Origin of the sequence: Acidipila rosea (assembly GCF_004339725.1) — a bacterium.
GTDB lineage: Bacteria > Acidobacteriota > Terriglobia > Terriglobales > Acidobacteriaceae > Acidipila > Acidipila rosea.
Map to the genome: position 1 here is coordinate 246,722 of NZ_SMGK01000003.1, position 115,343 is coordinate 362,064.

The window sequence follows — 115,343 nt, forward strand, 5'->3', positions numbered from 1 at the left end:
GAAGTCCGGGCCGAAGAGGAAGAGATTCTCCGACATCGGCGGATTGCCGGTGACGTATCTGTTCGGAGGCAGCGGAATGTTGCCGTAATATCCGCGTGCGCTGGCCTCGATGGCAAACAGCGGCGAGAACCACAGGTTGGCATCGCCATTCCATCCGAAGAGGTTAGTTGCCGCCAGGGTGCTGCCCTCGCCTGCGCCGGGGTTGAAGTGAGCGTAGGAAAAGCCGCCATAGACATCCCAGCGCTCGTTGTACTGCGGTACGGTGGCAATCGGAGCAGTAGCCGTAACCTGCGCAAAGATCGGGGCGCTGGACGCAGCCAGGAGGACGGAGCAGGCAATTGCGGCCCGCAGGGTACGGAATGCGGAAATCACTCGGACTTGCTACCTCTCAAGAAAAGCTTCGCTCGGAAAGAGCGGTAAATTACCACGATACACGGTTGCAGATCAGTTCATCCAGCGGCGGTCGTTGGGGTCTTTGTCGGGATCGATGTACTTGCCTTCGCTGTCGAAGCGTACGTCGCGGCCCTGCTTGCGCATGTAGACCTCGAACTTTTTGGCGGCGCGGCGGCGCTTCCACCGGTAGTAGTTGTTGCGGAGCCCGAAGTAGCGCTCACTGGTGGAGGACAGAAAGCCGCGGCGCGGGGCCAGGCGGATGTAGAGAAAACCGGCGAGAGCGCCGCCCAGCTCGGCAAAGGCGTAGAGCCGCTGTGCGCCGAAGAGCATGGCGATCGAGATGAGCATGTAGACGGCGACGAGGTACTTGGCCTTCATCGTCATGGGCAGCGGAAAGAGCATGAACTCCATATCGCCATAGAGCACGCCGAAGGCGACGAGCAGGCCGAAGATGCCTCCGAAGGCACCGGTCAGCACCACGTCATAGTGAGCGGCGAAGCTGAGGGCGATCGCGGCCAGGCCTGCGCCCGCTACGGAGACAAAGTAGATCTCGGCCAGCCAGCGTGAACCGTGGTTCGCCTCAAGGAAGCTGCCGAGAAACCAGAGAGACAGCATCTCGAAGGCGGTATTGAGGATGCCCTGGTGAAGGAAGCTGTAGGTGAGCAGCTGCCAGATGTAGCCATGCAGGACAGCAGAGGGGATGAGCGCCAGCAAGACGGTGAGCGAGTTGGCGAACGGCCTCGCGGCAACGCCCAGCAGCAGGAGCGCGAAGAAAATGCCGACGTTCCAGAGGATGAGCCGGCGGGTGAAGCCGCGGAAATCAGGGAAATTCATTACACCGAGTGAACGTGGCATGGCGACAGCGCTATTGTCTCAGGTTCGCAGGCGGGGTGACAGCCGGCGAACTGAACTTTTGCGCTGCCGCCCCAGGAGGCGAGGCCGGGTCAGCGCTGCGGCATCGGCACCACGGCCTGGCTGAAGTGACCCTTGGCATCGACCGAGCGCACGCCGAAGATCACGTTGTCCTTTGAAACAGGCAGGGTGATCGAATCGCCGGAGGCTGAGGTGGCAACGCCTTTCTGGGTGAAGAATTGCCACTCAGGGGCGGTGAGGACACGCCACACCACCTGATATTCCGTACCGGCGGGTGCGCCGGGGCCGGGCTGCCATTCGAGCTGGGTGTTGTTGTCCAGCTCTTTGGTGATGACCTTCACATTGACGGGCGGCGGCGGAGCAGAGGCCAGGGTGGCGAGGGTGGCGGCGTTGAGCTGGGCTACTTTGGCGACGTAGTTGAAGTCAACATACTTGAGGAGGTCGCCGTATTGCACCCCGTTTTCGACGCGGACGTTCTGGTGCTGATGGTTGAAGTCCTCGCGCCACTCGGTAAAGCGGACGGCGGCGAAGCCCTGCTGATTGAAGGACGTATGGTCGCCGCCGCGCAGAAAGCGGTCGCGGCGGAACTCGAGGGTGGGTATAAACCCTTTGCCGCCTTTGGTGATGGCTGCCGCCGAGTGGGTCTTAGGGGCGACACCGAGGACACTGTGCGCTCCCTGAGCGAAGTAGGTCCGGTCGGTCTCGGCGATCTCCCGGGCCAGTTCGCGGGAGGGAGAGTCGCTCTCGTAGCCGAGCATCTCGATGAGCCTGGTCTGCTGCGGAGTGGCGCTGGCGGGGATGCCCTCGGAGAAGACGCGGACGGTGGACTTGTCCTGCAGCTTGTCGCCGGGGGTGGTGTTGCCGCCGACGATGTCGTTGTTGAGCACGCCCTCGAGCTGCCAGCCTTCGGCTTTGGCGAGCTTGGCGAGGTGGCTGCTGCCGTTCAGGCCCTGCTCCTCACCGGCGACGGCGACAAAGACCAGGGTCGCGGGAAATTTGAGTTTGGAAAGGACGCGGGCGCACTCCAGGCTGACGGCTACGCCGCTGGCGTCGTCATTGGCGCCGGGTGCTTCGTCCCTGGTGTTGAGGGTGTCGGAGTTGCGTGAATCATAGTGGCCGGTGACGAGATACATTCTCGGGGCCTGGGCGGGATCAGTGCCGCGGAGAACTGCGTATACATTGCTGATGGTGGTGGGCTGGGGGATGCGGCTTTGGGGCGACTCAGTAAAAGTATCGCGCTTGACCTCAAGGCATCCACCGCAGTCAGCGGAATATTTTTTGAATTCCGACTCGATCCAGTCGGCTGCGGCGCTTACCCCCTGCCCCTTGGGGAGGTCTTTATCCATACTGGAGAGCGTATTGCGGTTATGAAAGCTGACCAGGGTCTGGATGGTGTTTTGAATCTGTGTGGCGGAGATCTGTTTGAGTGCCGCGGCGATGGCCGGATCGGCGGGCGCAACATTAATTGGCTGCCCGGTGGCATCCAGATCGCGCACGGCGCCGTCAGAGAAGGCAAAAGCTGCCGGCGCAAGCGATGCCAGCAGAAGAAGACTGAACCAGCGATTTTTACACATCTTCATTCGTAGTGATCTCCGCAGTGAGGAGATAATAACGCATCAACAGCCTTGCACCCCCGAAGCGCTTGACGTACAGACGGCTTCTCCTAAAAACTAAGCCAAGCTGTAACGCCATGCGTCTTTTAACTTAGCCACCTAACTATATTTGCCTGGAAGGTTCAGTTATGCCGATTTGCCCCGAATGTGAGAGCCCTCTTGATTTCGAAGTCTCCGATGCCGAAGAAGGCGATGTCGTCGTCTGCGATGAATGCGGCACGGAGTACGAGATCGTCGCTGTAGATCCACTTGAACTCGCGAAGATCGATGAAGACTTCGACGAAGAAGACGAAGAAGAAGCTGAAGAGGAAGAAGAATGAGCCACTCCAGGAGAGGCATGGCTGCCGCATGCGCGGTAGTCATGCTTCTGTTGGCGGTGTTCCTGCTGCCGGGTATGGCCGGTGCGCAGGGCGGCGCCATGAAATCAGTCGAGGGCCGCGTCGTGAACAACGACGAGACGCCGGTGGCCGACGCCATCGTTTACATCCAGGATTCGAAGACCAACAACATACGCAGCTTCATCTCGACCAAGGATGGCAGTTTCCGCTTTGGGCAGCTCTCAACCGATGCGGACTATCACGTGTGGGCCGAGTACAAGGGGAAGAAGAGCGATACGAAGGTGATCAGCTCTTTCTCCTCAAAGCTGAAGAATGTGATTGAGCTGAAGATCAAGAGCTGAAGAAGAATAAGAAGCAGTAGCATGAGCGGGTGAGATATCTGAGCCCATGGACGGTGGCGGCGGGGTTGCTGGCGCTGCTGCCGCTCTTCTGCTTCGGCTTTGCCGGGGAGCGCCTGCGGAAGGCGATCGCCGGATTGCCCCTACTGCCTCGCCTTACCCTGCCACTGCTGGGCGTTGTGCCTTACCTGCTGGTGGCTGTGCCCAGTGGAACTCTGCGGGCCGGCTGGCTGACTCTCTATCTATTGCTGCCCGCGATGGTGGCCTGCCTGCTGTGGCTGGCGAGCCGGTTGGATGAGGCGCGCCGGGGCCACTGGATCGACTTTGCGGTGCTGGTGACGCTGGGGCTGGCGGTGGATCTGCGCTGGCTGGAGCCGGCGTGGCCACACGGGGTTACGGCGATCAGTAAGCTGCTGCTGCTGGACGCGGGGCTCTACGGCTTTCTGGGGGTGCGCGGGCTGGATGGCGTGGGCTTTGACCTGAGAATAAAGGGCCAGGACTGGAAGACGGGGCTGTGGAACTTTGTGCTGTATGCGCCCGGCGCCATTCTGCTGGGGCTGGCGATCGGGTTCCTGCACCTGCACCTGCACCCGCGGATGGCGGGATCGTGGATTGTGCCGCTGGCGTGGATCTTTTCTTTCCTTTTTGTCGCGCTGCCGGAGGAGATTTTCTTTCGCGGGTGGATGCAGAATCTGATGGAGCGCAGGCTGGGGGCGCGGGCGTCGCTGGTGGTTACGTCGATTCTCTTTGGACTGTCGCACTTCAATAAGCGGGCCGCTCACTTCAACTGGCGGTATGTGCTGCTGGCGGCGATTGCGGGTCTGTTCTATGGACGGGCATGGAGGCGCGACAGGAGGATTGCCGCATCGGCGATCGCCCATGCGACGGTGGATACGGTCTGGGGAGCGCTGCTGCGCTAGGGCGACGGTGGGAGCGCGAACCCGGGCAGGTGCGGCGGTGCGATGCGCTAGAATCGGCATCAAGAAAATGAGGCAGCCCGGATGATCATTGTCGACAACGAAAGCGTTGAACTCGCCACCCCTTACGGGCCGATGCGGACGCATCTCTTCCGTCCGGCGGCGCCTGGGAAGTATCCGGGGATTGTTTTCTACAGCGAAATCTTCCAGGTGACGGGGCCGATTCGCCGGGCGGCTGCGATGCTGGCCGGGCACGGGTACGTTGTTGCGGTTCCGGAGATCTACCACGAGTTTGAGACGGCCGGAGTGGTGCTGGCCTATGACCAGGCCGGGTCGGATCGCGGCAATGCGTGGAAGACCACCAAGGAGCTGGCGAGCTATGATGCGGACGCGCGGGCGGTGCTCGACCACCTGAAGTCGCGCCAGGATTGTACGGGGCAGCTGGGGGCGATGGGCATCTGCATCGGCGGCCACCTGGCGTTTCGTGCGGCGATGAATCCCGATGTGCGGGGGACGGTCTGCTTCTATGCGACGGACATCCACAAGGGCGGCCTAGGCAGGGGCATGAAGGACGATTCGCTGGAGCGGACCAAAGATATTCAGGGCGAGCTTCTGATGATCTGGGGGCGGCAGGATCCGCACATTCCGCTCGAAGGCCGGATGAAGGTGCTGGCGCGGCTGAATGAGGTGAATGCCCGGTTCACCTGGCACGAGGTGAACGGCGCGCATGCCTTCATGCGCGATGAAGGCGTACGCTACGATCCTGAGCTGGCCTACCAGCTTTACGGGCTGGTCTTTGACTTCTTCCATCGGCGGCTGGGAATGGGCGATCTGCCCGTGCAGGCGGCGGCCGCTGGAGAGACAAAGCACTAGCGCTGCACCCGGGGCTTGCACCGGCAGAGGCTGGTGCAGCCTGTTCGTCCCAAGCTGTAACCAGAGGTTAAATCGTCATGCACATTGAAGACGCGGGCGCGCCCGAGCACGACACGCCGGGATGGCAGTTTGCAGTTACGGGCGGCATTCTCGGCTGGGTGCTCGATGCCTTCGATTTCTTCGTTGTCGTCTTCCTGATCAACGAGCTGATGGCGAAGTTCCATGTCGGCAAGCCTGCGATTGTGTGGTCGCTGACGGCGACGCTGGCGATGCGGCCGCTGGGCGCGCTGCTTTTCGGTGCGCTGGGCGACAAGTTCGGACGCAAGAAGCCGCTGATCGGCTGCGTAATTTATTTTTCGACGGTCACGGTTCTGACTGCGTTTGCGCCTACGTACACGGTCTTCCTGGTGCTGCGCGCTCTGTACGGGATCGGGATGGGCGGCTACTGGGGCATCGGCGCTTCGTATGCGATGGAGAGCGCGCCGCGACGCCAGAGGGGATTTCTGTCCGGAATGATGCAGGGCGGCTACCCCTTCGGCTACCTGTGCGCGGCGATTGGCATGCAGACGATTGCGCCGCGCTATGGGTGGCAGGCGATGTTCCTGGTCGGCTCCTCCGTGGCGCTGCTGATTGTGGTGCTCACCCTGTTTGCGCCTGAATCCGATGCGTGGAAGCAGCACAGGATGCCCTCAATCGGCGGGATGTTTGCGACTCTTTACAGCCACATCGGCATCTTCAGCTACCTGCTGGTGCTGATGATGGCGATGACGTGTCTCTCCCACGGTACGCAGGACCTCTACCCGGATTTCCTGAAGACGCTGAGCTGGATGAAGGGCGCGACGATCTTCGGGATGAAGGCGACACTCGGCATTCCTGTGGTCTACAACATCGGGGCGATTGTCGGGGCGCTCTCGATCGGCCAGCTTTCCGAGTCCATCGGAAGACGCTATGCGATCCTTCTCGCGCTGGTGCTGTGTCTGCTGTCGATACCGGCGTGGGCCTTCGGCGGTTCGGTGATGGCGATCGTGCTTGGTTCGAGCCTGATGCAGCTGGGAGTGCAGGGAGCGTTCGGCGTGATTCCGGCGCACCTCAATGAGCTTTCGCCTGACGCGATCCGCAGCCTGTTTCCCGGCTTTGTCTATCAGCTTGGGGTGCTGGCTTCGAGCCCGGCGCTGCCCATTCAGAACCTGCTGCAGCGGCGCTTTGGCTATCCCTGGGCGCTGACTTCGTTTGAGTTGGTGGTGATCCTGTCGCTGATGGTGATCTTCTGGCTGGGCCCGGAGAAGCGCGGCCGCAGCTTCAGAAGTGCTGCGGCTGCGGTGGAGACGGCGAAGATCTGAGAGTGCGGACTCAGCTAGTCCTGCTTAGTAAGCCCGTTTTAGCGCCAGTTGGGAGCGAGATCGGATTCGACTTCGCCCGTGGTCATGAAGCGCTCCATCGCCTGCATGGCGCAGCCCTGACCGCAGAGGTGATACATCGCCGGATTGCGGCTCTCGGCGGCGTTCCAAGGCATGAGGGTGAAGCGCACTGCTGGCTGGCCCTCTTCAAAGCAGGGTACCTCGCCGAGCACCACCATCCACCAGTGGTTGGCCTCGCCTTTCTTCTTGCCGCAGATGTCACACGTGAAGGAAACGTCCCAAACCATATCCACCTCTTATATCTTTCATCACATTAGCGCAGAAGGGGATTGCTTTCCTATTACTTTCTGCTTATCTTGCTTGAGTCAATCGCCGCCGGGAGGAGCTGTAACAAACTTCCTGAGAATGGCACTGAGGCAAGCAAAATGATTGCTCCAGTCTGTCCGCGTTGCTATCGTTCCAACTTCCACTTATCGCGGTTGAAGTGGAAGGATGCTTCTCGTTTGCTCATTTTCTATTACCCCGTGCGCTGCCGGCAATGTCACCTTCGTACATACACTACTTTTCATCTGGCATTCAGAATGCGGCGGGAGCGGCGGCCTGCTTCCTCTGCAAACACCGCACGTTGAACCCCCCAAGGGCCCTCACACTCGTGTAGACTGTGTTGAGACCCCCGTTGGATCGTCGGGACGTGGCTCAGCCTGGTAGAGCACTCGCTTGGGGTGCGAGGGGTCGGCAGTTCAAATCTGCCCGTCCCGACCAGTTTCTCCATGGCACTCGCCCATTCCGGGCTGCGGGGTTCCGCGAGTGCCGATGGCTTCTGACTTTGCCCAGACCGTAAAGCAACAGGCCGATATCGTACGTATCATCGGCGACTATGTGCGGCTCCGCAAGGCGGGGGCGCAGAACTTCTCCGGCCTTTGCCCCTTTCATAGCGAAAAGACACCCTCTTTCTCCGTCCACGCCGGTCGGCAGTTCTACCACTGCTTTGGCTGCGGGCAGTCGGGCGATGTGTTTTCCTTCCTTCAGAAAATCGAGAACCTGAGCTTTGGCGAAGCGGTGAAGACCGTGGCGCAGAAGTGCGGGATTCCGCTGCCGAAGCGGGAGTTCAGCTCAGCAGAAGAGGCTGCGGAGTCGCGCCAGAGGCAAAAGCTGCTGGAGCTGCACGAGGCGGCAACAGTGTGGTTTGAAGAGCAGCTGCGCTCCCCGGAGGGAGCGACGGCGCGCGAGTACCTGACGGGACGCGGGCTGACGCCGCAGGGGATTGCGAAGTTCCGGATCGGCTTTGCGCCGGACAACTTCAACGCGCTGCGCGATCGGCTGAAGGGGATGGCAGACGAGGCGACGCTGCGGGCCACGGGGCTGTTCTCCTTTAAGGAACTGGAGGATGGCAAGCCGGGGCCGCTCTATGTCCGCTTTCGCAAGCGGGTGATGTTTCCGATTGCCAACGAGTCGGGGCGGATCATTGCGTTTACGGCGAGGGCGCTCGAGAGCGGCGACAAGGCGGGGCCGAAGTATCTGAACTCGCCGGAGACGCCGCTTTATTCCAAGGGGCAGGTGCTGTTCAACCTGGACAAGGCCAAGCAGGCGATCCGGGACGCAAAATTTGCGCTGCTGGTGGAGGGGCAGATGGACTGCATCTCGGCCTATCTGGCAGGGATCGCGAATGTGATTGCCACGAGCGGAACCGCCTTTACCGAGGCGCAGGTGAGGCTGCTGCGGCGGCATACGACGCAGGTGGTGGTGAACTTTGACCCGGATACGGCGGGGGCGAATGCGGCTGAGAAGTCGATTGCGCTGCTGACGGAGGAAGACTTCCAGGTCAAGGTGGTGACGCTTGACGACGGGCTGGACCCGGACCGCTACATCCGCGAGCGAGGCGTACCGGCCTACATGGGGGCGCTGCGCGGGGCGCGTCGGCATACGGACTACCTGGTGGAGCGGGCGCGGCAGCTTTTTCCCCCGGTGACGGCAGAGGCGAAGGTGAAGGCGCTGAACTATCTGCTGCCGCATATTCGCAGGGTTCCGAGCCGCATTGCGCGGGACGAGTTTGCGGCAGACGCGGCGCAGAAGCTGGGCATCGACTCAGCGCTGGTGCGGGAAGAGCTGAAGCAGGCGGCAGCGAAGCGGCGCGACCACCTGGAGCCGCTGGTGAGCCTCAGCGAATCGGAAAAAGTGGTGCTGCGAGCCTTTGCAGCGCCGCTCTCGGATGCGGCTTTCACCACCGCGGCGCAGGCGGTGGAGACGCATCCGGATCATTTTGACGGGCTTACGATTTCTCCACTGCTGAAGCGGCTGGCAGAGCGCGGAGAGGCTGATCCGATGAGCGTGATCGAGGATGCGGGCGAACGTGCGATGCTGGCGCAGGTGCTGATCGGAGAGCTGCAGGCGGTAACGGCGGAGGACGTGACGGGCGCGCTCGAAGCGCTGCATCACCGCTCCCTGGAGCAGAGGCAGCGGAGCCTGCGCGCGGCTATCTCAGAGGCGGCGCGGAAGGGCGACGGCGAGTTGATCCAGAAGCTGACGGCAGAGAAGCTGGCGGTTGACCGGGAGCTGCGGGCCCTGATCTAACCCGGGCAGGCGAGGTCTACACTGAGAGCAGTGACTGAGAAACCAGAGACACAGGAAGATGGGCAGAAGCCTTCAGGCGGAATCTCGTGGAGGGCAATGCTTTTTATTCTGCTGGGAGCGATCCTGGTAGCGGCGGCGGTCGCCTATCGGCTTATTTTTCCGTTCTTTCATCAACAGCCTTAGCGCTGCCGGGAATGAGGACGGGGATGCCGTCGATGACCGGAAAACGGACACCGCATCTCCGGCAGATGAGCCCGTGCGGGTGTTCTTCGAGCGCGCCGTGACAGTTGGGGCATCCGAGCAGGCTGAGAACCTTCCTGTCCATAGGTTTCGCATCCATAAGTTCAGTGTACCCATCCTTTAGGATAGAGAAGCATTTGGAGAAGGTTTTGATAATGACACAGACACCGACAATCGCCGTGCCCCGCGTTCTGGATGGAAATGCCATCGCCGCCCAGATCAAGACCGAAGTTGCCGCCGAAGTGGTGCGCCTGGAGGCGCGCGGAATCCGGCCCGGCCTGGCGGCGGTGCTGGTGGGGCATGTGCCAGCTTCGGAGATTTATGTTCGCAGCAAGGTGAGGACGTGCGAAGAGCTGGGCCTCTATTCGGACCTGATTACTCCGCCGGACACGGTCACGACGGAGGAGATGCTGGAACTGGTGGCGACGCTGAATGCTCGCGAGGATATTGACGGGATCCTGATCCAGCTGCCGTTGCCCGCGCAGGTGGACGCCAAGCGGCTGCTTGAGGCGGTGGCGCCGGAGAAGGATGTGGATGGTTTTCACCCGGTGAATGTGGGCCGCCTGCAGACTGGGCAGCCAGCGCTCGCGCCGTGCACGGCGGTGGGGATGATCGAGATTCTCAAGCGCAGCGGGGTGCCGATTGCGGGGCAGAATGCGGTGATCCTGGGGCGGAGCGATATTGTGGGCAAGCCGACGGCTGTGCTGTTGCTGCAGGAAAATGCGACGGTGACAATCTGCCACAGCCGCACGCGCGATCTTGCTTCGTTTACGCGCAACGCGGATATTCTGGTGGCGGCGATTGGGCGGCCGGGTTTTGTGACGCCGGAGATGATCAAGCCGGGCGCTACGATTCTCGACGTGGGCATCAATCGCATCACGGTCCGCGAGGAGTTCGACAAGTACTTTGCGGGCGACAAGCACCGCGAGGAGATGTTCCTGCTGAAGGGGTCGACGATTGTGGGCGATGTTCATCCGGATACGTTCAAGCTGGCGGGGGCTTATACGCCGGTGCCGGGCGGAGTCGGCAAGCTGACGATCGCGATGCTGATGGCGAACACGGTGCGCGCTGCCAAGCTGCGCCGCGGCATCGTGGACTAGTCGATGCTTCGTGTGGGACTCACCGGCGGGCTGGGCAGCGGGAAGACTACAGTCGCCGGAATGCTGGCTGAACTGGGCGCACATACCCTCTCCGCCGACGAGGTGGGGCGACGGCTGATGGAGCCCGGGGAGCCGGTTTACGCAGAGATTGTCCGGCATTTTGGCCCGGCGGTGGTGGGTTCGGATGGACGGCTGGACCGGAGCAAGCTCAGCGGTCTCGCCTTCAAGGAAGGGCGGCTGGCGGAGCTGAACCGGATTGTGCATCCGGCGGTGATCGCGGCGCAGGAAGCGTGGGCGAGGGAGCTGGCGGTTCAAGAGCCACAGGCGATTGCGGTGGTCGAGTCGGCGCTGATCTTCGAGGCCGACTCTGGCGGAACGGCGCCGGGGTGGCGCAGCCGCTTTGACCGGATTGTGCTGGTGACGGCGCCCGAGGCTCTGAAGATTGCGCGCTTTGTGGAGCGCATGGCCGGGCGCGGGCTCAAGCGGGAGGCGCTGGAGGCAGATGCGCGAGCGCGGCTGGCGGCGCAGCTTCCGGACAGCGAGAAGATGAAGTTGAGCGATTATGTGATCGACAACAGCGGCAGCCTGGAAGAGACCCGCGAGCAGACGGAGCGCATTTTTCGAGCGCTGCGTGAGCAAAACTGAACTGCACCCGCAGGATAGCTAGAATAGATTCTGAGGGATAAGCAGTGGTTCGCACCCGTAGAGAGAAAGTCATGAAGATCCGCAATTTCATTCTCGCCGTGCTGCTGGCGGCCGGCGTCGGCTATTTCGTTGCGTGGAAGGGACAGCCGCACAGAGAGGGAGCACACTCCCCGCTCACGTTGACGGAAGCGCATGCCGCGCCCGAGTATGACACGGAAGAACTGGATAACATTGCTGTTTACAAGAAGGTGCTGCCCTCGGTCGTGAACATTACCTCGACGACGGTGACGCTCGACTTTTTCTATGGGCCGGTGCCGCAGCGTGGCCAGGGCTCGGGCTTCGTGCTGGATAAGCAGGGGCACATCCTCACCAACTATCACGTGATCGCGGATGCGCAGAATATCCAGGTAACGACGTCAGACAAGCGCAACTACAAGGCGCGGGTGATCGGGAAGGATCAGCGGCATGACCTGGCGCTGCTGCAGATCGATGGCGCGGCGGACCTTGTGCCGGCTGTGCTGGCGCAGTCCCATAACCTCGTGGTCGGGCAGAAGGTGTATGCCATCGGCAATCCCTTTGGGCTGAGTGGCACGATGACGACGGGCATTATCAGCGCCATCCGCTCGATTCGCGGGCCGCAGGGCGCACCGATCGAGAACGCGATCCAGACGGACGCGGCCATCAACCCCGGCAACTCCGGCGGGCCGCTGCTGAACTCGCGCGGGGAGGTGATCGGCATCAATTCGCTGATTGCAACGAACCCCAACGAAAACGTGGAACAGAGTGCGGGCATCGGGTTTGCCATTCCCATCGATACGGCCAAGGCGGTGCTGGGTGATTTCCAGCGGTACGGGCATGCACGGCGGCCGAGCCTGGGTATCACGTCCCTGTCGATCGGGCCAGACCTTGCCCAGCAGATGGGTCTCGCTGCGGACTATGGCGTGCTGATTCAACGGGTCGTGCCGGGAGGCGCGGCGGAGCGCGCAGGGTTGCACGGCGGCACGCAGGCAGCCTATCTCGGCAATCTCCAGATTCTGCTGGGGGGTGACTTCATCATCGCCATCGACGGGCAGCAGATCGCCAGCACGGAGGACATCAATCAGGTCATGGACCTCCACCAGGTGGGCGATACTGTCACCGTCACCTTCCTGCGCGGACATCGTAAACTGACGGCCCGAGTCACGCTGGGGGATGCGCACGATCTATCGGCATAAGAGCAGGCAGCCCGGGAGCGCGGGTGGAAGTCGTCCCAACTGAATAGCAGAAAGGCAGCCGAGAACGATGGCAGTGAACAAGTGGACTGCGGCAGAGATTCCTTCTCAGGCGGGCAAGCTGGCGCTGATCACTGGCGCGAACAGCGGCATCGGCTTTCATGCGGCCATGGAACTGGCCCGTGCAGGCGCGGCAGTGATCCTGGCGTGCCGCGATCTGCAGAAGGGCGCCGCGGCAAGGCAGCGCATCCTGCAGGAACTGCCGCAGGCTGCCGTTGAGCTGCTGCAGCTCGACCTGGCGAATCTGGCCTCGATTCGCGGAGCCGCCAGGGAATTTCTCACCAGCGGCCGCGTGCTCGACCTGCTGGTGAACAATGCCGGGGTGATGGCGCTGCCGGAGCGGCAGTTCACCGACAACGGCTTCGAGAAGCAGATCGGGACGAACCACCTGGGGCATTTTGCGCTGACCAGCATGCTGCTGCCTGCGGTGCAGGCGGCGCCGCATCCGCGGATCGTGACAGTCAGCTCGATTGCACATCGCGGCGGGCACATTCGTTTCGACGACCTGAACTGGACGCGCGACTACAAGCCATGGCCTGCCTATCGGCAGTCGAAGCTCGCGAATCTTTACTTCGCCTTTGAGCTGGAGCGCAGGTTGCGACGTACGGACTCAAATGCCATCAGCCTTGCTGTTCATCCCGGAGTGGCCAACACCAATCTCTTTCAGGCAGGACCGGGGCAGGGTGGCGGACTGCTCGCGAAGACCATCCCGGCTTTTATTGCACTGACCTCACAGACGGATGCGCAAGGGGCTTTGCCCACACTCTATGGGGCGAGCGCGCCGATGGTGAGGGGTGGAGGATATTACGGGCCGGATGGATTTCGCGAGATGCGCGGCTATCCGGTGGAGGTGAAAGCCGAGGCGCAGGCCTATGACGAGGCTGCGGCGCAGCGGCTTTGGAAGCTGTCTGAACAGCTTACGGGCGAGATATTCGAAGGGCTGAAGCGATAAGGCCCGCGCTCGTGTTGAGAATGCGGGCCTTATCGGTGAGGCAATGACGATCAGCGGCTACTTGGTTTCGGCCAGCGCTTCGTCAATGAGCTGATAGAGGCGAGTCCGGTCTACAACCTCGACAAACGGCACGCCGCTGGTCTTGTTGGTCACGATCCAGATGGTCGGGGTGTGTTGAATACCGATGCTTTGCCCGAGATCGTAGTCTGCCTTGACTGCTGCGGCCAGCTTGCCCTGCGGGTCAACGACAAAGGGAAAGGCCAGATTGTGCGCCTGGGCGAATTTCTGGGCGAAGGCGCGAAGGTCGTCCTGGGTCTGGATCGAGGGCTGATTCGCAAAGACTTCGTCGCGGAACTCGTCGCCGATCTTTTTCGATTTGGTGTCGAACCAGCGCGCATCGACGGCAGCGTCAAAGCTCCAGGTATGAAAAGGGAGCGGGAAGTCGTGGCGGACCCAGGGGATGTGGTATTTCTCGGCCGCCTCTTTGAGCAGCGGATTGGCGCGGGCGCAGTCAGGGCACTCCATGTCGTCAAACTCAAGGATGGCGACGCGTGCTCCCGGTGGCGGCTTCAGCGCGCGGGCGTTGTGCACGGGGGTGGTCTGCGTCTGCGCGTGGGCAGACTGCGGATGGCCGAGCAGGAAAAAAGTGCCGGCAAAAAGGACGGCGAAGAGAGGAACGCTACTTGTCAGGCGCACGAAGGCTCGCATACTGATTAAATTGTATCGAACCGGGAGCCGGTTCCTGCTTTCAAGATGAAAGCAAAAGAGGAGATACTGCAACCAATGAGCAAGAAACAGATTTCCTGGTGGGGCGGGGCTGCGCTGGTCGTACTGTTTTTTGCTTATCCGGCAAAGATTACGGTGGCGCCGCCCTATGAAGTGACGCTGCTGAACCAGTTCAACAAGCCGATGGCCACTGCACCGGTGAGTGAGGTGTGGTGGCAGACCTCAGTCGAGCGAAAGGAACACACGGAGCAGCGCACGACAGATGCGGACGGGCGAGTATCGTTCCCTGAACGGACGATGCGCGCGCCGCTCTTCCAACGCATGGTCGGGTGCCTGGCGTACCTGGGGCGCGAGGGGTTGGCGGCGAGTTGCGGAAGCCAGTCCTCAGTCAGTGCCACGGGCGACGTGAAAGAGTTGATGCGCGCCGATGTGACGCTGGGAAGCTTCTCCAATCTTCACCAGCTCAAGCTGATTGTTGAGCCGTGCGATCCGGGACAGCCGTCGATCTGCTGACAACGCGGCAGACACATTCCTTCGTATCTCCATCGGAAGGGGCTTGCCCACTGCGCCCTGCGGTGTGCTACCATTTGCGCTCTTCAGGACGTGGTTATTTTTAACGCTTGAAAGCTGCGTCCGTTGCTTCCTATGAGTTGCAGAGATCGCAATTCGGCAGCAACCCCTCAGACGCCCCTCGCGACGCCTTTGCAACTCCTTTGTCTGCTGCCATCAGGAGCACACGATGAAAGCTTATTCCGGAAGTGAGATTCGCAATGTAGCAGTGGTGGGGCACGCGCACAGCGGCAAGACGACGCTTGTCTCCGCGCTGCTGCATGCTGCCCAGATGACTCCCCGGATGGGCAGAGTTGAGGACGGCACGGCTGTGACTGCCTACGACGAAGAGGAAGTCGCTCGCGGCACCACGATGCTGAACGCTGTCGCGTTTGCCGAGTGGAGCGGGGTGAAGGTGAACATTGTCGACACGCCGGGCTTTCACCTGTACGCGCACGAGGCGCGCTGCGCAATGATGCCGGTGGAGGCGGCCATGGTGGTTGTGAATGCAACCTCGGGCGCGGAGGAAGTGACGCGGCGCGTGTGGAAGTATGCCGAGGAGTTCAACCTGCCGCGGGTGGTGGTGATCAACCAGATGGATCACGCGCGGGCAGAGGTGTCCTCAACCCTCGAAGGGCTGCGCGAAAGCTTTGGCCGAACGCTGACGCCGGTGCAGTTGCCGATTACAGGAGCGAGCGGCTTTGAAGGGGTGATCGACCTGGTGACGATGGAAGCCTTCTACTACACGCCGGGCGGCGATGGCCGCGGACGGATCGGGGAGATGCCCGAGCAGCTGCGCGACATGGCCACGGCTGCGCATGAAGAGCTGGTGGAGCTGGTGGCTGAAGGCAAAGATGAACTGATGGAAGAGTTCTTTGCCGAGGGCACGATCCCGGAGCAGCACCTCATCACCGCGCTGCATGAGGCGATCCGCGAAGACCGCATCTTTCCGGTGCTCTTTGCCAGCGGACTCACGGGCGTAGGCGCGGATCACCTGCTGGACTTTTTGAAGGTATATGCGCCTGCCCCTGCGGAGCGCGGGCCTGTGGCGGCACGCGCCATGAGCCAGGAGGTGGGCGCGAGCGCCAATGGCGCCGCGGCGGATGCCTCGCAGGAGATCGTGATGCGCAAGGTGGAGGATGGTGAGCCGCTGGCGCTGTATGTGTTCAAGACAATGACGGATCCGTTCGCGGGGCGTATCTCGCTGTTCAAGGTCTTCTCAGGGACAGTTGCCAGCGATGCGACGGTGGTGAACTACTCCCGCAAGACAACGGAGCGGCTTGCGCATCTTTCCATCATGCAGGGGCGCACGCTTGTGCCGGTGGACGTGTTGCATGCAGGCGATCTTGGTGCGGTTGCGAAGCTGAAGGAGACGCTAACCGGCGATAGCCTGGGGGAGCGCGGCCATGAGATTTTCTTTGAACCGGCGCCGTTGCCGGAGCCGGCGATGACCTACGCGATTGAGCCGAAGACGCGCGCGGACGAAGACAAGCTTGCGCCCGCTGTTCACAAGATCATGGAGGAAGATCTGCTTGTCCGTTTTTATCGTGACCCGCAGACCAATGAATTTTTGATTGCGAGCGCGGGACAGCCGCATATCGAGGCGATTGTTTCGCGGCTGCGGCGGCGCTATCACACGGAGGTGACGCTGAAGGCTCCGAAGGTGCCGTATCGCGAGACGATACGTGGTCGCGCCGAGGCGCAGGGTCGCCACAAGAAGCAGTCCGGCGGTCATGGGCAGTATGGCGACTGCAAACTGCGGATCGAGCCGCTTCCGCGCGGCGCGGGCTTTGAGTTCGTCAACGACATCTTTGGCGGGGCGATCCCGCGGCAGTTTGTTCCTGCCGTGGAGAAGGGCGTGGTCGAGTCGGCTGCGCGCGGCTATCTCGCAGGCTACCCGGTGGTGGATTTTCGGGCGACGGTCTTCGATGGCAGCTATCACGAGGTGGACTCGAACGAACTTTCCTTCAAGATGGCGGGGCGGATCGCGTTCCGTAAATGTATGGAGCAGGCGCGGCCTGTGCTGCTGGAACCGGTAATGCGGGTAGAGGTTGAGGCTCCAGCGGAGTTCTCAGGCGCGCTGATGGGCGACCTGAACCAGCGCCGCGGACGAGTGCAGGGCATGGAGACGCGCGGGCCGGTGACGGTGATTCGCGCGGAGGCGCCGATGGCGGAGATGCTCAGCTATGGAGCTGCGCTGACTGCGATGACGCAGGGGCGAGGCAGCTTCCACATGGAGTCGGACCACTACGATGTGGTGCCGCAGGCTATTGCCGAGAAGCTCATTGCAAATGCGAAGCTGCCAGTGGAAGAAGAGTAGGGCCGAGGTTATCCATGATCGAAACTCCTCCAGGTTAATAGAGGAGGGTTTTCGGTCGCCAGTTGGGAGCATCTCGGTTTATAAATGCTGATTGGATAGACGAAAGCTCAGTCAGGCTTTATCAGTCCATATTTCATTCCGATAAGATGCAAGCGGGACTTAACTTCCTGTGTTGCAGTTCTCCGCCGCTTCTTAAGTCTTTGAAGTAGAGAAAGCTTCCTCCAACTGTAAAAACCACGCTTTTGCCAGTCGAGAGAGATTCCAAGATTCTCTAAGTCAGGAACAGTTTCTTTAATCCATCCTCCCTTATGGAGGGCGCCAGTATGTAGATATTTGAAAGGTTCAGCACTCTCATCTACAAATGCAATTCGATCGTTGGAATACTTAAACCTAAGTGAACCAAAGTACTCGGACAGCCACGGGTTTTCATGCTTGAGTACATATTTCCTAATACTTGATTTTTTCCAAAGAGCAGCTTGGAAAGAAAAACGGTCCTGACCTGGGCCCGCTATGAGGAAGAGGTTGTCGCGCAGCGCCTTGGTTTCTTTGATTGTTTTCATGTCTACCAGGTAGATCGCATCGAGGTTCTCCTCTATAAATGCAGAGTAGGCATCTCGTAAGTAGCGAAGATTGACCTCTTTCATGATGAAGTAGTCAATCATAATAAGAAGGATGTTCGGGGTCTTAACGTGTTCAAGGCCCGCATGGAAAGTCTTGCCAAAACTGCTTTGCTTTCCAGTCTGAGTACAAAGGATGTTCAGCCCTTCTAATGAAAACGACTTGTTCTCCGTGTTCAAGATGATGGGAAGAGTGCAATCCGGCCAGAACTTTTTTAGCAAAGTAAAGAATGGAAGCCAGCAATCTTCGTAATCATCACTCGAACTGACGAATAAAGTAACGTCAGCCATGGGCAATTGGGACTGGGTCAAATCATCGAACTGAATTTTCTGCATCTAGCCTTCCTTTTCGTGAGCCAGTGTCCTACAAACTAAATTCCAAAAAATATCTTCCGCTTAAGATCCACTTTATCAACCGACCTTTTGACTCTGTCTCCGGAAAAGTGATATCCACGGCTGGTACACGGTCGTTCTGTAAAGAAGCCTATAAACCGCAACTGTAGTTGCACCGGCTAATGCGATGAGCATAGCCAGCCTGATTACCGGAATTACCAGATCCGAGGCGATTAAATATTTCTGCGTGAAGTATAGAAAAAAACCAACGATAAATGCACAAATCAATCCCGGAATCCAACTAGAGACGAGCGACCAGTAACTGCTTTTGAGCGAGCGGGCACTAATCAAATGCAGAGTGTTGGTTCTAATAACTTCAAGGCCAGCATAGACCAAGGCGACCGCGACGATGCCTTTGTGGGCAACCAATAAGACGCCTGCACCAAATGCTAGTGCAAAGGTAATTTGCACTAGCAACTTGCGGCGAAAGAGACTCAACACTTCTAGCTGGATGTTAGGGAGATGATAACTCGCATCTAGTGCAGCGACGACGCAGAGTACCTGGAAAACGGGTACGGCGGAAGTCCACTGACGCCCAAAGATGACCGGGATCACAGTAGGTGCAGCAACACCTGCCCCTGCACAAAATGGAAGGATCAAGGCCATAAGTTGGCGCTCACTGGAGGTTAAGATCTTATGGCACTCGGCGAGACTCCGCTCTGCCGCGCGGGCGATAGTAGGGTGGAACACGCGTGTAAGACCCATTGAAAGGCTGTATCCCGGCTGCGTGCTCAGGGTGAGACTGCGATTGTAAATGCCAAGCAAAGTTGGGCTGACTAATCGTCCCATCAGAATAGTATCTAGTGAGCCGCCAAGAGCCTCTATTGAAGTAGTGAAGGATGCTTTACCGCCAAAGGTCCCTATATGTCTGTAATCTGCTCTTTTGAAGGTGGGCTTCATCGGGTGCGGCCTTGCGATATGGTACGCGATGGATCCAATTAATGGTTGCGAGACATTGCTGGCCACCAATGCCCACACGCCAAACCCTTTCATCGCCAAGGGAAGACCGAGCCCGAACGTAGAAAGCAAATATCCCAAAAAGTCACAGATCGCCAGATCGCGGATTCGAAACTCACGTCTCAATAGTCCACCCGCAACTCCGGAAGATGCCTGAAAGATAAGGCTAAGACCAAAGGCAATGATGATTGGGGTTAGTCTGGGCTCGCGAAAATATAGAGCTAAAAGTGGAGAGAGTGCACTAAGGAGTATGAACCCCCCGAATCCGGTTGCAAGGCTTAGCGAAAACGCCGCTCGAATATTTCCTTCGGTCAGCCCAGGTTTCTGAATGATTGCCCGGCCCATTCCCAATTGGGTAAAGTAGTTGGCCATACTGGCGCAAAGCATGGCCATGGCCGCCAACCCATAATCTCTGGGCTGCAGGAAGCGAGTTATAGTTGCCGAGGCTAGCAGTTGCATGCCAGCGGTCGAAATTGTAGATAGATAGCTCCATCGCAGGTGCGAGTGTCTGCTTTCGTCCATTTCACTCACAAATTATTCTCGGGAATCTGCTGCGACTTTGCGCGCTGGCGGCGGCAAGTTTCAAATGCGCGTCTGAATACCGCACGTGCTTCCAGATTTTCTAAGGCCCATGCCCGCGCAGCCAATCCGATGTCGGCTATTTCCTCTATAGGTAAACCCCTAAGATAGACAGCGACATCCAAAGCATCCTCGATCGTATCCACGAGATATAGCCCGGGAGCCCTGCCTAGAACGACGTCCAAACCCTTGCGCCCATTTGTAATGAAGGGCACTCCTGAGCCTAAGGCAATCGGTAGTCGATCAGAGAAATAGAATGTAGAGTGAGGATAGAGATCCCATATGACGGACATCCTGGATAGCTGAATGACCTCAGCCTGGCTGCCGTAGGAGATGGGACCCCTCGAGTTTGTTTTTCTGGGCCACCCCCGTCCAAACGCTGCAAAGCGATCTCCAAATAAGTGCGCAAACTTACGAGCAAGGCGAACGCGTTGCATCGAGTCTGGCTGCTTGAATAATGACCGCCACTTAGTAGCGATGGTGCCGAACATTACGGCGTCATATTTGCTACCCAGCTTCAAAATGTCGATTGGTTCAGAGCCAAATCTTTCACGGTCAAAGCTTGACGGGGAGTAGTAAAAATGCGGGTGCACCCTAAGCTCGCTAAATAAGCGGCGAGGCATTCCCAGGCCGGTTGTCCAAAAGATGTCTGACTCTACATACAGAGTTTTGGTCGTAGGGGTGATTTTTTTATAGAAGCGGTCATAGGGGTCCCCTTCGTGGTAAGCAATAAGTGGCGAACTTCCGCAAGCGCGTATTGCACGAATGAATTCGGAACTCAGGGGGTATTCAGATGGGTGTTGCCAGAATATTATGTCTGGCTGGAAGGACCGTACATGCGTCAGCAATGCTTCATGACAACGGGCTTGATTTCTGTCGCTTCTCCAGTCAGCTAAAAAGCTGTAAATTAAAAGCTCACCAATCGTCCCATCCTGAGCCATCTCGGCGAATGCTGCGCGGCCCCCGACTTGACGGCTTTCTTCGCGAAAATCACCCTCATTGGGCAGATAGAGAACCTTTGGACCCTTACCGTTCGTGAAGGCTGCTTGCATATACAGTGAAGACCTTCCTATCTTTCGATGGAATATTCAAGCACTGACAGGCACGATTCCGCATAATCACCCGCCTAGTGATGAAGACCTGATTACTTACTTGCTGAATGAGTAGTAGACCTTGAGTCTAACAGGGAGCACCTGCGTCACCCAAGTAATCGTGAGCTCTCAATATAAAAATCTGAGTGTCTTAATTTTGTGATGGATTGGACAGCCGTGCAATTTTGCGCAGCATCCCGAGTAAAAGATCGGCGTCATTTGCGTTCGGAGAGAGACGTCTTACTAATCTGCGGACCTTTGTTTTGATCATGTCTTCTGCGCCACCCTTTACATACCCACTCGAGACCAACGTTTCATAGAGAAAAGCAGTTAGTCTTTCAAGCGTCGCCTGAGGCGCTGTTTCGCTTGTGCCATAGTCATGTGCGGCTGGTGATTGTCTGACCATTTCATAAAGACAGATTGCCACGGCCTGTCCCAGGTTCATCGAGCTGTGTTCTTCGCGGGTAGGAATACGCACCAGCCAGTGGCAGTGGCTCATGTCTTCTATGGAAAGCCCTGTCTTCTCCGAGCCAAAGAGGAGTGCGGTTTTTGCTCCGGGATGCTGCCTGAGCAGGGGGGCTGCCTGCTCGAGGCGCAAGAGTGGGTGATGGAGTTCGCGGTCTTTTGCCGCGGTGGTGCCGACGACCAGCGAGCAGTCGGCAACTGCCGCTGCAACCGATGTGAACTCCTGCGCCTCGGCCAGCAGCCTGGCAGCACCTACTGCGCTGCGGGCTTCGCGAAACGCGGCTTCATAAGGCTGGACGACGCGCAGCTGCGAGATGCCGAAGTTGCTCATGGCCCGTGCAGCTGCGCCTATATTTAGCGGGTTCCGCGTGCGGACCAGGACTACAATCAGCTCCGCCATCGGAGGGTCACCGGGCCGTTGAGGGGATTTTTTACTTCGGCACCTGGAGCTGCGTCGAGGCGAGCCTGCTTGAGGGCGAAGTACCACTTGGCGGGGCGGTCGGCGTCATCGATCAGCATGAGGGCGGGATCGTAGCGCAGGCCCTCTGCCTGCTGGATCATGGTCAGCTGGTCCTGACCGACGAAGCGCCTGCCGAAGAATTTTGCGATTGCAGTGACAAAAGGAACGGCATAGAAGACGTTCCATGCGGCGTAGACATCAATCCTGCAGGTGCTCGCTGTCACGGGGGTCACGGTGGTGAGGCTCGAAAACCATTTTGCGCCGCAGCGGATCGTCTCATAACGCCGGTTGGGCAGCACGAAGTCGATGGTGGTTGTGATCGGTTCGCCGTAGACGCCGAGCAGCTTGTAAGGGGCACTGTTTCCCGACGGCGCGTGAGCCGACATTCTGAAGCCCTGAGCGATCGGCTCGAAGTGCTTCTCCTTTTCGTGAATGCTGGCGCGCTTTCGCCACCACCAGGCCTGATGTACGAAGGGCCCGTGTGCCGGATCCATGAGGCCGATGATGCCGTGATCCACGTTGCAGGGCAGGTCGGCGGTCAGGTGTGCGCTCTTGAACCTGGCGCCGAATTTCGGGGCTTCCGGGATGGGCGGCAGAGTGGCTTCGCCCACGCGTATGCGTCCGGCGCCGGGCTGGGGTACGTAAACCCAGGCGTAGCCGTCGCGCTCTTCGCAGGGAAAGGCTCCGGCATAAATTTTGTGAGGATCGAGGGTGTCCTTCGAGGTAAGGGACGGAATCTCAAGGCACTGGCCGCTGACCGGCTCAAAGGCCCAGCCGTGGTACTTGCAGGTGAGCGCCTTGCCGTCGAACCAGCCGCAGGAGAGCGGGATGCCGCGATGGGGGCAGCTGTCACGCATCGCGAAGATGCGGCCGTCGTCCCTGCGTCCGAGTACCATCGGGATGCCGAGGAGCAGGGCCTTGACGACTGTCCTGCCCTGCAGAAGATCACTGCGCAGAGCAGGGTACCAGTCGTCATAGATCAGAGTTGCCGCGGGGCCGGCGAGGGTAGTCATGAGATGATCTTGCGCCGTGGGCGGAGCACCGGGCTTCAGTGGGTCTCGGCGGGCAGCTCCCATGCGGGAACCGGACGCTTTGCCGCCGGCAGATCACGGCCTTTGACGCGGTCATACATGTAGACGTCGCTGGTCGTTCCAAGCGCCTGATTGTAAAAGCTTTCGGCACCGATCACCTCGGTCAGCTCCTCCTGAAACAGGTGGAGAGCCTTCAACCGATCCGCCGTCGCGGCGACGGTGATCTTGCTGTTGGTGAGCATTTTCTGAAAGCCGCGATCGAGGATATGGGCGATCTCACCCGCCAGCAGGACTCCGCTCTTGACGGTGAGAACAGCTCCCTGACCCTTCTCGGCCGGGGCGAGGACGGCAGCGCAGCCGTATTTGGCGACGAGCATTCCGTTTGCACCCTGAGAGGCGGGACGAACATCAAACTGAAGACTGCGAAGACGGCTGACGATTTCGTCGAAGCTGAGTGGCTTGGTTTTCTTAGGCATTGGCTTCCCGTGCATTGCTGCAGCCGGTGCGTAAAAGCTACACTGGGAGCAGGCGGTCTTCTTCACTGTCGCATATTCAGAGGACGCGTTGCAACGAATGGCTACCCTGACAGAAACATTGACCACTCGAACTTTAGGCACGACTATTGCCGAGCGCGTTGGCAACACGCCACTTATCCGGCTGGATCGGCTGACGGCGCACCTGCCCGGCGTGCTGATCGCCGGCAAGGCGGAGTGGGCGAACCCCGGCGGCTCCGTGAAGGACCGTGCGGCGTCGGCCATTGTGGACGCCGCCGAGCGCAAGGGGCTGCTGACGCCGGGTAAGCACCTGCTAGACGCAACCAGCGGGAATACTGGCATCGCCTACGCCATGCTGGGGGCTGCACGCGGGTTTGGGGTGACGCTCTGTATGCCTTCGAACGTCTCGCTGGAGCGCAAGAAGATCCTCCAGGCCTACGGCGCGGAGATTGTGTGGACGGATCCGAATGACGGCTCAGACGGGGCCATTCGCAAGGCGCGCGCGCTGGCGGCAGCGGAGCCGGAGAAGTACTACTACGCCGACCAGTATGGCAATGATGCCAACTGGCAGGCGCATTATCACTCTACGGCGAACGAGATCTGGCAGCAGACGGACGGGCGGCTGACACACTTTGTGGCGGGACTCGGCACCAGCGGCACCTTCATGGGGACGACGCGACGGCTGAAGGAGCTGAACCCGGAGATCCAGTGCATTTCGATGCAGCCGGATTCACCTTTTAACGGGCTTGAGGGTTTGAAGCATATGGCGACCGCGATCGTGCCTCCGATCTATGATCCGGCGCTGGCGGACCGCAACCTGGAGGTCGAGACGGAGGCCGCCTATGCCATGGCCAAGCGGCTGGCGCGGACGCAGGGGTTGCTAGTGGGGATTTCGGCTGCGGCTGCGGTGGTGGCGTCGCTGAAGATCGCCGAGGAAGAAGCTGCGCGCGGAAAAGAAGCGATTATCGTTACAATTCTATGTGACTCAGCTGATAAATACCTGAGTGAACGGTTCTGGGAGGAGTGAGCGGCCAATGCTGAAGTTGAGCGAGCAGGTCTATAGCGCGATGCGAACCCATGGGGAGGAAACCTACCCTCATGAGTGTTGCGGCGTGCTGCTGGGCCGCTCCGAGGGCGACGTGAACTGCGTCGAAGATGCCGTCCGCGCCGGGAATACCCGCACGGATTCGGCCCACAACCGCTACAACATCGCCCCGCAGGAACTGGTGAAGATACAGCGCCAGGGCCGTGAACGCGGGCTGGATATTGTTGGCTTCTACCACTCGCACCCGGATCACCCGGCGCAGTGGTCTAAAACGGATTTTGCCGAGGCCCACTGGCTGGGCTGTTCGTATGTCATTACGTCTGTCCAGAAGGGCCGTGCCACCGTAACAAATTCCTTCCTGCTCACGGGCTCCGGCGAAGACGATAAAGCCTTTCTGGATGAGGCACTTGAAGTCGAGCGATGTAGCGTGGCTGCTCTCTGATCAAGGGCGCTTTGCATCGCGGCGCCGTGTTTTCGCCTCTAAACAGACAGAAAAGGTTCCTGAAAGCCATGAAGATTCATATCCCTACGCCTCTGCGTGTCTACGCAGGCAAGCAGGACTCAGTCAGTGTCAACGCAACAACCGTCGGGGAAGCCCTCGGTCAGCTCACCGAAGAGCATCCGGACCTGAAGAAGCACCTCTACTCCGAAGACGGCAAGCTGCGCGCCTTCGTGAATGTCTACCTGAATGACGAAGATATCCGCTACCTTCCCGCAAAGGACTCGACGCCGGTGAGCGAGGCCGATTCGCTCTCGATTATTCCTTCAATTGCAGGCGGTGCGCCGGTGATGGAAGAAGCCACGGCGCTGCCGGAGCTGAGCACGGCTGAAATGGCCCGCTACTCGCGTCACCTGATCCTGCCGGAAGTAGGCATGGAAGGCCAGCAGAGGCTGAAGGCGGCCAAGGTGCTCTGCGTCGGCACGGGCGGACTGGGCGCGCCGCTGGCTTTCTACCTTGCGGCGGCCGGCATCGGAACGCTGGGGCTGGTGGATTTTGACGTGGTTGACGAGAGCAACCTGCAGCGGCAGATCATCCACTCGACCAAAGACGTGGGGCGCCCGAAGATCGACTCGGCGGCCGATAAGCTTTCGGCGCTGAATCCCCACATGAAGATCGTGAAGCACGAGACGATGCTTACGAGCCAGAACGCGCTGGACATCATCAAGGACTACGATATCGTCGCCGACGGCACCGATAACTTTCCAACGCGATACCTGGTGAATGACGCCTGCGTGCTCAGCGGCAAGCCGAATGCTTATGGATCGATTTTCCGGTTTGAGGGGCAGGCCAGCGTTTTTGCGACCGAGGAAGGCCCCTGCTATCGCTGCCTCTACCCTGAGCCGCCACCGCCGGGGCTGGTGCCCTCCTGCGCCGAGGGCGGAGTGCTCGGGATTCTGCCGGGACTGGTTGGGATCATCCAGGCGACGGAGGTCATCAAGCTGATTCTGGGCAAGGGCGATCCGCTGATAGGCAGGCTGCTGCTGGTCGATTCGCTGGGCATGAAGTTTCGCGAGCTGAAGCTGCGCAAGAATCCGGAGTGCCCGGTGTGCGGTACGAATCCTACGGTGACCAAGCTGATCGACTATGACCAGTTCTGCGGTATACAGCCGGCGGCGGCGCCAGCAGCGGTGCTGAACGGCATCGAGCAGATTACGCCAATGGACCTGAAGCGCCGTCTGGATGCGAAGGATGATGTCTTCGTTCTCGATGTTCGTGAGCCCTACGAGTTCCAGATCGCGAGCATGGGCGGACACCTGATTCCGCTGAATGATCTGCCGAAGCGAGTGAGCGAACTGGACGCGAGCCGTGAGATCGTCGTCCACTGCAAGATGGGAGGACGCAGCCAGAAGGCGGCGGAGTTCCTGAAGCAGAATGGCTTCACCAAAGTGCAGAATCTGGCTGGAGGCATCAACGCGTGGTCGGCGGAGATCGATCCGACTGTTCCGAAGTATTGAGGTATTAAAGTTACCGCCACCATGTAACTATGGGGTGTGTCCAGGAAGCATAAAAAGCGCAGCGAACTCCGGAGCAGAGGCTTTCGGATTGTTGGCTGCGTTTTTTATTGGGCTTGATTTTCGGACTTTTTATGGTGATCGCGTGAAAAAAAGGAATTTCGCCAAAGAAATTTCATTCAGCAGATCAAACCAATCTGTCATCAATCTGCAACGTACCTTTAAACGGAACGTAATTTGCATTGCTGGGAAATGTGGTTTTTAGAAATTGAGTGATTGAGGGGTAGCATGGCTGATCAGACGGGCAGGATCGAACAATTTTCAGGGACAGAGCTATCCAACTTGCGCAGCGACTTACTTCAATCGGGGATCGACTCGTGGCAGGCGAGCCAGATGCTTTCATTGTTCCTGGCGGGACGTGGTTATGGAGTGGACTCGGCGCTGCTGCGGGATGCGGTGCTGCGCCTTGAAGTGGCAGGCTGCTCCATCGAGTGTATGCAGGCAGAACTCGAACGGGTCGCGCTGGTGATGTAGCTTATCGCATTCCTGTGGCAGGAGCCGGGGTGAGCGCGACCGGCTTCTGCTGCATGTCCGTCGGCTGATCGGAAATCTTGACATCTGTGACACGAGCCTTCTCAAGCAGTTTGAGGTCAGCCTGTGTCTTCTTCCACTTCTTCCTGTTGAGTGCGACGTAGTTCAGCTTGTTGCTCTTGTAGTAAGCCAGGATATTGGCGCGCAAAGCGCCGGGGATGGGGACGTCCGGCTTCTCCTCGATCTTCGCCAGCAGATTGGCGTAGGTCTGGTCGGCGAGCTTGTAGTTCCCTGCCTGGGTCCTCGTGCCGGTATCGAGGTTTCGGTCTTCCAGGGTTACATGAGCCTGGTTGATCGGTTCATTGCGGATCTGGCTCAGATACTCCTTGTAGTGATCCACCGTTCTATCCATGCTCTTGAGGAAGAGCTCCTGCGATTTCGCGTCCGGCATGCGCAGCTTGAGAGCCCTGAGCGGGCCGATCTTCGGCAGGATGGCGATGAAGAAGGCCAGGATATGCGCTCCCACGCCGGGCTTGCGGTAGTCGCTGCCAAACTCGCGCTCATAGCTGGACTTGTCCATGCGATAGATGAATTTTTTCGGCACAAAGCCGGGATTACTCTCTTCGATCTGCTTGCGGTAATTGAGCAGGGCGACGCCTGTCATCTTGGGCAGAAGACCGGAAACTGTGTGCCTGTAGGTGCCGATGGCGGTGTCTTCATGCGGCATGATCTGATTGACTTCAAAGCCATAGGTATCGCGGAAGGCGCGCTCGAGCAGCGGCTTCGCTACTTTGAAGCCGATGAAGTCGTGATACTGCTCGGGTGCGTAATGGCGCTCTGTAACCTCAACCACGTCGAATCCGAATTCAGTCTGCAGGTGGGCTTCCGGGCTGTCGTCATAGGTCACGACATGGCCGTATTTGTCGCGCAGCTTCGGGTATTCCTGAGCGGTGGCGATGTTGACGGCGGGATGTCCGTAGGCGTCGGCGGAATAGTGGGCGAGAGCACCCAGTGCGAAGGCGAACTCGTTGCTGTCTGTCGATTCACGGAGGAGATTGTTGACGAAGTCTCCGGTGCGGACGTAGTGCAGCAGGTCGCTGAAGAAGTGGCTGCCGAAGGGATAGTAGCCGATGTCCTGAATGATGCAGCCGCCGTAGGCGTAGGCGTGAGCCTCGGTCAACTGATCGGGCGTGAGATGAGGATAGCGGGCGAGCAGGAGTGGCTTGATGTGGCTGTGCCAGGCGAGGTCCACCACCTCCTCATGAGAGAGCACTGCGTAAGCGCCCGCGGGGGGCGGCGTAAGGAGCAACGCAATCAGGCAGAACACAACTGCGAGTTTCAGACTGCTTTGTCGCCGCACTTCTATGCCGCCCTTTCTTAACTTGACTTGAGCGCCGCCAACGTCTTATCCAGGCTGGCCTGATCTTCAACATTCAGATAAGGCTGGCTGCGGTCGATCTGCCGCATCAGGCCGCCGAGAACTTTCCCCGGACCTACCTCAATGAAGTGAGTGGGTTGCTGCGCAGTTAAGAGGCGGATGCACTCGACCCAGCGTACGGCTCCCGATACCTGGCGGATGAGAGCATCACGGAGAGTATCCGCGGCAGTCTCGAGCGTCGCATCGACATTGATGGCCACGGGAACCTGCGAGTCTGCGAAAGGAAGCGCCAGCAGCAGTTCGGAGAGACGGTCCTGAGCTGGCAGCATTAGTGCGCAGTGGAACGGAGCGCTGACCGGCAGCATTACGGTTCGCTTCGCACCTGCTTCCTTAGCGAGCGCGGCTGCGCGCTCAACCGCGATGACTGCGCCGGAGATGACGGTCTGCTCCGGCGAGTTGATATTGGCTGCGGAGACCACGGCTGCGGTCTCTGCAGCGGCCTTGCCGCAAAGCTCGATGACCACGTCGGCGGGCAGGCCCAGAATGGCCGCCATTGCGCCCTCGCCGGCTGGAACCGCGTCCTGCATGAAGCTGCCACGGCTGCGCACGGTGGTGACGGCATCGCGAAAAGAGATGGAGCCGGCGGCGACGTTGGCCGAGTACTCGCCGAGCGAGTGGCCGGCGACATAAGCCGGTGTGACGCCATGCGCGGCGAGCACCCGCTGGGCGGCGATGGAGACGGTAAAGATGGCCGGCTGGGTGAATTCGGTGAGGCGGAGCTGCTCCTCCGGGCCGTCGAAGCACAGCTTCGAAAGGGAGAAGCCCAGGGCGTCGTCAGCTTCCTCAAATGTCTGGCGGGCCTCGGTGAACTGTTCGAACAGATTGCGGCCCATTCCAACTGCCTGCGAACCTTGTCCCGGAAAAAGAAAAACGATCTTATTTGTGTTCATGTCGTACGTTCGTTCAGTTTACTGCGTTGCTACCGCCCCCGGCAGTTCGTCGCTAATGACTTCGAATTTCGTCAGGTCCGATTGCCCGAAGGAGGTGGTAATGGCGACATCGGAAGCATCGCGGCCGACGGCCATCAACACTCTTCCGATGCGCGGAGCGTTGTGTCGCGCATCCATGGTCCACCAGCGTCCCGACAGGTAGACCTCGTACCAGGCGCTGAAGTCCATGGGTGTATAAGACGGCGGCACGCCGATATCTCCGAGATAGCCGGTGGCGTAGCGCGCCGGAATGTTGAGGGCCCGGCAGAAGGTGACGGCCAGGTGCTGGAAATCGCGGCAGACGCCGGTGCGCTCCGTGTAGACATTGAGCGCTGTTTTAGTGGCGCGGGCGTGGTGATAGCCAAATGTGACATGCTGATGCACCCAGTTGTTGATGGCCTGCACCCGCTGCCAGCCGGGAGCCAAGCCCCCGAAGAGATCGGTGGCGATGTGCAGCATGCTATCGACTTCGCAATAGCGGCTGTTCATGAGGTAGCGCAGCACCTCATTCGGGACCTGCTCGACAGGGAGTTCGATGGCCCGGGGGTTGATCGGGTCGGGCGCTCCCGAGTCTTCAATCAGGGTGGAACTGGTCAGCTTCAACTCGCCAGGCAAGGCAACGAATCGTGAACACCGGTTGCCGAAGCTGTCGAGGTAGCTGTCCGGCAGGATGGTCGTGCCGCCCGACTCGATCCGCATATGATCGGGCTCAAGCAGGTCGTCGGTCCGCGAAGGATGGACATGCAGCATGGCGACGAAAGCCGTGCGGGCAGCCATGTAAAAACGAATATCGTAACCGAGGCGAATTAACATAGTTGCGTCAAAAGATGGTCGTAGGATGCGACCTGGCGGCGAAACGTATCTCGATCCAGTGAACATTTACTATCTGAAGAGAGGCGAAGTTCATTTTGACGTATTGTGTTGGCATTTTGACCCACCAGGGGCTGGTGATGGCGTCGGACTCACGCACCAATGCCGGGTACGATCAGGTGAATCTGTGCAGGAAAATGCACACCTTCGTGGAGCCAGGGGAGCGCTCCTTTTGTATTCTCACCAGCGGCAGTCTTTCGCTGACCCAATCTGTCATTACGCTGCTGCGTGATGAGTTTGATGCCGGTGAAGGGCTGGCAAAGGCTCGTAACTTCTATGCTGCAGCGCGAGCTGTGGGTGAGTGCGTTCGTCGAGTGGCGGAACTGGATCGTTCAGCGCTGGAGCGGGATGAATTCAACTTCAATATCAACCTGCTGCTGGGGGGCCAGATCAAGGGTGAGGCGCCGCAGCTGTATCTCATCTATCCCCAAGGTAATCCGTTGAGCGTTACCCGCGACTCTCCCTATATGCAGATCGGCGAGGTGAAATACGGACGGCCTATCCTGGACCGCGGCATCGAGGCGGGAGCGACCACGCTTGAGGTGGCTGCGATGTATGCGCTGCTGTCGTTCGACGCGACGATGCGGTCGAATGTAACGGTAGGGCCGCCTATCGAGATGCTGCTTTATGAGAATGACGCGCTGGAGTTTGACCGCTATCGCCGCTTCAAGGCCGATGACCCGGAACTGAACGTGATTCACCGGCAGTGGGAGCGGTCACTGCGCCGCGCGGTGGAGGAGTTGCCGGCTATCACCTTCAAGGCCTGTCTGCCGGACACACCCTAGACCTTCGTAGTATTCTAGTAGCTGCGCGCCCGTAGCTCAGCTGGATAGAGCGGCAGCCTCCGAAGCTGTAGGTCGCAAGTTCGAATCTTGCCGGGCGCACCATCTTCTGTCCTATCCCCCTTTTGATCGGTGACTTCCCCCAAAAGGGGGAGTTCCTTTTCGCGCGGCGGGAGCTACTCTATCTTTACTGTTCACTACAAGTTAAGCGGAAGCCAAGGGTAGATTTCAGCCCGCTGCAGGAGGAACGTACTCCTTGGGCAGGGTGGAACCGTCGCCGAAGAAATACTGCTGCATCTGCTCTACGAGAAACTCCTGCGCCTGCGGAGTCCAGGGCTGAAGGCGGTATTCATTGAGCAGCATCTTCTGGTGTTCCAGCCACTCCTGCCAGGCCTTCTTCGAGACATTGTTATAGATTTTGTGGCCGAAATCGCTGTCGAAGGGCGCCTCGTCCAACCCCTCCATCTCCTGCTTGTACTTCGCGCAAAAAACCATGTGTGCCATTTGCCTTGGTATTCCTCTCAGTCTTGATTTTAGGCAAGGCGAGAGAAAGATCAAAATTTCCTGGGCGGCTGCCGGATCAATGGGGCTTGTAAGGGCTGCCATCGGTCCACGCGGGGCGGCTGGTGGCGTTGGCGACGGTGCGGGTCAGGGTATAGAAGAAGGTGTCGAACCGGGCGGCGGCATCGAAGTCGATGGGCTGGGTGACGTCGTCCTGGGGGCGATGGTACTGAGTGGTGTACCACTGGCGGTAGCGGCGCTCTGCATCGGCGCCGGGATCGTAGCCGAAGATAAAGCCGATGGACGGAACGCCGATCTGCATGAAAGGCCAGTGGTCGGCCCGGCGGAGAAGGCTGCGCTCCGGCTCGCGATCGGCTCGCACTGTGATGTGCATGGCCGCGCCGACAGCGCGTGCCGTCTGGCCAAGGGTCGAGTCATCGATGGCAAGAGCGGTGAGGATGTGAAGCGGAAAAAGAGGCCGCAGTTGGTCGAGGTTGATATCGGCGGCGAGCGCAGTTCTGGGCACGGTGGGGTGCTGCGTAAACCAGGTGGAGCCGAGCAGACCCTTTTCCTCGCCGGTGAAGGCGCAGAAGAGAATGCTGCGCTTGAGGCCGGGATCGCCCTTGCTCCTCGCCGCATGCTGATCGTCGGCGAACTGGATCAGAAGCGCGACGTAGGCGGCATCGTCGAGGGTCCCGTTGTAGATGCCGTCGCCGAGGACCGGGGTTCCGTGGCCGTAGCCATCCAGATGGGCCGCGATGACGATGTACTGCGACTTGAGCGAGGGAGCGCTGCCGGGAAGGACAGCGAGGACGTTGGGCGAAGTGTAATCGCGGGTGATGGTGTGGGTGGTGAGGCGCAGGCGTGTCGGCAGATCGACGGAGGGTAAGGGTTTCGACTGGCCGCCGAACGTGAGGATCTGCTGCGCGTTCTGCGACGTGCCCTCCAGCAGGGCCGGAAAGACGGCGGCACTCAGGCGCATGGAGACGAAGGCTGTCGGCGCTGCATGAGTGGGCGTTGCGGCGGCGAGAGTGACGGAGCGGGCATAGGCCTCGGGCCAGCGTGGCGGCTCGATGGTGAATGCGAGGTCATCCACGGTGAGGATGCCGACCGCTCCTGCGGCGCGCACCGCCTGCATGCGGTCACTAGCGCTGGGGAGGCCGGTGCGTCGAGTGCCGAAGCAGACTGCGATTTTACCGGTGAGATTGGTGGCTTCCGCTCGGGAGCAGTAGCCGCGGAAGGCCAGAGGGGCCTCAAGCGTGGCAGGCAGCGACGCGGAAGGCGCGATGGTGATCTGCTGCAGAAACTGGAGAGGATGGTCGGGCGCGTTGGGGCGCAGCAGGGTGAAGGTGGTGCCTTGCGGGGTGACCTGCACCTCATGCAGCGGGACCTGCTGCAGGTAAGAACCGTTTTCGCCCGCAGGCTGCAGGCCCGCCTGGCGAAAGCGTTCGGCTACATACTGCGCGGCTCGCGCATAGGCGGCAGAGCCGGTGTCGCGACCCTCCATTGCATCGGAGGACAGATACTCTGTCGTGTGCCACCATGCGCGGGTGTCTGCATCGTGAATCTGGCCATCGCGCGGATGGGCCGATGTCTGGGCGGATGCGGCGGCGGAAGAAGCAGCAAGCAGGGCGAGCAGGACCAGTGCGTATCGAGGCATTTGTGCTGTAGGGTACACGGGGAAAATGAAAAGGGCCACGGCTGAGTGACGGGATGGACGGATGAATTTTGTGAGGCTGAAAGCGCGCGCGCAAAGGCCGAGGGTCTGCGGTTTGTAAGAATTCTGAAAGATGCACCGCGGAGTAAACCGTAAAATAGATCAATGAAAAACAGCCGCTCGCCGTTGTATGTAACGACGCTCATAGCGGGAGCTTTTTTCATGGAGAACCTGGACGGCACCATCATCGCTACGGCGCTTCCGCAGATGGCGCGCAGCTTTCACGTAGGTGCGGTGCGGCTCAATATCGGCATGACCGCCTACCTGCTGACGCTTGCGGTGCTGATCCCGATCAGCGGCTGGGTCGCAGACCGCTTCGGCGCGCGCTCCGTATTTGCCTCGGCGATCGGCGTGTTTACTGTGTCCTCGTTGCTCTGCGGCTTGTCTCACACGCTGACGCAATTCACGCTGATGCGCATTCTGCAGGGGCTGGGCGGAGCCATGATGGTTCCCGTGGGGCGGCTTGTGGTGCTGCGCAACACGCCAAAGGACAGGCTGACGCAGGCCATCGCCTACATTACATGGCCCGGACTTACGGCGCTTGTGCTGGGGCCGCCGCTGGGCGGATTTATCACGACCTATGCGAGCTGGCACTGGATCTTCTTCATCAATCTCCCCATCGGCCTCATCGCTTTGTATCTGGCTCTGCTCTGGATCGAGAACACACGTACGGGGGAGACGCATCCCTTCGACTGGGGGACGTTTCTCCTCGCCGGTTTCGCTTCAAGCGGGACCGTGTATGCGATGGAGAAGCTGGGCGGCGAGGGCAGGCACTGGCAGTTTCCTGCCGCGATCCTCGTGCTGAGCGTGATCAGCGGATTTCTCGCCATCGTCGTTGCGCGCCGCAGGCCGGCTACCTCGCTGATCGATTTCGAATCGCTGAAGCTGAAGTCCTACTCACTCTCGGTGTATGGCGCGAGCGCCTTTCGCACTGCTGTCACGGTGCTGCCGTTTCTGCTGCCGCTGATGTTTCAGCTCAGCTTCCGATTGAATGCGTTTCAGTCCGGACTCTACCTGCTCGCGCTCTTCGCGGGCGATCTAAGCATGAAGGCATTCGTCATCCAGGTTCTTCGCCGCTTTGGATTCCGCCGCATACTTCTCGTAAATGGAGTGATCACTTCGGGTTCGATGATTCTCTGCGGGCTGCTCAGTCCGTCGACCTCGGCGGTGCTGATTGTGGGGATTCTGTTTTTTCATGGCGCATGCCGTTCGCTGCAGTTCACCTGCATGACTACGCTGGCGTATACAGAGATTCCGCCGAGCAGGATGAGCCGGGCCAATGGATTTCTCAGCGCCATCATGCAGCTAAGCATGGGGATGGGTGTGGCAGTCGGCGCAATCACGATACGCCTTATCGCTCATGCGAACGGCCACTCTGCCGTTACACCGCAGCTTCGCGATTTCCACCTGGCGATTTTCTGTATGGCGGTGCTGGCGCTTGGCCCGGTCTTTGACAGCCTGGGGCTTCGACCGGATGCAGGAGCAACCACGAGCGGACACCTCCAGCCGGAGATGGAAGTTAACCCGGCGTAACCGGCAAGCGTCTGCAGGCAGGTATAGTGGGGGCATGAAAGCTACGCTTGGAGCCGTCAGGCTTCGACTCGGCACTGTGGGAACACTCCTGCTCTGCCTCGCGCCCATGCTCCGGGGGCAGATGGCGCCAGACGCTGCGCGCGACTATACGGCGAAGCATAAGGCTGAGCTTCTGCAACAGTTCAGCGACCTGCTGTCCATCCCCAACGTTGCGGCTGACCCTGCGAATTTGAGGCGCAATGCAGATGTGCTGCGTGAGATGCTCCGGAAGCGGGGAGTCGACTCGCGACTGCTCTCTCTGCCCGGCGCTCCTTCGGTTGTCTACGGGCAGATCAGCGTGCCCGGAGCGCAACACACGATTGTGTTTTATGCGCATTATGATGGGCAGCCGGTCACGCCGTCAGAATGGGAGGGCGGTTCCCCGTTTACGCCCGTGGTTCGCGAGGTAGATGGGGCACGACGCATTTATGCCCGGTCAGCCGGGGATGATAAGGCTGCCATCTTTGCCCAGTTGACGGCGCTCGATGCACTCAGGGAAGCGCATATTCCGCTGAAGGCGAATATCCGTTTTGTATGGGAAGGCGAAGAGGAGGCTGGATCTCCGCATCTGGAGCAGATACTGGATGCCAACCGGGACTTGATCCATGGCGATGTCTGGCTGGTGTGCGATGGCCCGGTAGATCAGAGCGGAAAGCAGACGGTTGTCTTCGGCGCGCGAGGAGATACGCACCTCCAGATAACCCTCTACGGCCCGCATCACGGGCTGCATAGCGGACACTACGGCAATTGGGCTCCTAACCCTGCGATGATGCTGGCGCAATTGCTGGCGGGGATGAAAGACGAGAACGGCCGCGTGCTCGTGCCGCACTTCTACGACGGAATTGCGCCACTCTCCGCAATCGAAAAGGAAGCGCTGGCCAAGGCCCCGGTCAACGACACAATGCTGATGAAAGCGTTCTGGCTGGGACATACGGACGGTTCGGGAGCGCATCTGCTGGAGCTGATCAATCAGCCTTCTTTGAACATCAACGGACTCTCTTCCGGTCAGACGGGTGCGAAGGCCGCAAACGTAATTCCGCCCACGGCTACCGCGGACATTGATCTGCGACTGGTGGTGGGCATTGACTGGCGCGAACAACAGCAGCGGGTGATCGACTTCATACGGTCGCGCGGATACTTCATTGTGGAGAGCGAGCCCAGCCGCGAGACTCTGCTGGCGCACAGCCGGGTGGCGAGAGTGGTGCGCGACCCGGCCAGCTACAACGCTGTGCGCACGCCGATGGATCTGCCGATTGCGCAGGAAGTCATCCGCGCTGTAGAGCAGGCGAGAGGCGAAGTTGTGCTGCTGCCTACGATGGGCGGGAGTGTTCCCTTAGGCGCCATGGAGCGTGCAGCGAGAACGCACACGATCACGGTGCCGATTGCGAACTACGACGACAACCAGCACGCCGCCAATGAGAACCTGCGCCTGCAGAATCTGTGGGATGGGGTGGGAACGATGGCTGCGCTGCTGGAGATGCAGTAGTCGAGCTGCTGTGCAGAGACCGGGGACCGCATGCCTTCAGGCGCATGGCTAACAATAGAAGAGATGAGTTGATGAAAGGGAGTGGCAGAGAGGAAGGATGCTGGCGGAGAGAGGGGGATTCGAACCCCCGATAGAGCTTTTGACCCTATAACGGTTTAGCAAACCGCCGCCTTCAGCCACTCGGCCATCTCTCCGGCTGTTATCTTTGTGAATTATACCTGCATCAGGCGTCTTCGCATGATTGTAGGATAAAAGTCCGCATCACAAACGCAGTGACATTCAGAGGTTACCGAGCCATATGCCCAGCACTACCCTTCATTTCGTTCGTAAAGCGGCAGTATCATCCATGGCTGCGCTGCTTTGTGGCACGCTTCTCTCCTGCGGTTCGAGCCAGAAGTCGATGTCCTCTTCCGGGTCAAGCACAGAGAATGCGGGGAACTTCACTACCACCGTGTTTATCGGTGACTCGCTGACTGCGGGCTTTCAGAATGGTTCCCTGCTCGACACTCAGCAACCGAATGGCTGGGCCAACCTGGTCGCTACCCAGGCGAAGGCGGCCATTACGCTGCCGCTGATTGCGCCGCCGGGAGCACCCGCCGTTTTGCAGTTGGTGAGCCTGGGACCGCCGCCCGTCATCAACTCCGCCAGCGGCGTGACTACCGGGCGCGATAATCCTTCAGCGCAGCCGACCGACCTTGCCGTTCCCGGGCACAAGCTGAATGACCTGATCAATGCTGCGCCTACTGCTGCGCCTTCGACGGCTGAAGATATCATCACGAACCTGGTGCTGGGTTTCCCGCTGGGCAACAGCAATACCCAGTTGCAGGAAGCAGTTGCGCTGCAGCCAACGACGCTCTTTGTCTGGATCGGCGCCAATGATGCGCTGGTCGCCGATGACACGGGTATGCCGAGTTCGATGACGCAGGTAAGCAGCTTCACCACGCTCTACACCCAGATGATGCAGACGCTGACCACCAAGACGAAGGCGAATCTGATCGTCGCGAACATTCCCGATGTGACTCAATCGCCGGTGTTGACGCCTGCCGCTACCGTGCTCGCGGAAATCTCAGCATCGAGCGGAATTCCGCAGGCGACGCTGAGCGCGATGCTCGGCATCACGGCTGGAGATCTGGTGAACGCTACGGGACTGCAGGAGGCGCAAAAGATCGTCGCCAGCCAGCAGCAGGGGCCCATCGACGATGCCGGGTTCCTGTCTGCGGCAGAGGTTTTGCAGGTGCAGCAGACGATCGACCAGTACAACCAGGTGATCGCGCAGCAGGTTGCAGCAGCCGGGGGCACGCTCGTGGACATCCACGCGCTCTTCGCGAAGCTGGCGGCCGGCATCACCATCAACAACTACAATGCCAGCCTCAACTTCCTGGGAGGACTTGTGGGCCTGGACGGCGTGCACCCGACGAACACGGGCTATGCGCTGGTGGCGAACGAGTTCATCGACACAATGAATTCATCGCTTAAGACGACCATCCCGGATGTCGATGTTTCCGCAATCGCATCTGCCGACCCGCTCTTTGGGCCGAATATCAAGCCATCGGGAAGCCCAAATGTAATGATTCCGCTGAATGCAGCCCAGCGGGCCGGTGACATGATTCGCGGATGGAAGCCTCGCTAGGAGGCTTTGCCCAGCAGGTGCTGCTCGGCGCGCAACCAGTCATGCTCGGCGGAGCCATGGGGGCGGCCGTTCTCATTCCAGAACTGCTCGGCGAGGCGGGAAATCTCCTCGTGCGTGGGACGGGGAACTGCAACCGGCCCGGGAGTTGTGGCCTTGGCGGTCGTCTTCGCTTTGGCTGCAGGCTTCGCGGTGCCCTCGGCTACGGGCTTACGGCGCTTCGTCGCGGTCTTGGTGGCGTCGGCGGTCGGCATGGTTGAATGTCTCCTTCGGGATACTTTGTTACCTCTTATGATAAGCGAAAATGGGGCAAATGTGCCTCTTCTCGTATCTTAAGGGTTACTCTACGGCCAGCGCCGGCCGGATACTTTCCCACCATGCGTCGAAGGCTGCAAGTGCTCGTTCGCACTGCATGCGGTGACGTTCACGCTTGTCCCGCACCTTGCGCCTGAGCTCTTCTTCGAGGGGCTCCAGCAGGTCAAAGGTGATGTTTGCGGGCTGAAACCGTTTGGGATCAGCACCCGTGATGTAGTTGACGAGTGAGCCAATAGCAGTCTGCCTCGGAACAGGTGCAACTTCGCGACCCAGCGCAGCTCCGGCTGCAAAGATGCCCGCGAGCAGGCCGCCTGCGATGGATTCGGTATAGCCTTCAACTCCGGAGATCTGCCCGGCGAAATAGATGCCCGGGTGGTCGCGGAGATTGAGATGCGGGGTGAGAACGCGCGGCGCGTTGATGTAGGTGTTGCGATGGATCTGGCCGTAGCGCAGAAACTTCGCATTTTCAAGGCCGGGGATGAGCCGCAGGATGCGCGACTGCTCGCCGTAGCGGATGTGATTCTGGAAGCCGACCAGGTTATAGGAGTCGGCGCGCATGTTTTCACAGCGCAACTGGACGACCGCCCAAGGAGTCTTTCCGGTTCTGGGGTCGCGCAGGCCGACGGGCTTCATGGGTCCAAAACGCAGGGTGTCGCGTCCGCGCCGGGCCAACTCTTCTATGGGCAGGCAGCTTTCAAAGTAGGGGAGCTTTTCCCACTCCTTGCCCTCGACGGTTTCGGCGCTGACGAGCGCCTCATAGAAGGTGTCGTACTCCTCGCGGGTCATGGGGCAGTTGATGTAGTCGGCGGTCCCCTTGTCCCAGCGTGCGGCGAAGTAGACTCGCTCCATGTCGATGGAATCGGCGTCGACGATGGGGCTGATCGAGTCGTAGAAGGCCAGATGATCGGAGCCAGTGAGCCGTGCAATCTCGTCTGAGAGCGCGGAGGAGGTCAGGGGGCCGCTGGCGACGACCGTGATGCCATCCTCGGGGTTCAGGCTGGTGACCTCTTCGCGATGCACAGTGATGATCTGTGGATGAGCCGTGACGGCTTCGCCGATGAGCCGTGAGAACTCAACCCGGTCGACGGCCAGGGCATGACCCGCGGGCACTGCGCTCGCGTCGGCAAACTTGAGGAGCGAGGAGCCGGCGCGGCGCATCTCCTGCTTCAGCAGCCAGGGAGCGGTGTTTTTACTCTCGGACTTGAGGGAGTTCGAGCAGACGAGTTCGCCGAAGTCCTCCGTCTGGTGCGCAGGCGTGGAGCGCACGGGGCGCATTTCATAGAGGTCAACGGCCACGCCGAAACGCGCGGCGGTGAGAGCCGCCTCGGGCCCGGCGAGGCCTCCGCCGATGACGTTGATGCGAGGGGCGCTCAAGCCTTTGCCCCGGAGTCAGCAAGCGCCTGAATAGAGTCCCCGGTCACGCGCATCTTGCGCCACTCCGGGATCATGACGGCGCCGAGGGACTGATAGAACTCAATGGCGGGCTGATTCCAGTCGAGCACGTCCCACTGCAACCGGGCACAGCCGCGTTCGGCTGCGATGGCTGCTACGCTGGTCAGTAGCTTCTTGCCGATGCCGCGTCCGCGGAATTCCGGCTTCACGAAAATGTCTTCCAGGTGGAGGCTGCGGCCCTCCCAGGTGGAGTAGACGGGAAAGTACAGCGCGAAGCCGGCCGGCTCGCCATCTGCCTCTGCGATGATGCAGTCAAACCACGCATCCGGTCCGAAGCCATCCCTGAGGAGTTCGCGCTCGGTAAGCCGCGCGGCGTCGGGTTCGCGTTCATATTCGGCGAGCGCGCGGATCAGGGAAAGGATCAAGGGAACATCATTCTTTTCGGCAGGGCGTAAGGAGATCATTACCTCAAAGTATAAAGACCCTTGCGGGAAAACTGGCCGGCCCAGCCTGTTGGGGATGTTTTATCCCGGAGCGTGGCTTGAGTTGATGCACTCTCAGATTGTGCCGCCTTATCTCACTCTGCGGGATAAAGGTGTAGTGTTCATGGCGAATTCAAGATATAACTTCGGATACGCTGACCCGAGACTCGCTGCCACTGCTCCTTGCTTGCAGAGCAGTGGATGGACGGGTAGATGCATATCTACAGGTACGAGGGTGATATGAGTATCACCGTTACATCGCAGGATGCGCGCTATAACACTCTGAAACGAAGCCGGAACCTGCGATGGCCCGCACAGGAAACAGATGCGGTCAGCAGCATTGAGCTGTGCGAGACAGCGGAGGATGCCGCCCGTGCTCTTCAGAAGATCATCGACGCGGGCGTCCGCCCGACCATACGAAGTGGCGGCCATTGCTATGAAGACTTCGTGGTCAACAACAGCGGCGGAACTATTCTCGACCTGAGCCTGCTATCCGTTGCGCATCTTCCTGAGGATGGGAAGCGCTATCGCATAAGTCCCGGCAGACAGCTGGGCGATGTTTATCTCGACCTTTACAAGCGGTATGGCGTGACGATCCCGGCGGGGAGCTGCTATAGCGTAGGCGCGGGAGGACACATCTGCGGTGGCGGATATGGATTGCTTTCGCGACTCCACGGGCTCACTGTCGACTGGCTCTCTGCCGTGGATATCCTGACCGTTGACGCGCATGGAAAAGTGATCCTGCGTAGAGTCGATGCCAAGCATGATCCGGATCTTTTTCGCGCATGTCGAGGTGCGGGAGGCGGCAACTTCGGAGTTATCACGGGATTTCTGTTTGACGATCTACCTCCGGCGCCGCAGGAGGTCGTGGACGCCGGAATATCTTTCAGCTGGGATGAAATGACGGAAAGCCGCTTCATCTCCATCGTTACCAAATATGGGGGATACCTCGAGACGCAGGCAAAGGCGCCTGATACGTGGGGGCTCTTCACCATGTTCGGGCTTACGCACAAATCAGCGGAACACCTCAGCCTGTCGCTCCAGTTCTGTAACCCTGATGGCACGTGCCGCGATTTGAGCGTAGTGAATGAGTTCCTCGAAATCTTCCGATCCTGCGGAGGGTCCTCCACTGCAGTCATGGCTCCGGCGCGCCATGCTGCCCGCGAATCCGCAGGGCTGCTCTGCCCTGAAATGCGGCCCATGACCCGGCGCAGGTATCTGGAAGCGACCGCGAGCATTTCAGGAAGCGGCGGCATACGCGCGAAGTACAAGTCGTCGCACATGAAGCGCAATTTCACGGAAGCGGAAGCGCGGTGCATCTATAAACATCTGACGATGGATGTGCCGGGCGTTGATATGCGAGCCAACTACCTCGCGGTCGACTCCTATGGCGGCGCCGTGAACCGCGCCTCACTGGTTGAGGAGACGGCGAGTTGGCAAAGGTCCTCGATCATGAAGCTGCAGTTCGAGTCCTACTGGGCGCACGAGGAGGAAGATAAGGCTCGCCTGCAATGGGTGAGGGATTTCTACAACGACCTCTACTCCGATCCGGGTGTGAGTGCGGAGTTTGCCCATACGCCTTATCCGGGAGATCGCTATGAAGGTTGCTACATCAACTATCCCGATTGCGACATGCTGGCTCATAGCTTCTGGCCGCAGCTTTACTACGGCGATCAGGGGCTCTACCCATTTCTGCAGGCGGTGAAGCGCAAGTACGATCCAAATAATATCTTCCACCATGCAATGTCAGTTCGGGCGTGAAAGCGGCGCTGCTCGGAAAGCGGCGTTGCCTTGAAGAGGGAGCATGATGATGACGGACTCGCACTATAGCCGCCGCTTGTTCCTGCAGGGCGCGGCGTCGCTCGCGCTGGCAGAGCGGCTGCGGACGATCGCGCCGACAGCGCAGGCGTTTGCGAAGCAGAAGCGACCAATGGAAGCGCGGCTAGCCTTTGTAGCCTCATGCTCGATGCGCGGCGATAAGATCCAGGCCTTCTCCATCGCGAAGGACCGCTGGACGCATGTTGACAGCGTCGCAAGCCGAGCACCTTCATCCGTCGTCCTCCATCCTGGGAAGCATTGCTTCTATGTCGCCAACGAAGTGGATAGCTTTCGAGATCTGCCCCGCGGAACTATCGAGGCCTACGGCTTCGATCCGGCGAGCGGAAAGCTCACGCTCCTTGATCGAAAGGAGCTTTCCCTTTCAGGGATAAACCCGCGGCAGCTTGCAATTTCACCCGGAGGGGATTCTCTGGCTGTTGCCATTCACGGTGGCGGCGCCTACAACGTATTTCCGATAAGAGCAGATGGCGCACTGGGGGATGTTGGTGGCATCTTCAAGGAGATCGGCTCCGGGCCGCGGAGCGAAGCGCAGACCGCGGCACATCCCCATACTCTGTGGTTTGCAGGAGATGGAGACGCTCTGCTGGCAAGCGACAGCGGCAGCGATCGGATCAGTGTTTTTCATCTCTCACGAGCAGGCCTGGTGCGTCACAGCCGCGTGGACACTCGACCAGGACTTGGGCCGGGAAGTCTGATCGTTCACCCGGGCAGCAGATTCGTCTACGTCGTGAATGAACTGGATGATTCTCTGTCGTGCTACCGCTTTGATCCAACTGGTCAGCGGCTGGGAGAAGAGCTGTCGTGGATCCGGCTGGAGAGTGGAGTGGGTCGTGGAGTGAAGCGCTACTCGATGACGATGGATGAGGAAGGTCGCTTCCTGTATGTGTCTGCAGGAGACGCGATCAGTCAATGGCGTCTCGATTCCGCCTCGGGTACAGTATCTATTCTTCAGAGATGGCGGGGAGATGTAGGGTCCGCTGCGGCTCTCACAATGACCGGGGACGGCCAAGGTCTGCTCCTGCTCGATGATGCGCGTGATCGCGTCGTGCAGTTGGAGGTCAAGAGGTCTACTGGAGCAATCGTGAGGGCGAAGGAAATGGCGCGAGTTGTATCGCCGAAAGCCGTGGCTATCTATGCCTGCTGAGAGCATGGCTAACTTCGAAAGTATGGCAACGATCAAGCTCTCGCGGGCGAACGAAAGGCCCGGTAATTCCATAGCAGCTTTCAGATAACGCAGTGGACCAAGTGCAGCGGCGGCCTACTGCGGAAGCGCGGCTTCCTGCCTGTGAATGCGCACTACCTCACGATAAGAAGCTGCCGCTGCGCGAATGGATTCGAGTTGACCACTGGCCAGTCTGGCGTCCGAAATCAGATCAGAGCCGACCCCGAGTGCGACTGCTCCGGCCTGGAGATAAGCGCCCGCTGTCTGCACAGTTACGCCGCCGGTGGGCATAAGGCGAATTTGAGGGAAGGGCGCGCGCAAGGCAGCGAGGTAGCTGGCGCCTCCCATGGCGGAGCAGGGAAAGACCTTAACTACATCGGCGCCCAGTGTCCACGCCTGCATAACCTCAGTGGGAGTAAGCGCGCCGGGCAGGGATAGCTTGCCGAGCGCTTTCGTGCGTGCGACAACCTCAGGGAAAAGACCCGGGCTGACTACGAATTCTGCCCCGGCTTCGATGGTGCTCTCGCACTGCTCCGCTGTGGTGATGGTGCCTGACCCAATGAGAACTGCATCGCCGAAGCGGCGGCACGCGCCGGCGATGACCTGGGAGGCGTCGGGTACGGTCATCGTGATCTCTACTACAGTGATGCCACACTCCAGCAGCAGGTCGATGGCCTGATAGGCGAGATCTGCGGAGCGAGCGCGCAGGACGGGAACCAGACAGCGAGAGAGGATCTTTTCTAAAGTGGACGGCAACCGACGGCTCCTTTCATTTTGCTCATCTAGCTCATCATGCGGCGTGTCATCTGGTGATGTGCGGGACGGCATCCTGCATCAATTGCATGACCTCTGCCATAGTTGCTGCGCCATTGTCTCCGGGAGTTGTCATCGCAAGGGCGCCGTGCGCCAGGCCGCACTCAAGTGACCACTGCAGGGGCTGGCCACTCATGATGCCGTAGACAAGGCCAGAGGCAAAAGAGTCCCCACCGCCGATGCGGTCGAATACTTCTATTTCGCGCCACGGACCTCTGCAGGCTTCGTCAGAGGAAACAGCCGCGGCGTTCCAGCCGTTACGACTGGCCGAGTATGTTTTGCGGAGAGTCGAGGAGACGATCTTCAAGTTGGGATAGCTCTTCTGCATCTCGCGCATAAGCTCGCAGCTTTCATCGACACGGGATTCCAGATCCTCGCTGGCCGGCTGGTGCGAGTCGCGGTCAAGCAGCGCCAGAAAATCCTGACGGTGGCCAAAGAGCACATCCACGACCTCGACGATGGCGCGGTTGCAGCGGATCGCCTCTTTGTGGCCACCGTGTGCTCGCCATAATGAGTCGCGGTAGTTCAAGTCATACGAAACGATGGTTCCGTAGTTTCGCGCGGAGTGAATGGCGGCGAGGATGGTTGAAGGAGTAGTCGCTGAGAGTCCTGCGAAGATGCCTCCAGTATGAAACCACCGCGTGCCGTTCTTCTCACCGAAGATCAAATCCCAGTCATAACTCTCAGGGGTTAGTTGCGAAGCAGCCGTATGTCCACGGTCAGAACAGCCGACTGCGGCCCTCACGCCAAAGCCTCGCTCGACGAAGTTGAGACCATTGCGAACGGTCTGACCCACGCCGTCATAAGGCACCCACTGGATGAGAGAGGTATCCACCCCACCTTGCAGGATGAGGTCCTCGATCAGCCTGCCTACAGAGTTATCAGCAAGAGCAGTTAGGAGACCGGTGCGCAGGCCGAAGCAGCGGCGAAGGCCGCGTGACAGGTTATATTCGCCGCCACCCTCCCAGAGCTTGAATTCTCTGGCGGTGTGGATGCGCCCTTCTCCTGGATCGAGTCTGAGCATTACTTCACCCAGGCTGAGGCAGTCCCAGCGGACGCTCTCTGCCTCTCGCAGTGACAGCAACCCTCCTGTTGTAGTCGACTTTTTCAAAGTATCAAACTATTCCATTTCTGCTTAAAGTTCGCGCTGACTATATCCCATGTCGCGCTCAATGGCCCGCGCGCAAAGTTGCAGGCTGCTGACGATTGCCGGTAGTTTCTGCTTGGTGATTCGAAAAGGCGGCCCCGATACGCTGATGGCTGAGCGCGAGACTCCATCAGGAGCAAAGATCGCCACTCCCAGACAGCGCACGCCATCCTCTCTTTCTCCGTCGTCGATGCCGTAGCCGCGTCTCCTGGTTCGTTCAAGCTCCTTCATCAGATCTTCCAGGGTCACCTTGGTCTTCTCGGTAAACCGTTCGACCTTGATTCTCTTCAACTGCTTTTCGCGCAGTTCCGGAGCCAGCGTGGCGAGCATCGATCTGCCGGAGGCTGTGCAGTATGCGGGACTGGTCGAGCCTATGCGCGAGATCATGCGTATGCTGCGCGCGGGTTCTATCTTGTCCAGGTAAACGATGTGATCGTGATCGAGAATGCTGAGGTGGGCTGTCTCGCCAACCTCGTCTACGAGCTTGCGCAGATGCGGCGCCGCTATCTCACGAAGGTCGTGCTGCTCCAGTGCCCGGGAGCCGTAGTCAAAGAGCCTGAGGCCCAGGCGGAAGCGGCCCCGACTGCTTCTTTCAATGATCCGGTGACGCTCAAGAACCATGAGGAACCGATGCGCGGTGCTCTTGTGCAGCTTGAGCGATGCCGCGATCTCGGCAAGGCTCTGCGGCTCGTTGCTCCGGGCGAGAGCATCGAGCAGGGCAAAGGTGCGATCGAGCGCCTGGAGCTTGTATGCCTGACTTTCGCTATCTTGCATTGCGGTACGAACTCTCATGATATGGTGAAGCCACTTTGGAAGATAGAGTTTAACCTATCCCACGATAAAGGCGAATGAAAAATATCGGAAGAGTTGCTTATCTTCAGGAAGGGAACAGGAAATGAATTTCGGTTACAAGTCGCGAGGGTTTCTCCTTGCTGTATTGGCCGTGATTGCCGTCGGACATGCTCAGGCGCCATCTGCCGCGAAGCAAAGTCCCACAGCAGCGCGCGGCGATCAATCTGTCGGATCGTTAATCAAGGAATATCGGCATGTGGAAGTGGCTTCGATCTCCGATGCGATCGAACAGCTGACCGGCCGCAGGATGTATATGACGCACAAGATGCAGGCTATCTTTCCAACGCACTTCGTCGGCGTTGCCCTCACGGTGCTGCTGAAAAAATCAGAGCAGAAAAATCCGTCAGCGCTCGACGGGATGCTGGCCGCCATCGACGCAGGCCAGGCCGACTCGGTGTGGGTGATGAAGATAGAAGACGGCGCGGACATTGCTGGCATGGGAGGGCTGATGGGCGTGGCCATGAACGCTCGCGGATATGCCGGGGCGGTGATCGATGGAGGGGTGCGTGACGTTGCGCAGCTCAAGAAGATAGGCTTCCCGGTGTATTCGACCGGAGCTGTTCCATCTACGTCCGTTCACCATTACGTGTTTGCTGGCTCCGATATCCCGGTCAACTGCGATGGTGTGCAGGTGAATGGCGGCGATATTATCGCAGCGGACCAGGACGGGGTAGTCGTCGTGCCGCGTGCCATCGCCGCGGCGGTCCTTGCCAGGGCTCAGCAGCTCGATTTTCAGGAACACATGATGTACGGCTACATCGAGCAGTCGAAGTCAATCGAAGCCGCCGTAAAGAAGACAGGCAGATTGTAAAGCGTTGATTCAGATCATCGAGTGAGAGAGTTGTCGAATGCTGCGATTCTTCCTGATTTTTCTACTCTTTGGCCTAAGTGCTATTTCGTTTCTTGATAGAACGAATATCTCCATCGCTGCACCAGAATTGCGAGCGGGCTTCCACCTGAGCAATGTTGAGCTGGGGTGGGTGTTCAGCGCGTTTCTTGTGGGTTATGCGGGCTTCCAGCTTGTAGCAGGCAAGCTCGCGGATCGCTATGGGCCTCGCAAGATGCTGACCGCAGGAGTCCTGGGATGGTGTCTCTTTACTGCCATGACGGCAGTGGTGCAGCCACACTGGCGCTTTGCCTTACTCCTGCTGCTCGGAGTACGCTTCGCCCTAGGCGTAGGTGAATCGATCATCTATCCTGCGGGCAATCTCTTTGTATCGCGATGGATTCCGACGAGTGAGCAAGGGCTTGCCAATGGGCTCATCTTTGCAGGGGTCGGAGCCGGCGCGGGTCTGACTCCGCCGTTGCTGAATTGGGTCATCCAGTCCTACGGCTGGCGGGCCTGCTTCTGGCTGTCCGCGCTCATTGGCGTTTTCGCTGCCGGGGTGTGGTATCTCAGCTCGCGCGATCAGCCAGAGGCTCATCCCTGGATAAGCGCAAAGGAATTAGAGCATATTCGCCGGGGCCTTGAGGCTAAGTCCACAGCAGATGTCCGAAAGGCTGATCCCTCCAGCGCATCTCCTTACCGGAACGGGCAGATATGGCTGCTCTCAGCGAGTTACTTCTCATTCGGCTATACCGCGTGGATCTTCTTTAGCTGGTTTTTTCTCTACCTTGCGGAAGTGCGCCACCTGAGCCTGCGGAATAGCGCCTTCTTTACGACTCTTCCCTTTCTGGCGATGACCATCTCCTCTCCGGTGGCCGGGTATATCAGCGATCGCATAAGTCACGCTTATGGCTCCTATAGAGGTAGATCCATCTTCGCGGCGGTCTCGCTGATGCTTACGGCGCTGCTGTTGCTGGAAGGATCTCGTATCACTTCAGTGACGGCTGCCGCACTGGTGCTGGCATCTGGAGCGGGCATGCTCTACGCCTCGCAAAGCTGCTACTGGTGCGCGGCTATCGCCGCGAGCGGGACGAAAAAAGGGGCAGCGGCCGGACTGATGAACATGGGCGGCCAGATAGGAGGAGCTCTGACAGCGACACTGACGCCATGGATCGCCACGAAGTTCGGGTGGATTGCAGCCTTTGCTGTGGCTGCCATCGTCGCCTTTGCCGGGGGCGTCGCCTGGCTGTTTGTGCGCCCGACTCGATCCAGCCAGGTAAGTCTGTAAGTCTTCCTTAACTGGCTGATCCGCCCGCACCCCATTCTTTTCCAAAACAAATACCGCATGGCGATACGCAGTCTCAAATATCTGTTGACTTGCTGTCATCGACGTTTCACACTCACTCCATCGATCGGCATGTGCCGTGCAGGTTGAGCAGCATAGCCAGGAAGCTTATGACTGCCGACATGCTCTAGTCTCGTCCGCACGGCTTTGTTGGAACTACCTGAAAAGCAAGTGCCAGACACTTTGTCACGTGATCGAGAACTGGGCTCCAACTAGCACCATGATTGTTCAGCGTCGGGAGATAAAGTGATGTGGAATCGTTCTAGTGCAATATGCATATGGCTGTGCGCTGTCCTGGTAGTTGCGCTACCTGTGACGTCATTCGCACAGGTTGCCAACAACACTTCACTGGTAGGAACGGTTCTCGATCCCTCCGGTAATCCAGTAAGCGGCGCGAATGTGAAGGCAGTAAATGTCGGCACCAAGGTGAATTACTCCGGCAAGACCAACGATCAGGGTTACTATGCGATCACATTCATACCGGCGGGAACCTACAACATCACAGTAGAGAGTCAGGGCTTCAAGTCCGAGACTAGTACGGGCATTCCTGTTGCGATTAACGCAGCGGTCCGCTCGAACTTTACGCTAAGCATCGGCTCCGTGCAGGATCAAGTACTGGTGACCGCATCGACTCCGCCGCTTGCCACGGACGATGCTACCGTGCAGGAGACCGTGAATACGCGGGCGATTCAGGATCTGCCATTAAGCGGCAGGCGCACGATGGACCTTGCGGCTACCAAGTCTGATGTAATTGTGGGCCCTAAAACTTCCTTTACAGGTATACCGCCAGGTGAGGATTTTATTGGCGCTGGTCAGAGAGAAATCACGAATAGCCTCTCTCTTGATGGCATTACCATCATGAACAATCTGATCTCTACCTCAGCCGTTACGGTTAGCCCGGATGCGATCCAGGAAGTTCAGACGCAGACTGGAAACTACACAGCTCAATACGGCGCATACATGGGCGTACATATCAACATGGTTTCGAAGACGGGAACTAACTCGCTCCATGGAACTGCATACGATTATGTGCAGAACGATGCTTTCGACGCGAAGAACTTCTTCAACCGCTCTAATACCAAGCTGCCCCTGCGCTACAACCAATTCGGATTTGAACTAGATGGACCTGTCTATCTTCCGAAGATCTACGATGGTCGCGATAAGACATTCTTCACCGCGGCCTATGAAGGGCTGAGGAACAATAACCAGACAGGGGTAGGCCTGGGAAATACCTTTACACAGGCGATGCGGAACGGGGACTTCTCACAGACATCGGCGAAGCTCTTCAATCCGTATACCGGCACGGCCTTCGCTAACAACCAGATTGATCCAGGGCTGGTCTCTCCGATCGCGCAGAAGATCATCTCGTTGTATTACCCATTGCCGAACGCAACTGGCGCTAACAACTTCACTGCGCCGCTGCCTTCGGTAGTAAATATCAACAATGTACTTGCGCGCGTGGATCAAACCTTTGGGCAGAATGTGCGCCTGTTTGTACGCTATGACTGGCAGAACCTAACTGCGTTAGGCTCGAGCGTTACACCCACTGGCGCTACCTATGGGCCCACTAATAATAGAAATATAGCCTTCGGCTATACGCAGGTCATTACTCCCAACTTCATCAACGACTTTAGATTCGGCAGAAATCACCTGATCAGCAATGCGCTGAACTACTGGTACCAGAATCATCTGCTGAATGCAGGTACGAGCCTTGGCATCCCAGGCTTCGCAGCGGATACGCAGTTCAATAATCCTGGCATTCCCTACATGACCGTGACCAATTATCTTTCCATGGGCAATAACGGAACCAACTGGTTCCAGGATGATACGACGTGGCACGGCTATGACCAGGTCAGCTGGACCCACGGCAAGCACGCGATTATGGCAGGCGCCGAACTACGGAAGATGACAACGGGGCGGGCTGCTCAGAACAATCCACTTGGAATCTTCGCCTTCAATGGGCAGCTCACGTGCCAGGTCCAGGGAGGAGCGTGCGCCTCTGGAACGGGCAACGCTGCTGCGGATTTCCTCTTGGGCCTGCCGCAGAATGATGCTACGCCTATACAGGAGTTGAAAGGCGTAGTGACCGAATGGCGAGACGGATTCTTTATCCTGGATAACTGGCAGGTCAACGAAAGACTTACGCTGAACTACGGAATCCGGTACGAACTTCCTACCGTTCCCTATAGTCAGAATGGATTTGCGACTATTCTCAATGCGCAGCAGACGGCACTTATACCCGCGAACGCACCGCAGGCAGGATTCCATTTCATCGACGCGAACCACCAGGACTGGGCGCCTCGCGTAGGCTTTGCCTATCGCGCAACGAATCACGTGGTGATCAGAGGGGGCGGAGGAATCTTCTACAACCCAAACCAGACGAATAGCTTTACCCTGGCTACGGGTAATCCGCCCTTTGCGCAATCAACGACCTACTCCACAGTTCCCGGTTCACCCGCGCTTTCGTTTGCCAATCCAACACCGGGCACCAATCAATCGAAGACAATAGTTCCTGGAACGCCCGGAACATATGTCTCTGTCTTCAGTGTTAATCCTTATCTGCCGACCCCTACGATGTATCAATGGAATCTGGACGCTGGCAATGATCTATGGAAGAACGCGGCGTTTGAGCTGCAGTATCTCGGTTCACACTCACTGCACCTCGATCGCAGCTTCTATAACAACACTCCGCTGCCTGCGCCAGGGAATGTAAATGCTCGCCGGCCCAACCAGCTATGGGGCTCCATTCGCCAGATTCAGAATGATGAGTTCGCTAACTACAACGGCCTGACTGCAATCTTTCGCCAACGCATGACCAATGGCGTGCAGGCTATGGTGAGCTATACATGGGCCCATGATCTTGATGTCTCCACAGACTCAAATGGCGGCGGCGCGCCGATGAATCCCTATAACTTCCGCGCCGATTACGGGAATGCGAACTGGGATATTCGGCATCGCCTGGTAGCATCGATCATCTGGGAGCTTCCCAAGCTCAGTAATTTTTCGCCCACGGTAAGAACGGCGCTGGGGAACTGGCAGCTCAACACAATCACCACGCTGCAGTCTGGCATGCCCTTCAATGTGACCATCTCGCCTGACCAGGCGAATACGGGAGTGGGAAACCAGCGTCCTAACTATGTACACGCGCCCAGTGCTAAGTGCAATGCTGATTCTGTTGTCTCCGGCGCAAGCTGCATTGACTCAAGCGCGTATACCCTTCCAGCCTCTTACACCTATGGCAATGAACATCGCAATGTGCTTTATGGGCCCGCCTACCTGGATTCCGATGTTTCTCTCTTCAAGAACTTTCCGGTATATAAGACGATGACGTTGCAATTACGTGCGGAGGCCTTCAACGTATTCAACCGCGCGCAGCTTGCCAATCCCAGCGCGACATTCCAGACTTCCTCGTTTGGCACTATTCAGAATACGGCGGCGGTTCTGGCTCCAAATCGTGTCTTGCAGTTTGCTGGAAAGATTAACTTTTAACGGATAGCTGCAGGCATGGTGGACGTCAAATCCATCATGCCTTCAACAGGTGATCAGGAGAAGTGAGAACTATGCTATCGCGTCGACGATTCTTAAGTAGCGTCAAGCAATCTGCTGTAGGCATCAGTCTGCTTCCAGTTCTTCCTTCGGCGGTTTTTGCGCAGGCGGGTAAGAGCGAGGAGAGCGCAGACGACGATTACTATGCAAAGCTTGGCGTAGCCCACATTATCAATGCTGCTGGAACCTATACGTACCTGACGGCTGCCATCATGCCGCCGCAGGTACAACGCGCAGTGGCTGAAGCAGCGAAGCATCCTGTCCGGCTGAAAGATCTGCAAGTGGCCTCCGGGGAATATCTGGCAAAGAAGTTGAAGTGCGAGGGTGCGCTCGTATCTGCCGGAGCAGCATCGGCGCTCACGCTGGGAACTGCGGCCTGTATGGCATTGGCGAACAATGTCGAAGGAACCATCCGCGTGCCCCAGGGGGCGGATGCGATGAAGAACGAAGTGATCGTACAGAAGGGACACCGCTACGAATATGACCAGGCATTGTTGAACTGCGGCATTCAGTTTCGCGAAGTCGTTACAGAGTCGGATTATCGCAATGCCTTCAGTTCGAAAACGGTCATGACGCACTTTTTCAATGCGGCAGAGTCGGGAGAGATCGATCGCGAGACCTGGTTGAAGATCGCGCACGAGCATAATGTGCCGTGCATGAACGATGCCGCTGCGGATATGCCTCCGATAGAAAACCTGTGGAAGTATACGGGCATGGGTTTTGATCTTGTGTGTTTCTCAGGCGGCAAGGGTATTCGCGGCCCGCAGAATGCGGGACTGCTGCTGGGAAAAAAGAAGCTGATTGATTTGGCATATAGCAACAACAGCCCCATCTCTGACGCTGTAGGCCGCGGGATGAAGGTGGCGAAAGAGCAGATCGTTGGTATGGTGGCTGCGGTGGACTGGTTGCTGGAGCAGTCCAATGAGGCTATGCAGGATGAATACAAGCGCAGAGTAGATGTGATCATCCAGCAAGTAAAAGATATCCCCACCATGAAGGCGAGTACTTTCATGCCAGAGGTGGCAAATCACGTTCCGCATTTGCTGCTGGAGTACAATCCCGCTACAGTTGGCGTAACCGTTCAGCAGGCGATGGAGATGCTTCGCAAGGGAACTCCGTCAATCGAGCTGAATCCGGCAACTGGAACAAGTGAACGTACGAGTATTCCATCGAACGCAGACACGATTGTGGTGGGCGTGTGGATGCTCCAGCCTGGGGAAGACGCCATTGTTGGATCAAGGCTCAGGCAGGTTCTGACAGCCCGGAACGCCTAACTCAAAGATGAAGAGTGACAAGGAGAGAACACCGCTTATGAATCAGACGACTCGCCGCAACATGCTGAAGACGGCAGCGAAAGCTGCAGCCGTAGGAGGCGCTGCGCTGGCTGCCTCTGGAACCTCGCAGGCGAAGACCAAGGAAGCACCGCTTGAGAAAAAGGCATATGGCCTTGCCCCTTCCGATCCGAATGAGGCGCCGCTCTTTTCTCCAGCTGTGTCTTATGGAAGCCTTCTTTTTCTATCCGGAGTGGGTGCGCATTTCCCGGGGGATGTGCAGGCGCACACGAAGCATGTTCTCGACGAGCTTGAGAAGCAGCTGGTCAATGCAGGGTCATCGATGGACAAGGTGCTGAAAGTGAATGTCTATCTCAATGACATAAAAGACTGGCCTGCGATGAACGAGGTCTACAAGGGACGCTTCGGTAAAGTACCTCCTGTTCGCACTACGGTTGCCCCTGCAGGCGGCATTCCGGGTAACTCACTTGTTGAGATTGACCTGATCGCATATATATAAACGGCCGACTTTCCCATAACTGCGGGATAGCTAGGGAGAAGTGTGTCGACCACACCTTTGCTGTAAGAAGCAAGCTGCCAAGAATTCATCGCGAATTCAGATTGGATATTGCAGATGTATCTTCGCAAATTGGAACGTAAGGTATCACTTTGCCTGGCCACAGTCGGCGCACTCTTTACGGTTGCGCCGTCTCTCCACGCCCAAACCTATGACCTGCTGCTAAAGCATGGCCACGTTGTCGACGCGAAAAACCATATCAGCTCCACTATGGATGTCGCCGTAAAAGATGGCAAGATTGCCAAAGTGGCTGCGAATATATCTCCTGCGGAAGCGGTGAAAACAATCGATGCCAGCGATCTGTATGTGACGCCGGGCCTGATTGACATTCACGTGCACGTCTTTGCTGGTACGGGCGAGAGAGGCTCGTATGCTGGCGATTTGAGCGTCTATCCGGATGGTTTCACGTTCCGCAATGGGGTGACTACGGTTGTCGATGCAGGGTGCTCCGGCTGGCGGAACTTTGAAGACTTCAAGGATAAGATTATCGACCGGTCGCAAACACGGGTGCTGGCGCTGCTGAATATTGTCGGCTCGGGAATGCGAGGGCCTAAATACGAGCAGAACCTAGCCGACATGCAAGCAGAGCCAACTGCAGCGATGGCTCGCAAGTATCCGGAGATTGTTGTGGGCATCAAGAGTGCTCACTTCGAGGGGCCGGAATGGACACCGTATCTGCAGGCCGTGAAGGCAGGTACGCTGGCGAATATTCCGGTGATGATCGATTACGGAGCCAACCGCCCTGAGCGGCCGCTCTATCAGTTGCTCACGCGCGTGCTGCGGCCAGGAGATATCTATACGCACATGTACTCAGGGCTGCGCGGCGAACAGGATAAGACCACGCTTGGACCGAGCAAGGCCTTGATTGAAGGGCGGAAGAGAGGTATCTACTTTGACGTGGGCCATGGCGGCGGGAGCTTCGACTGGAGAGTCGCGGTTCCGCTTACCAAGGCGGGCTTTCTTCCTGACTCCATCTCCACGGATCTGCATGTGGGCAGTATGAACGCCGGAATGAAAGACATGTTGAATGTGTCCGACAAGATGCTGGCGCTGGGCATGCCTCTCGATCAGGTGATCGCGGCTGACACATGGCACCCTGCGCGCGAAATCAAGCGTGAGGAGCTCGGCAATCTCTCTGTCGGAGCGCCCGCCGATATTGCTGTTCTGCGTGTTGTGCACGGCCATTTTGGATTCGTCGATATGTTCGACACGAAGCTGATGGGAACAGAAAAGCTGATCTGCGAGATGACGATTCGCAATGGCAAGGTCGTCTATGATTTGAATGGAATGAGCAGTCCGCTCTGGACGGAAGCTCCTACCAATGCGGTACGGCAGGCGGAGCGGTGGACCCGGTTCAAGCAAGTGTCTCCTGCAGCTGCAACACACTAAGTCTTCGGTGCGCAAGCGTCAACGCTTGAAGCTATAGTTCAAACGGGATCTGCGATCTTTGCTGGCGCAGATCCCGTTTTATATTTCCCCTCGGCACGACACCCTCGCCCTGCCGGTCATCGGCCCGCTCCCCAGCTTCGCATTGCGCCTATGTTCTGAGCAGCAGGCTGCAATAACTTTGCTTTATGGCGTCCAACTTTCTTTAAAAAAATTGTGTTTAAAAATGTGGCTAGCTGTCTATACTAAGGCAATTCGTTTTGGCGTCCGCCGTAAACCATGAACTTTTTGTCTGCGGCGGGTTTAATAAGCGGCATCTCGAAGCCTTGGCGAGAGATATGAAAAGGGCCACAGAGCCTTGAGCATTATGCAGCCGCTCATCCAGTAAAGATGAGTCAGAAGACAAACATCCTTGGGAGGCATTAAATGATGGGAAAGACAATCAGATACGTCTATTGGGCCTGCATCGCAATGCTGTTGCTGAGCCCAGCGGCCTTTGCGCAGACTGTTACAGGATCGATCCGAGGCGCCGTTACCGATGAAGCTGGTTCGGTTATTCCCGGTGCGACTGTAACCGTTACAAACGCAGCCACCGGAGTCCACAGTACGACCATCACCAACGGTTCAGGGGAGTACTCAGTCAGATTTCTTCAGATCGGGCAGTACAAGCTGACAGTAGGAGCAGCCGGATTCGGGACACAGGAAGTAGGTCCGTTTTCGTTGGAAGTTGATCAGCTAGCCAAGATCGACGTTAAGCTCAAGGTCGGTGCTGCAACGACCACGGTCAATGTGTCGGCGGAAACATCGCCGATCCTGAATACCGAAAGCGCTACTCTGGGTGAAACCTTCACTGAAAACACAATCAATAGCGTTCCCTTGAACGGACGCGATTTTTCGCAGCTAACTGTCTATACGCCGGGAGCTGTTTCTACATCCTTCGGCTCCTATGGTGGCTCGAGCTCAGCGGAGCGTGATACTTCATCGGCGACCAGTCCGAATGTCAACGGTAATCGTCAGCAGTCAAATAACTATCTGCTGGACGGTCAGGAAATCAACGAGAACCTGAACAACCTGATTGGCTACAATCCGAGTCCAGATGCACTTGCGCAGATGCGCGTCATTACGTCGAATGCAAACGCCGAGTTTGGCAACGTCAACGGTGGCGAGATTCTGTTGGTTACCAAGAGCGGCGGAAACAAATTCCACGGAAGCGCTTTTGGTTTCCTCGAGAACTATAACCTCGATGCGAACAGCTGGACCAATGACAACAATCCTGTTCCTGTCCCAAAGAATCCCTTTACGCAGACAATCTTTGGTGGCACCATCGGCGGTCCCATCCTGCGTGACAGACTGTTCTTCTTTGCGGACTACGAAGGATATCGCTGGCACCAGGGCGGCCTGACAAACTACAGCGTTGCGCCCCTGGCATTTCGCAGCGGTGATCTCTCGGCTATTCAGGCTTTGAATATTCAGCTCTACGATACGCAGACAGTTGGACCCAATGGGCAGCCTGTTCCCTTCCAGAACAATCACATTCCGATATTGAATCCTGTAGCCCAGTATCTTTTTTCGAATCAAGCGGCTTATCCGCTCCCCAATAATCCGACCAGCGATCCGACGGGTGTCTTTAACAATTTCGTTGGACCGACGAACAGCTTTCAGCGGAACGATCAGGGGGATGTCCGGATTGACTGGAATCTTCATCAGTCTGACGTAATCTCAGGCCGCTACTCGCAGGGCTATGCACAGAACGGGCAGGTTACAGATCCACTGCCAGTAGAGTTTCCGTCTGCGTCCAACTATCCTGATCACTTCTTCAATCTCACCTGGACACACACCTTTAACCCATCCATTGTGAATATGGCGCGGGCATCCTATGGCCGCATCCGGTTTAACAGTGGCGTTTCCGTCGATCCCAGTGGAATTTTTGGACTGCTCGGTAATCAGAAAGTAGGTATTCCCAGCAAGGCGCAGCAGACTGCCGGCTTCAGTCTGCAGGCATTCAACGGAAGCGGTTCGGGGGCGGTGAGCAATTTCGGCGTTAACCCGACACCTGAGATATTCATCGACAATATCTTTGAATATGCTGACGATCTTACCGTCCAGCGAGGCCGCCATCTGATGAAGTTCGGTGGTGAGTTTATCCGCTACCAGCAGAACAGCTTCTATCCTGGAAACAACGGTGAACTAGGGCAGTTCATCTATAACGGCAGCTATACGAGCAATCCATCCATTGCACAAGGAGGTGCGCCAGGGTACTCCTTCGCTGACTTCCTTCTGAACCGATCGAACGATGTGGCGATTGGAAATGTGAATGGGCGTACCGGGCAGCGTCAATGGCGCGATGCGTTCTATGCGCAGGATGACTTCAAGGTGATGCCGAACCTGACCCTCAACCTTGGACTTCGCTACGAATATGACCAGCCAATCTATGAGGTCAATAACAAGCAGGCCAATCTGAACCTGGCTACCGGCGCGATCGAATATGCAGGAGTCGATGGGAATAGCCGTGCTCTGTACGATCCGGTCTACACCAACTTCATGCCTCGCATAGGTTTTGCATACCAGGTGAAGCCGCGGATTGTGATTCGTGGAGGGTTTGGCATAACCAATTACCTGGAAGGCACGGGAGCCAACCTTCGCCTGACTCAGAATCCACCCTTCCACACTGATTTCGAGCAGCAGGGGCAATCGCCAAGCGTCTCGAACGGGGTGTATTCACCAGGAACCTTCTACACGACGACCGCAGGATTTCCGACTACTGTCGTCCCCACAACAACCTTCTATGCGTGGAAGAAGAATCTGCGTCCCGCCTTCATCAGTGAGTACAGCTTGACGACGGAGTATGAGCTGACCTCGACCTCTTCGCTCACGGTTGGATACATCGGAGAGGGTGGGCATCACTTGACTGATCCACAGTTTGGCAACCAGTTGCTGGCGCCGGGAACTACTGCGCCGTACGCGAACGTTGTTGGACAGAATGGTGTAGTCAAGATAACCGCATCCGACTCTGCGATGAACTATAACGCGCTGCAGGCTATCTATCGTCAACGTTATAAGGCGGGACTTGAATTTACTGCGAACTATACTTACGCAAAGTCGTTGACGGATGATGTCGGCTACTACGGCGTGAGCAATATCCAGCAGCAGTTCTACCAGCAGAATGCTTACGACCTCCACTCTGAGTGGGGCCCAGCTGGCGAAGATGTTCGTCACGCATTGAGCGTAACGGGCGAGTATGATCTGCCCTTTGGCCATGGCATGAAGTATGGTGCAGGCTGGAACTACGCAGTTAACTCGGCACTTGGCGGCTGGAAGATCAGCGGATCCTCTGTGACCTACAGCGGCTTCCCGGTGACCATCACTTCTCCGGCAAATTATTCAAGCCAGGTCTTCGCTTATGGCGGCGCAGCCCGGCCTAACCAGTATCTCCCGCTTCAGATTCAGAACCGTTCGATCAACCACTGGTTCGGAACTGCGCCGGGCCTGACGGATGTGTGCGGACCTAACGGCTTCGACGGAACATGTATCTATGGCCAGCAGCCCAACAACACATTCGGCAATATGCGTCCCGGCAGTCTGCGCGCGCCGGACTTCAACAATATCGACATGGCAGTTGCCAAGTCGTTCCCGGTGTGGCGTGAAAATCGCTTCGATTTCCGGGCCGACTTCTTCAACGCCTTTAACATTGCCAGCTACGGAAACCCTGATAACGGAATCACCGATTCCAGCTTCGGACAAATTACTTCAACCCGCAGCACGGAACGACATATTCAGTTTGAGCTGAAGTACGCGTTCTGATCTGCAGCGACTACGAGGCCGCCTTGTAAGCGGCCTCGTAGTTATTCTCTAACTTGTAATAAGAGCTACGATAGTAGCCTCTGACCTGGAAGAACGAAGAGATTCACAACTCTTCCTGGTTCTCCTTGAAATGATCCGGAATTAACCTTCCCTGCAATTACGCTTGAGCGCTGTAAGGCTCTTCCGGCATGGCGGGGTTCCCGCTGAACATCCTGCTCATCACGCATTTCACTACCTCTGCTTTGGCGTCTTCAAGCGGCAGGGGCGGTATCACTGTGATGCCGGGCAGCAATTCGCTCAGCCTGATATAGGAATTCCGGTTGGCGTAGAGGAAATCGAGAGGGTATTCCGGTTTGCGGGCCCGTGCCTGCGCGGGGTCGGCGTCAAGTACGAAGCCGACTTGGGGCCTGGGCACCAGGCTCATCACCCTCCGCAGGTAGAAACGTGCCGCCGGATTTTTCAGATTCAGATTTGCGAGCTCATCGTAGATATAGCGATCGAAGATCACTACGTCGGCTTCAGATCGCAGCGCTTTGCCGCCAATCTTCCGCAAGGACATCGCGTCAACTACATAGATGGCGAGGCGCACCAGCGTCATCAAAGGTGAGCGGACATTCTTGTCGCGGCGCTCAATGGGCGCGTCGGGTGTGCCAACGCCCTTGTCACCCTTGAACAACTTGTGCCCGGCGCCTTCCCGAATCCGCTTCAGGCGTGCTACGTCATCCCAGAAGGTGATCAACTCAACCCGGAAACCGGACTGCTGCAGTTGACTGCGGAGATTTTCAATCTGGGTGCTTTTGCCTGCGCCATCGATGCCAGAAAAACTGACAAGAATGGTCTGCCGGCTCTTTGAACTGGCGCGCATGATTTCGTCTCAAACGATGAACTGCTGGTTTAGTTTGGCCTGCTGGGGCTGCCCATGGAGGCTGCGGTCACCGCACCAATTGCAATGGCTGCCCCTGCCAGGAGACCCACTCGGATGGCCCAGGAACGAACCCTTCTCTGCTTGGCGGGAGCGATGGCCGCTCCCGCTGGCCGGGATGCCGGGGCACCGTTGGGCTTTATGTAGGGAGCTACTGCAGTTCCCACGGGTGCTGGATTGGCATTCTGCTGATTGGCGGGCTCAGTCTGAGGCGAGGGAGCCTGCGGCTTCTCGTCTCCGGATTGAGCCGGAGTTGGAGTCGAACTGGTTGCTGGGGAGACCTGCTGCCCAGCAGCCATAGCGGGCTTGCCGGGATCTTGTGCATTGTTTTGCACCTGATTCTCAGTCTGCCCAGCATCTTGGGCTGCCTGCGGGGCTCGTGGCGTTGCGGCTGCGCCGAAAGGCACCATCAGCAGCATCGTCAGACTCAAAGCTACCTGCCGCTTCAGCCACGAATTCGCGACTCTCATTGCTTGCTCCCGAACCTGCTTATACTCAGCTCTTTCGATTGTACAAGTCGGTCAAGCCGCAAATTCGGAGTCCCCATTGACAGCTTCTGCACTGTTAATGGCTTCGACCTCAAAGGCCGGGGGAAGATTGTTGGCAGAACCCTGATGGAAGCTCTGTATGGCTCCGTCGGTGGTTGGGTATATCTCAAACAAGCGATTTGCTCCCATAAACCGAAGGGCTGCTTCTACATCCGAATTTACAGACGCGAGCCGGACGTCTCCATTGCGCTTCATGACCTCTTCCAGGCAGGCAAGGAGCAGGTTGATGGTCGCATTATCCAGCTCCTGCACCTTCGAGCAGTCCAACACAAAGCGGGGACGCTCACTCTCAAGATACTTCTGCAAGTCCTGCAGGAAGGCTCGCTCCTCGGCGGAGGTCACCTTCGCGGGTACATGATGTACCCTTACGGCACGCGTTCTTATCGTCATCAGCTTCATTCCTTTCACCCCCCAGAGAAATTACTTCATTGCCTACTGCAATTGATTCATGAATTTACGGATATTCTCCGCGTTTTCCAGGGCATTACCATAACTCTAGCGATTAAGCTTCCAAAGTTGCAACTCTCGGCCTTTACTCCCCGGAATTTTGCTAAGAACGCTCAAAGAGGCGCTCCAGTTCATCTTCTGCACTACGGGTTAGATGCCGAATAAGGTTTCGCGCATACCTGGTGAGAGTGAGAGGATTGGTTCTATACCAGCAACAGCGCGTCATTCTCGGCGACAATCCGCACACAAAGCGAAGACGATCCATTTTGTCCCCGAGCACAGCCGCGACTAAACGGTGGTTTCCATCGAGTATCGTCAACGGATCAGCCTGATTCTGGCCGATCAAAACTACCGCGCCCGGCATAGCATCGTTCTGAAGGAGCCGTTCCCGGATCGCGGCGATCTTTGCTACGAACGGATCGTCTGCTGCCTGCTCCTGTCTGCTTCGTATACGATCCACTACTTGTTTGATGGCAAAATTCGCCCTTGCGATTTTCAGCCATTGGGCCCGGGGAAATACGCGTATCTGCTCCAGGTCCGATGCCTGCACTTCTACCTCGAACCAATCGGTATCCAGAGGCAGCTCTTTCCACAGAGAGCGGTGACGCAGGAAGAGCAAGGCACGTCTCTTCGCATTCTCGCTATCGCTCTCAAGATTGGGTTCGCGGACGATGGTGTGAAGCACTTCGGAATATTCCCGATATGCCACATTCTCGAAATCGCTCTTCAGGAACTCTGCGATGACCTCATCCTCGGAAATGCGGCGGATGAAGCGGATTGAGCGTGAGTTTGGCTTGCCTGCTGCATTCGAATTGCGTACGGCATCGATGATTGCCGGTACGCCGACGAGAATCAGCAGGACAACCATGAGGACCAGTTGCACCATGATGACCTGTTGGAGGGAGTTATGGAACTTGCAGATGCCTGCGATCAGCACGCCGCTGAATGCCAGCTGAAGCCAGCTGGTATTGGCGATCTTGTATGACATCTCGTACGTGATGAAAACGACGCTCAGCGAATAGATAACGGTTGTGACGGCGTAGAGCGAGAGAAGATACGGAAATCCATAATGACCGGGCAGCTGAAAACCAGAACCGAAGAATGTTGCCCAGACCCATGCAGGGGTGATGCGCAGACCGATAGCCAATACGGAACCGATGCCCAGCACCAGCAGCAGTGAAGTTGAAATGAGTGAGAGATTCCTCTTTTCTCCCTCTCGCATTCCCGCTACAAGGGGGAACATACTATTCACGACTGCAGAAGAAAATCCGAAGATGACACGTCCGACCATGGCGACAGCAGCGTAGAGCCCCGCGGCTGTGGGCGAGAAAAAATGCTTCACAAGCACGATGTCGCAATTGTTGATGAGCACTTGCCCGGCGAAAAAAACCATCGCCTGGCCGACTTCAAGGAAGCCGCGTCTGAAGGTGACCGGGTTGGGGACGCGCGCAGCCAGGCGCGGCGCAATAGCTAAATAGGCTACCGCTATCGCTGCGGAGTTGGCTGCGATGACGCCTATGACTCCGAAGCCAAGCATAACCATGAGCAGCGATCCGACAAAGCGGACGGCTCCCTCAAGAACAAGATTGGTGGCTAGGCTGCGGAACCCATATGCGCCCTGGATGTATCCTCTGCGGCTGCCAAGAGGGACATAAAATGCAGCGCCAACAGCGAGAAGTACGACCAGCAGAGGGCTGGGGAGATTGAGATAATCGGTAAGGCCGCGCTGAAAGAGGAACAGGCCGAATGCGACCATCCCACCGCATGCCCATGCTGCGCGATGGAAGTCCCGATAAACTGCGCTTTTGTGTTCCTCTGAGTCCTGCTGTGCCACAACTTTCGCGGCAATGATCTGAAACGAGAGCGTCACCGCTGAAATAAGTGTCAGCAGTGTGTAAACAGCGGTAGCATGCCCAAAACCTTTAGGGCCAAGGAAGCGGGCGACCGCCACGTTATAGGCGAGGTTGATCGCAGTGGTCAGGCTTGAACCGGAGAGCAGCACAACGCTTCCCGACACAATACGAGCCTGTAATGTTTTTGTTTTATTACTGCTTAACACGTCCAAGGATCTCCAGCTCTCACCGATGCGCCCAGTTTGTTTAGCCACGCAGAGGTCAGCATGGGCAGCCGGATTCGCTCAGAGACACAGAAGATAGAAGATCTGTAGCGCGGCTCATATGAAAGGATGCAAGTCCAACTACTGTGGCTGCTTGTATTGGATAATAGTGCGGCCGTCGCGACAACCTGAACGATTCCGTTATGCTTCTAAGTGGTAACCCTATGTTAGTTCGTGCAAGCACTGCATTCCTCTCAATATTTCTGTTGTTCCACGGATGTTCCAGCCCATCGCAACCAGTCCAGTTGAAATATAAAGCGACAGGCGGATCACCGGAACTGCTGGCAGTCTACGAAGCGTGGTTCGGACAGCCCAACCACATGTCCGTTAGCTATTCGTCCCATGATCCCGAGGTCATCCGAAAGCAGATTCACAAAGCTAAAGAGATGGGAATCTCCGGTTTCGTGGTGGACTGGTTTGGAGATCGGTCGCCGTACATCGATCAGAACTACGCGCTCGTGCAGGGCCTTGCCGCGAAGAACAAGTTTCACGTGGCAATGATGTACGACGAGACCAGCCAGGAAGAAGGCGCGACAGATGAGGTGATCGCGGATTTCACGATGTTCCATGACACCTACCTCACGCCGAAGGCGCCTGGGCATGATGCATACCTTACCTACCAGGGCCGTCCCGTAATATTTATTTTTCCGAATGGCGGACATACGGATTGGAGCAAGGTTCGAAATGTGGTGAACAAGTGGAACCCCGCGCCGCTGCTGATCCAGGAAAACCTGCCGGGACAATATGCCGATGCCTTTGACGGATTCTATCCGTGGATCAATCCGGGGCCGAAAAAGTGGGCGCCTGACGGCAGCAACTGGGGAGATCAATACCTCACCGACTTTTATCAGACGATGGGGGCGAAATACCCTGACAAGATTATTGTCGGCGGAGCATGGGCACAGTTTGACGACAGCAAGGCGTCGTGGAGCCTGAACAGGCATATCTCGGCGCGCTGCGGGCAAACCTTCAAAGACACGTTCAGTCTCTGGAAGAAATTCTTTCCGGCAGATCAGATCATTCCCTTCATGCTGGTCGAGACCTGGAATGACTATGAAGAGGGATCTGCGATTGAACCGGGCATTCCTGCCTGTGGAGATCAGTCCCCGCCAAAATCCCTGAAGAAGCTGGAGAAGAGCGCGCCGACGGAGGCTTCCGCAGGCAAGTAGCAAGGAAGATTGGAATCGTTTCAGGCGCAGGCCTCGATTTTTTCGAGACCTGCGCTTTTTATTGATCCTCGGCTCTCTATACGAGGAGCTCCGCACGTGCGAGGGTGCACACGAAGGAGACAGCTCGCAGCAGGTGGAGATCATTTTGCTGCTGCCTGGAAGATACGCACGCTCCATCGCACATCGGAGGGTGTGAGTACGACGACATAGCGAGTCTCAATCCGTTTCGTCGCCAGGATCTTATCGTGATCGAGAACCTGCTCGTCATATCCGACGTTGTCGATCATCTGGATCGATAACCCTTCCGGCGAGTAGAACACGATCTGAAGATCATGCGTGCGGTCCTGGTAGCGGGTGTGAATTCCCAGCTTAGCCTGTTGATCGATGGTTGCTGCCAGCTTTTCGCGAGCAGTCCCGACGAAATCCGGACTCAGAAGTTCCGGCTGATTGAGATCGAACGCCGAGCGAAGACTCTTCCACGACTGGAGGTAGTCGCGAATGACCGCCGCCTCTGTCTGCTTCTCCAGCGGACGGGACCCCTGCAGCTCGGGTGGTTTCACCTGCACGGTCGGCTGATCTGCAAGGGCGGCCAGTGGGAGTGCAAGGGCGCAGCTCATGACCAGGATGCGCTTGATCATTTTCCTCCCCCCCATCGAATCTCATTGCCGGCCACAACGCCACTTGCGACGGATATTTTTGCTCCGGGATAAGCTGGCATATCGACACGCGCAATGCCCTGCTTGATTGGGACATCGACCGTGGATTGCTGGTCATTGTAGGTTTCGGTGAAGGTGACAATCGTGCCATCCGGGATGGGGTTGCCGCTGCAGTCGTGCACGGGCGCAGTCTGCACTGTCACCTTTCCATTATTGGGCCGCGCGGTAATCGTGAGCCCGCATGGATCCCCGGGGACCTGGTCAATGACTCGCGTGCTCGACACTCCTGCGATGCGCGCCACGAACTTGGCCGGGCCTTCTTTTGCCGCTGAATCCATCGTGGTCCATGCCACGCCATTCCGCGTGGTGATGGTATGTGACTGCATGGTGCCGGAAGCGTTGGCCAGCTCGAGAGAAACCGGCAGCGGCGTGGTGATCAGGTTGTGGTAGGTATCAAAGACGTATACCGCGCCGCTGATTCCTCCGCGGATGCCGACAGGCAGGCGAGAGGGCTTCGCCAGAAAGCCCAGCGTCTCAGGCTGAGGCGCTGGCGAGACGTAGAACCCGGCAGATTCCGTGGAGGCGCCGTTCACCAGGATGGCCAGATATTCGCCGGCGTTGTAGAGCGCTCCAGCGGGAAACATGGTCGCTTCCCCCATCTGCACATCCCGCCGGATTGCCTGCCCCTGCCCGACGATATACAAAACGGCTTTGCCACTCCCGGCGGTCGGGATGGAAAAGGCGCTTCCGGCGGTGACGCTCGGAGGCAGGCTCATGTGAACGCTCTGCGCTGGCGCCATGGAGACGGCAGCCAGCGCGAGCCCGATCAGCAACGATGGATATCTCCGCCTCACAGAGAGCTCCCCGAACTGTAGGTCGCTACCACTGTTCGCTGATTCGTGATCTTTTTCGCAAGGTCCTCAGGAATCGCAATGTGGAAGGCGACCGGCGTCTGCGGCTGGAGCGCACGATCGATGTATTGACCGCCGACCCAGACCAGCTGCCCATTTTTGTCGTAGAAGGTGGAGAGCACGTGCGCAATATTGACGACCTGCCCGCTCTGGTTGGAGAGCTGGCCGGTGAGTGAAGCGCCGGGAGCAGGATTGAATTTTTGATCCTGCACCTCGATCACGGGGTCTGCCGATGCAGAGACGAGGACCGAGAGAGGCTGCATGCGAATGCTGCCAACCTGCGACAGATCCACATCAGGGAATCGAATGACAAAGGGAGTGACCTGCTTGGGCAGGAGCGTGTGCGAGATCATGTCGAAGCTACCTTCACTCGCGAGGGGAGAGCCATTCTTCGCAAGCAGCGTAGCCCGAACCGACACGAAGGCCGGCACGACATCTTCATTCAGGAGCTCGCCCATGACGACGACGCCCTCAGCGCGGTTCACGGGATGCATGTCGATGATGCGTACATGCGGAGCCTCCACATCCTGCGATCCCCAGTCGTCGCCTGCGCCGCGATAGATCACGTCCCAGCGCAGATAGTTCACCGGGATCACTTGCGGGGGCACGTGCTGCTCCTTGACCAGGGGCCAATCCACGGCCCAGTGATCGCCGCTCTTGACCACGCGCAGGTCGCGCGTGTCTTGAAAGGTGCCGACTACCGTCGACCACCGCAGCTTCATTCTCATCTCGGCATCGGTCGCGGACTGGTGGAGCGGCTGCACTTCAAAGCTGTCCAGGGTTGCATAGGTCCGAAGGCTGAGCGCGTATCCCGTCAGATCGTGGAGGAATTCCGGCTCAGTGAATTCGGCCTTGTTGGAGAGGCTTTCGTAAGCTTTTTCCCAGGCGAGCAGACGAATCTGAGTCCCAAGATTTTCCACCGCTTCTTCAGGAGTAGACGATGGACGCAGCAGGCCTTCTTTTCCTCCACCCGCATAAAAGACTGCAGCCTTGACGGGCCACACTGTACCGACAGCCACGAGTACGACGGTGGCAGCGGCAAGAACCAGAGCGAGAAGATTTCCCTTGTTCACGAGATCATCCTCCCCGAGTTGAGATCTTCAGGCGTGGTAGATGGATCCTCATCCTGCCAGCCTCGTCTCCGCTTTTCCGGGATGAGCACAACCAGGATTGCGAGGAGGCTGCTGCCGAAGGGGAGCGTGCCCCACATGACGCCCTGCCAGTGAGGTGGCATCTGCGATGCGTTCATCGGGGTGGCCGGGGGTACGCCATCTTTGCCCCATACGGTGATGGTCTTGTCATCGAGTTCGTCTACCTTGCGCCAGCCGGCAAAGTACAGAAGCGGCTCATAGTAGGGATCGCGGACGATTACCCACTTCAACCCATAGCGGTCGGAGTGAGCCAGCATTGCGCGGAGCGAGTCGAGACCCGGCTTGGCGAAGTATTTGGCGCTGGTGAGCGCGGCTCCGCCATAGCGGGTAAGCTCCGGGAGCATGCGCGAGGAGTTGGATTCGCCATCGACGCTGCTTGCATCTGTCATGATCGCCAGGCGGGATAGCTTGTTGCCGAATCCCAGGGTGATGTAGCGGTAATTGTCGTGGCCGTCGCGATTGAGCCACTGGGCAACAGAGTCCACTTTGAAGTTGGCAGCGTCGGCCGGGCGAAAGGTGGACCACGCAACGGCGAGCGCGCAGGAGAGAGACGCCAGCAGTGTCAGCGGCACGATGGCCCGCATCCGGAAACGATCGACAAGCTCCGCGACGAGCAGGCCAAGGATTGGCAACGCGAGGAGAGTCGCCCAGTAACTGAAGCGCTCAAAGGTCAGAACTTCAAAGGCGCGGCCCAGGAGCACGCGGGCAACGGGCGTTGTGCCGCCGAGGCCGATCATGAAGGTGACCCAGAAGCCCAGCAGAAGCGGACGAAGCCGGACCACCTTGGCTCCACGCAGGATGATGAAGGGCAGAGCAAGAATCAGAGCGCCGTAGGGAACGATGAAGTAGTTCACGCCCCATTGCGGGCTGAGGATGTAATTCGCGCGGCTGGGGTGAGGAATGGGAGTCTGCGTGATTGGGTAGCGGATCAGGCCGATCCAGAACGGCAGCAGAACGACGGCAATCGCGGCGCCCACCAGCAGCACGATCATGACGGTGCGCATCACCAGCGCTGAGGCAGAGGAGTTCTCATCATCTTTGCGATCCATGAGCGCCAGCACGATGACGGGCAGGGCAAACAGCATGGAGCCGAAGATCAGCGTCGCATGGTGCGCTGCGGCAGCGGCTGTAAACAGGACAACGGCCTTGAGAAACGAGCGCCATTTGCCGTAGCGGATCCAATCGTAAAAATAGGGGAGCGCGTTGAGGTAGATCGGGGCGGCTGCGGTGGTGCTGAGCTGGCCGGCTGAATAGACGAGGAAGCACTCCGAGCTGAGGAGAACACTTGCGAGGGCGGCGAAGGAGGCAGCGCGCGGGCTCACCCACAGCATCGAGAAGCGGTAAACGCCTACGACCAGAAGCAGAATCGCGGCGAACTGCACCGCCATGTAAGCCATATTCAGACCGAGAACCCAGGAGACGATGGCGACCCATTGCTGCGGCAGCGGCGGATAGGTGGTCTGAGAGAAGCCTGCAAACCATTTCGCGTTCCACGGATTGAACCAGTGATGAACGTAATGGGAGGCAAAAAAGATATGAAAGTTTGTATCGTACGACTTTAACGGTAGCTGCATAAGAAGCAGCGGCAGATGTACCCCGACCGCCGCCAAGAGGATGAAGCTCAAAGGGATCGGTCGTGAAGCTGTAGCAACTGACTCAAATTTGCGCAAAGTGCCCTCTTGAAAAGACCTGTGATTCTAAAACTGCCGAGGCTGGTTGTCTCTAGTAACTCTACAGGCTAGTGGCCTTGGTAACTTTCCCAGATCACGCAATTGCGTAAAATGGAGGTCTTAGGCAATGAAGACTCAGACCGTAGATATCCTAGGCACGTATGCGGCCAACTCGTCTGGAGCTCTCTGCATCGGAAAGCAATACATTTCTATCGATCGCTACCTGCGTTCTTTAAATTGAAGTACCTCGGTTTTTTTAGTGGATATGTTGGTGGTTCCTTTTGAATGTTAGATTTGGCCGTTTGAAAATTGTATGTGCGATTGCGTTCATGGCGTTTACGAGCCATGGATATTCGCAGACCTACCAGGTAGGTTCTGGCCCGGATGCGAAGCCTGAGAACCAAGCTGCTCATCCGCAATCGGCGGAGCCGCAGCTGGGCTGGGGATCAAACATTCAGAACGCCCGCCTCGCTCGAGCCGCGCAACTTGCGCTGCAGCAGGGAGATCGCGCGCTCGCGCTCAATTATGCGCAACGCGCTGCACAGTCTGCTCCCAACGATCCTCAGCTCTGGTTTCTGCTCGGATACGCGGCCCGGCTTGATGGTAGATATAACCAGTCCATCGACGCCTATAAGAAAGGACTGGGGTTGAATCCGGGCTCGCTCGATGGGCTTTCCGGGCTGGCGCAGACCTACAGCTTTGTAGGCCGGAATGATGAAGCAGAGCGCCTGTTGAAGCAGGTTATCGCCTCTGATCCGAGACGAAAGGACGATCTGGCGGTTCTCGGGGACCTTTATATGCGTGCCGGTGACTATACGAACGCGCTGACGTGGCTGGGCAAGGCAGAACGGATGCAGCCGGACGCGCGTACTGAGCTGTTGATGGCGCTTTGTTATCAGCATCTTGGCCAGATGCCCCAGGCCAGCCGTTATCTCGAGCTGGCAAAGCGCCGCGCGCCGAACAATCCGGATATCGAGCGGTCGCTGGCGGCATTTTACCGGGACACGGGGGAGTATTCGAAGGCGATCGATGAGTTGAAGGCGATTCGCAACCCCAGGCCGGACGTGGTGGCCGAACTCGCGTACACCTATGGGCTCGATGGCAAGCCGGAAGATTCGGCTCGACTCTACAGCCAGGCTGCCAATGCGCAGCCCCATGACCTGGGTTTGCAGCTGTCAGCGGCGCAGGCGCAGGTGGGGGTCGGTTCCTTTGAGCATGCGGAGGAGTTTCTGAAGCGTGCGGCTCAGTTGGACCCCAATTTCTACAGGTTGCACGCCATCCGCGGAGAGATTGCGCAGATGCAGGATCGGGACAGCGACGCCGTGCGGGAGTATAGCGAAGCCGTGGCGCACCTGCCTGCCACCCCTGCGGAAGGGCCGCTCTACGGGATTCAGCTGCATATGAACCTGGAGGCCCTTTATCGGAACCTGAACGAGACAGAGCAGGCTCATGCCCAGCTGCAGATCGCTCAGAGCCAGATCGCTCCCATGGACGAGCGCGGGGCTGACCGGGCAATGTTTCTGCGCCTGAGAGCCCTGATCAGGATGAGTGCCGGGCAGCTCGACAGCGCTCTGAATGACATGAATGAGTCGCTGGCGCTGACTCCCCATGACCCCAACAGTCTCCAGATAGATGGAGATCTGTTGATGAAGATGGGGCGTACTCAGGATGCGATAGCCGCGTACAGGAAAATTCTCACCATCGATCCCCGGAGCCGCTTTGCACTCACGTCTCTTGGGTATGCCTCGCGCGCAGCGGGGAATGACCGCGATGCGGAAAAGTACTTTGAGCAGCTCGCGCACGATTATCCGTCCCTGTATGTGCCCTATCTTGCACTTGGCGACTTATACACAGCCCGCGGCGAGTATAGGAAGGCGCAGGCATCTTATTCCAAAGGGTATGCGGTTGCTCCGCAGAATGCCTTGATCGTGGCTGGAGGCATGAATGCTGCAATCGAGGCGCATAACCTGCCGCTGGCTGGCAACTGGTTGCAGCGCGTCACGGACAATATGGATGCGACTCCACAGGTGTTGAGAGAGAAGGAGCGGTATTTCAGCTTCAAGGGCGACAGCCAGCAGTCTGCCTCCATCGGCCGCGAAGCCATTAAGGTGATGCCGCGGGATCGCGATGTTGTTGTGTATCTCGGATACGACCTGCTGCACCTTGAGCAGTACAGCGAATTGCTGGCGCTGACCAAGAAGTACATGGATGTCTTCCCTAAAGATCCTGATATTCCACTGCTTGCCGGCTATGTGTACAAGCATGACGGACAGCTGCAACAAGCGGTGCAGAGTTTTACCGAGGCGTTGAATCGAGCTCCCGATACGGTTACGGCGTATGTCAATCGTGGGTTCGTGCGGAATGACCTTCACCAGCCAGAGCTGGCTGCGGAGGATTTTAACCAGTCCCTCAAGCGCGAGCCAGGGAATGGAGAAGCCCACCTGGGACTGGCATTTGCCGAGCTGAACCTGCATCATCCAGAGGCAGCGATCCGCCAGACCCAGCTTTCAGAGAAGGTGCTCGGCGATTCAGAGGTGATCCACATCATCCGGGCCACAGCCTATGGCCGCCAGGGGCTGCTGAGCAAGTCGGAGATGGAATACCGGGCTGCGCTCAAGTTTGATCCGAAGGACGGGTCACTCTACATGGCCCTGGGCAACATCTACTTTGCGCAGCGGCACTATCACGACGCGGTGGTGGAGTTGCAGACGGCTAAAAAGCTGCTGCCTGCGGATGCTTCGATTTACGCGCTGATGGCGCGTGCCTATGCGAATCTGCAGGATCGCGAGCAAGCGCTCGAAAACATTCGACTCGCGGAGGAGTATGCGGGACGGAAGTCCAGCTCTCCAACGGATACGGCCTCGCAGCGAGGCGCCATCAGCGATATTTACGTTTCCACGGGTGAGGCGCTGAGTACGCTGGGCGATCAGAAAGGGGCGATGGAGCGATTCAGCAAGGCGCTAACTGCGCCGGATAGCAACCGTATGGGGGTACGACTTGCCATTGCCGGGTTGATGGCAGAGCAAGGTCACTCCGCCGATGCGGAGCGGCAGATCGCTCTGGCGCAGATGGAAGTTGAGGCCGGAGATACTGCGGCGCCGACCGGTGACCAGTACATCGAAGCAGCGAACATTTTCCAGCAGATACACGAATACCAACTGTCGCAAACTTACCTGCAGCGCGCGAAGGCCGCGGGTGCTTCAGACATAGGCGTGCGTGTGGCTCTGGCCAATAGCTACCTTGCTCTGGGTCAGACGTCGCGAGCCTCAGAGGAACTGGCGGCTGTGAGCCAGACGGAGAATAAGGGATCGAACTACCAGTATCTGCTCGCCGAAGCGGCGGTATATCAGCAACAGCATCGCGGTACGCAGGCGCTTTCCACCTTCGCCGCAGCGGCCAGCGCCTCGGGCGAAGACCAGACGGCAGAGCAGGATATGCTGCAGGCAGGCGCCAGTGAGGGATACAGAATCAATCCCACGGTGAGCATTCTTTCGAATCTGACGTCGCAGCCGCTCTTCGAGGACAGCACGGTCTATGTTCTGGACGCAAAGACATTCGGCAGGAATCCTGCGGCTTCCGGTCCGACCATCAATACGGCTGAACTTCCACTTCCGCGCTACACCATCGAAACGGATTGGACGAATGCCTATCATCTGCATCTGGGCTCGTTGCCGACCACGGGTGGTTTCTTCCAGCTGAGGAATGCTCGCGGACTTATCTCCGTTCCTGCAACCGCTGTAAGCGGACCCGGCGGAGTGGTGACGGGGGGAATCGTGAAGCGCAACACCACCGACTACACGATGAACTATGGTGTGGACCCCACGGTTCACCTGGGCGGCAATGTGGTGACGTTCAATGCCGGAGTGCAGGGAACGATTCGTCGTGATTCGATTTCGCCGCAGCAGATGAATCAGAATCTGTTCCGCGTTTTCACCTACATGACCACCAGTTCTTTTTTCAATGCGGTTTCGATGGATGGCTTTTTCGCCCGCGAGATCGGACCCTTTACTGAACTTCCTATCAACGAGCGCGCTCTCATTGGAGGCATCGACTTCCGTGTCGGATCTCCGTGGGGAAAGACAGCGCTGGTGACGGGCTGGGGTTCCAACGACCAGGTGTTCACGTCGAAGACACTGGGAAATACGGAGAACTATTACACGTCCACCTATATCGGGCTCACACACCGCTTCGGCACGCGCCTCAACGCCGAGGTGATCGCAGAGGATCTGCGTACGTGGCGAGTCGTGCCGTATGTCACGCTCCCTGCACCAGGCCTTCCAGCGGCGCCTCCCATTATCCATTCCGGAATTTCGCAAGGCCTGCGGCCAGCCGCAACGATTGACTTCTCGCCAACGCGAAATCTGGACATCCAGGCTACCTCCGCTTACGAGAGAGCTCAGGGCTTTCATGTCTATGACATGACGCAGAATGGATTCGCAGTTTCCTACACCCGACCTTTCGGTCGCACTTTTAACGATGAGACAGGTGAGGTTCACCTGAAATATCCGATCCGTATTTCAGCGGGCGTCCAAGAGGAAACTTTTCCCAATTTTGCGTACGGGCGAAACCAGGTGTTTCGACCCTATGTCAGCATCAATATTTTTTAAGGCGGGGCAAGATGAAGATTTGTCTGGTGGCGGCGTTTCCTCCCAGTAAGAGGCAGTTGAATGAATACTCGTTCCACATTGCCCGCGAAATTCAACGGCACAAGGATGTTGAGCTGATCATCCTGGCCGATGAGCTGGAAGAGTATGAATTCGCCGTGGAGATGGAGGAGGACGATCCTTCTAAGAAGAAGCGGCTGGCGGAATTGCCGGGTTTCAATGTAGTTCGCTGCTGGAAATTCGGGAGCCTCACGACTCCAATGCGGCTGCTCAACACGATCCGCCGGTTGAATCCTGACGTGGTGTGGTTCAACCTGGTGTTCTCCAGCTTCGGAGCGCCCAGCAGCCCTTTCGCCGCCTTTGCAGGCTTATCCGTGCCAGCGCTCACGCGGGCTGCAGGGTTTTATACGCACATTACGCTGCACCATATTGTGGAGCATGTGGATCTCGCGGGTACAGGAGTGCGTCGCGAGAAGATCTATCGCATAGGCACCAATCTGGCTACGCGTGCGCTTCTCAAGGCTCACTCTGTATCGGTGCTGCTCTCGGCCTATCGACGCACGCTGATGTCAAAATACTCGGCGCAGAACATCCTGGTAGGCACCCACGGTACCTTCACCACGATTCCGAGCAGGCCTGACTTCACCAAGCGCGGCAATCCTGAGCTCCGCATCCTGGCGTTTGGAAACTGGGGTACTTATAAGCGTCTAGAAACGCTGATGGAGGCGTTCCCTGCGGTATTGAAAAACATCCCGAATGCACGGCTGATTGTTGCCGGCGGAAATCACCCGGCGGCGGCAGGCTACTGGGAGTCGGTCAGGGATGCACAGCCGGCGGGGCTGCCAATTGAGTTTCGTGGCTACATTCATCAAAAGGACGTTCCGGAGCTTTTCCGGACGAGTTCTGTTCTCGTGATGCCGTACGACTCATCGACTGGTTCGAGTGGCCCTGCACACCAGGCATGTGAATACGGAGTTCCGATCGTTTGTGCCGACATTCCGGACTTCCGATGTATGGCCACAGATGATGACATGGCCATCAATTTCTATAAGGTCGGAGATGCTAAGGAGCTTGCAGAGAAGCTCACCGATCTCCTTCGGTCCCCTGACCTCCAGCGGGAAATGTCAGAGCATAACTACGAGGCCGGAGTGCAGATGATGATGGCCACCGTAGCGCGCAACTATCTGCGCTGGTTTGAACTCCATAAGTTCAAGCGCACCATGGCCGAGGGAGAAGCGCTTGCCCAGCGCCAGCAGCGTGGAATGCGCTCCTGGTTCTCCCGGGCCGGTAAAGTATCTTCGGGCTGGACTTTGGACGCAGATTTGCTACCGCATAATCCGGATGGCAATGCCGTTGGTGAGGAAGTCGACCCTACCCAGCCGGAACCTCCGCCCGCTCGCCTGACTAGCAAGTCATCCTCTTTGCGCAAGCCCTGCGCCGAGCACGGGAAGGCAGAGAAGGACGGGTATGACGCAACGGGGTTAGAGAGCGCTGGATAGGCAAATTGTTGGATATCTGTTGGAAAAGAAAAACCAATTCACCGGACGCACGGCAATCATGTCCGACAACGACTGGAAGGAAGATCAAGATGTTTTCGTTGCTTGTTGACAGATTAAGTTCGCGTATATCCGGGGCGGTGGCGCTTTTCGCCTGCCTGCCGGTGCTTCTGGTATTTGCCGGATGCGGAGTCTCGCCTCATCCGACGCCGCCGCCCACGCCTGGTCCAACGCCGACGGTCACGATCGCAGCCAGTCCTGCCGCCATTACCGTAGGGGCATCTTCGTCGTTGACGATTTCGGCGACCAATGCCACGGGTGTTACGGTGACGGGAACCGATGGCAGCAGCTACACGCTGCAGCCGACGGGAGGAACGCAGGCCGTTACCCCTACCGCGACGGTTACCTACACTGCGACGGCGACAGGAGCTGGCGGTAAGGCAACCGCAACGACAACTGTCACGGTGAATCCGGCTCCCGCAGCGGCTCCGACCGTGAGCATTACGGCAACGCCCTCATCGGTGGTTTTGGGGACTTCCTCCGTGCTAAACGTGATCACGGGGAACGCGACCCAGGTCACGGTGACGGGCAGTGACGGCAGCAGCTATACGCTGCAGCCGACCGGCGGAACCCAGGCGGTAACTCCGACGGCGACCACGACCTATAAGGCGACCGCGACGGGAGCGGGTGGAACCGCATCAGCCACGGTGACTGTTACGGTGACCGCACCCCCGGTAGGGCCGCCCGCGCCGACCGTTACGATCAATGCAAATCCCACTTCGATTACTGCAGACACTTCGTCGCTGCTCACCGTAGTTGCGACGAATGCAACCCAGGTGACGGTGACGGGCAGCGACGGCAAAACCTATACTCTTGCGGCGAATGGCGGGACGCAGGCAGTCAGTCCACCCGCAGCGAGAACGACGACTACGACCTACACGTACACCGCCACGGCGATCGGTCCAGGTGGAACGGTTACGGCAACGGCCACCGTGAAGGTGACTCCGAACCCGCCGCCGACGGTCACGATCAGCGCCAGCCCCTCTTCGATCGTCGCGGGCAATTCGTCCACGCTGACGGTTGCTACCTCCTACGCAACACAGGTGACGATCACCGGGAATGACGGTACTAATTACGTTCTGCCTTCGAGCAGTGGAAGCTATACAGTCAAGCCGACTGCAACGACGACCTATACTGCCACGGCCACTGGGCCGGGTGGCACCACCGCCGCAAATGTGAATGTGACGGTGACCCCGAATCCGCCACCTACGGTCAGCATTACTGCGAATCCAACCTCGATAATTGCGGGGAATTCTTCCACGCTGGCAGTGACTGCGACGGATGCGACGCAGGTTACGGTCGCGGGAACCGATGGCAGCAGCAAAACACTTGCGTCCACCGGCGGCAGTCTGACGGTGAGCCCGACCTCATCGACGGGATACACAGCCACCGCCAACGGCCCGGGCGGAAATGTTACGGCAACTGTCACCGTGGATGTGCAGCCTCCGGGCAGCATTCAGTCTGTGAATCATGTGATCTTCATGCTGCAGGAAAACCATACCTTCGATAACTACTTCGGCATGCTGAATCCCTATCGCCAAAAGAATGGCTGGAATATCGGCGCGGACGGAAAGACCTATAACGTGGATGGAATCGACGACAAGCTGACCACGATCAGCAATGACAGCGATGAAGGCACAGCCTATTCACTTTTCAAATTCACCAGCAGTTGCATTGATGATGAGACCTCGTCCTGGCTGGAGAGCTACGGCGATGTCAATCGCTATGACTTCAGCACTACCCGTCAGATCAAGATGGACGGCTTTGTGCACACTGCTGAGAACTACGCGAAAAACTGTTTGGCTGGATACACCAAATGCGCGGGTACAATCAACGGCACTCCTCCCACGGGCAGGCGAGCTATGGGGTATTACGACGAGAATTTCCTCAACTACTACTACTACATGGCATCGCAGTTCGCGGTTTCTGATCGCTGGTTTTCGCCGATCTCCAGCAAGAGTATCGATAACCGGATTGCTGCCTTTACCGGAGGAACAACGCAAGGCCTGGTCTTCGATCCGGGCAATGATGACGGTCTAAAATCACAGCTCGATATCCCGACTATCTTTCAGGAGCTGGATCAGGCGAAGGTGTCGTGGAAGATTTATTACACGGTTACGCAGGGCGCATGTCTGGATGAGTCCACTTGCGGAGGCGGGCCAGCGGCTGCTTATCCCGCAACGAACTTCTCGAGCTTGAGCTACTCCTATCAGTATTTGTATATCCCACCATCGGGAACGGCATGTGCTGCGCCTACGCAGCCCTCGAGTGTCGTGGGCGATAGCACGAATTCCTTCTGCATCGATCCGGACCACATCGCACCCCTGGCTCAATACTACAAGGATCTGCAGAACGGTACGCTGCCGAGCTTTGCCTTCATTGAAGCGGGATATGGCATCAATGACGAGCACCCTGGATCCGGCCAGTCGATCCTTGCGGGGCAGGCACAAGTGGCAAAAGTGGTGAACGCGTTTATGTCCAGTTCGGCGTGGAAAGATTCGGTCTTCTTTCTTTCCTACGATGAAGGTGGCGGTCCCTATGACCATGTGCCGCCGGTGCCGAACCACTCGAACGACTATACGGACGCGACTGTTGGCAGCGTGTCAGCATCACAAATTCCGGATATCTCTACGATCGCTGTGAATCCGGACAGTTATAACCCATGCCTGCCGCCAACGCCAGGGACTCCAACTGTGCATTGCGATCTGGTCGCCCCCAATGATCCGGGATCCACTCCAACGGATGCTGCGGCTAATCCGAGTAATCTGCCTTCTGGTAGAGGATTTTCTGCACAGCTTGGGTTCAGGTTGCCCAACATGATCATCTCTCCCTTCACGCGAAAGCACTATGTTTCGCATGCTCCGATGGATCATACGGCGGTCCTCAAGTTCGTTGAGAATCGCTTCATTGGCCCTTCGGCGCACCTGACGGCCAGAGATGCTGTGCAGCCGGATCTGCTGAACATCTTCGACTTCACTAATGTTCCGTGGGCTACGCCGCCTACGCCGCCGATTCCTGTCTCAGATCCATCCTCCTGCACTCCTGCGAACTACGGGCCGTAGGAGGATGAGGGGATGGAGGGGGACTTTGTAGCTGGGTTGGTTTGAAGCGTGGTCGAGAGTGGTGTTCTGATTCTCGCTTGCGGGAAGAGTAGAGATACTTAAGAGGAGCAGTTCGCCGAAGGACGGCGTTCTGCTCCTCTTTGTTTTTGGGACTATTCCACGAAGCACAGCAAGAGGGAGTGGTTTGCCGTTGAACAAAACAGGCCGCGATTGCTGAAGCTTCCTACTCGAGAGTGATGTCGCTCGCCACGTACCGTGATCCATCGAAGCTTGTGGTCACCTTCACGTGGGATCCCTGATGAAGCTTGGAACTGACGGGAAACCTGGAAGGATCGAACGAGACCTGATAGCTCTGGCTGTCTGTGGGATCTACCAGCACCAATCGCCCGGTATGCGTATCAAGAAACGATATGTTGCCACTGAAGATGAAGGTGGCGCCCGGAACAGCCAGGATATTTACGTGGGTAGCTATGCCCTTTCCTTTGCTGCCGGACTCAAAGGTTACGTCGACCAGGGAGCCGTGCGCGAGATCAGATACTCCGCCCTGCTGCGCGGCGAAGCCATTCTGACCGATACGGACGACGGGCGTGCCTGCGGGCACGCGGAGGGTGATAGGTTCCTGCGACTGGGCCGCGCGGACTGTCAACTCAGTGGTCTGCGGGTTATAGCTGAGAACCTGTCCCTGACACTCGCCTTGAGGAAGGTGTGACAGCATGTGGATTCTCAGCGCGAAGACCTTGGTGCCATCGAGTGTGGTCTCAACGGATGCATGATTGTCCGCGTGCAAATTCCGCACGGGGATGCGCGTCCCGTTGCGATAGATCTGCGTGCGCTCATCATAGAGGACCTTGATGGACCCGCCGCCGAAGACCTGTAATGTAAATTGATCGCGCACCGGATCGACATTGCGAATCTCACCACCGATCACAGTGCTTTTGCCGGGAGGCAGTGGCGGGAGGGCTGCCGGAGCACTTGCTGAAGGGAGTGGCGCCTGCTCAGGCGTTTGTGCCTGAAGCGAAGATGGGGTTACCGCCACGATGCTGAGCATGACAACCGGAAATAGACGGACCATTCTGTCATCTTACGGTATATCATTAGTACAATCTGGCCAAATTGTGAGACAACAACCTCGCTGGCCGCGTATCAATCCTCTAAAGGCGCAGCAAGCGGGCAACACTTCGGACCGGTCAGCATCAAAGTTTATGCTCGGATAGCTTACCTCCGCAGATGTGTTGGGAAGGTGATTTTGCTTCAAACTTCTGTCAAACGTATTCGGTTCGTCTCAGTGCTCGGGCTCGTCATTTGCGCGGGCTCTTCGATAGCAACAGCGCGAGACCTCAGGATTACGATACCGCAACGCAGTCACCTCACCCCGGTGCAGCGCCTCAACCGTGATGGCGTTACGGCAGTACAGAAGCATCAATACGAAAAGGCAGAAGCCCTTTTTTACAAAGCTTACCTCTACGATCCCGCCGATCCATTTACGCTGAATAACCTCGGCTATATTTCTGAGCTGCAAGGCCAGTTGGATCGAGCGGAGAAGTTTTACAAGCTCGCATCAGAGCAGAGCTGCGGCGCCATCATTGATCGCAGCAGCACTAAGCAGCTGGTGGGCCACCCGATGATGTACGCGTTTGGCACACTGAAGAACACCCCCATGCGTCTGAACCGCATGAACGTGCTGGGAGTTGAACTGCTGTCGCAGGGACAGGGCTTCGAGGCCGAATCGCTGCTGAAGCAGGCGCTTGTCCTCGATCCGCAGAATCCCTTCACTCTGAATAATCTCGGAGTTGCAGCAGAAGCGACAGGAGATCTCGAGAGCGCACTGAAGTACTACGACCAGGCTGCTGCTTCCCATTCGACTGAGCCCATCGTTGTAACGCTGAAGCGTTCGTGGAGAGGGAAACCAATCAGCCAGATGGCGGAGACCAGCGCGCAGGATTTGCGGAAGAGGATGCGCCACATGGATATGACGCAGGAGCGCGCCTCCATGCTGGCGATGCGTGGAGTATCCGCGACGAACCGCAATGACTGGAGTGCAGCACGGCAGGATTTTCTCGAGGCGTACTCTCTTGACCCGAACAGTGCTTTCGCTCTGAACAATCTTGGATATGTCTCAGAGAAGGAAGGCGACCTGGAGAGTGCGAAGTACTACTATGCAAAAGCCCGTAAAGCGGGGGATGCGAGTGCGCGCATCGGCATGGCGACTCAATCTTCAGCGCAGGGGCAGCACCTCGACGCCATCGCAGGCGAAAGCGATCAGAAGGTGAATCAGGAACTCGTCGCGTACGGTCAGAATCGTCGGCGGGAGACGGGCCCGATCGAACTGACGCCCAGGAATGGAAGTATGGATACTCCAGAGGCATCTCCTAAGAAGCCTTCCCCAGATACTCCTTCGTCTGACTCTTCTTCCCCCCAGTAGTTCTCTGCAATCACCCCAAGGGATTCCTCTATGCAAAAGCCATCCTCTGCCCACGTCTCGAATGACTCGATGACGATTCTTTCCCACCTGTTGCTATCGCCCCAAGAGACTGAGGCGCAGCTTGCGTCGAAGACCGCGATGGTCCGGAATATCAGCGAAGCAGATTTCGATAGCCTGGTGTCGCTGGCGCATTCCAACCACGTCATAGTCCGCGGGCTGGAGATTTTTCGCGGGATCATGCTCAACGTGCAGGACGCAGCGCGTGCCGAATGGGCAGCAGCTGCAGTTGCTGCGGAGCGTGCGCGCATTGTCAAGGCAATCGAATGGCTGCACGTTATCTGCAATGCCTTCGATGAGGAAGGGCTTGATGTGACGGTGATGAAATCACTGGATCACTGGCCGGATCTGGGCAGCGATCTCGATCTGTATACGAATTCATCCCCGCAATCCGTTTGCGCCATGATGCAAAGACGCTTTGGTGCTGAAATTGCTTCTCGGAGTTGGGGAGACCGGCTGGCATGCAAGTGGAATTTCAATCTTCCAGGCTTGCTCGAACCGGTGGAGGTACATATGGGGCGACTGGGACAGACCGGAGAACAATTGGTTCTTGCTTCGCGTCTGCCCGGACGTGCACGAAAGGTTGAGATGGAGGGCCATACGTTTCGTGTGCCATCGGCATCAGATCGTTTAATGATCTCGACGCTACAACGTATGTATCGCCACTTTTATTTCCGTCTGTGCGACATCGTTGATTCGGCGACCCTGGCTGTTTCTGGCGCGCTTGATTATGAAGAGCTGCGCACTTCAGCCAAGGCGGCAGGCATCTGGGAAGGCGTTGCAACATATCTTCTCATCGTGTCGGATTATGTGCGGCAATACAGTGGTTCGGACCTCGGATTGCCAAAGTTTGTAACTGATACCGCGCGCTTCGGCGGAGACCTCGTGTACTTCGGTAAGGATTTTCTGCGGGTTCCCATCATGCCGCAGTCTGCTGCGTTATATCGTTCTCAACTCGCGGGCTTGATTCGCCGCGGGGAGTTGCAAAGCAGTGCGAGGCTTGGATTATTGCCGTGGCTCGCTACTGCTGCTGCTGTAGGTTACAAAATTACGGGCACCGATAAGGGGATTTGGTAGGCCTCAATCGTTACGGAATGCTGAATAAATGCGACACATTTGTGCTGTCTTCCTCCATTTCTGCTTTGTTGTTCATTCCTTAAGGAGGGCCGGGTGCTGCTCTTTTGCCTCCCGGCAAACGAATTATGGGTTATCCGGTATTGAGGCTCACTGAAGCCGAGTCGAAAGACGAACAGATTGCTGGCGGCTTTGAAGGCAGACTTGTTTTGCACTCAAAGCCAGCAGTATGGCGCGAGGTAGTACCACAAGAGTCGATCTGGACATCACTCTGGGGCAACCTGAGGGCCGCCTTCTTTCCTTCCAAGCTTCCGCCTCTCCAGCTAACGTCCCAGCCTGTAGCCGTGACAGATCCACTGGCGGTCAAACGCGATCCGACATCCAGCGCGATCTCTTTTGCCATGCACGGGCTCATCATCTCTCTGGTGATATGGCTGACATTGCAGGCTCGGACTCATATTGTGGCGCCGAAGAATGCAATCGTGACACCTGTAACTATCCAGCCCTATATCCCGGTAACGGTAAAGGCGCCAAAGGCGATGGGCGGCGGTGGTGGCGGAGGCGCTCACGAAATCGTAGAAGCCAGCAAGGGACATCTGCCCCCGGTGATGAAGCTGCAGACCACTGCGCCGCAAATTCTCAAGATCGATCATCCGAAGCTGGCAGCGCAGCCCTCAATCGATATGCCGCAGCAGATCACAATGCCGGATAAAAACATGCCGGACATCGGTGCGCCGCAGTCGCAGCAGGTCGCCATGGCCTCCCAAGGTGGAGGCAGTGGTTCAGGATTTGGCCAGGGACTGGGAGGCGGCATTGGCATGGGACGCGGTGCCGGTGTTGGTCCGGGAAGCGGTGGCGGCTATGGCGGAGGGGTTATGAGCGTCGGTGGTGGAGTTTCTGCCCCGCAGCTTCTTCACTCTGTGCAGCCGGAGTTCACCGATGAGGCGCGCCAAGCGAAGTACCAGGGCGTCGTCTCCATCCAGCTGATTGTCGATGCCACGGGCCATCCTGCCAATATTCAAATCGTTCACCACCTGGGAATGGGTCTGGATCATAAGGCCATCGAGGCGGTGCAGCAATACCGGTTCCGGCCAGCCATGTATCAGGGGCATCCGGTTCCTGTGCGGCTGATGGTCGACGTCGATTTTCGTCTTTACTGATCGCTGCATCATTTCTTTACGCAAAGAAGCGGAGCCAACCACGGCTCCGCTTCTCTTTTTTGATGTGTACGGAGAGGAATGAAGTGTTAGTCCCTCCGCCAAAGGCAGGCGCCTGGGGTGAAGCCTCTGCAGCAGGCATCGACAGCTTGCCTGCCGCAGGGAGTGGTTACTTTGCCTGTTGCGCCGTCTGCACTTCGTGCATTTCCTTGATCTCGCGAGAGTAGTAGCCTTTGCGCGTTCTGACGATCAGCTTGCTGTGTTTCGGGCCCACGGCCTCGACTCGTACTGTGCGGTAACCCCCGAGGCTGGGTGGTTTCGTCGAATGATAGCCGAGAGTGTACTGATTGCGGATGACCCGCGCGACCTCATTGGCAATGTCATCGACCTCCTGCAACGACTTGGGAAAGTAAGCAACCCCGCCCGTCTCGTTGGAGAGCTCCTGCAATGCATCCCTGGCGCGTTGCATGTCCTGCTTGTTGTCTGAGTCGTAGAGTAGTCCGATCGAATAGACGACGGGACCGCTCAGCTGCTCCACGCGGCGAACAGCCTGCTCCAGGGAAAGTCTCGATGCATCGTCAGCGCCATCGGTGATGATGAGCAGTACCTGCTTGGGCCATTTTGCATGTTTCGACAGTTCGTCGGCCGAGGCAGCTACCGCGTCGTAGATGGCCGTGGTGCCCCTTGCATCGTAGTGAGAGAGTCCCTTCTCGAGGTCGCTGATGTTGGAGGTAAAGCCCTGGTCAAGATAAGCCTTCTCGGAGAAGTTCACGATGAAAGCAGCGTCCTGCGGATTTGAGTGTCGTACCAGGTCGAGAGCGGCTTCGTCGACTGCCGTCCGCTTGTCACGCATCGAGCCGGAGTTGTCCACCAGGATTCCTAATGACACCGGAACATCCCGGTGCTGGAACGAGGTAACGTTCTGCAGAACATTATCTTCCCAGACGTGGAAATCCTTCCGATTGAGATCGCTCACGAGGCGTCCGCTCTCGTCGACAACCGTACAGTTCAGCAAGACTTCGTCTACGTTCTCGTGCAGCGTATAGACGTTGGCTGCCCCCTCCTTGGCTAAAGCCTTGCCCGGAGTGGCAGGCTCGTTATCCGCGGCATCTGGAGAGGGTACAGGGTCATGGTCGATATCGAGGCTGGGCTGGATCTCATGCCTTGTGTAATCGACACTCGGGGTCGAGGTTGCTGCCGGCTTTGGCGGAGTGGCCGGCTGCTGGGCCTGAGCCCGAGAGGACTGTGCGCATAAGCAAAGCGACAGGAAGACTGCCGGAGCCACACTCCGGAGGACGCACGATCTTAGAAAAGCTATTGCGGGCATAGGACGTCGGCTGGAAATCCAGAAACTCCTTCTAGTTCATGACAGTTCTGATGCAAATATCGCCGTAGCGCAAGAGGGAAACGCTGAGGTCTGAATTGGTGGACATCGAACCTCAAGCCAAGGAAACCTGCCATATTGAACCCGGCCTGCCTTGCTCCCACGCCTCGTACATGGTGGCTGGAGCGCAGACCAAGTTGAAGTGCATCTTCGCATTCGTCTGATTGCGTCAGATCACACAAAACTATTCTACCCTTCCGGCCATTTCAGCGGTTTAACGCCAGTCTTCAGCCTAAGCCGCCTGCCAACGAAGGGACAGGTGACTGCGGTGAAAAGGTCCGAGCTCCAAAGGGGTGGCTCGATAAGGTAATTCTTCCTGTTGCCGGATTCAGCATATCTATTAGCCAGGCCATCTACCCTCGCAGGCGTTGCAGGCGCAGGAAAGCACGCCCGGCTCCAATCTGACTGGACTGGCAAAGGATGCTGAAGCACACATGGATACAGGGTTTACGGCTGGGGGTGTAGGGCAGACTATTTATTGACAACAATCAATGATGGAAGAGTGTCTCCTGTCTGAGTATTTACCAGTCCACTACTCTTCAATGCAGGCAATCTGATTGCGCGGCGGTCCAGGGGATGACTGTAAGGTGAGGCTGCTGCCCCTGGTTAGGTGCAGAAAAAAACAATCCGTAATTTTCCCTTGACATTCATGAAATGCGCCGCTAAAGTTGCGCACTGGAAACGTTACCACCTTTATGGTGGAACGTTTCCACTTTCAATGTGACGCAAGTGTGATCCCGTTGGACCTTATGGCAAAAGGCAAGAGGGGTTTTCTGACAGATGGGCAAACTCTTGACCGGAACGCTGGCAGCTTGAATTGAATGCTTTTTGGAGGAGATGCAAAATATGCGATACGCATGCAGTATCGGAGACAGCCTGTGCGGGCTGGGAAACGCCATACGCCGGGTAGCGACGTCGTTCGCGCTCGTGACAGTTCCTATCCTATTCATAGCCCTGTTATCCACAGGCTTAGCCCATGCACAGACCTCCACCGGCATCACGGGAACCGTGACTGACTCTTCCGGCGCGGTCATAAGCAACGCAAAAGTTACCATTAAGAACGTAGCCACGGGCACACAAACCCAACTCAAGACCTCCAGCTCTGGCGTGTACACCACGACAGGCCTGCTGCCGGGCAAATACACCGTGACGGTGGAAGCGACCGGTTTCAAGAAGTCTGTGCAGACGGGCATCAACGTCGACGTTACTGTTATGGATACGGTCAACGTGATGCTGTCCACTGGCTCGACCAGCGAAACAGTGGAAGTGACGGCGAGCGCAATCTCGCTGAACACTACGCAGCCCCAGATGGGCACGACGATTGAACCAGAAGTGGTCAAGGCTCTGCCGGTGGTGGTGTCTGGCCGCGGCCGTCAGATTGATGCTCTGCAGTTCCTGGCGCCGGGCGTCAACGGAAGTTCGTTTTCGCACGAAGTGAATGGCGGCGTCGACTTCGAACAGGAAGTCCTCTACAACGGCATTCCCTATCCGCAATCGGAGACGGAAGGCTACACGACGAATGTGAACCCGCCGTACGAGCTGATCAACGAATTTCACGTTGAGCAGAGCACCTTTGCAGCGCAGTATGGCCTCGGCCAGGGCGCGATTACTTATCAGACCGCAGGCGGCACCAACCAGTTCCATGGAGATGTTTTCGAGATCAACCGCAACAGCTTCTTTGACTCGAAAGGCTTCTTCAACGACAAGGTTCCTACCGACCACGAAAACAACTACGGCTTCACCGTAGGCGGTCCGGTCTGGCTGCCCAAGCTCTATAACGGTCGCGATAGAACGTTCTTCCACTTCACTTATGAGTGGTTCAAGCAAAACAGCGAAGATACGGATTTTTCAACCGTACCGACTGCCCTTGAAAAAGGCGGCGACTTCAGCGACTTCAAAGACAGTGCAGGGAATCTGATCCCGATCTACGATCCGCAGACGGGCAAGCCGTTCCCTGGAAACGTCATCCCCGCGAACCGCATCAGTGCGCTGGCGCAGACACTGACTCCGTATCTGCCTGATCCGGATAAGCCGGGTCTGGACAGCAACAAGAGCTATGTGCCCTTCGTTAATCCCCATATTCAACACAACTGGGGCTACGTGATCGACCACAACCTGACGGCTACGCAGAGTCTCCACTTTACCCAGTGGCGCGACAGCTTCAGCAACTACAGCTTCGATAATTCTCCGTTTGTAATCGCACCCAATCCGCTGAACAGCATGAAGTTCGAGCCGGCGCTCGGCTCCGGTTTCCTGCTGAACTACACGAATACCGTCACGCCAAACCTGGTGGCTACCGCCGGCATGGGTTGGTTCGGGGAGATCAACGACCAGTACAACCAGACGAAATATAGTTTCCCGGGAGTACAGAACGGCGTCATTCCTCCGAACATCACTTTTGACGGTCTGCATGCTCCGACTTCATGGGGCACCAGCGGCTCATGGCTGCAGTCGATCAACCGCAAGCTGGGTATCGCGATTGTGAATAACTGGCTGTGGAGCCACGGGCGTAACACCTTCAACATCGGTGGTGAGGCCCGGCGCAGCTATCAGGACGACAACGAAGAGCAGACTGCAGGCGGCCACTTTGCCTTCAGCCAGCGGACCACCTCGGTTCCTGATCCGAACGATCCGAACTTCGGCAACTACGGCAGCGCTTTCGCCAGCTTCCTGCTTGGCCAGGTGGATGCAGCCAACCGCAGCTTTTCGCAGGAGTTGAAACTGCGGAACTTTGCTCTGTCGCCCTACATTCAGGACGACATCAAGATGAGTCCCAAGCTCACCATCAACCTTGGTCTGCGGTGGGACATCATGGTTCCGTTCACGGAAAACAACAACACGATCGTGTTCTTCGATCCGACGGTCAAGAATCCGGCGGCGGACAATCTCCCAGGAGCGGCTACGAAGTTTGGCAGCTGCGCAGGCTGCGCGGGCTATAACCGTGCGGACATCCAGTGGAGGCACTTTGGACCTCGTGTCGGCTTCGCTTATCAGATCAATGACAAGACGGTCGTCCAGGGCGGCTTCAGCATTGCCTTCCTAGACGGCGGCGCCTATGAGTACGGCACCAACAAGGTGGCCGTTAACTATGGCAATCTGCTGGTTGGTTCTTTCTCCCGCAACAGCTCGGGAACGAACACCCCGGCATTTGGAAGCTGGGACGCAAACCAGCTGATCGCACCTCCGCCAACTCCCTTTAGCCCGAGCCTGGGCGTAGGCACGCAGATCGATGCCTTCAGCAGGACGGGAATCAACACCCCCTACAGCCAGCAGTGGAATGTGAACCTGCAGCGTGAGCTGCCGTGGCAGACCTTCCTGACCGTAGCCTGGATCGGCAATCGGGAAATCCACCTCCCGAGTCAGCTGAACAGAATCAATACGCCTCCCCTGTCGTCTCTGCAGTACGGTTCGAAGCTTGGACTGAACTTCGCTGACGGCACTGCGCAGGCGGCCGGCTTTACCGTACCATATGCAAACTTCGTGAACGACTTCGGAGCGTCTGCCACAGTCGGCCAGGCCCTGGAGCCATTTCCGCAGTACTCCAACATCTTCAACAACTTCGAAACCTCGGGTACTGCTTACTACGAGAGCGGACAGGTTGCCGTGCAGAAGCGCTTTACGAGCGGACTGTCGTTCCTCGTTTCTTATGTGCTGTCGAAGACGATGTCCAACGGAGATAGCGGTTTCTCCAGCTTTGTGGGCAGCGCCGAAAACAAGTACAACCAGAAGCAGGAGTGGGCAGTGGATGGACACGACGAGCCGAACGTCATCAAGGCGAGCGGCACGTATGAACTTCCTATCGGCCCAGGAAAGAGCTACCTCAACAACAAGGGAATCACGGGAGAGTTGCTGGGTGGCTTCCAGGTTGGCTGGATTCTCGACTACGAGAGCGGTACGCCGTTTGGCCCCTCGGCCAATGGCAGCCCGTGGCCGAACACCTTCAACCGTCCGAACCGGATTTCTGCGGTTCACCTGAAGACGAATTCCTATAACCGGGAGAGAGACTTCTTTACGGGCAACGCTCCTGTCGCCCAGATGTTCAACCCCGCTGCATTCGCGCCAACGCCGACCCAGTATGTGTTCGGTGACGCATCCCGCAATTACTCCTCGATGCGCAATGCTGCATTCCGCAATGAGGACCTCAACGTAGCGAAACACTTCGCCATCGGCTCCCGCGTGAACGCAACGCTGCAGATGGACTACTTCAACGCGCTTAATCGGACCCAGTTCCAAGGGCCGGATACAAACATCAACCACGGATCTCAATTTGGCACCGCCTATACGCGCGGTTCGAATATGGCTAATCGCCAAGGACAGATCCAAATGCGCCTCGAATTCTAAGCGCATATAACTCAACAGGCTGGCTGCCATGTTCGGCAGCCAGCCTGTTTTTTTCATCCGAATCGGATTGCAATGGGTGAGCAGGGTGCGCGAAATCCGATGAAGGCAGGAATATCCAAGTGCATCGCGCAGCGGTACTATAATGTCGCACAAGGATACCGTTCCAACGATATGAAGAGGCTTCAAACTGTGTTCCGGTTTCTGCCGTGCGCGGCGGCTTGCGTACTTTTGAGCCTGGCGATGCCTGTCGTGCGCGCACAAGGTGACTCTGCATCTGAGGTCACGCCGCAGGTGCAGGAGCTGTATGCGCAGGCGAAGTCTGCGCAGGCGCAGGGCGACAATGTGACGGCCATCGCGAAGTACAAAGCGATGCTGCGGCTGGCTCCGCATCTGGCTCCGGCCTATAACAACCTGGGAATGCTGTACTTCAATCAGCACGATTGGGCGAACGCTGTCCGGGTTCTGGAGCAGGGGCTTAAGGTCAATCCGAATATGCCTTCAGCGCAGGCAATGCTTGGCTCCGCGCTTCATGAGTTGGGAGACGACAGGCAGGCAATAGCGCCGCTGGAGGCGGCACTGCGTGCGAACCCGGACGACAGCAACGCAGAGATGATGCTGGCGCGCTCACAGATGGGCGTGAAGAACTATAAGCAGGCTGTGGCGCATCTGCAAAGGATGGTCGCGCGCGAGCCAAAAAATCAGGAAGCATGGTATCTGCTGGGAAAGAGCTATCTCCAGCTCTCGGAAAGTGCGCTATCGCAGGTAAGCCTCATCAATCCTGACTCTGCGCTTTCGCATGAAATCTCCGGTGAACTGATGGAAAGCATGCAGAACATGGACGGCGCGGTCGTGGAATACAAGAAAGCCATTGACCTGGAGCCGCAGGGGGGCGACGCACACGGGCATCTTGCCAATGCGTACTGGCTGATGGGGAAATGGGAATCTGCGGAAGCTGAATTCCAGAAGCAGCTGACGCTGGACCCGAATAATTGCATAGCGCAGTGGAAGATGGCGAATGCCATGCTCGAAAACAACCAGCCGCCATCAGGTGCGTTGCCGCTGCTGGATAAGGCTGTGGCTCGCTGCTCCGACCTGATGCAGGCACGCGTGGATCGCGCCCGTGCACTGGTGCGGAGTGGGCGTCCTGCGGATGCGCTGCCTGACCTGCAGATCGCAGTGAAAGAGAATCCGGAAGAGCCCTCCATCCATTTTCTGTTGGCCCAGGTCTATCGCGCAGAGGGCAAGGCTGACGAAGCGCGGGCCGAGTTGCAGACCTACGGCCGTCTGCAGCGTGATGCCAGCGCAGCGGTAGCGCAGAGGGCTTCAGAGTCCTTGAAGATGAAGCAAGACGCGCACTAGACAATGAATCTTCTGATCAGCATCGCGGCTTGCGTGCTACTTTCAGCCACGCCGCTGCTCGCCCAACAAATTGGAGGCAGCAGTACCGGCAGTGTTCATGCGCCGGTGCACGATGCGGAGAATCGACCCATTACCGCCGGCGGATTTGTGGCCAATGCGCCGGTGGTGTTCCGCGATGTTTCTGCCCAGGCGGGCCTGACCAGCTGGCGTCAGGCCGATGGCACGGCGGATATGAAGTACATCCTCGAATCGCTGGGCAGCGGGGTGGCGCTGCTCGACTACGATAACGATGGCTGGCTCGATATCTACCTGGTCAGCGGTCTCACCTATGATGCTGTGAACGGCAAGACTGCGCCGGAACACGCTGCTCTTTTCCATAACAACCACGACGGAACTTTCACCGATGTAGCTGCCAGGGCGGGTGTAACCAATGATCGGTGGGGTGTAGGAGTCGCGGTGGGAGACTACGACAACGATGGTTGGCCCGACCTCTACGTAACAAACTTCGGCAAAAATCGTCTCTACCACAATAATCACAATGGCACCTTCACTGATGTTGCGGAACATGCGGGTGTTGCTCTCGATAGCTGGTCTACGGGGCCGACCTTTGGCGATTATGATGGCGACGGAAGACTGGACCTCTTCGTACCGGGCTATGTGCATTATGATCTGAACCATCCGCCTGTTCCCGGTTCCAAAAACGTGGTGTCAAACTTCTGCCAGTTTCGCGGCATTGATGTATTTTGCGGTCCCCGGGGATTGCAGGGCGAGCATGACCACCTCTTTCACAACAATGGCGATGGCACGTTTACGGACGTAAGCGTGAAGGCCGGCGTCAGTGATCCGAATGCTTACTATGGCCTGACGGCAGTCTTTGCCGATCTGAACGACGATGGCAAGCCTGAACTGCTTGTTGCAGATGACTCCACCCCGAACTATCTCTACCGCAACAAGGGTGACGGCACGTTTGAGGACGTTAGCTTCGAATCGGGCTATGCGGTCAATGGAGACGGGCGAGAGACGGCAACGATGGGCATCGGGGTTGGCGACTACCTGAACAATGGACGACCCGGCCTCTTCGATACGGATTTTTCAGATGACTACAAAGTGCTCTATCGCAATGAAGGAAATCTCGACTTCACAGATGTGAGTTACGACTCTGGCATCGCTAAGCAAACCATTCCCTTTCTGAGCTGGGGCACCGGCTTTCTTGATTACGATAACGACGGATGGAAGGATATTTTCATCGCCAGCGGGCATGTATATCCGCAAGTGGACAAGCAGGACTGGGGGACTAGTTACGCCGAGCGGCCTCTGCTTTTTCACAACCAGAAAGGCAACGGGTTCGATCTTGTTGCCGCAGCCAGTGGAAGCGGGCTTGCAGCGGTGCTGCCTGCGCGGGGTGCAGCGTTTGGCGATCTCTTCAACGATGGCAGAATCGATGTTGTGCTGAACAGTGTGAACCATACGCCCACTCTCCTCCGTAACATGAGCGAAGGGAAGCATTCCTGGGTCGAACTAAAGCTGATAGGCGGGCCGAAGAGTCCTCGGGATGCGGTGGGCGCAGCCGTATATTTAACGACCGAAAAGCTCAGGCAGAGAGCGGACGTCATTAGCGGCGGCAGCTTCGCCTCTTCCAATGATCCGCGACTACATTTTGGTCTGGGAGATGCGACGACGGTAGACGAGGTCGAAATTCATTGGCCAAGCGGTGCAGTAGAGAAGATCAAATTGCCGAAGGTAGATCGCATTTTCACGGTTGAGGAAGGCAAGGGAGTTGTCGGCGAGCTTTGCGCTACCTGTGCAAAGTTGTCGCCGGAGACTGCAGCAGTGAGATAGCCTCGCTGAAGAGAGTTTCCCTGTTCCATCAGTGTTGCGAGCCGGTGCACGAGCTGGTCTGCTTCAACCTGTCTAATACATCTCTGGCATCAGGGCTATAGACGAGGGTCTTCGCCAGAGTGGCCTTTGCCGCCGCTCCGTCTCCCATCATGCATTGCACCGCTGCTAGATTCTTGGCGAGTCCGAGCATATCTTCATTGCGCTGGAAGGCAGGCTGAAGCAGTTTAAGTGCGCCGGGAAGGTCTCCTGATTTAGCCAACAGCACTCCGAGGTTGGTGGCGGCGGTCAGGTTGTCGGAGTCCAGGCTTAGTACTTTGCGAAAGATGGATGCTGCCTGCTGGTAGTCGCCGCGGGTTTCAGTGAGTATGCCGAGCGATGCGAGAACCGCCACGTCATTGGGTTGCGCCTGTCGGGCCTGGCTTAACAGCTCGTAGGCCTTATCGCGTACGGCTGATCTTCCCTTCATTGCCGACTCATAGTAGGCCAGGGCCAGATCTCGCGGAGATGCCGAAGGGGAAAAGACAGGCGTCAGAACGTTGCTCTGGGTAGCGTCGTTCATGGTGACTTTCATCGCGGGCTGACGAAGAATGCGGTGATCTGTCCAGGCTACATGCGGAATATTCTGAGCGGTGCTGCGGGGCATGTGGCAACTTGTGCAATCCGGATTCTCCGGATGATGCGCCTTCACAAATGCGGGATCGCTGTGACAGGTCAGGCACTTTCCTCTATAGAAGGAGACGCGCTCTGCAGCGGGCGGCGAATAATGCGGGTCGTGACAAGTGGTGCAGGACATTCTGCTGCCGCTTGCGCGCTTGCAGGTGCTGGCGCTTAGCTGTTCTACCTCGCTTACGCCACGTGCGGTTGGATCGTTGCTCGCATAAACAAAGTAGGAAAGATAGTCTGCGATGGAGTCTCCCGGCTTGAAGTCGACCGCCGAGCGCCCTTCATGCTCGACGGAAACATCGCCCTCGAGGTGGCAGCTTATGCACAGGGAGTCGCGCCGGGCGGTGTCGAGAGTGGCAGGATTGATGGCAGGAGTTTTGCCTCCACTCATGACGTGCGCCCTGGTGTCTCCGTGGCAGCTTTCGCAAGTGATCCCACCACTAAGAAATGGCTCTTGCGCATAGTGATTCACGGTTCCAGGTTCACTGTGCTGAACGCCACTCATGTGACAACGCAGACAGCCCGGCTCCATAGGCAGGGCTGGCGGAATATCGCGCAGGGCGGCCAGCCCCGGCTTCATGTCATAGCGTCCAGTTGTCGAGTAGTAGGCGACGGGCGACTCCAGTAGATATTGGTTAACGGTATAGAGGTAAGTCACGCCTAAGTGGCCGGAGCCCAGAAAGTAGTCCAGCTTTCGTCTGCCATCGGACAGGGGGGCCTGTGGATCGTGATAGCTCAGCCATGCTGTGCCATCCTCTTCGAAAACACGATATGTCAGGCCTGAGGCAGGATTCTCGAGTGTTCCCGGGATGAAGTGATCGGTCGCCAGTCCGCTGGCATTTGCCATGGGTGTTTTGACGTACCGATTGAAGATATCCCTGTGACAATTTGCACAAACAGCGTCAGTCTCTCTGACGGGCGTTGCTGTGACTGCAAACGCAAACGTATCCGCAAGCAGAAAGACAAGCAGCAGAAGGCGCATGATCCGCAATGGGCCTTCCATGCGATGAAGTCGTAAGTATTGATCGCGAAAAAGACGCACAGTTCGCATGACCCTTAATAGTAACCGCTGCTGAAATAGCATCAAGATACATGATTCGCTAAATCTCACGTTATCGAGTTGACAGAATATTTACTTTTCGAAAGCGTTAGTGATGAGGCACTCTCCCGGCGCTCGGCTAGATCAGGAGAGCGGCTCAAGTTTCTATAGGGCAGCAAGTGCCAAAGGCCGCTACCGGAGGCTAATTGAGAAAGCTCCCTCCTTGCGGCAGTTTGCTCGCCGAAGCTCGCAATGTTGCTGCTCACTTCGTAATTACAGGATTCGCCCGGTCATGCGTAAACCTAAGGGAAATTCGGTTCGGATCGTTCGCTTGTCTACATCGAACGACGAAGCGATTCGACTGCTGCAGGAGTATTACGAGGCAGTCTGTGTCGTTCAACGGGATACTCCGGAAGCGATCCAGGGGATCATCGATGACCCTTTTTCCGCTGTGTGGCTCGCGTATCTGGAAGAGAAGGCTGTCGGGTGTGTCGTGCTGCGCAAGCTTGCCTCCATTCCTTTCGCGGGAGAGTGCAAGCGACTCTATGTTCAGCCAGCAGCGAGGGGGAATGGCATTGCAAATAACCTGCTGGAGGTACAGGAGGATTTCGCACGCACGAAAGGTTTGCGCTGGATCTATCTGGATAGCTATGACGACCTGAAGGCTGCCATTGCTCTGTATCTGCAACGGGGGTACGTTTCGTGCGCACGCTACAACGACAATCCCCAGGCGACTGTCTTCCTTCGCAAATACATCGGATCGCGGTCGTAAAACATTCGGAGCTGTCTGCCGGCCGGGGATATAGCTGACGCCGGTCACTTTTCTGCTAATGCTGAAGCCGAGGTGGATTGCCACGGGCAGGACTAGCAGCCTGCACCACGCTTCCTTTCATTCCCTGCGTTGTTTCTTCTCTTCTTTGATGCGGCGGACCTCGTCCATTCGCTGCGCCAGCAGTTTCTCGCGGCCCTCTCCGGTGGGCTTGTAATACCTTCGCCCGCTGAGGGATTCCGGCAGACACTCCATGTCTGCGACGCGTCCTGCCTCGTCGTGGGCATACTTATAGCCCTCGCCGTAGCCCAGAGACTTCATCAGCCCGGTCGGGGCATTGCGCAGATGGAGAGGAACCGCTTCCGCGCGCGTCTTCTCAATATCACTCTGCACGGCGCCATAGGCGGTGTAGACGGCGTTCGATTTCGGCGCAAGCGCCAGGTAGACGACCGCCTGCGCCAGCGCAAGATCACCCTCAGGAGAGCCCAGGAAGTCCATTGCATCGCGGGCTGACAGAGTGAGATTCAATGCCTCGGGGGCGGCCAGGCCGATGTCTTCGACTGCCATACGGACTACCCGGCGGGCAACATACATCGGATCTTCGCCTGCTTTCAGCATCCTCCCGAGCCAATAGAGCGCGGCGTCTGCATCGCTGTTGCGGATGGATTTGTGCAGCGCGGAGATGAGGTTATAGTGCTCCTCCCCAGCTTTGTCATACAGCAAGATGCGCTGTTGCAGGGCCTCTCCGGCAATCTCTCTTGTGATCTGCCTCTCGCCTGTATCAGCCAGCCGAGCTGCCATCTCGAGTGCGTTGAGCGCGGCCCGCGCATCGCCGCTGGTGTAGGAGGCGAGCATTGCCAGCGCCGCATTATCGGCGGAGAGACCGAGCGTGCCTAGACCGCGCTGCTGGTCGGACAGTGCCCTTCTGAGTAAGGCAACGATCTGCTCCTCTGTGAGCGCCTGCAGCGTGTAGACCCGGCAGCGGGAGAGCAGCGCGGCGATCAGCTCAAAGGAAGGATTCTCTGTGGTTGCGCCAATCAGGCGGATTGTGCCGCGCTCAACATAGGGCAGGAAGGCATCCTGCTGTGCTTTGTTGAAGCGATGAATTTCATCAACAAAGAGGATGGTGCGCGTCCCGAACTCGGCGGCCTTCTCCGCATCGGCCATCACCTGCTTGATCTCCTTAATGCCGGAGAGCACTGCCGAGAACTCCAGGAAGCTGGCCTGCGTCGTCTCCGCGATAATCTTTGCCAGGGTCGTTTTGCCGACGCCAGGAGGCCCCCAGAAGATCATCGAAGCAGCATCGTCGCGCTCGATCTGCATCCGCAGAGGTTTGCCCGGGGCGAGCAGGTGCTGCTGCCCGACATATTCGTCAAGCGTGCGCGGGCGCATGCGCTCTGCCAGGGGGGCAGTTTTGTGGGGGGTGGTTTTGATCTCGGGGGTTCCGCCAAAAAGTCCCATTACGCTTTCCTTGCCGCGGCTGCCCGCTGCCGCGCTGCTTCATAGAGAAGGATGCTTCCGGCGACTGCGGCGTTCAGTGATTCCACCGGTCCCGGGCTGGGGATGCGAATGGCTCCATCGCATTCAGCCAGCAGTTCCCGGGATACTCCGGCACCCTCATTGCCTATCACCATTGCTGCCGGTGCATTCAAATCTGCAGCGGTCGCTGGGATGGCCCCGTCAGCGGACGCGGCGAGAATGCGTATGCCCCTTTCGCGGAGCCGCGCAAATGCCTCAGACGGTTGCACGGAGATCACCGGAAGGCGAAAGACCGATCCGGAAGAGGCGCGGATACACTTTGCATTCCAAGGGCTTACGGTTCCCGGCAGCATCAGTACTCCTCCAGCCCCAAACGCTTCCGAGGAACGTATCAAGGTGCCGAGGTTGCCGGGATCCTGCACGCCGGCGGTGATGAGCAGCAGCGGGACGCGCTCGCGCAGGCAGTCATCGAGCGACCACACGGGGGCGCGGACGAGAGCCGCTATCCCCTGTGGCGACTCCGTGGTAACGGCGCTCTCAAAGATCTCTCGCGGCAGGAGGATGGCCTCTTCCATCGCAGGCAGAGAGATCATCGAACTGCCCTCGCGAATGAAAACTGCGGTAATTTCAGCCCCGCTCCGCATCGCTTCTTCGATAAGATGCGGTCCTTCGATGCCTATTTCTCCTGCCTCGTTGATGCCGCGCCTGAGTGCTGCCCGCAGCGCTTTTACACGCTGATTGTGGCGGCTTTGTACAATGGAAGAACGGGTAGGCATGGCTGCGATTCTACCCCGTTGCGCTGGTGGATGCCGAGGCGGAGAATGTGTTAGTTTCCGATTCAGCACTACACGCAAACATCATCATTGGGAGTTGCCTTGTCAGCGGAAATCCTGCGTATCCATCCCGATGAACCGGAACAGGACCGCGTGAACTACGTCGTCTCCTGCCTGCGAAGCGGCAAAGTTGTCGGTATGCCGACGGACACCTTCTATGGCCTCGCCGTAGATCCGGTAAATCTGCGTGCCGTCGAGAGCATCTATCACATCAAATCCCGTCTCAAGCATAAGCCGCTTTCGCTGCTGATTGCCAGCGTTGGCCAGGCCTATGAGCTGGCGCGGGAGATTAGTCCTCACTTCGACAAACTTGCGGAGCGATTCTGGCCCGGGCCGCTGACGATCATCGTCAAGGCCAGTTCTCGCCTGCCGCTGCGCAGCACTGCCAATACGGGGAACGTTGCTCTCCGCGTACCGGACTCGGCCATTCCCAGGGCAGTGGTTGAGGCGTTCGGGCTGCCCATCACGGCGACCTCGGCGAACCTGCAGGGGGCGCCAGAGTGTACCTATGCCGCCTGCGTTCGTGACCAGATTGGCGACCGGATACCGGTAATTGTCGATGGAGGGCCGACCGCGCGCAGTGTGCCGACAACGATCGTCGACCTGTCGGGCGGTACGTCCTGGCAGATCCTCCGCGAGGGCGCCATTGCTACTCACGAAATCGCCTTAGCGCTTCAATCCTAGCGTGCCGTCATGATCGTGCCTGAGGATAATCTGCGAAATGCACCGGGCGCAGCTGGCAGCGGTCGCCGGACGCTTGTGGTTGTAGCGGTAGCAGTGCTGGCTGCGGCTTTTGTCTGGGTTGCCTGGGTTCATGGACAGATCCAATGGTATGCGACGCACGATCAGGCTCAGCGGGCTGACGCCATTGCCGTCTTCGGAGCTGCGGAATACGATGGACGCCCGTCCCCTGTGTTGCGCGCCCGGCTCGATCACGGCCTGGAACTCTACCAGCGCGGGCTTGCGCCGCTGATTATCACCCTTGGCGGCGGCGACCCTGCGGAGCAGCATTCCGAAGGGGGAGTCGGACACGACTACCTGCTGGCGCACGGAGTGCCTGAGAGCGCCATCATTGCCGAAACCCAGAGTGGCAATACCGGCCAGTCCGCCCGGAGGCTGGCACAGATTGCCCGCACCAATCATCTCCGCCGCATCCTGGCGGTGAGCGATGGCACGCACCTGTTCCGCATCCATGCGCTGTGTACCCATGATGGGCTGGATGTCTTCACCTCGCCGCGGCCCGTCGGGCGTGCGATTCCGCTTTCTGAGTCGTTCAGCCGGACAGCGCATGAGATTGCCAGTTACACTGCGTGGCGGCTTCACCTGCACTGAGTCACCCGCAGTTCCTCTGCTTTGCATTTCCCGGGGTGATTATTCCTCGTCCGGCTCGTTGGCGACTCTCCAGGGACAATGCCTGCAGCCCGACCCGCAGCAGTAGCCTCGCTTGAGGTGATACGCCTCGGTAAAGACGAGATACGGGCCATCCATGTAGTAGTCCTCGCCTTCGCGTGCAGGCTGTTCAGGCTGTAGGTTGTTGGCCATACATCGATTGTTGCAGAGCAGGCCCAAAGCCCGGAGAGGTAGCAGCTGCGCTGCTTTGATCCGGCTTCAATTCCCCGCCCAGGGCGACTGTTTTTCCGGGCACGGACGCAACGCGCTCGCCTGCGATCAGAATGCCGATCAGGTTCAGCGGATCGGCTGCGGCTACCGTCACAGCAGGCTGCGGACTGCGCGTGCGGGAGGCCCGCAGCGATTCGACGGCGTCAGGGAGCGCAAACTGCTCTCCACTGAAACCGGAGATAAACCTGCCTCCGCGGACCTCGCCACGCGCCTCCAGTCGCCGCAATACAGGCAACAGCTCACGCCAGCGAGGTACAGAGGTTTCGCGTTCCATCAGGTCGCGGAGGACAACGCCATATCGCTTGAGCAGCATGCGGCAGGCAGACTCTATCTGCGCGTCATGCGCTTGCGCGCTGTCGGGTGCAGCGCCTGTGGGAAACTCCTGTGCACGCAAGAGAGCCCAGCGTCCGCTCGCATTTCGTCGTCGCGCGTGGGGCTTGATCGTTGATGGTGTTGCATAGGCGCTCCTGCGGCGCGGATCGATCAGTATCCGCAGGCTATCGAAGCCATCGGCAGTCACCAGGCCCGCTGCAACCAGCTCCCACATGGCGCGATCTACCTCGGCCTGCGGAGCATGAAGCACCCGCATCAGATCACCTGCGAACATCGCCCCATTGCGGTCAAGGGTGGCGCGAGCTCTGAGCGCAAGCTCGCTGAGGCTGGCCTGAAGATTGGTTTCTGGAATTTGTCGCAGCGACAGGCACAAATCCATCCATAGCGCCTCTTCCCGCAAGAAAAAGGTTACCGGCGCCATGCTTGTTGGAACTACGCGACGCGGCCCACCTGACTCAATCGATGCGAAGGCGGGATGCGGCGAGATGCGACCCCAGCCAACGGTACCGTTCAAGCAGAGGGTGTCCAGCCAATGCGGATCGTAGCCAGCGACCCGTTGCGGCAGCAAAGATCGTTCCCACTCGATCGCCGGAGCCTCGAAGCCCTCTAACCCGCGCAGTGCTTCGACCAACCCTTCCATGCCGGAGAGCTGGTGGCGCGCACTTACATGCTGCCAGTCGAGCAACCAGCGGAGATAGACGGAAGGCGTGACTGGCTCGACCTGTTTGCGCAATGCGCTGAGCGTGCGCTTGTGTATGCGTTGCAGTATCCGCCGCTCGCACCACTCCGTGCTCACTGTTTCGTCAGCCTGCGATGGCGAAGTGTTTTCGAAGATGCCCCGCATCACGGCGCCGCTGACTTCGAGCCGCAGCATCTGCTTCCATATTTCACCCACCCCGACTCTGAGCCGTGCTGAGAGATCGCCACATGTTGTGGGGCCGAGAATACTCATCCACCCTTGTACCGCACGGCGCAGTGCATCCTCGGCGGATTCAGGCTTTGCTGCGACCGGGGGCAACTCACGCGCAAAGCGCACTTGCGGATGCAGCAGCCGCAGAGTAGCGCACTGCTCCGCAGCTACGAAAAAATCGCTCTCGGCGGTAAATGCACGGCAGGCACGCTGCTGCTGCTCAAGACGCGTGAAGAAGATCGGCCATTCGGCGATTGCCTCAGCAGGGACAATCACCAGCGTGCATAGCAAGTCGTGCAGTTCGTGCTCGTCGCGAAGGTCGGGCCGGATCGCTTCTCGAATCTCCTCGATTGCTTGCGGCGAGAGCCGTCCCGCCTCGCCCAGCAGATGGTCCGGCACGGTACCGCGCATCGCAACCGCGCGGGCGCGGCGTTCCTCGAGCGGCGCATCGTCGAGAAAGGCATACGGATTCGCGTTAAGAATCTCATGGGCGAACTGGGACGGCGTCGTTGTGTCTACTGCAAGACAACGTATCGCACCTGTGCTCATACCTTGTAGCACCTGGATAAGCCCTTCCAGGTCCATCGCCTCGCCAAGTACATCTTTCATGACCTCGCGGATGAGCGGGTGATCGGGAATCTCGATGTCGCCCTCAATATTTTCCTGGCAGGCGGCCGCTTGCGGAAAAACGCTGGCCAGCAGATCTTCCGACCGTGTGCGCTGCACCTGCGGCGCAACCTTCTTACCTTTCTGAAACCGCAGCAACTGCAGGCTGCGGCCAGCACTCCAACGGAAACGCGATTTGAAAATCGGCGATGGGAGCGAAGCCTGTTCGAGCAATTCCCTGACCGTCTGCTCCGTCAGAAAGTGGAACACGTCGCTCAGCGGAAAGCTATGCTGCTCGGCCAGAGAGATATTCAGGCCGTTGTCAGTCGCGGATGCCTGCAGCTCAAAGTTAAAGCCCCGACAGAAGCGCTTGCGCAGCGCCAGCCCCCATGCCTTGTTGATGCGTCCGCCGAAGGGTGCATGCAGAATCAGTTGCATCCCGCCGCCCTCATCGAAGAAGCGCTCCGCAACGACAGTCGTCAGCGAGGGCACCGTGCCCAGCACTGCGCGCCCTGCTGCGACGTAACCGATCATCTGCAGTGCCGCCGTCTCCGTCACGCAACACTCGTCCATCAACCAGCGGGCCGTGTCGGCTACCTCCAGATTTGTCTGGCTGAGATAGCCGGGCACCACCGTTTGCGTATGGCTGGAGATCTCTGCTCGCAGCTCTGAAACGAAGCGCGAAAGTTCGAGGGTGCGCTGCGGCGCTTCGCCGGTCCAAAAGGGAACTGTCGGGGGTTGCCCGTGCGCATCCTCGACGATCACGCGGCCGGCGCTCTCAATGCGTTGGATTCGCCAGCTCGTGTTGCCCAGCAGTACGATGTCGCCAGCCGAGGAGTCGACGGCAAAGTGTTCGTCGAGGGTTGCGATCTGTACGCCCTCGGGCTCAAGGATCACCGGGAACATTGCCGTGTCCGGAATCGTGCCGCCATTGAGTACCGCAGCCATGCGTGCCCCCCGTCGGGCCTGCAGTCGGCCATGCACGCGGTCGCGCAGCAGATAAGCGCCGTAGCGTCCCCGACTGGACTCTATGCCTTCTGTGAGCAGGCATAGAACTTCATCGAACTCCTCGCGAGAAAGCGAATGGTAGGGCTGGGCCCGGCGCAGCATGTGGAACAATGCGTCTTCTTCCCAGGGCTCCGCTGCACAGGCCGCGACGATCTGCTGCATCAGAACGTCTAGGGGTTTCGATGGAATCTCCAGCTTGTCGAGCACACCTGCTCGCATTGCGCGCAGCAGGGCGGCGTTTTCCATGAGGTCATCGCGCGTCGTTGCGAAGAAGCGTGCCTTGGGAATTGCGCCGCGCCAGTGTCCGGCGCGTCCTGCGCGTTGCATCGCCACGGCGATGGCACGGGGCGAGTTGATCTGGCAGACAAGATCGACACTCCCGATATCGATGCCTAACTCCAGTGAAGCGGTCGCCACCAGAAGCCGGATTTCCCCTGCTTTCAGCTTGCTTTCGGCCTCCAGCCGCAGCTTGCGCGAGAGGCTGCCATGGTGCGCCGCAACGTTCTCTGAGCCAAGGCGCTCACCCAGAGCAAACGCGAGCCGCTCCACCATGCGGCGAGTATTCACGAAGACCAGCGTCGAGCGATGTTCGAGGGCAAGCTCCGCGAGCCGCTCGTAGACGCTGTCCCACATCGCATTCGTTGCAACCGAGCTGAGCTCTCCAGATGGGATTTCAACTCCCAGATCCATCACGCGCTGCTGCCCAACCTGTACGATCTCCACTTCCGATCGCCGCTCGCCGCCCAGGAACTCCGCAACGAGCTCAATCGGATTCTGAGTGGCCGAGAGCCCGATGCGTTGCGGAGCATCGCGACGTCCTGTCGCAAATGCGCCGGGGGAGAGGCGGTTCTCGCCACGCACCAGAGCGTCCAGTCTTTCGAGAGTCAGCGCGAGGTGAGCGCCGCGCTTATCATCGGCAACGGCGTGGATTTCATCGACGATGACCGTCCGGACATGCGCAAGATTGGCGCGGCTTTTCTCCGAGGTCAGCAGAATGTAGAGCGACTCCGGCGTAGTGACCAGGATATGCGGCGGTCTCTTGAGCATCATCCTGCGCTCGGCGGGGGATGTGTCGCCGGTGCGAACAGCGGTGCGAATCTCCGGGCAGAGATAGCCGCGCTCCATCGCGAGTTGTTGAATCTCGCGCAGAGGCATTTCGAGATTTTTCTGTACATCGTTCGAGAGCGCCTTGAGCGGCGAGAGATAGATGATCTGCGTCTGTGCGGGCAGGCTGCCATCGATCGACTCCCGCAGCAGCCGGTCGATGGCTACCAGAAATGCAGCAAGCGTCTTACCCGAGCCGGTTGGGGCCGAGATAAGTACCGGCCTGCCCGCCACGATCTGTGGCCAGCCTTGCTCCTGTGGTTCGGTCGGCGTTCCAAAGCGTCGCACAAACCACTCCTGCACGACTGGATGGGCCCAGGCCAAAGTGTCTGGTGGTGATGCAGGCTCGAGCACGACGGGGGGCAGCATGCCGTTATTCTAGCGCTGTTTTCGTTTCTTCTTCGCCTTCTGAAGCTCCACTTTACAATTTGAGATATGACCAACCTTTCTGCAGAAGACCGCGCGCGGCGCATCAAGCTCATTCTCTTCGACGTAGACGGAGTGCTGACAGACGGCGGCATCTGGATTTTCCCGACTTCCGCTGCCAGCCCCACAACCGCAGAACACGCGCAGCAGATGGAGGGCAAGGGAGGCTATGCCATTCACTCCGCCAACATGATCGAGGCCAAGGGATTCAGTGCACATGACGGAGCCGGTATTTCACTGGCCCGCATTGGCGGCATGAAGTGTGGTGTCATCACCAAGCGGATTTCCGAGACCGTCGCCCTTCGCGCCCGCGACCTGCGCCTTGAATATGTCTACATGGGGCAGTCATTCAAGATGCAGGCGGTACGCGAGATCATGGCGAAGGAATCGCTTACGTTGGACGAGATCGCTTATGTAGGTGACGACGTTATCGACCTGCCAGTCATGCGCGAGTGTGGCTTTGCCGTCGCGGTGGCGAATGGCCGTCCGCAGGTGAAGTCTGCTGCTCACTGGGTTACGCCAAATGTCGGAGGGCATGGCGCGGGCCGCGATGTGGTTGACTTCATCCTCGCAGCTAAAGGAATCCTGGATGCATGCATAGAGAAATACATCGATGAGCGCAATCCTATTTCTCCGAGCATGGATATTGGCAACGGCGGGAACCTGCAGTAGCGGGACGTACACGAGATAGCGTCCTCTGCATATGGACTATCCCGGAATAGTCCATGTGGACGTTTCGCTCCGACCGCAGGTGTGAAATACCTGAAAGCAGGTGCGCTGAGGAGATGAACCCTCAGGCAAAAGGAGAGTCGGTGTTCCTGCATACAGGCCGTCGTGATTTTCTCAAACTTCTAGGGGCAGTCGCCATTACAGCCGCTGCTCCCGGTGAAGTCTATGCTTTGAGCGCCCGGGGAACCGCTGCAACTCCCGTGAAAAATCGCTCGCCGCTGGTAGCGAATTCGTTCTACGCGCTACCTCTTGGCGCGGTAAAACCGCAGGGCTGGCTTGCTCGGCAGCTCCGCATCCAGGCAAACGGCCTTAGCGGACATCTCGACGAAACGTGGGCCGATGTGGGACCAAACAGCGGGTGGCTTGGGGGGACGGGCGAGAGCTGGGAACGCGGCCCCTATTTCCTCGACGGTCTCGTCCCGCTTGCTTATCAGCTCGATGATGCACGCCTCAAGGCGAAGGCTCAGAAATACATTGACTGGACGCTGAGCAGTCAGCAGGCCAGCGGTATGTTCGGCCCGCGGTCCAACGACGACTGGTGGCCGCGCATGGTCATGCTGAAAGTTCTCACGCAATATGAGGAAGCTACCGGCGATCCACGCGTTATCCCACTCATGAGCCGCTACTTCAACTATCAGCTCGCTGCTCTGCCTACGCGACCACTTCGCGACTGGGGCAAGTTCCGATGGCAGGATGAAGTTCTCTCCGTGGTCTGGCTCTATAACCGCACGGGCGATCCAAACCTGCTCAAACTGGCGCACCTGCTGCACGATCAGGGTTATGACTGGCAGGCGGAAATTGCCGACTTCCACTACAAGCAGCGCATCACGCCGGAGTTTATCAAGCTCAACAGCGGCGGTGGGTTGAGCGACGTAGCTCTTGCAACCCACGGCGTCAACAATGGAATGGCCGTAAAGACCGGCCCAGTCTGGGCCATGTTTTCCGGGGCTGCGGCCGATCGTGATGCCGCAGCAGAAATGCTCAGAGTCCTCGATCGCTACCATGGTCTGCCCAATGGAATGTTCTCCTGTGACGAGCACTTAGCCGGGCTTAATCCCTCGCAGGGGTCGGAACTTTGTACGGTGGTGGAACTCATGTTCTCACTCGAGCAGTCGCTTGCCATTTCAGGCGATGCGCTGCTGGGGGATAGGCTGGAGAAGGTTGCATTCAACGCGCTGCCCGGGACTTTCACCGATGACATGTGGGCACACCAATATAATCAAGAGCCCAACCAGGTGGAGTGCAGCCTGCATCGTGAGCCGTGGACCACTGACGGTCCTGAGTCTAATCTCTTTGGTCTCGATCCGAACTTTGGCTGCTGCGCTGCAAACTTTCATCAGGGCTGGCCGAAGTTTGCGGCAACCCTCTGGATGGCGTCGCACGATGATGGGCTGGCGGCGGTAGCGTACGCCCCGTCCAGTGTTGAAGCAATGCTGGGAGAGACGCCGGTTCGCATCACGGAAACGACAGACTATCCTTTTCGCAATCGAGTGCAGATCAGCATCGATGCGGCACGTCCAACTGCGTTTCCATTGCGCCTGCGCATCCCTGCATGGTCTGAGGGCACCAGCATCAGGGTGAATGGCAAGAGCGTCACAGCGCAGGCTGGCAGCTTCACGAATATCGCGCGCACATGGAAAGCAGGCGATGAAGTTGAGATCGCCTTCGCCATGAAGCCCCGCGTGACCCGCTGGTTTCAGAACTCGGTGGCGATCGATCGTGGCTCGCTGGTGTTTTCTCTGCCGGTGAAAGAAGACTGGCTCAAGCTCCGCGATCGCGGGATGACAGCCGACTGGCAGGTGTACCCGGCCAGCGAATGGAACTATGCCCTTAACGTCGATGAGAAGACAGCTCCCTCGCTCAACGTGGTAGAGACAGCCGTGGTCGAGTCGCCTTTTACTGTTGCCAATCCACCGGTCAAGCTAGAGGTGATGGGACGAAAACTGCCCTCATGGGTTGCGGAAGATGGTGTAGCGAAACCTGTGCCCGCTGGTCCCATCGCCAGTTCCGCAGCTGAGGATAAGCTGACACTGGTGCCCTACGCCGCAGCCAAGCTCCGCATCACAGCGTTTCCTCAACTCAAAACGTAGAACCTTCGGCCCTGAACCTCACGCTTTCAGCTTGGGAAGAAAGCGTGAGGTTCAGAGGCGCTACTCCTGCTCCAGTGCAAACAGCAGCAGAGATCGTGCGGTCACATCGTAGGTGTCGCCAGCATGGAACGGCTTATGGTCGCACGGTTCTTCCAGGTTGGTGTCGATCATCAGCGACCATTTATGTCCGCCTACGGATTGGGGCATCGTAAACGTCACCAGGTCATGAAATCCGTTGATCACGAGCAGCAGTGTCGCCTCTTTGCCTCGTTGGCGAATACCCGTTGACTGGGCGCGGCCGTCGAGAATCATGCCGAAGCAGAGCATGGTTTCATCACCCCAATGGTCATTCTCCATTTCGGAGCCATTGGCGTTGATCCAGGTTACGTCTTTGACTCCCAGTTCCTCGTCATAAGCGCCGTTCAGGAAGAGATTGCGCCGGAGGATCGGATACTTGTGCCGCATCCTGGTCAGCTGCTGCACAAACTGGATCAGGTGCGTCCCCTTCTCCTTCAGTTCCCAGTTGAGCCAGCTGATTTCGTCATCCTGGCAGTATGCATTGTTATTGCCGCCCTGCGTACGTGCAAACTCGTCGCCTGCCAGCATCATTGGAGTACCTTGCGAAAGCAGCAGGGTTGCCAGCATATTACGTATCTGTCGGCGGCGCAGTCGGTTGACCTCGGGGTCGTCGGTGGGACCCTCTACTCCGCAATTCCACGAGCGATTGTCGGAGCTGCCATCCTTATTGTCTTCACCATTCGCCTCGTTGTGCTTTTCGTTGTAGGTGACGATGTCGTTGAGCGTAAAGCCGTCATGCGCGGTGATGAAGTTGACGGAGGCCCACGGTCTTCTTCCTTCATGATTGAAGAAGTCTGGCGAGGCGCATATTCGCTCGGTCAGCGCTGAAGCTGTCGCTGACCCTTTCCAGAAGTCACGCACCGTATCGCGAAACTTGTCATTCCACTCTGCCCATCCCGGGGGGAAGGCCCCGACCTGATAGCCGCCCGGCCCGCAGTCCCAGGGCTCGGCGATCAGCTTTACCGTGTTCAGTACCGGATCCTGGCAGCAGGCCTTCAGATAACCGCTGCGATTGTCGAAGCCGTTATCCTCGCGCGCCAGGATGGTGCCCAGGTCGAAGCGGAAGCCGTCTACGTGGGTCAGTTGCACCCAATAGCGCAGACTATCCATCACCATCTGGATCACGCGGGGATGGCTAACATTGAGGGTGTTGCCGGTGCCCGTATCGTTAATGTAGTAGCGCTTCTGATCCGGCAGGAGCCGATAGTAGCTGGCATTATCGATGCCTTTGAACGATAGCGTTGGCCCCCGTTCATTGCCCTCGGCCGTGTGGTTGTAGACCACGTCGAGAATCACCTCGAGGCCCGCCTCGTGAATACAGGACACCATCTCCTTGAACTCCCGCAATGCATTGGGGCGATCTGAAGCATAGCGGGGGTCGGGCGCAAAGAAGCCGATGGTGTTGTAGCCCCAGTAGTTCTTGAGGCCTTTCTCCAGGAGATGACTATCATTGATGAAGATATGAATGGGCAGCAGTTCGATTGAGGTCACACCCAGCGACTTGATGTAGTCGAGTACCGGTTTCTGCGACAGTCCGGCATAGGTGCCGCGCAGATGCTCAGGAACCTGGGGATGAAGCCTGGTAAAGCCCTTCACATGGGTTTCGTAAAGGATGGTGTCGTCATACGGCTGAAAGCGTCGCCCCGATTCTCCTCTCCATTCGAAGTTGGGATCGACAACTACACACTTGGGCATGAACGGCGCACTGTCGCGCTCGTCAAAAGTAGTGTCGTCTCCCGATTCCATCTGATAGCCAAAGACTGCAGGGTCCCACGTAAGCTCGCCACAGTGGGCCGTTGCATAAGGGTCGAGCAGCAACTTGTTTGGATTGAAGCGATGGCCATTCTCAGGATCGTAGGGGCCGTGGACACGATAGCCGTAAATGGTACCCGGGTGAACGTTCGGCAAGTAGCCATGCCATATCTGGTCTGTGTACTCCGGGAGGGCTACGCGGCGAAGTTCCTTTGTGCCGCTCTCATCGAAGATGCAAACCTCGACTTTGGTTGCATGTGCTGAAAAGAGGGCAAAGTTCGTCCCCTGGCCATCCCATGTTGCGCCGCGCGGATGCGGTAGACCCTCACGAATCGGATTCTCTTTCATTGGTTCCTGTTCTGCTTTCTGGAGAATAAGGCAGTGAAATTTAAAATGTGCTCTCATGAGACGCAAAGAAAGCGTCGGAAGATGGCTCGTCAGCCATGCCGAGTTCCGCCAGAAATTGGCTCCGCGAGGCGTCATGCTAGCGTGATAAGAGCATGAGTCGCCGCAAAACTGGTTTTCCCTTCCTGGGACTTCTTTTTGTCCTGTTGCTAGTGGGTTATTTTTTCTTTCAGCTTCAACAGCGGCCTGTGCCGCGTCAGCATCGCTCCCGCGAGCGGCGGTACTCAGAGCACGCGGGCCGACCTGGTCGCAGAGAAAACCCCGACCGATCGCGCGAGCAGGCAGCACCAGCTCAAGACTGCTCCATATTCGGCATCACCTGCGAGTCTCAGTACCTGGCTCAGTGGCGGCAGCCCCGGCCTGGTTCCTGCAGCACCCGGCTAAGCCACGGCTACCCTGTACCCGATCCTCGCTGCACTCCCGGCGGCATCGATGCGTCGGTGAGCGAGGAGACCATCCGCAATCCGGCATGGCGAACAAAATGTCTCCGCAATTGCCAGTCAAGCGAAGCCGAGAAGCACGTTACATATAAGTGGTATGGCATTGTGAAGCCGAGAGAGAACTCCGGCGAATCCCAGGTCTGCGAGCTCGACCACCTGGTGCCGCTTGAGTTGGGGGGAGCAGATGGGCTGGGCAATATCTGGCCTGAGTGCGGGCCAGCCGGGGTCTCGCTGGACGGTCGCTACTTTAAGCTCAAGGACCGCGTGGAAAACTATCTGGCGGATGAAGTGAAAGCCGGCAGAATACCTCTAGCAGAGGCTCAGCAGGGCATCGCCGCAGACTGGACACGCTACCTGCCTGAGGCGAATCGCTACTGCGCTGCGGGAGGCAGGTGCTAAGAATGTGTGTGGAGACTAGCGTGCTGAACGTCGGTGACGCCCTCCAGCTCCATTACGTTCTGGAGAAAGCCAAAGATGATTTCGCGAGGCAGAATTCCTGTTACCTGGCCGTTGAACACGACCGGAAGCTGAGCGACATTTTCCTGTCCCATCACCTCCAGGGCTTTCATCATAGGCGCATCGGGACTAATCGTACGGACACTCTTCAACGGCCGCATGACCGCGTCAACCGCGATTCTGGGCCATTCCGAACGTTCGATGTGCCTAACCTCATGCGGTGTAATCAGGCCGATCGTATTGCCGCCTTCGGTGACGAGGAAGGAACGGCCTCCCGTACGCAGAAGGGTGTTCTCCACAAAATCCTGAATGCTCTCACGTCCGTCGACGGTGGGATAGTTCTTCACCATCAGATCGCTGACATGAATCCCTGCAAGAGACTGTCGCAGGGCTGACTCTATGTAGCTTTCTCGTGCAGCCTCGAGCAGGAACCAGCCGATGAAAGTGATCCAGAGGCCTTCAATTCCCCCTCCTCTGAAAAAATTGAGGAGGCCTGCCACGATGAACAGGGTTGCGACGACCCGCCCGACGCGGGTCGCGTCACGGGTTGCGCGATCCATGTTTCCCGTCTTCCACCAGATGGCTGCGCGCAGAATGCGGCCACCGTCCATGGGATAGCCAGGCACCATGTTGAAAGCGCCAAGTCCGAGATTGATGTAGCCGAGCCAGGAAAGCATGGCCATGAACGGCCCGGGCGTTATGTTCCCGCTCATCGCATGGACGACGCCGAGACAGAAGGCTCCAAAGAGTGCGCTTGTGAGCGGGCCGACAATAGCGATGGAGAACTCCGCCTTCGCGCTCGGAGCTTCGCCGCCCAGCTGGGATACTCCTCCCAGGGCGAACAAGGTGATTTCGTGCACTGGTATCGCATAGGTCTTTGCCATGAGCGCGTGGGCAAGTTCGTGCATGAGCAGAGAGGCAAAGAAAAGAAGCGCAGTCGCAATGGCGAGGCCGACCACGGAAACCATGGGCCAAAGTGGATATTTCGTGTGATATTCCTTCCACAACGAAATGCCGATGAGGAAAGCAATCAACAGCCAGCTGTAATGCAGGCCGATTTTTATACCGAATATTCGCCCGAGTTTGATCTGGGAACGCATCTTTTCGCCACCACCACTAGAGCGAGCATGTCAGCTAACAAATTGAAAGGCTGTGATTTGCATCACCACCGTTCGTATAAGAGTGGCTTCTATAGCTGGTGCGAACAGAGAGCGGACAACGGCGGCAGAGAGCGTCACTGTGACCCACGTCACGGACTCTCACGTGGGCGACCGCCTACGGTGAGGAGAATAGCAATCTGCCATGCAGTTTGCCTAAGGAGAATGAGCTATGTCTACATCACTTACAACAAATCCCCGCAGCTCCAGCAGGATTATGGTTGAGTTCCCCAAAGTCCGCGATGTTTTCGAGCATTTCAATGCAGTCACCGATGCTATTGCGAAAGAGGCATTCAGTCTCTTCCAGCAGCGCGGCGGCACCAATGGCAAGGATTGGGACGACTGGCTCCGGGCGGAGTCGGAGTTGCTGAGGCCCGTGCCCATCGAGATGACGGAGTCTAACGACTCCTATGTCATTCGCGCTGAGGTTCCCGGGTTCGATGCCAAAGAGTTGAATATTCAGGTCGAACCGAGCTATGTCCACATTCACGGTAAAGCTGAGCAGACGAAGGAAAACAAGAAGGACGAGCAGGTAAAGTACAGCGAAGTCTCTGCGCGCGAACTATGCCGCCGCATTGACTTGCCAACTGCTATCAATCCCGATAAGGTTTCCGCCAGTCTTGAGAAGGGCGTGCTGGAGTTGCATCTGGCGAAGGCATCGCCGTCGAAATCCATTGAAGTCAAGGCCGCTTAGCGTCAGCCATAGCCGCTGGCATTTCAGGGGCCGGGCTGAACGTGGTCTAACAGGTATCCACGGTCAGCCCGGCAGCTCAAGCAGGGAGGAGATTAAAGATGGTGAGTTCAACTGCAGCCAAAATTACATTTCAACGCATCTTCGTGCCTACGGATTTTTCTGATATCTCCCAGCGCGCGCTGGACTATGCCAAAAGCATCGCCAGACAATATGGCTCCGAGATTCTTCTTGCGCATGTGAGCCAACCTATCTATCCCATAGGACCACCTGAGGGCAGCTGGATTGATGAGACTGAGATACTACAGCGGAGAGAGCAGCAGCTAGAGCAGATGGGCGCCGAACTCAGATCCGAGGGCTTTAACGCGCGATCTATCTCAGCCGCAGGCCTGCTCGAAGATGAATTGATGGCCTCGGTGCAGAGAGAAAAGGTCGACCTGATCGTGCTGGGCACGCATGGCAAAACAGGATTGGCGCGCTTCCTCTTCGGCTCAGATGCTGAAGATCTGCTACGCCATGCGAGCAGTCCTGTGCTGGTGGTTGGACCTGCAGCAGCGCCGGCCGGGGCGCAGGCATGGCACCCGCGGGATGTGCTTTGCGCCAGCGATCTGGATCCGAATGCAGCACCGATCGCAGCTTTCGCATTTATGATTGCCTCGGGATATCAGGCTGCCTTCACACTGCTCCACGTGGAGGATTCCGCCCGAAAGGTAAACGAGGAAGACTTTGCTCAATTTGAGCGGGCACTTATCCAGCTTATGCCGGAGGATCACGGCCCGATACCCGCGCTACATACCCTGCTGACCGATAAGATATCCGGGCACGCTATCGTCAAGCTTGCCCAGGAGAGGAACTCTGATCTGATCGTTATCGGCGCGCATAGAGCATCGTCTGCTGCGACCCACCTGATGCGTGGCATCGCTCCCCAGGTGTTCGCGGAAGCATCCTGTCCAGTTATGGTGCTGCAGGAGCCGTAGAGATACGGACGGTCACTTAAGGGGGAAAGGAACTGCCGAGAGAGCGGCAAGTCCTTTCCCTCGATGCGCTCAGGGCCGGCTAGGTTCCCAGAGCAGGTCCCTCCGCCCGAATTGGTTGTGATGGATAAAGTCCTCAAGGTTACGGCGTACCCGCAGGGATTCGTCCGATGAATTTGCTGGATATCCGAGAGCGCAGGCAAAAGCAATCTTCATCTGGGGCGGTACATGGAGCAGTCGCTTTACCTGCTCCTGTACACGCCCGTTGCTGAATACAGTGAGAACATGGAACCCGATGCCGAGCGATTCACTGGCGAGCCACATATTCTCCAGGACGCAGCCAAGGCTCATGTGACCAAGAACATCGCCCTCTGAGGCTGGCGCTCGCTTGGTCGCGTCATAGAGGACGATGAGCAAAAGCGGCGTCTCGCCTACAGACCTTGCCAGAAAAGAAAGCTGCGATGTGTAGTCCGAGGTTGGATTCCAGGCTTCCGGATCAATCCACGCTGGGGGAAATTCACTGGCCAGCATTCCTCTCTTCTTGATGAGAAGCTCTTCCTTTGAGAACGAAAGCTGGGCATAGTTCTCCCGCAGAAAATCCTCTGACAGCTCAGCCGGGATCTGTCCGACGGCCACAAGCTTCTCCTTATCGTCAACGATCAGGATCTCGAAATTCTGCATATTGTGGTCGGTCGGGGCCCACCTGGCGGCTTCCAGTATCTGGTGTAGCTGTGTCTTTTCAATGGGGCGGCTCAGATCGAATGCTCCCCGTGTTGAATGTCTCTGGCGAATAATCTCCAATACTTCCGTCATGCAGCCTCCAGTTGACTCGTAGCAGCGGCAAAGTCTCCGTGCGTTCAAAGTTAATAGCTTTCGGCCGCGAACGATGTGACTGGCATCACGCCTAAGGGCTGTGACCTGCGTCACGGCACCCTGAAGGCGTGGGTTCTAACCTCAGGGTGTGATATCGCGCGGCGTCCGAGATTCCAAGCCGCGACGGCGTCACCAGGGGATGAACCTCATGGACACAGCATTGACGCAACTGCAGGAAACGTCTCCAGCCCTTCACCTCGGCACCGCTCCTCTCCACATCAAGGGAATCCTTGCCGCCACCGATTTCTCAAGCCAGGCGACCCTGGCGGTAAAGATTGCCGCGCGATTGGCAAAGCAGCTCGAGAGCAAGTTCTACGTGCTCCACACGATCCTGCCGCAGCTGTATGCCCCGGGTGTAGGCGTGGTTTCACCGGTCCTATATGAGCTTGACACTAAACAGGCTCAGGAAGAGCTGCGCAAGTATGCAGGCAAAATTCCTGAAGTGCGTACGCTCAGACATGAAGAGGTTGTATTGGTGGGGCCGCCGGCGGAAGCCATGCTCGACCTGGTACAGACTAGAAGCATTGATCTTGCTGTAGTCGGATCGCAAGGGCGCACGGGGCTCCAGAAGCTTGTTCTGGGGTCGAATGCAGAGGCAGTCATTCGCCATTTGCACTGTCCGATACTCGTAGTCGGGCCGCGCTGCGTGCGGCGCTACGGGCCACTGCATTCCATTGTGTTTGCAACCGATCTGCCCTTCGGATCGTTGCGAGCCGCACAGCACGCGATGTCTATCGCCCAGGCGACCGGCTCTTCAATCACCCTGGTTCATGTTCTCCCAAAAAGCTCCTCGAAGGAGGAGGATTACGAGCTCGAGATGACACGGGCAACAGAGCAGCTGCATCAGCTGGTTCCGAATGATCCGCAGATTGCAAGCCATGTTCGCTTTGAAGTTCTGGTCGGCGACCGTAGCGAGCGGATTTTGGAGAGCGCAAAACGTCATAAGGCCGGATTGATTGTGATGGGAGTTCGCGAACACGGGGTGCTGGCGGACCACGCTCCATGGGCCACTTTGTCAGAGGTCATACGAAAAGCACATTGCCCGGTGCTGGCTGTGCGGCCACACCTCGTTTAGCAGGGGGCTGCGCGTGGCGCCGGAGTAGCCTTCTGGCCTTGTGCGCACTTGTGCAGTGGAAAGGGAAGATGAAGCATGCCAGAGATTGTTGCCAGTTATGAGCAGAGCGAGGTTCGCAGCGGCGAGCTTCTTGAACCATTGATCCGGGAGTGTCAGCAGCGCCCTGCGATTTGTGTGAGTGTCTGCTGGCCATGTTCTGCGGTCTCGCTCGCAGGTGCGGTGGAAGCGGCTGCTGCTGGGCTTATCTCTCCGGTATTCGTCGGCTCAGCGGGTGAAATTCATGCCATCGCCGACACTCTCAATGTGTCTCTTGACGACTATCCAATCATAGATGCAGCCAGTGAAGAGGAGGCTGCTGCAAAGTGTGTGGAACTGTGCCGCAGAGGCGTGACTGCTGCGTTGCTGAAAGGCAGTCTGCACACAGACTCGCTGATGCGAGCGGTCGTGCAGAAAGAAGCAGGACTACGCACTTCTCGCCGCATCAGTCACGTGTTTATCGCAGAGGCGCCCCTCTACCGGCATGCGCTTTTCATTACCGATGCCGTCATCAACATTTGCCCGACGCTGGATGACAAGGCGGAGATTCTTCAGAATGCGATTGACCTTGCTCACACCCTCGGCATCCAACTGCCGAAGGTTGCGCTCTTATCCGCAGTCGAGACGGTCAGCTCAAAAATCGCTTCGACACTGGATGCCGCAGCCCTTTGCAAGATGGCGGATCGAGGCCAGATCACAGGCGCTATCCTGGATGGCCCCCTGGCCTTCGACACTGCCGTGAGCGCCGAGGCGGCGAAGGTGAAAAAGCTGAAGTCGCCGGTTGCGGGAGATGCGGACATTCTGCTTGTTCCCGATCTGGAATCGGGCAATATGCTTGCCAAGGAACTCGAATATCTGGGGGGAGCACGTCTGGCTGGTGTTGTCCTGGGGACCACTGTGCCAATTATCCTCACGAGTCGGGCTGACTCAGTTGAGTCGCGCGTGCTTTCGTGCGCGATCGCCTCGGCGATCGTTCATGCACAGAACGACGCGTCCAATGAAGAAGGTCATCGTCGTCCGCACTGTATTGAGCTGTAGCGGTGCTGCATTTCTTCTTGATCAGGCTTTAAGGAAGGAATTTGCAGTGTGACCTGAATCACCGATTTTCGCTCGACAGCGGAGTACGGTGGGTGCGTAGGAAAATGCAAACATGAAGGATGAAGACGATGAAGATTCTTCTCGCGATTGATGGCTCCAAGTTCAGCAAAGAAGCTGTTGCAGAAATTACACGCCGGTCGTGGCCTGCAGATTCCGAGGTGAGGATTCTGTCGGTTGCCAATCCCTCGCCACTGGTAATCGATCCGCTTTTGATAGTGGCCGCCTCGCACTACGATTCTCTCAGCGAAGAAAAGGAGCGGGCGTCCCGCGATGTCGCTGAGGCTGAGGCCGCGATTGCGAAGAGCGCTCCCAATCTGAAACTATCGACCAGCATACTGGTGGGCTCGCCCAAAGAGCGGATCGTCGAGGAGGCGGAGCGTTGGTCGGCCGATCTTGTCCTGGTGGGCTCGCATGGCTACGGGCCGGTGCAGAGATTTCTTCTTGGATCGGTGGCGCAGGCCGTTGCTCTCCATGCGCCTTGTTCTGTAGAGATCGTGCGCTCTCGCGACCAGTCCGTCAGCGGGCAGGCAGCAGCTTGAGGCTCGGTCTGCGCCCACAGAAGCGCACACAGTGTAGCCCGCCCAAGATGAGCCGGGCCGGACAGGAGGCCACGTATGAATCGTTCAGGGATCGACGCCGTCCAGCACGAAGCTCATAGGGCCTTTTTGCATACCCTTCTTGTCGCTTACGATTTTTCTGAGCCTGCCGAGGTGGCGTTAGAATACGCGATTGAGCTGAGTCGCCACTTTGGATCGCTCGTGGCTGTGGTTTATGTGCAGAGTGCCCGTGAATTTGCCGCAGAAATGGAAAGCGGATTCAGGATGGGCGAGCGACGAAGGGAAATCGAATCGGAGATGCACAGCCTGGAGCAGAGGCTGCGCGAGCAGAATGTGCAGCATCAAGTCTTTCATCGCTCCGGCGTGATCGCGGATGTTCTGATTCGTGAGGCTGCAGAGCTGCATGCAGATCTGGTCATTCTCGGGGCATATGGCAGCAGGCGGCTGGATCCGCCGAGGCTTGGCTCCACCGCGGAGGCGATGATAAAAACCATGTCCTGCGGCGTGATGGTGATCGGTCCTGAAATGATGATGCGCGGTAGCCGCGAGATTGTTCCCATGCGGCACGTGCTCTATGTTGTTCAGGCTTCGCAGAAGCTGCACCTTGCAAGATTTGCCAAGCTACTTGCCCAGAAAACGTCGGTGCAGATTGAAATTGCATGCGCCAGCAGCGAACGTGGCACGCAGACGGATGCTCACCGCCACGCGCAGCTTGAGAGCCACTGCAGTGACCTTGCGGAGCAGATGCGTACCCCTGAACTCTCTGTCAGCTGGAAGCTGCTTCATGGTCCGTGCGATCGCGCGATTTCCGATCGTGCCCGGGAGATTCATGCAAATCTGATCTTGTTTGACCACGAGTCGACTTGCGAAGGGTCCTTCCGAAAAGAGGAAGTAGTAAGCAACGCGATCCAACAGGCACCCTGTCCTGTACTCATCATGCCGCAGCATCTTTGATCGATCCGCGGAGTTCCGCGCCAGCCTCGTGCATGGGCCTTGTTGTTTGTCATGGGAAGGCGGCGCTGGATGACTGCGCCCGAAGCCGCTATATTCGAAGACATGAAGAGGTCGGACATACTTCCAATCGGCAGATCCAGTTTCCGGTTGCCTGCCTGATGCGTCCTGAACTCACAGAAGCAGCGAAGCTGTTGCGCAGCGACCGTCCTGAGGCCGTCGCCGAGGCCATTCAGTTGCTGCAGCAGACCGTGTACTCCTTCAGCATGAAGCTGTGCGGGCATCCAGAAGACGCGGAGGACACGGCGCAGGAAGTGCTCGTCAGGTCTCTGCCGCATCTGGCCAAGATCAACGATCCCAAAGCCCTGGCCGTCTGG

The 115,343-nt window shown here is 57.9% G+C and carries 93 protein-coding genes and 3 tRNA genes (2 of these 96 running past the window's edge); 54 read left to right on the forward strand and 42 right to left on the reverse strand.

What is annotated here, in order from left to right:
* The 3 genes from C7378_RS11080 to C7378_RS11090 all read right to left on the reverse strand — a co-directional run.
* Positions 1-372, reverse strand: partial view of a hypothetical protein gene (locus C7378_RS11080; protein ID WP_131996327.1) — the 5' portion only. 294 nt of this gene lie to the left of the window's left edge; the window shows 372 of its 666 coding nt (coding positions 1-372); its start codon is at positions 370-372; its stop codon lies off the left edge, out of view.
* Positions 373-444: 72 nt separating this feature from the next.
* The gene (locus C7378_RS11085; protein ID WP_131996330.1) at positions 445-1,248 is read right to left on the reverse strand and encodes a rhomboid family intramembrane serine protease; all 804 of its coding nucleotides are present in this window, start codon (positions 1,246-1,248) and stop codon (positions 445-447) included.
* An 89-nt stretch (positions 1,249-1,337) separates the two neighbouring features.
* A complete protein-coding gene (locus C7378_RS11090) occupies positions 1,338-2,846 on the reverse strand; it encodes a M20/M25/M40 family metallo-hydrolase (protein WP_131996333.1) in 1,509 nt (502 codons plus the stop codon).
* 161 nt (positions 2,847-3,007) lie between these two features.
* On the opposite strand from C7378_RS11090, the gene C7378_RS18095 reads away from it, so the two are divergent.
* The 5 genes from C7378_RS18095 to C7378_RS11115 all read left to right on the forward strand — a co-directional run bounded on the left by C7378_RS18095 (position 3,008) and on the right by C7378_RS11115 (position 6,685).
* Positions 3,008-3,199: a hypothetical protein gene (locus C7378_RS18095; RefSeq protein WP_131996336.1), complete on the forward strand. Its 192-nt coding sequence runs from the start codon at positions 3,008-3,010 to the stop codon at positions 3,197-3,199.
* A gap of 17 nt (positions 3,200-3,216) precedes the next feature.
* Entirely contained in the window at positions 3,217-3,558 is a 342-nt protein-coding gene (locus C7378_RS11100) for a carboxypeptidase-like regulatory domain-containing protein (RefSeq protein WP_243648196.1), read from the forward strand.
* A 29-nt stretch (positions 3,559-3,587) separates the two neighbouring features.
* Positions 3,588-4,475: a CPBP family intramembrane glutamic endopeptidase gene (locus tag C7378_RS11105; protein ID WP_243648197.1), complete on the forward strand. Its 888-nt coding sequence runs from the start codon at positions 3,588-3,590 to the stop codon at positions 4,473-4,475.
* A gap of 81 nt (positions 4,476-4,556) precedes the next feature.
* On the forward strand, positions 4,557-5,345 hold the full coding sequence (locus C7378_RS11110; RefSeq protein ID WP_131996342.1) for a dienelactone hydrolase family protein: 789 nt from the start codon (positions 4,557-4,559) through the stop codon (positions 5,343-5,345).
* Between the two features lie 77 nt (positions 5,346-5,422).
* Complete coding sequence (locus C7378_RS11115; RefSeq protein WP_131996345.1) at positions 5,423-6,685, forward strand: MFS transporter; 1,263 nt, start codon at positions 5,423-5,425, stop codon at positions 6,683-6,685.
* A gap of 38 nt (positions 6,686-6,723) precedes the next feature.
* Here the strand turns inward: C7378_RS11115 and C7378_RS11120 are convergent, their stop codons facing one another.
* Positions 6,724-6,990, reverse strand: coding sequence for a hypothetical protein (locus tag C7378_RS11120; protein ID WP_131996348.1), 267 nt, complete (start codon positions 6,988-6,990; stop codon positions 6,724-6,726).
* Positions 6,991-7,388: 398 nt separating this feature from the next.
* Here C7378_RS11120 and C7378_RS11125 point away from each other — a divergent pair.
* Positions 7,389-7,465, forward strand: a tRNA-Pro gene (locus tag C7378_RS11125).
* Between the two features lie 51 nt (positions 7,466-7,516).
* Positions 7,517-9,274, forward strand: coding sequence for a DNA primase (gene dnaG, locus C7378_RS11130; protein ID WP_131996351.1), 1,758 nt, complete (start codon positions 7,517-7,519; stop codon positions 9,272-9,274).
* Positions 9,275-9,425: 151 nt separating this feature from the next.
* Here the strand turns inward: dnaG and C7378_RS11135 are convergent, their stop codons facing one another.
* Complete coding sequence (locus C7378_RS11135) at positions 9,426-9,599, reverse strand: Trm112 family protein (RefSeq protein ID WP_131996354.1); 174 nt, start codon at positions 9,597-9,599, stop codon at positions 9,426-9,428.
* Positions 9,600-9,669: 70 nt separating this feature from the next.
* Between C7378_RS11135 and C7378_RS11140 the strand changes: the two genes are divergently transcribed.
* The 4 genes from C7378_RS11140 (at position 9,670) to C7378_RS11155 (ending at position 13,482) form a co-directional block, all read left to right on the forward strand.
* On the forward strand, positions 9,670-10,614 hold the full coding sequence (locus C7378_RS11140; RefSeq protein WP_131996357.1) for a bifunctional 5,10-methylenetetrahydrofolate dehydrogenase/5,10-methenyltetrahydrofolate cyclohydrolase: 945 nt from the start codon (positions 9,670-9,672) through the stop codon (positions 10,612-10,614).
* A 3-nt stretch (positions 10,615-10,617) separates the two neighbouring features.
* On the forward strand, positions 10,618-11,259 hold the full coding sequence (coaE, locus tag C7378_RS11145; protein ID WP_131996360.1) for a dephospho-CoA kinase: 642 nt from the start codon (positions 10,618-10,620) through the stop codon (positions 11,257-11,259).
* A gap of 71 nt (positions 11,260-11,330) precedes the next feature.
* Positions 11,331-12,473, forward strand: a complete 1,143-nt coding sequence (locus tag C7378_RS11150; RefSeq protein ID WP_131996363.1) for a S1C family serine protease — start codon at positions 11,331-11,333, stop codon at positions 12,471-12,473.
* 67 nt (positions 12,474-12,540) lie between these two features.
* Positions 12,541-13,482 (forward strand): oxidoreductase, encoded by a 942-nt coding sequence (locus C7378_RS11155; RefSeq protein ID WP_131996366.1) that lies wholly within the window; start codon positions 12,541-12,543, stop codon positions 13,480-13,482.
* 57 nt (positions 13,483-13,539) lie between these two features.
* Here the strand turns inward: C7378_RS11155 and C7378_RS11160 are convergent, their stop codons facing one another.
* Positions 13,540-14,178, reverse strand: coding sequence for a DsbA family protein (locus tag C7378_RS11160; protein WP_243648198.1), 639 nt, complete (start codon positions 14,176-14,178; stop codon positions 13,540-13,542).
* 87 nt (positions 14,179-14,265) lie between these two features.
* Here C7378_RS11160 and C7378_RS11165 point away from each other — a divergent pair, with 87 nt between their 5' ends.
* Both C7378_RS11165 and fusA read left to right on the forward strand, forming a co-directional pair.
* Positions 14,266-14,721: a transthyretin-like family protein gene (locus C7378_RS11165; RefSeq protein WP_131996372.1), complete on the forward strand. Its 456-nt coding sequence runs from the start codon at positions 14,266-14,268 to the stop codon at positions 14,719-14,721.
* Between the two features lie 226 nt (positions 14,722-14,947).
* Entirely contained in the window at positions 14,948-17,077 is a 2,130-nt protein-coding gene (fusA, locus tag C7378_RS11170) for an elongation factor G (protein ID WP_131996375.1), read from the forward strand.
* A gap of 107 nt (positions 17,078-17,184) precedes the next feature.
* Here the strand turns inward: fusA and C7378_RS11175 are convergent, their stop codons facing one another.
* The 6 genes from C7378_RS11175 to C7378_RS11200 form a co-directional block, all read right to left on the reverse strand.
* Positions 17,185-18,030, reverse strand: a complete 846-nt coding sequence (locus C7378_RS11175; protein ID WP_131996378.1) for a hypothetical protein — start codon at positions 18,028-18,030, stop codon at positions 17,185-17,187.
* A gap of 75 nt (positions 18,031-18,105) precedes the next feature.
* Positions 18,106-19,566 carry an oligosaccharide flippase family protein gene (locus tag C7378_RS11180; protein WP_279388596.1) on the reverse strand — a complete coding sequence of 487 codons (1,461 nt, stop codon included), beginning with the start codon at positions 19,564-19,566 and terminating at the stop codon, positions 18,106-18,108.
* A gap of 5 nt (positions 19,567-19,571) precedes the next feature.
* The gene (locus tag C7378_RS11185; protein ID WP_131996384.1) at positions 19,572-20,675 is read right to left on the reverse strand and encodes a hypothetical protein; all 1,104 of its coding nucleotides are present in this window, start codon (positions 20,673-20,675) and stop codon (positions 19,572-19,574) included.
* Between the two features lie 190 nt (positions 20,676-20,865).
* The gene (locus tag C7378_RS11190; protein WP_131996387.1) at positions 20,866-21,579 is read right to left on the reverse strand and encodes an RNA methyltransferase; all 714 of its coding nucleotides are present in this window, start codon (positions 21,577-21,579) and stop codon (positions 20,866-20,868) included.
* Complete coding sequence (locus tag C7378_RS11195; RefSeq protein ID WP_131996390.1) at positions 21,567-22,652, reverse strand: Rieske 2Fe-2S domain-containing protein; 1,086 nt, start codon at positions 22,650-22,652, stop codon at positions 21,567-21,569. Before C7378_RS11195 ends, C7378_RS11190 begins: the two co-directional genes overlap by 13 nt.
* A 35-nt stretch (positions 22,653-22,687) precedes the next feature.
* Positions 22,688-23,146 (reverse strand): hypothetical protein, encoded by a 459-nt coding sequence (locus C7378_RS11200; RefSeq protein WP_131996393.1) that lies wholly within the window; start codon positions 23,144-23,146, stop codon positions 22,688-22,690.
* Between the two features lie 97 nt (positions 23,147-23,243).
* On the opposite strand from C7378_RS11200, the gene C7378_RS11205 reads away from it, so the two are divergent.
* The 4 genes from C7378_RS11205 (at position 23,244) to C7378_RS11220 (ending at position 26,696) form a co-directional block, all read left to right on the forward strand.
* Positions 23,244-24,191: a PLP-dependent cysteine synthase family protein gene (locus C7378_RS11205; RefSeq protein WP_131996396.1), complete on the forward strand. Its 948-nt coding sequence runs from the start codon at positions 23,244-23,246 to the stop codon at positions 24,189-24,191.
* A 7-nt stretch (positions 24,192-24,198) separates the two neighbouring features.
* Positions 24,199-24,651: a M67 family metallopeptidase gene (locus tag C7378_RS11210; protein WP_131996399.1), complete on the forward strand. Its 453-nt coding sequence runs from the start codon at positions 24,199-24,201 to the stop codon at positions 24,649-24,651.
* A 68-nt stretch (positions 24,652-24,719) separates the two neighbouring features.
* A complete protein-coding gene (moeB, locus tag C7378_RS11215) occupies positions 24,720-26,165 on the forward strand; it encodes a molybdopterin-synthase adenylyltransferase MoeB (RefSeq protein ID WP_131996402.1) in 1,446 nt (481 codons plus the stop codon).
* Between the two features lie 285 nt (positions 26,166-26,450).
* Positions 26,451-26,696 (forward strand): hypothetical protein, encoded by a 246-nt coding sequence (locus tag C7378_RS11220; RefSeq protein ID WP_131996405.1) that lies wholly within the window; start codon positions 26,451-26,453, stop codon positions 26,694-26,696.
* Position 26,697: 1 nt separating this feature from the next.
* Here C7378_RS11220 and C7378_RS11225 read toward each other — a convergent pair whose 3' ends face one another.
* Genes C7378_RS11225 through C7378_RS11235 form a run of 3 tightly spaced genes read right to left on the reverse strand, consistent with a single transcriptional unit; the run spans position 26,698 to position 29,873 of the window.
* Positions 26,698-28,020 (reverse strand): zinc dependent phospholipase C family protein, encoded by a 1,323-nt coding sequence (locus C7378_RS11225; protein ID WP_165876763.1) that lies wholly within the window; start codon positions 28,018-28,020, stop codon positions 26,698-26,700.
* Between the two features lie 50 nt (positions 28,021-28,070).
* Entirely contained in the window at positions 28,071-29,021 is a 951-nt protein-coding gene (gene fabD / locus C7378_RS11230) for an ACP S-malonyltransferase (protein ID WP_131996411.1), read from the reverse strand.
* An 18-nt stretch (positions 29,022-29,039) separates the two neighbouring features.
* On the reverse strand, positions 29,040-29,873 hold the full coding sequence (locus tag C7378_RS11235) for a transglutaminase-like domain-containing protein (RefSeq protein ID WP_131996414.1): 834 nt from the start codon (positions 29,871-29,873) through the stop codon (positions 29,040-29,042).
* Between the two features lie 95 nt (positions 29,874-29,968).
* Here C7378_RS11235 and C7378_RS11240 point away from each other — a divergent pair, with 95 nt between their 5' ends.
* Together C7378_RS11240 and C7378_RS11245 are read left to right on the forward strand one after the other, a co-directional pair.
* On the forward strand, positions 29,969-30,715 hold the full coding sequence (locus C7378_RS11240; protein ID WP_131996417.1) for a proteasome-type protease: 747 nt from the start codon (positions 29,969-29,971) through the stop codon (positions 30,713-30,715).
* Positions 30,716-30,740: 25 nt separating this feature from the next.
* Positions 30,741-30,817: transfer RNA gene (locus C7378_RS11245), tRNA-Arg, on the forward strand.
* A 123-nt stretch (positions 30,818-30,940) separates the two neighbouring features.
* Here C7378_RS11245 and C7378_RS11250 read toward each other — a convergent pair.
* Both C7378_RS11250 and C7378_RS11255 read right to left on the reverse strand, forming a co-directional pair.
* Positions 30,941-31,216: an oxidative damage protection protein gene (locus C7378_RS11250; RefSeq protein WP_131996420.1), complete on the reverse strand. Its 276-nt coding sequence runs from the start codon at positions 31,214-31,216 to the stop codon at positions 30,941-30,943.
* A 76-nt stretch (positions 31,217-31,292) separates the two neighbouring features.
* A complete protein-coding gene (locus C7378_RS11255) occupies positions 31,293-32,873 on the reverse strand; it encodes a M28 family peptidase (protein WP_131996423.1) in 1,581 nt (526 codons plus the stop codon).
* Positions 32,874-33,035: 162 nt separating this feature from the next.
* Here C7378_RS11255 and C7378_RS11260 point away from each other — a divergent pair, with 162 nt between their 5' ends.
* Together C7378_RS11260 and C7378_RS11265 are read left to right on the forward strand one after the other, a co-directional pair.
* Positions 33,036-34,463, forward strand: a complete 1,428-nt coding sequence (locus C7378_RS11260; RefSeq protein WP_131996426.1) for an MFS transporter — start codon at positions 33,036-33,038, stop codon at positions 34,461-34,463.
* Between the two features lie 34 nt (positions 34,464-34,497).
* Positions 34,498-35,988, forward strand: a complete 1,491-nt coding sequence (locus C7378_RS11265) for a M20/M25/M40 family metallo-hydrolase (RefSeq protein ID WP_243648199.1) — start codon at positions 34,498-34,500, stop codon at positions 35,986-35,988.
* Positions 35,989-36,089: 101 nt separating this feature from the next.
* Here the strand turns inward: C7378_RS11265 and C7378_RS11270 are convergent.
* Positions 36,090-36,182, reverse strand: a tRNA-Ser gene (locus C7378_RS11270).
* Positions 36,183-36,334: 152 nt separating this feature from the next.
* Here C7378_RS11270 and C7378_RS11275 point away from each other — a divergent pair.
* Entirely contained in the window at positions 36,335-37,618 is a 1,284-nt protein-coding gene (locus tag C7378_RS11275; RefSeq protein ID WP_165876764.1) for an SGNH/GDSL hydrolase family protein, read from the forward strand.
* On the opposite strand, the gene C7378_RS11280 is transcribed toward C7378_RS11275, so the two are convergent.
* From C7378_RS11280 to C7378_RS11290, 3 genes are all read right to left on the reverse strand, one after another.
* Entirely contained in the window at positions 37,615-37,869 is a 255-nt protein-coding gene (locus tag C7378_RS11280; protein ID WP_131996432.1) for a DUF2934 domain-containing protein, read from the reverse strand. The genes C7378_RS11275 and C7378_RS11280 overlap by 4 nt on opposite strands.
* Positions 37,870-37,954: 85 nt before the next feature.
* Positions 37,955-39,304: a methylenetetrahydrofolate--tRNA-(uracil(54)-C(5))-methyltransferase (FADH(2)-oxidizing) TrmFO gene (trmFO, locus tag C7378_RS11285; protein ID WP_131996435.1), complete on the reverse strand. Its 1,350-nt coding sequence runs from the start codon at positions 39,302-39,304 to the stop codon at positions 37,955-37,957.
* Positions 39,301-39,786 carry a GNAT family N-acetyltransferase gene (locus C7378_RS11290; RefSeq protein WP_131996438.1) on the reverse strand — a complete coding sequence of 162 codons (486 nt, stop codon included), beginning with the start codon at positions 39,784-39,786 and terminating at the stop codon, positions 39,301-39,303. Before C7378_RS11290 ends, trmFO begins: the two co-directional genes overlap by 4 nt.
* Positions 39,787-40,044: 258 nt before the next feature.
* On the opposite strand from C7378_RS11290, the gene C7378_RS11295 reads away from it, so the two are divergent.
* Both C7378_RS11295 and C7378_RS11300 read left to right on the forward strand, forming a co-directional pair.
* Entirely contained in the window at positions 40,045-41,565 is a 1,521-nt protein-coding gene (locus C7378_RS11295; RefSeq protein WP_131996441.1) for an FAD-binding oxidoreductase, read from the forward strand.
* A 43-nt stretch (positions 41,566-41,608) separates the two neighbouring features.
* Positions 41,609-42,787 (forward strand): lactonase family protein, encoded by a 1,179-nt coding sequence (locus tag C7378_RS11300; protein ID WP_131996444.1) that lies wholly within the window; start codon positions 41,609-41,611, stop codon positions 42,785-42,787.
* 114 nt (positions 42,788-42,901) lie between these two features.
* On the opposite strand, the gene C7378_RS11305 is transcribed toward C7378_RS11300, so the two are convergent.
* From C7378_RS11305 to C7378_RS11315, 3 genes are read right to left on the reverse strand one after another with little or no spacing between them, the layout of a single operon-like run.
* On the reverse strand, positions 42,902-43,561 hold the full coding sequence (locus tag C7378_RS11305) for a bifunctional 4-hydroxy-2-oxoglutarate aldolase/2-dehydro-3-deoxy-phosphogluconate aldolase (protein WP_243648200.1): 660 nt from the start codon (positions 43,559-43,561) through the stop codon (positions 42,902-42,904).
* A gap of 46 nt (positions 43,562-43,607) precedes the next feature.
* Positions 43,608-44,729: a sugar kinase gene (locus C7378_RS11310; RefSeq protein ID WP_207901406.1), complete on the reverse strand. Its 1,122-nt coding sequence runs from the start codon at positions 44,727-44,729 to the stop codon at positions 43,608-43,610.
* Between the two features lie 24 nt (positions 44,730-44,753).
* Positions 44,754-45,539 carry an IclR family transcriptional regulator gene (locus C7378_RS11315; RefSeq protein ID WP_165876765.1) on the reverse strand — a complete coding sequence of 262 codons (786 nt, stop codon included), beginning with the start codon at positions 45,537-45,539 and terminating at the stop codon, positions 44,754-44,756.
* A gap of 121 nt (positions 45,540-45,660) precedes the next feature.
* Here C7378_RS11315 and C7378_RS11320 point away from each other — a divergent pair, with 121 nt between their 5' ends.
* From C7378_RS11320 to C7378_RS11350, 7 genes are all read left to right on the forward strand, one after another.
* On the forward strand, positions 45,661-46,428 hold the full coding sequence (locus C7378_RS11320) for an RraA family protein (RefSeq protein WP_131996453.1): 768 nt from the start codon (positions 45,661-45,663) through the stop codon (positions 46,426-46,428).
* 37 nt (positions 46,429-46,465) lie between these two features.
* On the forward strand, positions 46,466-47,731 hold the full coding sequence (locus C7378_RS11325) for an MFS transporter (RefSeq protein WP_131996456.1): 1,266 nt from the start codon (positions 46,466-46,468) through the stop codon (positions 47,729-47,731).
* A gap of 369 nt (positions 47,732-48,100) precedes the next feature.
* Positions 48,101-51,277, forward strand: a complete 3,177-nt coding sequence (locus tag C7378_RS11330; RefSeq protein WP_243648201.1) for a TonB-dependent receptor — start codon at positions 48,101-48,103, stop codon at positions 51,275-51,277.
* Positions 51,278-51,348: 71 nt separating this feature from the next.
* Positions 51,349-52,608, forward strand: coding sequence for a selenocysteine synthase (locus tag C7378_RS11335; RefSeq protein WP_131996462.1), 1,260 nt, complete (start codon positions 51,349-51,351; stop codon positions 52,606-52,608).
* A gap of 37 nt (positions 52,609-52,645) precedes the next feature.
* Positions 52,646-53,125, forward strand: coding sequence for a RidA family protein (locus C7378_RS11340; protein ID WP_131996465.1), 480 nt, complete (start codon positions 52,646-52,648; stop codon positions 53,123-53,125).
* Between the two features lie 129 nt (positions 53,126-53,254).
* Positions 53,255-54,571: an amidohydrolase/deacetylase family metallohydrolase gene (locus C7378_RS11345; protein ID WP_341539143.1), complete on the forward strand. Its 1,317-nt coding sequence runs from the start codon at positions 53,255-53,257 to the stop codon at positions 54,569-54,571.
* 423 nt (positions 54,572-54,994) lie between these two features.
* The gene (locus tag C7378_RS11350) at positions 54,995-58,369 is read left to right on the forward strand and encodes a TonB-dependent receptor (RefSeq protein WP_131996471.1); all 3,375 of its coding nucleotides are present in this window, start codon (positions 54,995-54,997) and stop codon (positions 58,367-58,369) included.
* Positions 58,370-58,526: 157 nt separating this feature from the next.
* Here C7378_RS11350 and C7378_RS11355 read toward each other — a convergent pair whose 3' ends face one another.
* From C7378_RS11355 to C7378_RS11370, 4 genes are all read right to left on the reverse strand, one after another.
* Complete coding sequence (locus tag C7378_RS11355) at positions 58,527-59,234, reverse strand: dTMP kinase (protein ID WP_165876766.1); 708 nt, start codon at positions 59,232-59,234, stop codon at positions 58,527-58,529.
* A 29-nt stretch (positions 59,235-59,263) separates the two neighbouring features.
* Positions 59,264-59,761: a hypothetical protein gene (locus C7378_RS11360; protein ID WP_131996474.1), complete on the reverse strand. Its 498-nt coding sequence runs from the start codon at positions 59,759-59,761 to the stop codon at positions 59,264-59,266.
* Between the two features lie 51 nt (positions 59,762-59,812).
* Positions 59,813-60,229, reverse strand: coding sequence for an STAS domain-containing protein (locus C7378_RS11365; protein WP_165876767.1), 417 nt, complete (start codon positions 60,227-60,229; stop codon positions 59,813-59,815).
* A gap of 160 nt (positions 60,230-60,389) precedes the next feature.
* On the reverse strand, positions 60,390-62,303 hold the full coding sequence (locus C7378_RS11370) for a lipopolysaccharide biosynthesis protein (protein ID WP_243648202.1): 1,914 nt from the start codon (positions 62,301-62,303) through the stop codon (positions 60,390-60,392).
* 344 nt (positions 62,304-62,647) lie between these two features.
* On the opposite strand from C7378_RS11370, the gene C7378_RS11375 reads away from it, so the two are divergent.
* Positions 62,648-63,571 (forward strand): glycoside hydrolase family 71/99 protein, encoded by a 924-nt coding sequence (locus C7378_RS11375; protein WP_243648203.1) that lies wholly within the window; start codon positions 62,648-62,650, stop codon positions 63,569-63,571.
* A 140-nt stretch (positions 63,572-63,711) separates the two neighbouring features.
* Here the strand turns inward: C7378_RS11375 and C7378_RS11380 are convergent, their stop codons facing one another.
* From C7378_RS11380 to C7378_RS11395, 4 genes are read right to left on the reverse strand one after another with little or no spacing between them, the layout of a single operon-like run.
* A complete protein-coding gene (locus C7378_RS11380) occupies positions 63,712-64,209 on the reverse strand; it encodes a hypothetical protein (RefSeq protein WP_131996483.1) in 498 nt (165 codons plus the stop codon).
* Entirely contained in the window at positions 64,206-65,060 is an 855-nt protein-coding gene (locus tag C7378_RS11385) for a hypothetical protein (protein WP_243648204.1), read from the reverse strand. The genes C7378_RS11380 and C7378_RS11385 overlap by 4 nt, the downstream gene beginning before the upstream one ends.
* Before the next feature lie 17 nt (positions 65,061-65,077).
* A complete protein-coding gene (locus C7378_RS11390; protein WP_131996486.1) occupies positions 65,078-66,211 on the reverse strand; it encodes a hypothetical protein in 1,134 nt (377 codons plus the stop codon).
* Positions 66,208-67,863 (reverse strand): hypothetical protein, encoded by a 1,656-nt coding sequence (locus C7378_RS11395; RefSeq protein ID WP_243648205.1) that lies wholly within the window; start codon positions 67,861-67,863, stop codon positions 66,208-66,210. Before C7378_RS11395 ends, C7378_RS11390 begins: the two co-directional genes overlap by 4 nt.
* A gap of 398 nt (positions 67,864-68,261) precedes the next feature.
* On the opposite strand from C7378_RS11395, the gene C7378_RS11400 reads away from it, so the two are divergent.
* The 3 genes from C7378_RS11400 to C7378_RS11410 all read left to right on the forward strand — a co-directional run bounded on the left by C7378_RS11400 (position 68,262) and on the right by C7378_RS11410 (position 77,181).
* Positions 68,262-72,566 carry a tetratricopeptide repeat protein gene (locus C7378_RS11400; protein WP_243648206.1) on the forward strand — a complete coding sequence of 1,435 codons (4,305 nt, stop codon included), beginning with the start codon at positions 68,262-68,264 and terminating at the stop codon, positions 72,564-72,566.
* A gap of 11 nt (positions 72,567-72,577) precedes the next feature.
* The gene (locus C7378_RS11405; protein ID WP_131996492.1) at positions 72,578-74,062 is read left to right on the forward strand and encodes a glycosyltransferase; all 1,485 of its coding nucleotides are present in this window, start codon (positions 72,578-72,580) and stop codon (positions 74,060-74,062) included.
* A gap of 89 nt (positions 74,063-74,151) precedes the next feature.
* A complete protein-coding gene (locus C7378_RS11410) occupies positions 74,152-77,181 on the forward strand; it encodes an alkaline phosphatase family protein (protein ID WP_131996495.1) in 3,030 nt (1,009 codons plus the stop codon).
* A 223-nt stretch (positions 77,182-77,404) separates the two neighbouring features.
* On the opposite strand, the gene C7378_RS11415 is transcribed toward C7378_RS11410, so the two are convergent.
* Positions 77,405-78,253 carry a hypothetical protein gene (locus C7378_RS11415; protein ID WP_131996498.1) on the reverse strand — a complete coding sequence of 283 codons (849 nt, stop codon included), beginning with the start codon at positions 78,251-78,253 and terminating at the stop codon, positions 77,405-77,407.
* Between the two features lie 174 nt (positions 78,254-78,427).
* Between C7378_RS11415 and C7378_RS11420 the strand changes: the two genes are divergently transcribed.
* The 3 genes from C7378_RS11420 to C7378_RS11430 all read left to right on the forward strand — a co-directional run bounded on the left by C7378_RS11420 (position 78,428) and on the right by C7378_RS11430 (position 81,894).
* A complete protein-coding gene (locus tag C7378_RS11420) occupies positions 78,428-79,603 on the forward strand; it encodes a tetratricopeptide repeat protein (protein WP_243648207.1) in 1,176 nt (391 codons plus the stop codon).
* A gap of 69 nt (positions 79,604-79,672) precedes the next feature.
* Positions 79,673-80,737 (forward strand): nucleotidyltransferase family protein, encoded by a 1,065-nt coding sequence (locus C7378_RS11425; RefSeq protein ID WP_243648208.1) that lies wholly within the window; start codon positions 79,673-79,675, stop codon positions 80,735-80,737.
* A 125-nt stretch (positions 80,738-80,862) separates the two neighbouring features.
* On the forward strand, positions 80,863-81,894 hold the full coding sequence (locus tag C7378_RS11430; RefSeq protein WP_131996504.1) for an energy transducer TonB: 1,032 nt from the start codon (positions 80,863-80,865) through the stop codon (positions 81,892-81,894).
* A 166-nt stretch (positions 81,895-82,060) separates the two neighbouring features.
* Here C7378_RS11430 and C7378_RS11435 read toward each other — a convergent pair whose 3' ends face one another.
* Entirely contained in the window at positions 82,061-83,176 is a 1,116-nt protein-coding gene (locus C7378_RS11435; protein WP_243648209.1) for a VWA domain-containing protein, read from the reverse strand.
* Between the two features lie 945 nt (positions 83,177-84,121).
* On the opposite strand from C7378_RS11435, the gene C7378_RS11440 reads away from it, so the two are divergent.
* From C7378_RS11440 to C7378_RS11450, 3 genes are all read left to right on the forward strand, one after another.
* Complete coding sequence (locus C7378_RS11440) at positions 84,122-87,616, forward strand: TonB-dependent receptor (RefSeq protein ID WP_165876768.1); 3,495 nt, start codon at positions 84,122-84,124, stop codon at positions 87,614-87,616.
* 240 nt (positions 87,617-87,856) lie between these two features.
* Positions 87,857-88,975 carry a tetratricopeptide repeat protein gene (locus C7378_RS11445; RefSeq protein WP_207901407.1) on the forward strand — a complete coding sequence of 373 codons (1,119 nt, stop codon included), beginning with the start codon at positions 87,857-87,859 and terminating at the stop codon, positions 88,973-88,975.
* A gap of 3 nt (positions 88,976-88,978) precedes the next feature.
* The gene (locus C7378_RS11450) at positions 88,979-90,814 is read left to right on the forward strand and encodes a CRTAC1 family protein (protein ID WP_131996516.1); all 1,836 of its coding nucleotides are present in this window, start codon (positions 88,979-88,981) and stop codon (positions 90,812-90,814) included.
* A 28-nt stretch (positions 90,815-90,842) separates the two neighbouring features.
* Here C7378_RS11450 and C7378_RS11455 read toward each other — a convergent pair whose 3' ends face one another.
* Positions 90,843-92,324 carry a tetratricopeptide repeat protein gene (locus C7378_RS11455; protein WP_207901408.1) on the reverse strand — a complete coding sequence of 494 codons (1,482 nt, stop codon included), beginning with the start codon at positions 92,322-92,324 and terminating at the stop codon, positions 90,843-90,845.
* 523 nt (positions 92,325-92,847) lie between these two features.
* On the opposite strand from C7378_RS11455, the gene C7378_RS11460 reads away from it, so the two are divergent.
* On the forward strand, positions 92,848-93,288 hold the full coding sequence (locus C7378_RS11460; RefSeq protein WP_207901409.1) for a GNAT family N-acetyltransferase: 441 nt from the start codon (positions 92,848-92,850) through the stop codon (positions 93,286-93,288).
* A 117-nt stretch (positions 93,289-93,405) separates the two neighbouring features.
* Here the strand turns inward: C7378_RS11460 and C7378_RS11465 are convergent, their stop codons facing one another.
* Both C7378_RS11465 and C7378_RS11470 read right to left on the reverse strand, forming a co-directional pair.
* The gene (locus C7378_RS11465) at positions 93,406-94,746 is read right to left on the reverse strand and encodes a replication-associated recombination protein A (protein WP_131996525.1); all 1,341 of its coding nucleotides are present in this window, start codon (positions 94,744-94,746) and stop codon (positions 93,406-93,408) included.
* Positions 94,746-95,540: a TrmH family RNA methyltransferase gene (locus C7378_RS11470; RefSeq protein WP_131996528.1), complete on the reverse strand. Its 795-nt coding sequence runs from the start codon at positions 95,538-95,540 to the stop codon at positions 94,746-94,748. The genes C7378_RS11465 and C7378_RS11470 overlap by 1 nt, the downstream gene beginning before the upstream one ends.
* Positions 95,541-95,639: 99 nt before the next feature.
* Between C7378_RS11470 and C7378_RS11475 the strand changes: the two genes are divergently transcribed.
* Together C7378_RS11475 and C7378_RS11480 are read left to right on the forward strand one after the other, a co-directional pair.
* On the forward strand, positions 95,640-96,281 hold the full coding sequence (locus C7378_RS11475; RefSeq protein ID WP_131996531.1) for an L-threonylcarbamoyladenylate synthase: 642 nt from the start codon (positions 95,640-95,642) through the stop codon (positions 96,279-96,281).
* Positions 96,282-96,290: 9 nt separating this feature from the next.
* A complete protein-coding gene (locus C7378_RS11480) occupies positions 96,291-96,929 on the forward strand; it encodes a YdcF family protein (protein WP_131996534.1) in 639 nt (212 codons plus the stop codon).
* 39 nt (positions 96,930-96,968) lie between these two features.
* Here the strand turns inward: C7378_RS11480 and C7378_RS17720 are convergent, their stop codons facing one another.
* Positions 96,969-97,139 (reverse strand): C1orf53 family protein, encoded by a 171-nt coding sequence (locus C7378_RS17720; protein ID WP_165876771.1) that lies wholly within the window; start codon positions 97,137-97,139, stop codon positions 96,969-96,971.
* Entirely contained in the window at positions 97,117-101,547 is a 4,431-nt protein-coding gene (locus tag C7378_RS11485) for a DEAD/DEAH box helicase (RefSeq protein WP_131996537.1), read from the reverse strand. The genes C7378_RS17720 and C7378_RS11485 overlap by 23 nt, the downstream gene beginning before the upstream one ends.
* Positions 101,548-101,613: 66 nt before the next feature.
* Here C7378_RS11485 and C7378_RS11490 point away from each other — a divergent pair, with 66 nt between their 5' ends.
* Positions 101,614-102,276: a KdsC family phosphatase gene (locus C7378_RS11490; RefSeq protein ID WP_131996540.1), complete on the forward strand. Its 663-nt coding sequence runs from the start codon at positions 101,614-101,616 to the stop codon at positions 102,274-102,276.
* 113 nt (positions 102,277-102,389) lie between these two features.
* Positions 102,390-104,423 carry a beta-L-arabinofuranosidase domain-containing protein gene (locus tag C7378_RS11495; protein WP_131996543.1) on the forward strand — a complete coding sequence of 678 codons (2,034 nt, stop codon included), beginning with the start codon at positions 102,390-102,392 and terminating at the stop codon, positions 104,421-104,423.
* A 60-nt stretch (positions 104,424-104,483) separates the two neighbouring features.
* Here the strand turns inward: C7378_RS11495 and glgX are convergent, their stop codons facing one another.
* Complete coding sequence (gene glgX, locus C7378_RS11500) at positions 104,484-106,601, reverse strand: glycogen debranching protein GlgX (RefSeq protein WP_131996546.1); 2,118 nt, start codon at positions 106,599-106,601, stop codon at positions 104,484-104,486.
* A gap of 152 nt (positions 106,602-106,753) precedes the next feature.
* Between glgX and C7378_RS11505 the strand changes: the two genes are divergently transcribed.
* Positions 106,754-107,497 carry a hypothetical protein gene (locus tag C7378_RS11505; RefSeq protein ID WP_131996549.1) on the forward strand — a complete coding sequence of 248 codons (744 nt, stop codon included), beginning with the start codon at positions 106,754-106,756 and terminating at the stop codon, positions 107,495-107,497.
* Here C7378_RS11505 and C7378_RS11510 read toward each other — a convergent pair.
* Positions 107,494-108,654 (reverse strand): site-2 protease family protein, encoded by a 1,161-nt coding sequence (locus tag C7378_RS11510; protein WP_131996552.1) that lies wholly within the window; start codon positions 108,652-108,654, stop codon positions 107,494-107,496. The two genes, C7378_RS11505 and C7378_RS11510, sit on opposite strands and share 4 nt — an antisense overlap.
* A 229-nt stretch (positions 108,655-108,883) precedes the next feature.
* On the opposite strand from C7378_RS11510, the gene C7378_RS11515 reads away from it, so the two are divergent.
* Positions 108,884-109,405 carry an Hsp20 family protein gene (locus C7378_RS11515; protein ID WP_131996555.1) on the forward strand — a complete coding sequence of 174 codons (522 nt, stop codon included), beginning with the start codon at positions 108,884-108,886 and terminating at the stop codon, positions 109,403-109,405.
* 98 nt (positions 109,406-109,503) lie between these two features.
* On the forward strand, positions 109,504-110,379 hold the full coding sequence (locus C7378_RS11520; protein ID WP_131996558.1) for a universal stress protein: 876 nt from the start codon (positions 109,504-109,506) through the stop codon (positions 110,377-110,379).
* 69 nt (positions 110,380-110,448) lie between these two features.
* On the opposite strand, the gene C7378_RS11525 is transcribed toward C7378_RS11520, so the two are convergent.
* The gene (locus tag C7378_RS11525; protein ID WP_131996561.1) at positions 110,449-111,189 is read right to left on the reverse strand and encodes a nitroreductase family protein; all 741 of its coding nucleotides are present in this window, start codon (positions 111,187-111,189) and stop codon (positions 110,449-110,451) included.
* A gap of 208 nt (positions 111,190-111,397) precedes the next feature.
* On the opposite strand from C7378_RS11525, the gene C7378_RS11530 reads away from it, so the two are divergent.
* The 5 genes from C7378_RS11530 to C7378_RS11550 form a co-directional block, all read left to right on the forward strand.
* Positions 111,398-112,324 (forward strand): universal stress protein, encoded by a 927-nt coding sequence (locus C7378_RS11530; protein ID WP_165876772.1) that lies wholly within the window; start codon positions 111,398-111,400, stop codon positions 112,322-112,324.
* Positions 112,325-112,399: 75 nt separating this feature from the next.
* Positions 112,400-113,398: a bifunctional enoyl-CoA hydratase/phosphate acetyltransferase gene (locus tag C7378_RS11535; protein ID WP_131996567.1), complete on the forward strand. Its 999-nt coding sequence runs from the start codon at positions 112,400-112,402 to the stop codon at positions 113,396-113,398.
* A 128-nt stretch (positions 113,399-113,526) separates the two neighbouring features.
* The gene (locus tag C7378_RS11540) at positions 113,527-113,997 is read left to right on the forward strand and encodes a universal stress protein (RefSeq protein WP_131996570.1); all 471 of its coding nucleotides are present in this window, start codon (positions 113,527-113,529) and stop codon (positions 113,995-113,997) included.
* Between the two features lie 75 nt (positions 113,998-114,072).
* The gene (locus tag C7378_RS11545; RefSeq protein ID WP_131996573.1) at positions 114,073-114,969 is read left to right on the forward strand and encodes a universal stress protein; all 897 of its coding nucleotides are present in this window, start codon (positions 114,073-114,075) and stop codon (positions 114,967-114,969) included.
* A 158-nt stretch (positions 114,970-115,127) separates the two neighbouring features.
* A protein-coding gene (locus tag C7378_RS11550) for a sigma-70 family RNA polymerase sigma factor (RefSeq protein ID WP_165876773.1) crosses the window boundary here: on the forward strand, positions 115,128-115,343 show its start. The gene runs 705 nt beyond the window's last position; only the first 216 of its 921 coding nucleotides appear in the window; it begins with the start codon at positions 115,128-115,130; its stop codon lies off the right edge, out of view.

What these genes read in the sequence shown, in the direction of transcription:
- C7378_RS11100 (WP_243648196.1), top strand. Translation starts at nt 3,217, where the DNA reads ATGGCTGCCGCATGCGCGGTAGTCATGCTTCTGTTGGCGGTGTTCCTG.
- C7378_RS11535 (WP_131996567.1), top strand. Translation starts at nt 112,400, where the DNA reads ATGCCAGAGATTGTTGCCAGTTATGAGCAGAGCGAGGTTCGCAGCGGC.
- C7378_RS11090 (WP_131996333.1), bottom strand. Translation starts at nt 2,846, where the DNA reads ATGAAGATGTGTAAAAATCGCTGGTTCAGTCTTCTTCTGCTGGCATCG.
- C7378_RS11325 (WP_131996456.1), top strand. Translation starts at nt 46,466, where the DNA reads ATGCTGCGATTCTTCCTGATTTTTCTACTCTTTGGCCTAAGTGCTATT.
- C7378_RS11540 (WP_131996570.1), top strand. Translation starts at nt 113,527, where the DNA reads ATGAAGATTCTTCTCGCGATTGATGGCTCCAAGTTCAGCAAAGAAGCT.
- fabD (WP_131996411.1), bottom strand. Translation starts at nt 29,021, where the DNA reads ATGAACACAAATAAGATCGTTTTTCTTTTTCCGGGACAAGGTTCGCAG.
- C7378_RS11260 (WP_131996426.1), top strand. Translation starts at nt 33,036, where the DNA reads ATGAAAAACAGCCGCTCGCCGTTGTATGTAACGACGCTCATAGCGGGA.
- C7378_RS11140 (WP_131996357.1), top strand. Translation starts at nt 9,670, where the DNA reads ATGACACAGACACCGACAATCGCCGTGCCCCGCGTTCTGGATGGAAAT.
- C7378_RS11250 (WP_131996420.1), bottom strand. Translation starts at nt 31,216, where the DNA reads ATGGCACACATGGTTTTTTGCGCGAAGTACAAGCAGGAGATGGAGGGG.
- C7378_RS11295 (WP_131996441.1), top strand. Translation starts at nt 40,045, where the DNA reads ATGAGTATCACCGTTACATCGCAGGATGCGCGCTATAACACTCTGAAA.
- C7378_RS11150 (WP_131996363.1), top strand. Translation starts at nt 11,331, where the DNA reads ATGAAGATCCGCAATTTCATTCTCGCCGTGCTGCTGGCGGCCGGCGTC.
- C7378_RS11415 (WP_131996498.1), bottom strand. Translation starts at nt 78,253, where the DNA reads ATGGTCCGTCTATTTCCGGTTGTCATGCTCAGCATCGTGGCGGTAACC.
- C7378_RS11195 (WP_131996390.1), bottom strand. Translation starts at nt 22,652, where the DNA reads ATGACTACCCTCGCCGGCCCCGCGGCAACTCTGATCTATGACGACTGG.
- C7378_RS11205 (WP_131996396.1), top strand. Translation starts at nt 23,244, where the DNA reads ATGGCTACCCTGACAGAAACATTGACCACTCGAACTTTAGGCACGACT.
- C7378_RS11220 (WP_131996405.1), top strand. Translation starts at nt 26,451, where the DNA reads ATGGCTGATCAGACGGGCAGGATCGAACAATTTTCAGGGACAGAGCTA.
- C7378_RS11350 (WP_131996471.1), top strand. Translation starts at nt 54,995, where the DNA reads ATGATGGGAAAGACAATCAGATACGTCTATTGGGCCTGCATCGCAATG.
- C7378_RS11480 (WP_131996534.1), top strand. Translation starts at nt 96,291, where the DNA reads ATGATCGTGCCTGAGGATAATCTGCGAAATGCACCGGGCGCAGCTGGC.
- C7378_RS11530 (WP_165876772.1), top strand. Translation starts at nt 111,398, where the DNA reads ATGGACACAGCATTGACGCAACTGCAGGAAACGTCTCCAGCCCTTCAC.
- C7378_RS11425 (WP_243648208.1), top strand. Translation starts at nt 79,673, where the DNA reads ATGACGATTCTTTCCCACCTGTTGCTATCGCCCCAAGAGACTGAGGCG.
- C7378_RS11520 (WP_131996558.1), top strand. Translation starts at nt 109,504, where the DNA reads ATGGTGAGTTCAACTGCAGCCAAAATTACATTTCAACGCATCTTCGTG.
- C7378_RS11200 (WP_131996393.1), bottom strand. Translation starts at nt 23,146, where the DNA reads ATGCCTAAGAAAACCAAGCCACTCAGCTTCGACGAAATCGTCAGCCGT.
- glgX (WP_131996546.1), bottom strand. Translation starts at nt 106,601, where the DNA reads ATGAAAGAGAATCCGATTCGTGAGGGTCTACCGCATCCGCGCGGCGCA.
- C7378_RS11450 (WP_131996516.1), top strand. Translation starts at nt 88,979, where the DNA reads ATGAATCTTCTGATCAGCATCGCGGCTTGCGTGCTACTTTCAGCCACG.
- C7378_RS11280 (WP_131996432.1), bottom strand. Translation starts at nt 37,869, where the DNA reads ATGCCGACCGCCGACGCCACCAAGACCGCGACGAAGCGCCGTAAGCCC.
- fusA (WP_131996375.1), top strand. Translation starts at nt 14,948, where the DNA reads ATGAAAGCTTATTCCGGAAGTGAGATTCGCAATGTAGCAGTGGTGGGG.
- C7378_RS11210 (WP_131996399.1), top strand. Translation starts at nt 24,199, where the DNA reads ATGCTGAAGTTGAGCGAGCAGGTCTATAGCGCGATGCGAACCCATGGG.
- C7378_RS11490 (WP_131996540.1), top strand. Translation starts at nt 101,614, where the DNA reads ATGACCAACCTTTCTGCAGAAGACCGCGCGCGGCGCATCAAGCTCATT.
- C7378_RS11365 (WP_165876767.1), bottom strand. Translation starts at nt 60,229, where the DNA reads ATGACGATAAGAACGCGTGCCGTAAGGGTACATCATGTACCCGCGAAG.
- C7378_RS11505 (WP_131996549.1), top strand. Translation starts at nt 106,754, where the DNA reads ATGAGTCGCCGCAAAACTGGTTTTCCCTTCCTGGGACTTCTTTTTGTC.
- C7378_RS11290 (WP_131996438.1), bottom strand. Translation starts at nt 39,786, where the DNA reads ATGATCTCCTTACGCCCTGCCGAAAAGAATGATGTTCCCTTGATCCTT.
- C7378_RS11175 (WP_131996378.1), bottom strand. Translation starts at nt 18,030, where the DNA reads ATGCAGAAAATTCAGTTCGATGATTTGACCCAGTCCCAATTGCCCATG.
- C7378_RS11410 (WP_131996495.1), top strand. Translation starts at nt 74,152, where the DNA reads ATGTTTTCGTTGCTTGTTGACAGATTAAGTTCGCGTATATCCGGGGCG.
- C7378_RS11405 (WP_131996492.1), top strand. Translation starts at nt 72,578, where the DNA reads ATGAAGATTTGTCTGGTGGCGGCGTTTCCTCCCAGTAAGAGGCAGTTG.
- C7378_RS11180 (WP_279388596.1), bottom strand. Translation starts at nt 19,566, where the DNA reads ATGGACGAAAGCAGACACTCGCACCTGCGATGGAGCTATCTATCTACA.
- C7378_RS11185 (WP_131996384.1), bottom strand. Translation starts at nt 20,675, where the DNA reads ATGCAAGCAGCCTTCACGAACGGTAAGGGTCCAAAGGTTCTCTATCTG.
- moeB (WP_131996402.1), top strand. Translation starts at nt 24,720, where the DNA reads ATGAAGATTCATATCCCTACGCCTCTGCGTGTCTACGCAGGCAAGCAG.
- C7378_RS11545 (WP_131996573.1), top strand. Translation starts at nt 114,073, where the DNA reads ATGAATCGTTCAGGGATCGACGCCGTCCAGCACGAAGCTCATAGGGCC.
- C7378_RS11515 (WP_131996555.1), top strand. Translation starts at nt 108,884, where the DNA reads ATGTCTACATCACTTACAACAAATCCCCGCAGCTCCAGCAGGATTATG.
- C7378_RS11235 (WP_131996414.1), bottom strand. Translation starts at nt 29,873, where the DNA reads ATGTTAATTCGCCTCGGTTACGATATTCGTTTTTACATGGCTGCCCGC.
- C7378_RS11395 (WP_243648205.1), bottom strand. Translation starts at nt 67,863, where the DNA reads ATGCAGCTACCGTTAAAGTCGTACGATACAAACTTTCATATCTTTTTT.
- C7378_RS11135 (WP_131996354.1), bottom strand. Translation starts at nt 9,599, where the DNA reads ATGGACAGGAAGGTTCTCAGCCTGCTCGGATGCCCCAACTGTCACGGC.
- C7378_RS11300 (WP_131996444.1), top strand. Translation starts at nt 41,609, where the DNA reads ATGATGATGACGGACTCGCACTATAGCCGCCGCTTGTTCCTGCAGGGC.
- C7378_RS11190 (WP_131996387.1), bottom strand. Translation starts at nt 21,579, where the DNA reads ATGGCGGAGCTGATTGTAGTCCTGGTCCGCACGCGGAACCCGCTAAAT.
- C7378_RS11120 (WP_131996348.1), bottom strand. Translation starts at nt 6,990, where the DNA reads ATGGTTTGGGACGTTTCCTTCACGTGTGACATCTGCGGCAAGAAGAAA.
- C7378_RS11360 (WP_131996474.1), bottom strand. Translation starts at nt 59,761, where the DNA reads ATGAGAGTCGCGAATTCGTGGCTGAAGCGGCAGGTAGCTTTGAGTCTG.
- C7378_RS11335 (WP_131996462.1), top strand. Translation starts at nt 51,349, where the DNA reads ATGCTATCGCGTCGACGATTCTTAAGTAGCGTCAAGCAATCTGCTGTA.
- C7378_RS11465 (WP_131996525.1), bottom strand. Translation starts at nt 94,746, where the DNA reads ATGGGACTTTTTGGCGGAACCCCCGAGATCAAAACCACCCCCCACAAA.
- C7378_RS11155 (WP_131996366.1), top strand. Translation starts at nt 12,541, where the DNA reads ATGGCAGTGAACAAGTGGACTGCGGCAGAGATTCCTTCTCAGGCGGGC.
- C7378_RS11380 (WP_131996483.1), bottom strand. Translation starts at nt 64,209, where the DNA reads ATGATCAAGCGCATCCTGGTCATGAGCTGCGCCCTTGCACTCCCACTG.
- C7378_RS17720 (WP_165876771.1), bottom strand. Translation starts at nt 97,139, where the DNA reads ATGGCCAACAACCTACAGCCTGAACAGCCTGCACGCGAAGGCGAGGAC.
- C7378_RS11315 (WP_165876765.1), bottom strand. Translation starts at nt 45,539, where the DNA reads ATGCAAGATAGCGAAAGTCAGGCATACAAGCTCCAGGCGCTCGATCGC.
- C7378_RS11355 (WP_165876766.1), bottom strand. Translation starts at nt 59,234, where the DNA reads ATGCGCGCCAGTTCAAAGAGCCGGCAGACCATTCTTGTCAGTTTTTCT.
- C7378_RS11340 (WP_131996465.1), top strand. Translation starts at nt 52,646, where the DNA reads ATGAATCAGACGACTCGCCGCAACATGCTGAAGACGGCAGCGAAAGCT.
- C7378_RS11320 (WP_131996453.1), top strand. Translation starts at nt 45,661, where the DNA reads ATGAATTTCGGTTACAAGTCGCGAGGGTTTCTCCTTGCTGTATTGGCC.
- C7378_RS11495 (WP_131996543.1), top strand. Translation starts at nt 102,390, where the DNA reads ATGAACCCTCAGGCAAAAGGAGAGTCGGTGTTCCTGCATACAGGCCGT.
- C7378_RS11255 (WP_131996423.1), bottom strand. Translation starts at nt 32,873, where the DNA reads ATGCCTCGATACGCACTGGTCCTGCTCGCCCTGCTTGCTGCTTCTTCC.
- C7378_RS11470 (WP_131996528.1), bottom strand. Translation starts at nt 95,540, where the DNA reads ATGCCTACCCGTTCTTCCATTGTACAAAGCCGCCACAATCAGCGTGTA.
- C7378_RS11455 (WP_207901408.1), bottom strand. Translation starts at nt 92,324, where the DNA reads ATGGCAAATGCCAGCGGACTGGCGACCGATCACTTCATCCCGGGAACA.
- C7378_RS11275 (WP_165876764.1), top strand. Translation starts at nt 36,335, where the DNA reads ATGGCTGCGCTGCTTTGTGGCACGCTTCTCTCCTGCGGTTCGAGCCAG.
- dnaG (WP_131996351.1), top strand. Translation starts at nt 7,517, where the DNA reads ATGGCTTCTGACTTTGCCCAGACCGTAAAGCAACAGGCCGATATCGTA.
- C7378_RS11440 (WP_165876768.1), top strand. Translation starts at nt 84,122, where the DNA reads ATGCGATACGCATGCAGTATCGGAGACAGCCTGTGCGGGCTGGGAAAC.
- C7378_RS11445 (WP_207901407.1), top strand. Translation starts at nt 87,857, where the DNA reads ATGCCTGTCGTGCGCGCACAAGGTGACTCTGCATCTGAGGTCACGCCG.
- C7378_RS11165 (WP_131996372.1), top strand. Translation starts at nt 14,266, where the DNA reads ATGAGCAAGAAACAGATTTCCTGGTGGGGCGGGGCTGCGCTGGTCGTA.
- C7378_RS11485 (WP_131996537.1), bottom strand. Translation starts at nt 101,547, where the DNA reads ATGCTGCCCCCCGTCGTGCTCGAGCCTGCATCACCACCAGACACTTTG.
- C7378_RS11110 (WP_131996342.1), top strand. Translation starts at nt 4,557, where the DNA reads ATGATCATTGTCGACAACGAAAGCGTTGAACTCGCCACCCCTTACGGG.
- C7378_RS18095 (WP_131996336.1), top strand. Translation starts at nt 3,008, where the DNA reads ATGCCGATTTGCCCCGAATGTGAGAGCCCTCTTGATTTCGAAGTCTCC.
- C7378_RS11115 (WP_131996345.1), top strand. Translation starts at nt 5,423, where the DNA reads ATGCACATTGAAGACGCGGGCGCGCCCGAGCACGACACGCCGGGATGG.
- coaE (WP_131996360.1), top strand. Translation starts at nt 10,618, where the DNA reads ATGCTTCGTGTGGGACTCACCGGCGGGCTGGGCAGCGGGAAGACTACA.
- C7378_RS11510 (WP_131996552.1), bottom strand. Translation starts at nt 108,654, where the DNA reads ATGCGTTCCCAGATCAAACTCGGGCGAATATTCGGTATAAAAATCGGC.
- C7378_RS11525 (WP_131996561.1), bottom strand. Translation starts at nt 111,189, where the DNA reads ATGACGGAAGTATTGGAGATTATTCGCCAGAGACATTCAACACGGGGA.
- C7378_RS11085 (WP_131996330.1), bottom strand. Translation starts at nt 1,248, where the DNA reads ATGCCACGTTCACTCGGTGTAATGAATTTCCCTGATTTCCGCGGCTTC.
- C7378_RS11265 (WP_243648199.1), top strand. Translation starts at nt 34,498, where the DNA reads ATGAAAGCTACGCTTGGAGCCGTCAGGCTTCGACTCGGCACTGTGGGA.
- C7378_RS11430 (WP_131996504.1), top strand. Translation starts at nt 80,863, where the DNA reads ATGGGTTATCCGGTATTGAGGCTCACTGAAGCCGAGTCGAAAGACGAA.